Origin of the sequence: Aeromonas sp. SG16, from assembly GCF_024436135.1 — a bacterium.
Classification (GTDB): domain Bacteria; phylum Pseudomonadota; class Gammaproteobacteria; order Enterobacterales; family Aeromonadaceae; genus Aeromonas; species Aeromonas jandaei.
On the sequence record NZ_JANFNW010000003.1, the window covers coordinates 227,232 to 333,743 of the forward strand.

The window sequence follows — 106,512 nt, forward strand, 5'->3', positions numbered from 1 at the left end:
CCGCCATGGAGGTGGTGACAGCGAACCGTATCCATACGGTTCAGACGGGCGTTATCTGTTCACTCAAATCCAGGACATGCCATGAATACCATGACCATTGGCAAGAAACTCGCTGCCGGCTTCGCCATGCTCGGCCTGATGATGGCCTTCATCGGTGGCTTCTCGCTGCTGCAGTTTGGCAATATGAACCGGGCCGCCATCGGTTTTACCGACAGCATACTGCCCGCCGTGGTGCGCACCAGCACGCTGGGCGAGACCATCAACACCCTGCGCCGCTATGAACTGGATGTGTTTCTGGTAGCGGCTGATCCGCAGCAGAAGGCCCACTATCGCGATCTTGGCGAACAGAGCCTGCAAGAGGTCGCCAGGCAGGTAAAAGCCCACGATGCCACCATCTGGGCTGAGGATGTGGAAGAGCGCCGCACCTTCGACATCGTCAAGCAGGAGTGGGACAAGTACGTGGCCCTGCACCAGCGCATCAGAGTGATACTGGATGGCGGCCAGTTGGCCGAGGCCCAGCAGCTGTTCATGAGCGAGGGGGTCACCCTCTACACCAATCTGGCCAAGTCGGTGGCGGATCTGATCCGTATCAACCATGGCTACTCTGTGGGCTCCCGTGCTCAGGTGGTGGCGGCATTTGACAGCGCCAAGCTGAGCATCATCATTGCCCTGTTGCTGGGACTGGGGTTGGCGGCCGTGCTCTCTACCGTGCTGACCCGCCAGATCCGCGATCCCTTGGTGATGTTGGCCCGTCAGGCCCAGCGCATCGCAAGCGGCGCGCTTGGCAAGGGGGAGCTGCAGGAGTGGATCCGTGGCAATCGCTTCAAGCGTGACGAGCTGGGTCAGCTCGGCACGGCCATTGACCGCATGCAGGGTGCCCTTGCTGATCTGGTGAGCGAGATCGCCGGCTCGGTGAGTCAGCTCAGCAGCGCGGTGGAGGAGGTGAGCGCCATCTCCGATCAATCTGCCAGCGGCATGGCGCGTCAGCAGAGCGAAGTCTCTCAGGTGGCGACCGCCATGAACGAGATGCAATCCACGGTGAACGAGGTGGCCCGCAATACCACGGATGCCATGAGTGCCGCCAAGGATGCCTCCCGCACCTCGACCCAGGGCAATCAGGTGGTGCGCAGCGCCATCGGCAGCATCGAGGCGGTGTCGGTCAAGATAGAGGAGGCGGGCTCCGTGGTGCAGCAGCTGGAGCAGGACAGCACCAATATCAGCATGGTGCTCGACGTCATTCGCGGTATTGCCGAGCAGACCAACCTGCTGGCCCTCAATGCGGCCATCGAGGCGGCCCGTGCCGGCGAGCAGGGTCGCGGCTTTGCCGTGGTGGCGGATGAGGTGCGTTCGCTGGCACAGCGAACCCAGAACTCCACTGCCGAGATCAGCAAGATGATCGAGGTGCTGCAGGCGCGCACCGCCGAAGCGGGCAGCGCCATGCAGCTGAGCCGTCAGCAGATGCAGGAGAGTGTGGGTCTGGCACGGGAAGCGGGACACAGCATCGATACCATCAACGGTGCCGTGGTGCACATCACCGACATGAACACCCTGATCGCTACCGCTACCGAGGAGCAGAATGCGGTGACCGAAGAGCTCAACCGCAGCATCGTCAACATCCATAACGCGGCTGATGAGAATGCCCAGGGGGCGCAGCAGATCGCTCAGGCCTGCATCGAGCTGAGCAAATTGGCCACCTCGCTGCACCATATGACCCAGCGCTTTACCCTCTAAGAGCGTTTGGCAGATAGCAAAAGGCCCCGTCCAGTGACGGGGCCTTGTTGTTTCAGGCAGTTTTTTGATCGCAGGGGCGATTAGCGCAGCCTAATCGGCCGGTGCCAGACCCTTTATCCGACCATTCAGCTCAGGCCGACGATGTCGCCGTTATCATCGATGTCGATGTGACGATAGGCCGGCAGGCTGCCAAGGCCCGGCATGGTCATGATGGGGCCCGCCAGCGCATAGATGAATCCGGCACCGGCGCAGAGCTTCACTTCGTCGATGGGCACTTCGAAGTCGGTCGGTACCCCCTTGAGGGCGGGATCATGGCTGATGGAAAGCGGCGTCTTGGCCACGCAGACCGGCAAGTGATCCCACCCCTCGGCAGAGAGTTGTGCCAGCTGCTGGCGTGCTTTGTCCGACAGCTGCACCCCGCGGCCACCGTAGCCACACTCCACCAGAGTAGCCAGCTTGGCGTCGAGGCTCGCCTCGTCGGGATAGAGCAGTTTCACGTTGCTAGGTTGCTCACAGGCGGCAACCACGGCGCGAGCCAGATCGCTGGCACCGGCCCCGCCCTGGGCAAAGGCGTTGGAGATGGCGCTGCCACAGGCGCCAGCCTGCATCGCCTCACGGGCCAGCAACGCCAGTTCGGCCTCGCTGTCGGTTGGGAAGCGGTTGATGGCGACCACTACGGGAACGCCGTAACGACGGGCATTGGCGATATGCCAGGCGAGGTTGGCGCAGCCCCGCTCAAGAGTCGGCAGATCCTCACGCAGCAGGCTTTCCGGTAGCGGCTGGCCCGGGCGGATATCGAGCAGACCGCTGTTGGCCTTGAGGCCGCGCACTGTGGCCACCAGCACCACGCAGGCGGGGGTCAGGCCGGATTGGCGGCTCTTGATGTTGAAGAACTTCTCCAGCCCCATGTCGGAGCCAAAACCCGCTTCGGTCACCACGTAATCGGTGAGGCCGAGGGCCATGCGATCGGCGATCACCGAGGAGTTGCCGTGGGCGATATTGGCAAAGGGGCCGGCATGCACCAGCACCGGGGTCTGCTCTGTGGTCTGCATCAGGGTCGGCTGCAGGGCGTCTTTCAGCAGCACCGTCATGGCGCCCGCCACTTCCAGTTGCTCGGCAGTGATGGGCTTGCCGTGGATATTACGGGCCAGCTGGATGCGGCCGATGCGCTGGCGCAGGTCTTTCAAATCGCTCGCCAGCGCCAGAATGGCCATCAGCTCGGAGGCGGCGGTGATGACAAAGCGATCCTGGCGCTCCACCCCGTCGGCGGCGCCACCCTGACCGATGGTGAGGTGGCGCAGGGCGCGATCGTTCATGTCGAGGGTGCGTGGCCAGAGAATGTTGTCTGCATCGATATCGAGCCGCGGCAGGCCGGTTTTGGCGCTGAACTGGTCGCCGAGTTTGCGCTCATGGAACAGGCGGGCATCGAGGGCGGCTGCCGCCAGATTATGGGCCGCCGTCAGGGCGTGAAAATCGCCGGTGAGGTGGAGGTTCATCTCCTCCATCGGCACCACCTGGGCATGACCGCCACCGGCAGCGCCCCCCTTGACCCCGAACACCGGGCCGAGGCTCGGCTGGCGGATGGTGGCGATGCTGGGTTGACCGATATGATTGAGCCCCATGGAGAGGCCCAGCGTGGTCACCGTCTTGCCCTCGCCGAGCGGGGTGGGGGTGATGGCACTCACCAGAACCAGCTTGCCGCTCTGTTCTGGCTGCGACTTGAGCAGGTCGAGGCTGAGTTTGCCTTTGTAGTGGCCATGGGGACTGAGCAGGTTGGTCGGGATGGTGAGGCGCTTGGCCAGTTCATGAATGGGGAGGCGGGGGGAGTGGCGGGAGATCTCGATATCGCTTAGCATCAGCACCTCGTTGGCATGGCGGGCTTAATATGCGGCGCAGTCTAGTGGAATATAATGGGTAATCCAATGACAAAAACGATTTTATTTGGTGGCGGTGAGCAGATGCAGGAGCCTCTTCTACTGGATCTCAACTCGCTCTATCATCCACCCAAACGGCCGCTGACTGCCCTTGGCATTGTCAGTGCGCTGGTGCCCCTGTTTGGTTTTGGCTGGCAGGCGATGACCGAGGATCCGCAAACCCAGCTGCGCCAGGAAATTGCCAAGCGGGTCAACAATCGCCGCAGTGATGAGGCCAACCTCATCCTGATCCTGCAGCTGGCCGCCATGTTCGATTGCCCCGAGGTGACGGTAGCCCTTCCCTATGCGCTGAGCGAACAACAGCTTGCCACCATCCGCACTCGGCTGCCGCGCTGGCAGCTGATCCCGGATGAGCTGCAACTGCGGGCACTCCTGTCCCCGGCAACGCCCGCCAAGGCTTAAGCTTCCCACTGCTGCGGGGCGAGATAGCGCTCCTGCACGAATTCGATAAAGCAGCGCACCTTGGCCGAGACGAAGCGGCGGTGCGGATAGACCGCATAGAGCCCCACCTCGCCCTTCTCCCACTCCGGCAGCAGGCTGACCAGCCTGCCATCCTGCAAGGCTTCTCCGACGATGAAGGTGGGCTGCAATATGATGCCCTGATCATCACAAGCGGCGCGGGTCAGCGCCACCCCGTTGTTGGCGCGCAGCGGTCCCTGTGGCCGGATGCTCTGTTGCTCGCTTTCCCGTTTGAAGTGCCACTCCGGCTGGGTCAGGGTGTAGACCAGACAGTCGTGTTGCTTGAGATCTTCGGGCTTCTCCGGCCACCCCTTGCGTGCCAGATAGCCGGGGCTGGCGCAAAGCTCGACCCGGATGGTGGCAAGTTGGCGCGCCACCAGCGAGGAGTCGCTGAGGTGACCGATCCGCAGCGCCAGATCAAACCCCTCTTCCACCAGCGCAACCCGTCGGTCGCTGTACTCGATATCGAGCTTGAGATCGGGGAAGCGCTCGCGAAACAGCGGCAGGGCGGGGGAGAGGTGGAGGTAGCCAAAGTCCATCGGCACCGAGAGCTTGAGGGTGCCGTTGGGCTGCTGGTTGTGGTGGGTCAGCTGGCTGTGGGTCTCTTCCAGTTCCGCCAGCAGGGCGAGGGAGCGCTGGTAGTAGAACTGGCCTGCTTCGGTGGGGTTGACCTGACGGGTGGTGCGCGACAGCAGCCGGGTGGCGAGCGACTCCTCCAGCTGCTGCATCAGTTTGGAGGCCATGGCCACCGAGATGCCAAGCTGGTTGGCGGCTTTGGTAAAGCTCTGGCACTCCACCACCTTGATGAAGGTGCGCATGGCGGCGATCTGATCCATTTTCCATCCTCAGTAAATAATGAATTTAATGAATCACTGATTATTCATTCTGACGACGAGGTTAGCATGTCAGCCAATGATGTGAACCCCAAGATGAAGGAACGAACGGATGAAAATGAGCAAAGCCCTGCTGGCCTCCTGCCTCTTTATGGCTGCCCCCCTGATGGCGGCGGAGTACGATGTCGACCCGGCGCACACCACAGTGCAGTTCAAGGTGGGCCACCTTGGCTTCTCCGAGCTGGTGGGTCGTTTCAACACCTTCAGCGGCACTTTCAGCATGGATGATGCCAATCCGGCTGCCGCCAAGGCGAGCTTCGAGGTGGATGCTGCCAGCGTGGACTCCAACCATGAGCCCCGTGACAAGCACTTGCGCAGCCCCGATTTTCTCGACGTGAAGCAGTATCCGAAGATGACCTTCGTCAGCTCTGCTTATGAGGGAACCAAGGATAAAGGGGTACTGAAAGGCACCCTGACCCTGCACGGCGTCTCCAAAGAGGTGGCCTTCAATCTGGTGAAGGTTGGTGAAGGCAAGGATCCCTGGGGTGGCTACCGCAGCGGCTTCAACGCCACCACCACCATCAAGCGCAGCGATTTTGGCGTGAACTACATGGTGCCGAACATCCCGGACGAGATGAGCATCAATCTGTTTGTTGAAGGCGTGCGTAAGTAATGGGCGCTTCACTTCTGCTGCAAACCCTGGCGGCTCCTCTGGGAGCCGCTTTGCTGTCGTGGCGCTGGCCACGGCTGGGGTATCTGTGGGGCGCACTGGCGATCTGGCTGGTGGGATCCTTGCTGGGTGGGGCCTATGGTCTGCCGGTCAAGGCGTGGCAGTGGCTGCCGCTCGCGCTGCTGGTACCGGCCATCGCGGTGCAGGTGACCGATCTGCGCGGTTCGCTGCTGCTCTTTGCCGTGGTCGGCGCCCTGATCTGGTGGCAGGGGCTGGCCTCGGTGCTGACAAGCGAGCCAATGATCTGGCTGGCGCTGTTGCCCGCCATCCTCTGGTTTGGCTGGAGCGTCTTGCGCGGTGACAGCCGCGAGGGGCTTGGTTTTGCCCTTGGTTTCATCTGGTTGGCGCTGGTGATCGGTATCGATGGCAGCCTGCTGATTGCCCAGCTGGCCGGCGCCTTGGCCGCCTTCGCCGGTTTTCGGGCACTGCTTGCCACGTTTGCCGGGGTCAACGTGGCCCCTGCCGGTCTGGCGCTGGCCCTCGCTTTCGTCCAGATGCTCGCCTGGCAATATGTGGAGGTTCCGCTGGTGGTTCTGCTGCCGGTCTGGTTGCTGCCGCTGCTGGAGTGGTTATTGCGCGGCAAGGGCGCACCTCTGCGCTGGGGGGCTCTGATCCTGCTGGCTGGGGCGGGTAGCGGACTCAGTCTGTGGCGTGTCTGGCCTGCCGCTTCTTTGTACTGATTTTCGCATGAAAAACAGCCAATTACGGTCATTTTTGCATACCTGCTCATACTCTTGAGATATAAAGATTGAGCCCTCCTATGTGTTTAAGATAAAAAGGATTTTTACTTATCTGGACACACACAGAACCCGGCTGCGCCGGGTTCTGTTTGCTTGCTTTGCAGCACACATTTTGGGGCAAATTAAGGAGGCCACAGTTGCGCAGTCAAGGATCTGAGCATCTGTTTTTTCGCCATTTCACCGGGCAGGGCCGTATCGAAGGTCTCTGCATTCTGCTGGTTACCCACCTGCTTCCTGATCGTCCCCGTTTCATCGAGGCTCTCAGCCAGATTGGCCGTATCGGCGCCATCCTGCCCAAACCCAAATCGGTACACGGCCCGACCTTGGAGTGGGTCTCCCGCCACTATCCGGTCGTACCACTCAATCGCCAGTGGACCAACTGTCCGCAGGGCGTCATCGAGCAGATCGCGCCGCTGGTGGCCCCCCACGAACGCCTGTTGATCCTCGATATCGGTGGCTACTTTGCCACGACTCAGGTGACCCTGAGCGAATACTTTGGCCCCCGTCTGCTCGGGGTGGTGGAGATGACCGAAAACGGCCATCAGCGCTACGAGCAGGAGGTGTTGGCGACCCCGGTGGTCTCGGTGGCGCGCAGTCCTCTGAAACAGGCCGAGGATATCCAGATCGGTCTGAGCGTGGTCTACTCCGCCGAGTCGCTGGCCCGCAATCTCAACCGCACCTTCAACGTCTGCGAGGCGGCGCTGTTTGGCTATGGCAAGGTGGGGCGCAGCATCGCCCGCGACCTGCGCTGTCGCAACCTCCATCTCGGGCTGGTGGAGACCGACGTATTGCGTCAGGTGGAGGCGCTCTCCCACGGTTTTCGTCTCATCAGCAAGTCTGAGGCCCTGAGCCGCGCCGAGCTGGTGATCTGCTCCACCGGCAACGGTTCGCTCGATCTGGCGGATCTGCAACTGCTGCGCCCCGGCACCATGGTCGCCTCGGTCACCTCCGCCGACGACGAGTTTGCCTTCTCGCTGGCCCAGCTCCCCTGGCCGACGGAGGAGGTGTGCCCCCATGTGCTGGCCCTCAACCGGCCCGATGGCACCCAGATCTATCTGCTCAATCGGGGCGAGGCGGTCAATTTCGTCCACGGCGCCGTCATCGGCGAATACGTCTATCTGGTGCTGGCTGAGATCATGGAGGGGATCCGCATGCTGGCCGCCGGTCCGCTGGCGCCCGGCCTGTTCGAGCTGCCGGAGTCCACCATGCGCACCATCGCCCGTTACTGGCTGGCCGACTTCCACGGGGTCGAGCAGTGAGCTACCCTGCTCCCTTTCGATGCCCTTGATGGAGAACCGCATGAGCGACATGACCCTTTCCCCAGTTAAACCGCGGATCGAGATCCGTTACTGCATCCTCTGCCGCTGGATGCTGCGCGCCGCATGGCTGGCGCAGGAGTTGCTCTCCACCTTCGACAGCGATCTGGGCGAGGTAGCGCTGGTGCCCGCCAGCAAGGGGGAGTTCCGCATTCTGGTGGACGGTGTGCTGGTGTGGGATCGGGTGGTCGATGACGGCTTCCCCGAGGCCAAGGAGATCAAGCAGCGGGTGCGCGATGTCATTGCACCCGAGCGGGATCTGGGTCACTCGGATCGCAAACCCGCTGCCGAGTAAAAGCGGCTTGTCGGACAAGATGAGAGAGGGAGGCGCTGGCCTCCCTCTCTTTTTCATTTGTTGCCCGTCAGCTTCGGCTATTCGTCGGTTATCGTGCTGGCGAGGGGGCCGATATAGCGTGCCTGTTTGTGGGGCTTGATGCGACTCACATCGACCCACACCAGGCCATCGATGCAGTGGTTGAAGTCGGGGTCGATGCCAAAGTCCATGAACTGGACTCCGCCCGGTTCGCACAGCTCGGAGTACTGCTTGTAGAGGGTTGGGATGGCGCAACCCAGATTGCCGAGACGCTCCTTGAGTTCCTTGAGGTCGGCGCCGTAGTCAAGACCGGTAAACAGCGCTGGCGTGGCGGGATAGGGGCGGCGAGAGGGGGCGAGCGCCAGCTCGGGGGCAAAGTGCTGGCGGTAAAAGCTCACCAGCAGATCCTTGGCCTGCGGTGGCAGGCTGCCGGAGAGCGACACCGGGCCAAACAGGTAGCGGTAGCGAGGATAGCGGGCCAGATAGGCGCCTATACCGAACCAGAGATAATCGAGCCCCCGTTTGCCCCAGTAGGCGGGCTGGATAAAGCTGCGGCCAAGCTCGATGGCAAGCTCCAGCCGCGGCAGTAGTTTCTCTTCAAAGCCGAACAGGGTGTGGCTGTAGAGACCACCCAGCCCCTTGCTGGCCAGCAGCTCGGCCACCGGCGCGAAGCGGTAGGCGCCGATGATGTCGAGCCGGGCAGGATCCCAGAGTATGAGGTGGTGGTAGTCATCGTCGAAGGGGTCGAGATCCCGTCTTTTGCCCGAACCTTCCCCCACCGCGCGAAAGGCGATCTCCCGCAGCCGACCCAGTTCGCGCAGGATCACCGAGTGGCTCGCCTCGTGGCGGCGGTAGAGGTAGATCCCCTGTCCATCCGGGGTGGTGCCGAGCTGCTCGCAGCGTTCGATGGCCTGTTTGAGCTGGCGACGATCCTCCGGCAGGGCGATGGGGGCTTCGGTCTGCAGTCGTCCCGGCTTGCCGCGGCCAATCCGGTAGAGGTGGCTGCGCACCAGTTTTGCCGCGCTCTTGGGCGGCAGATCCTGAAAGCCGGTGACCGGGATGCGCGCCCCTATGGTGAGTGGCAGGGTCTGCCCCTGCTGGCGAAACAGTTGGCGCACCAGCAGCAGGGCGGAGGTGGGTTTGTTGAGCCAGGAGGCGAGATAGAAGGCGGCGCTGTTGCGCCCTCCCACGTGGATGGGCACCAGCGGGGTGGCGGTGCGTTTGGCCAGCTTGATAAAACCGCACTGCCAGGGGCCATCCTTGATTCCGCCGGGGCCGAGGCGCGACACTTCGCCGGCGGGGAAGATCACCAGCGCCCCCTCTCTGGCAAGATGCTCCCCCATGGCCAGAATGGCCTGCCGGTCGGTCTTGCCCTCCATGTTGTCCACCGGCAGCAGCAGGGGGCGCAGCGGCGTCAGTTGCGCCAGCAGCTGATTGGCCACTATCTTGACGTCCGGCCGGATGCGACCGAGCAGGCGCAGCAATGCCAGCCCGTCGATGGAGCCGATGGGGTGATTGGCAACGATAATGACCCGGCCACTGGCGGGAATGTGCTCAAGCTGCGCCTCGTTCACCCGGCAATCTACCGCCAGCTCCGCCAGTACCTGCTCGACAAAGTCGAGGCCGCGCAGGTGGGGATGGCGCTTGGCAAAGTCGTTAAAGGCAGGTTCGTTGAGCAGCCAGCCAAGGGCTCGTTTGCCGAGGCTGGCCAGCCGGGGATGGCCATTGAGGCGCGGGAAGTGCTGGGCAAACAGGGTATCGATAGTGAACATCTGGGGGCTCCGGCGATCCTTTGCCCCCAGCATGGCGGGTTACTGTTCCCGGCAGATGTCGATGGGATGACAGTTTGATGGCAAAGAGGGGAGCCGGTTAAGCGGCTCCCCTCTTGGTTGTCACTGTGGTGACGATGGCCGGTTTAGCCGCGCCAGGCCGAGGTGAGGCGAACCAGCTCGACCAGGGTGGCGACCGCTTTTTCCATGGATTGCAACGGGATGAACTCGTGCTTGCCGTGGAAGTTGTGACCACCGGTAAAGATGTTGGGGCAGGGCAGACCCATAAAGGAGAGGCGGGCGCCATCGGTACCACCGCGAATGGGTTTGATCTTGGGCACCACGTCGGCGGCCTCCATGGCGGTGCGAGCAAGCTCGACGATATGCATGTGCGGCTCAATTTGGCTGCGCATGTTGCGATAGCTGTCGGTCAGGGTCAGCTCGATGCGTGCCTTGGGATGCTCGGCCTGCATGGCGGCCACCCGGCTCTCCATCAAGGCCTTGCGCTCGGCGAAACGCTGGTCGTCAAAGTCGCGGATGATGTAGTGCAGGCTGCTCTCCTCCACGGTGCCGCTCATCTGGGCCAGATGGAAGAAGCCCTCATACCCTTCGGTGCACTCCGGGGTCTCTTCGGCTGGCATGGCGGCGTGGAAGCGGGCGGCCAGGGTCTGGCTGTTGATCATGCTCCCCTTGGCGGTGCCGGGGTGGACGTTGTTGCCGACGAAGCGGATGTTGGCGCTGGCCGCGTTGAAGTTCTCGAACTCCAGCTCGCCCAGCTCACCACCATCGACGGTGTAGGCCCACTTGGCGGGGAATCGGTCCAGCGGGAAGAGGTTGGCGCCACGGCCAATCTCTTCATCCGGGGTAAAGCCGACCCAGACATCGCCCCGCGGGATCTCGGGGTGCGCCTGCAGATGGTCGATGGCGCTGAGGATCTCGGCGATACCCGCCTTGTCGTCGGCGCCCAGCAGGGTGGTGCCGTCGGTGGTGATGAGGTCCTGCCCCAGATAGTTTTTCAGGAAGCGGTAGTCACGGATGGCGAGCACCTCGTCACCCTTGCCAAGACAGATATCGCCGCCCTGATAGTTCTCGATGATCTGCGGCACCACGTGCTCGGCTTCATAATCGGCGGTGTCCATGTGGGCAATCAGGCCGATGGCGGGAGCATCCGGCTGGTTGCCCGGCAGGCAGCCGGTGAGGTAGCCGTGCTCATCCAGAGTGACCTGGGTCAGCCCCAGCGCTTCCATCTCTTCTTGCAGGGCGCGGGCGAAGATCAGTTGTCCCTCGCTGCTCGGGCAGGCGGGATTGGTCTCGTCAGAGCGGGTATGAAAAGTCACGTAACGCAAAAAACGCTCAAGCAGGGTATCCATTAATCAGCCTCCGGTTGTGAGCGCTCATTTTGCGCCAATCCAGCCCTACCACTCATTGCGTCAGCGCAGGTTTTTCCCATTTTTTGTTTTGGTCCTACCAGCGGGCACAAGCACAGCTGCTGCCGGTTTATTGCGCATAAAAGTCGCCACTTCGGGGATTTTTAATCATGGTTTGCAAGGGGGTGTTTGGCCTGCAAGTCCCGCATCACAAGGGCTGCCTCTTTGGAGGGGGAAACGCGACTCTTTTCAGCGCGCATAACAGGGTGGGGCGATCATGCGCTATCCCAGCCCCCGCCTGCCCGCCAGCAAGATTTGAGTGGCTTATTAAAAGCGGATTTTGAGCACTATTTTTTATTGTCACCGCCCGCGGTAAGTGTGTACACTCCGCGCCGATCCGAAGGTAACCCTGAAGCAGGCAGAGCCGCCAGAAACCGGAAGGATCATACGCCTATAGGGCGAGGCACGCAGAAACGACAGACACTGCTGGGGAATGGTTTCTTTAATACCGGTTAGGCTCCGGTATCAGGGAGAACAACAGACACTCATCTTTCTTTTGACCGAGTGGGCCAACGGCTCATCATCTTCCCTTGTCATGGGCGGTCACTGGATATGAGCTGGGCTGTGGTTGTTGTCGTCTATCAACACGCATGCGTGCTGGCGCCTTCGCTTCTCTTCCTTGGAACCCTCTCCTGCTGTCGTGATGGCTGCCGAATGATGAACGGACGACGTGGCTGATGTCGTTTGTCATCAAAGTACCGCGGCGCAACGTAAAGTAGCACCGCATACCGTTGAGCTTGATGTAAAGCCACCAGCCCCACATCAAGACTCGTTACTTCCCAAGATCCACCAGGCAGCCTCTGGCTTGCCGCGATGTGCAAAGCGCAACACTGTTTTGCACAAGATGGTCTGGATGTGATTGAGGGTAACGAAGGCGACTTCCCGTCGCTCATTTGCGAGGCATAGCCCATGACTAACTGGTCCAGCAAGGACTCCTTGAAGGTCTACAACGTTCCCTACTGGGGTGCGGGTTTTTTCAATATCAATGACGCCGGTCATGTGACCGTTGCTCCCGACAAGTCACGCCCTGACGCACAGATCGTGCTTTCTGACGCCATCGAACAGTTGCGTCAGTCCGGGCTGACCACCCCCGTGCTGCTGCGCTTCCCCGACATCCTCAAGAGTCGGGTCGATGCGCTGTTCAATGCCTTCGGTCAGGCCATCGAAAAGTCAGGCTATGAAGGGGACTACCTCTGCGTTTACCCGATCAAGGTAAACCAGCAGCGTCGTGTCATCGAGACCATCAGCCAGTCCTACAGCGACAAGCCCAGGCTTGGCCTGGAAGCTGGTTCCAAACCGGAACTGCTGGCCGTGCTTTCCCATCACCATGAGCAAGGCTCGGTGATCGTCTGCAACGGTTACAAAGACCGCGAATATATCCGCCACGCTCTGCTCGGCAACCTGATGGGCCACAAGGTCTACATCGTGGTAGAGAAGCCCTCCGAGCTGGAGATGGTGCTGGACGAGTCAGCTCGTCTCAACATCAAGCCCAATATCGGCGTGCGTGCCAAGCTCGCGTCCACCGGCTCAGGCATGTGGGAATCGAGCGGTGGCTCCATGTCCAAATTCGGTCTGTCAGCCTCCCAGATCCTGGCGCTGATCGAGCGTCTGCGCAGTGTCGGCAAGCTGGATTGCCTGCAACTGCTGCACTTCCATCTGGGTTCCCAGATTGCCAATATCCGCGACATTCAGGGCGGTATCCGCGAGTGCGGCCGTTTCTATGCCGAACTGCGTCGCCTTGGCGCCAACATCGAAGTCGTTGACGTCGGTGGCGGCCTGGGGGTGGACTACGAGGGAACCCGTTCCCAGAGCCACTGCTCCGCCAACTACAGCCTCTCCGAGTACGCCAACAACGTGGTATGGGGTATCGGCGATGTCTGCCGCGAGTTCGACCTGCCGCACCCGACCATCATCAGCGAGTCCGGCCGTGCCCTGACCGCTCACCACGCCGTACTGGTCACCAACATCATTGGTGCCGAAGGGGTGGAGATGAACGATATCAGCGCACCGGGCGACGATGCGCCGACCATTCTGCAGAACATGTGGAAAGGGTGGCAGGATCTGAGCGGTGAAGATCCCTCCCTGCTGGAGATCTTCCACGACTCGGTAGCCGATCTGGCTGACGTCAACACCCAGTACACCATGGGTCTGCTCAACCTCGAACAGCGTGCCTGGGCCGAGATGCTGCATCAGAACACCTGTCTGGCGCTCAAAGAGCTGCTCAATCCGGTCAACCGCAACCACCGTGCGCTGGCTGACGAACTGAGTGAAAAGCTGGCTGACAAGTGCTTTGCCAACTTCTCCCTGTTCCAGTCCCTGCCGGATGCCTGGGGTATCGGTCAGGTATTCCCGGTGATGCCGCTCTCCGGTCTCGAGCGTCCGCTCAGCCGTCGCGGCATCCTGATGGATATCACCTGTGACTCCGACGGTCAGGTCGAGCACTACGTCGACGGTCTGGGGGTCGAGAGCACCCTGCCGATGCCGGTTTACGGCGAGAACGAAGAGTGCCACGTCGGCTTCTTCCTGGTGGGTGCCTATCAGGAGATCCTGGGCGACCTGCACAACCTGTTCGGTGATACCCACTGCGCGGAAGTGTGGCTGGACGAAGAGGGCAAGATGGACATTCGCAACGTGGTGCGCGGCGATACCGTCGACCAGCTGCTGCGTTACGTCAACATCGACCCGTCCGTTATCCGTGAGAACTACCAGCGGATCGCTTCCCACCCGGCGCTGGACGACGCAACCCGTAAAGCCCTGCTCGACGAGCTGGAGCTGGGTCTGCAAGGCTACGCCTATCTGGAAGACGAATAAGCCTTTTGGCTTGCCCCTCGCTTTGGCGGGGAGATGAAAAAACGGCGCCTGCGGGCGCCGTTTTTGTTGTGGAACGCCTGCAGTGCTGTCGCGGGGCTTTCCCCATCTTCATTCGGATAGCAATGGGCCACTCCGGGCCGTGCAGGCCACAGATCCGGCAGATATCTGCGGTTGTCAGCCGCTTCTCTTGATCTGCATCAAGTGTGATCCGCGGCGGTTACTTTACGGTCAGAAGTGATGTTGTGGAGATGTAACAAAAGGATGTGAATATGGAACTGGAAAGGGATCCGAGATGCTATACCGACGTCTGCATCAATGGTAAGTGGTATCACTACGACCACTGCAGCACCAATGTCTACATGTTGATGGGGGGCGCGGCCCCTTGTCTGCGGCTTGCATATGAGCCGAGCAGCGAAGAGGAGCTTATCGAGATGCTCCGCCAGCTGGCCTGTTGTTAAACCAGTGGCCATCGCGTCTGTGGGCGCGATGGCCAATTCTTCTTTAACGATTAATGGCCCGAGTTGCGGCCAAACACTCTCTTGCCCATCTCCAGCAGTGCGACGGCAAAGGCGTAGCTGCTGTCTGATTTGCCTATTTCATCGGCCACGTAGAGGAAGTTGGAGCGATACTTCTCCACCGCCTCTTGCGGGCTCGGGGCATCGATAAAATCCTCCTCGACTTCAAATCCCTGCGCCAGTAGCGCCTCTTTTTCGGGCAGAAAGGTGGGGGATTCCATGTCGATAAAGGTGTAGTGCTGCCGGTTGGAGTCCGGCATGGTGAAAAACTGGTACTTCGCCATCTGCGATACCTCGCCTGAACGGGTTTGTCGTGATGTGACCTTCCGCGGGTTGAACTGCTTTTCCACTTTCTTGCCGGTATCTTGTACTTGTGCAGGAAATGGGTATCGTTCGACTCTTTTTATTGCATCCGAGCTTACTCTGGCTGCACTCTCGCAAGCAACATAGGCGGCGGTTTTTTCGTCACATTATTCGGGTTTAACTGGGGAGATGCAGAGCATTAAAAAACCAGCCCGACGGGGCTGGTTTTAACTGATGGCTGACTCGAAAGGGCTGGTTTAGAGGATGAAGCTCTGTACCATGCTGCGCAGCTGCTCGGTAAGCTGGTGGATCTGGCGAGCGGCATCGCGCGCCTCGTTGGCGACCTGCAGCGCCTCGTCACTGCCATCGGAGATGCGCACCACATTGCGCTCGATCTCGTTGACCACTGCGCCCTGCTGCTCTATGGCGCTGGCGATGATGGCATTGGTATCGACCATCCGATCCACCTTCTCGGTGATGGCGCCGAAAGCGTGTTGGGCTTCCTGGGCGAGACCGACCCCCTCCTGCGCTTCGCGGCTGGCGGCAGACATGGCATTGACCGAGGCGCGGGCGCCGGATTGCAGCTGTTCAATCATCTGCTGGATCTCGACAGTGGCCCCCTGGGTGCGACTGGCCAGCGAGCGCACTTCATCGGCCACCACGGCGAAGCCGCGTCCCTGTTCACCCGCTCGGGCCGCCTCGATGGCGGCGTTGAGTGCCAGCAGGTTGGTCTGCTCGGCGATACCTCGGATCACGCTGATGACGCCGCCAATCTGGCTGCACTGCTGCTCCAGCTGGCCAATGCTCTCGGCGGTGCGCAGTACTTCGCGGTTGATATGGTCGATCGCCTTGATAGTGCGATCGACCACGGCCTCGCCCTGACCCACCACCTGCTGGGCTTCCTGAGTCATGCGGGCAGCTTGCAAGGCGTTGCCCGCCATGTCTTGTGACGTGGCAGCCAGCTCCTTGATGGCGGTGGCCACCTGATGGGTCTCCCCTTGCTGGGCGGCGATCACCTCCTGAGAGCGGCAGGTGCGATCTTCAATCTCGGTGGCGCTCTCCACCACGGTGACGCCGTTTTCCCGTACCCGCCGCATCAGAGTGCGCAGGGTCTCCAGGGTGACGTTGTAATCCCGACTGATGGCGGCCAGCTCATCCTGGCCGACAATCTCGATGTGCTGGCTGAGATCTTGGGCGTTGACCCGGGCGGCGATCTCCCGTACCCGGCCAACGGTGTCGCGCAGGGAGAGATAGGCGCCGATCATCAGGTAGATATAGAGCAACAGGATGGCGGTCAGCGGTGCCGTGACCCACCAGAAGTGGCGCTGGTTGGCTGCCATGCGCTGATGCAGGTCGGCTTCCAGCCGCTGGCGCACCTGGCCTGCCAGCTTGGTGATGGTGTTGTCGAGCCCATCTCCCAGCGCCAGCACCTCCTTGGTTGAGAGCTGTACCAGCTGATCCTTCATCATCTTGTTTTCCATGGTATCGACCCCCTGACGCACCTGTTGCAGCAGGGCATCGGTCTGCTGACCCAGCTCGGCGCGATAGGCGGGTTCAATCTGGTAGAGCAGGGTCAGATCGGCTTCCAGCTCCTGCAGGGTGGCGTTGATGAGGTCGAGGCGAAAGCGAAGGCCGCTGTAGCCTTCCGCCTGAAACAGGCCGAAGTCGGCAATAGTGGCGGCGCGATCCCGCACCTGAGCCAGCAGGTCGCGCAGTTGCGGCAGCCGTTCGCTGGTGAGGATCACCATGTAATAGGTGCCGAGCGCCGGATCCTGGATCAGGCTGCTGGCGGCGGTGATGTTCTTGTAGAGGTGGCGCACTTCGGTCAGTAGTTTGTCGTGGCGCAGATTGCTCTGATCAACTTCCAGCTTGCCCCCTTCGCTCTGCAGGGCAGCCCACCCCTGTTTGAGGGCGTCGAAAGCGGGATTTTCCTGACGGGTATCGGCAAAGGCGCGCAGGCTATCCTCCACCGCTTGAGCGGCGGCTTTGACCTTATCCTCTCCCACCGGTTTTTGCTCGTAGGCGTGCTGGGTGACCAGATTGCGGTGGGTCAGTAGCGCCTGCTCGATGGCGGGCACCGGGGCCAGATTGATGACGCCGGCCAGCTCCTTGCGGGCCTGTTCGTTGTCATCCTGCAGCCGTCCCAGCAGATTGGCCATGCTGTAGGCCAGCGGCAGCAGCATCAGACAGGACCAGAGCAGAAATTTGTATTTGAAAGAGAGCTGGTTGCCCAGCCTGATAGCCGGGTTGAAAATCCATTTCATATGAGGCCTCGATACCCGAAAAGACGGGTGCATGCGGTTATGGCTGAATATTACTCCTCGCCGCTGTACTTCGGTCAGGGAGAGGGGGAAGTTGTGATCCCCTTGGCTTTTTGTTCTGTTGCCAGCGCAATAGCAATGAAAACGGGCCACCCGAAGGTGACCCGTCTGTTGGCTATCTGGTTATCTGGCTACTCAGTTGAACGCCAGGAAGGGCGAGACGCAGAGCAGCAGGCCGGTGACGATGATGATGTAGAGGGAAGTGCCCTTGTACTTGTGCAGCGCCGGCACCTGATAGACCAGATAGGCCGGGATGAGGCAACCCACCATACCGAAGATGGGGCTGCAGATGGAGGTGAAGCTCAGCACCGGGGCGTTGAGCACGATGGCACCCCAGGAGAGCATGACGGTGAACACCATGATCCCTTTGCCCACCAATCCCTTGTTGATGCGGTTTTCCGGCAGCACCCGGCGCAGCAGGTTCATTGCCAGCCCCTGACAGGCTTCACGGAAACCGAGGTACACGCCGAAGTAGGCGGTCATTACCGCAAAGATGTTGAGGGTCAGGCTCAGGAGTTTGAGGGTCTGGCCGGGCATCCCCTGCGCCACCATCGCCAGTGCAGAGATGTTCTCCTCGGAGGCTTTGACCGCCTGATCGTGACCCATGGCCAGGGTGAAGGAGACCGCGTAGAAGAACACCACCACAAACAGGATGCCGAAGGCGATATTCATGGCGCGCATCGCCTTGAAGCGGGCCACTTCCAGCGACTTCTCCCGCGAGCGGTAGGAGATCACCATTGGGCTCAGGCTCTGGATAAAGAGGATGGAGGTGAGGGTGAAGGGGAGCATGATGATGGCATCCTTCATCCAGTCACCGGCGGCGGGCATGGCGGTGATGTTGGCCGCATCCCATTTGTCCACCATCATCAGGCCGAGCACGGCCACCACGCTGATCTTGGTCAGCACCATAAAGGTGGAGATCTTGAACAGCAGGTTTTCGCCGCGCGAGGCCAGCGCCACCAGACCGCAAATCAGTACCAGACCGTAGAGGGGATTTTCCGAGAGCAGGCCGTCGGTGACGCCGAAGCTCTGCAGGAAGGAGGCGCTGTCGTTGGTGATGGCGGTGGAGTAGACAAAGACCCAGATCACCAGCATCACGAAGTAGAGGGCGCCGAGCAGCACACCCCAGTTCTTGCCAAGGTAGCCGGTGATGACGCTGGGGTAATCCTTGCATTCGGGTGAGGTGGCCAGGGTATTGATAAAGAGGCGCTGGAACATATACATGGCCGGATAGCCTATTACTGCCGAGAGCAGAAAGACCCACAAGCCCATCAGCCCCACCTGTACCGGCAGGAAGACGATCCCCGCGCCGATGGCCATGCCGATGCTCATGATGATCCAGCCCCAGTCGGTGCTGTCGAAGCGAACCGCCTCTTTCCATTCCAGGGTGCCCATCATGGGGCCGTTGAGTGTGGTGCTATGCGCGTCCATTAGAACCTTCTTGTTGTTGTAAGGGTAAGAGCGGGCGCAAATATAGTTGAATAAATGCGTTGCAAACAATGCGTCCGCGCTCTCTTTTATTCAAATCAGGAGGGTGATCACGGTTTACTATGAGACCTAAAGATGCCTTTTTACGCCATTTTTCTATCTTTTTGTTGAATGGATAAACTAAAAAGCAAATAATGTTGAGCGAAAGCAGAGCTATAAATGCAAAAATAATTGCAATTACGGAGTGGGTAATATGAAAAAAATCATCACTGCGGCCTCGGCTCCCGACGCCATCGGACCTTACAGCCATGGCACTGCCTATGGCGACCTCATCTTTACCTCCGGCCAGCTGCCGGTGTGCAAACAGCAGGGCGGCGTGGTTGCCGGCGGTATTGAGGCACAGAGTCGTCAGGCACTCGAAAACCTGAAAGCGGTGCTGGAGGCGGGCGGCGGCTCGCTGGCGACAGTCCTCAAGACTACCTGCTATCTCGCCGAGATCAGCGATTTTGCCGCGTTTAACGAGGTTTACAAAGCCTATTTCCAGAAAGATTGTCCGGCGCGCAGCTGCTTCGCGGTGAAGGATCTGCCGATGGGCGTCAAGGTTGAAGTGGAAGCGATCGCCCATATCGCTCGGTAACGGATAGAGAAAGGTTCAATCAATGAAACAAGCGTGGCAGCAGTATCTGCAGATTATTCAACAGGTTGTCAAACCGGCGCTGGGCTGTACCGAGCCTATCGCCGCCGCTTATGCCGCCGCAGTTGCCGCCCGGCAACTGGGCTGCGCACCGCGTCGTATCGAGGTGGCGGTGTCGGATAATCTCTACAAGAACTCGATGGGTGTCTATGTGCCGGGTACCGGCAAGATTGGTCTGGCGATCGCAGCCGCCGCCGGCGCCCTCGGTGGCAATGCCGATGGCGGACTGGAGGTGCTGGCCGCCATCACCGCAGATCAGGTGGCCCGTGCCCAGGCCCTGATCGATGCCGGTGGCGTGCTGGTCAGCCGCACCGCTGCCCCCGAGTTTATCTTCTGCCGCGTGACTGTTTATGGCTCTGATGAAAACGGTGAAGAGCACAGCGCCGAAGTGACCCTGTGCGGTGGCCATACCCGCATCGTCGAGCAGCGTCGCGATGGCGAGGTGACCTTCACCGCCGATCAGAACCAGAGCGGTGCCACCGGCGCCATCTGCGATGGCGTGGATATCAGCATCGCCGCCATCTATGAGTTCGCCACCCAGGTGGAGTTCGAGCAGATCCGGTTCATCCTCAAGGCCTCCGAACTCAACGGCAAGCTCTCCGCCGAGGGGATGAACAACCCCTATGGTCTCGAGATCGGTCGTACCATGCAGCAGAACATCGATGCCGGCCTTATCGGCGAGGATGTGATGAACCGCATCGTGATGATGACGGCGGCAGCCTCCGATGCCCGCATGGGAGGGGCGACCCTGCCGGCGATGAGCAACTTTGGCAGCGGCAACCAGGGCATCGCGGCCACCATCCCGGTGATGGTGATTGCCGAGCGCTATGATGCCAGTGAAGAGCAGCTGGCTCGCGCCCTCATCATGAGCCATCTGGGCGCCATCTATATCAAGTCCCACTATCCGCCGCTGTCAGCCTTCTGCGGCAATACCGTGACCAGCGCGGCAGCTGCCATGGCCATGGTCTATCTCGCTGGCGGCAGCTTCGAGCAATCCTGCTTCGCCATCCAGAACGTGCTGAGCGACAGTGCCGGCATGGTGTGTGACGGAGCCAAAGCCTCTTGCGCCATGAAGGTGAGTACCTCCTCCGGTGCGGCAGTACGTGGTTTCCTGATGGCGCTTAACAGCCACTCGGTGTCGGGGCAGGGGATTGTTTCCGACAACGTGGATCAGACCATTCGCAACGTGGGTCAGATGGTGAAGGACGGCATGTCTGCCACAGACAGCACCATTATTGATATCATGTCCGCCTGAGTGTCCCTGTCGGCTGCTGCCCGGCGTCCATCGCCCGGCAGCAGCCCTTGCAAGAAGGTCCGAATGTGAAGCTGCAAGAGTTGAGTCAGAACGATTTCCAGATCCTCAAATCGATGGAGATCATCGTGGATGGCATCGCCGCCATGTATGGTCAGCACACCGAGGTGCTGCTCCACAGTCTGGATGTGCGCAACCCCTCGATCATCAAGATTGCCAACGGTCATATCACCGGCCGCAGCGTCGGCGCCCCCATCACCAACCTGGCGATGATCAAGCTCAAGAGCGGGCAGGATATCTCCAACCCCTACATGACCAAGTGTGCCACCGGCAAGACCCTGCGTTCGCTCACCACCGTCATTCGCAACGGGGAGCACAAGGCAATCGGACTGCTCTGCATCAACACCGATATGGATGCCCCGCTGCAATCCGTGTTGCGTGCCATGATGCCCGAGTGCATGCATGCCAGCGAGAACCACGCTACCCCCGAGGTGTTTGCCCGCAACATCGACGAAGCGCTCAACAGCACCATAGATACTGTCAGCGCCGAGGTGCGCGGTAACGAAGCCGTACCCCCTTCCCAGAAGACCCGGGTTATCGTTAACCAGTTGCACGACATGGGGATCTTCGAGCTTAAAGACAGTGCCCAGATCGCAGCGCGCCAGCTCGGCATCTCGGTTCACTCCATCTACCGCTACCTGCGGGAGATCAAGAAGGGATAGGTGCATGACACCTGCCTCCCCAAATTCTGCACAAGCGACAACTGCCAGAGTCACAGGCCGTAACGCTGGCTGTGCGTTACCCTGCATGGGCAATGAAAGCTGTTACCGCACCACTCTGGTTGTCGCCTTGTTCCCATCTCGTTGAATCAGCTGGAAATCACATGTCACGAATCATCTATCTGCTGCGCCATGGCCAGACCCTTTTCAATGCCGAACAGCGCCTGCAGGGACGCTGTAACTCCGATCTGACCGAGAAGGGTGAAGCGCAAGCTATTGCCATGGGATTGCGGCTTGCCGACGAGTTGGCGGATCCCGCCCGCTGGACCGTCTACGCCAGCCCGCTCGGGCGCGCCCGTCAGACCGCCCTGCTGGTGTGCGAGCAGTTGGGTTTGCCCGCCGATCGCATCATCTGGGATGAGCGGCTGATGGAGCTCGGCATGGGGGAGTGGGAAGGGTGCCAGATCCCCGAGCTCTGCCAGTCTCACCCTGAACTCGATACCGGCAGGGGCGATTGGTATCTGCAGGCGCCGGGGGCCGAGAGCGTCCTCAGTATTCAGCGCCGCGCCCAGCAGTGGCTGCTGGACCCGAAGGTCGCCGAGCGTGCCATCGTCATTTCCCACGGTCTGCTCGGCGCCATGCTGCGTGGCGTCTATGCCGACCTCAATGAGGCGGCGATCTGGGCTCAGGAGTTGCCGCAGGATGCCTTCTACAAGCTGCAAGCGGGCAAGATCACCCGGATAGCCTGCTGACTGCCTCAAGCGGAGGCACCATTGATAGCTCGAGGTGAAAGGTGGGGAGGGTGAAAGAAGGAGAGAAGACCTGTGCTGACATTGCTGAAGTTGGCCGCGAGAGAAGGTTGAATAGGGATGTGGTCAGGGAATAACAATCCACTCCCGTCTGACTCCTTCATATACCGAGCTCAAACCATACCCTTGCCAGATATCGGCCATGGCATCGCCAAAGACTCCAAGGGAGAGCGATGCGCGCAGGCGTTTCACTGTGTCGGGCGGGAGTTGCGGATGGCAGGCTAGCCACCTTTCCACCCGGGCAAGGATCATCACTCGCTGGAGCCTGTTTTTATGTCTGGGGGCGGTGATCAGCTCGGGAAGCTCGTCGCTAATCAACAGGTCGAAGCGCCCGGCTTGCAGCATGGCGATCCCAAGACTGGCCTTGGGCAGCAGCTCGTAGCGGATCGCTGCGTTATCAAGCAGCTCCCTCAGCTCTGCCACATCGATGGCACCAATCCGGTAGTTGCGCAGCGCCTCTATGTTGCTCAGGGGCGGAATAGTTTCTTGCCGGGCGTAGACTGCGAGGGTGATGGGGGCGATGCGCGCAACGTAGCGCAGGGTTTCGGCATTTTCCGCCGAAAAGTGCACGCCAAGCCCGCAGCTGTTTGGCTCGGTGGCCACTATCTTGAGCAGGCGCCGCATGGGCTTGGCTTGCAAATTAATTTCTATCCCTTGCTGCTTGGCCAAGCGGGCAAAGACATCGACATAAGGGCCGCTCAGCTGTTCTCCGGTAACCTGAATGAAAGGGGGGTAGGCATCGGCATAGATGTTTAGCACTGGCCCGGCCGATGCAAGTTGGCACCACAATAGCAGCAATACCCACCACCCCTTCATCTAGCCTCCTAAGGATGTGTGACCAGCTCCACAGGGGTTTGCACTATGCCGGGCAGATCGGCTTGTGTTATTTTCTGCGCCAGCGCTTTCAGGGCGAGGTCGAGCGCATATTGTGCCTGCTTGCCCGGATACTGGTCTGCGGTTGCCACCACAGATCCATCGCTGAGATAGGGGTGGATCCCCGGAATATTGTCATAGCCACCGATCAGCACCTTGCCTTTGAGCCCCAGCTCAGCCAAGGCTTGGGCGGCACCGATAGCCATATTGTCGTTACCGCAGAGCAGCGCCTTGACGTCCGGGGTTGCCTTGAGGAGATCGATAGTGGCGCTCTTGCCCTGAGCTGTGTCCCAATAGCCGCTGCGCACGCCGGCGACAACCATGTCTGCTGCGCGCAGGGCGGCCCGGAATCCGTCACTGCGAGCCCGGCTGTTGATGGCACCGGGGGGGCCCTCGATCAGCCCGACTTTACTGCCCGCAGGGAGCTTTTTGGCGACATATTCGCCGACACTGCGCGCACCGGCAAAGTTGCTGGGGCCGACGAAGGGGACATTGACCCCTTCCAGCACCAGCGCCCTGTCATCGAGCTTGTTGTCCATGTTGATAACCAGAATGCCGGCGCGGATCGCTTCCATCAGAACGGGCAGCATGGCGACCGAATCGGTCGGTACCACCACCAGGGCATCCACTTTCTGGCCGATCATTTTGCGGATGATCGCCTCCTGACCTGTGACATCCACCTCCTGCTGGATGCCTTCTAGCTGTAGTGTCAGGGCGTCCGGGTGGGCCGCAGCATAGGTCTCTGCCCCTTTCGCCATCTCGATGAAAAACTCGTTGCGGACCGATTTCAGTACCATGCCGACAGTCGGTTTGGCTGATACCTCACTGGCTGCAAACAGTGCCACAGCCGCCCACAACAAGCATCTTTGCCAACATCTGGTCATGTTACCTCCGCCCTGTTGGGCCAATCATCCAGCGCCACGATGTTGTCCAAGTATATGCCAGCCATGGGCGGGCAAGCGGCTTCCGGCAAGTGCCCGAATGTGCCGTGGGGCAACCAAAGCTCTGGGAGGCTATTTCTCTTTCATTTCTGTCGTGGGCTTGTGGATTTTTGTCGCCGTTCAACACATCAGAGCACCTTATCGCGGCAAGATGAGGTATCTTATGCCCCGATTTCATCCATTAAACGGATCCGAGACCCCATATGATTATCAAACCCAAGGTTCGCGGCTTTATCTGCACCACCACTCACCCGGTTGGCTGTGAAGCCAATGTTCGTCGCCAGATTGCTTACACCAAAGCCAAGGGCTCCATCGAGAATGGTCCCAAGAAGGTGCTGGTGATCGGCGCTTCCACCGGTTATGGTCTGGCCTCCCGCATTGCTGCCGCCTTTGGCTCCGGCGCCGCCACCCTCGGCGTCTTCTTTGAAAAAGCGGGCACCGAGTCCAAGACCGGTACCGCCGGCTGGTATAACTCCGCTGCCTTCGACAAGGCTGCCAAAGAGGCAGGCCTCTACGCCAAGAGCGTCAATGGCGATGCCTTCTCCAACGAGTGCCGCGCCAAGGTGATCGAGCTCATCAAGCAGGATCTGGGTCAGATTGATCTGGTGGTCTACTCTCTGGCCTCTCCGGTGCGCAAGATGCCGGAAACCGGCGAAGTGGTGCGCTCTGCCCTCAAACCGATCGGCGAGGTCTACACCACTACCGCCATCGATACCAACAAGGATCAGATCATCACCGCCACCGTTGAGCCGGCGAATGAGGAAGAGATCCAGAACACCATCACCGTCATGGGTGGTCAGGATTGGGAGCTGTGGATGGCCGCCCTGCGCGATGCTGGCGTGCTGGCTGACGGCGCCAAGTCCGTGGCCTACTCCTACATCGGTACCGATCTGACCTGGCCAATCTATTGGCATGGCACCCTGGGTCGCGCCAAGGAAGATCTGGACCGCGCCGCTGCCGCCATCCGAGGCGATCTGGCTGCCAAGGGCGGCACCGCTCACGTGGCCGTGCTGAAATCCGTGGTGACCCAGGCCTCTTCCGCCATTCCGGTGATGCCGCTCTACATCTCCATGGCCTTCAAGATCATGAAGGAAAAGGGTATTCACGAGGGGTGCATGGAGCAGGTGGATCGCATGATGCGCACCCGTCTCTACGCTTCCGACATGGCGCTGGACGATCAGGCCCGCATCCGTATGGATGACTGGGAACTGCGCGAAGACGTGCAGCAGACCTGCCGCGATCTGTGGCCATCCATCACCAGCGAGAACCTCTCCGACCTGACCGATTACACCGGCTACAAGCAGGAGTTCCTGCGCTTGTTCGGTTTCGGTCTGGACGAGGTCGATTACGATGCGGATGTGAATCCGGACGTGAAATTCGACGTGGTCGAGCTCTGAGTCTGACTCAAGTGAAAACGGGGCCCCGCGGGGCCCTGTTTTTTTGGCAAAAATACCGCTAAGTTACGGAATTTTATTATCAGCGATCACCTTTTTCCCATATCAAACCCGCTAGTCTGGCGGTGATCGGATCACATGACGGCATTGCCGAGGTACGGAAGCTATGACCACTCCAAATGAAGCGCCCAAAAAGCGCCAACTCCCCACTGTCTATACCCTGCTTTTCATCATCATCGCCCTGATGGCGGCCCTCACCTGGGTGCTGCCGGCGGGCAAATACAACTATGTGACGGCCAAGACCCAGCAGCCGGTGGCGGCCGCGGCCGTGGCTGACTACAGCGGTGATGAGCGACTGTTGCCGGTGCCCGGCAGCTACACCGAGTTGCCCTCTCATCCGCAGGGGGTATTCGATGTGCTCAAGGCCCCCATTCAGGGCTTCCACAAAGCCGCTGATGTGGCGCTGTTCGTGCTCATCATCGGTGGTTTTCTCGCGGTGACCATGCAGAGCGGGGCACTGGATGCCGGGGTGGGAGCCATCGTGCGCGGCTTTGCCGGGCGCGAGCGGCTGCTGATCCCGGTGCTGATCGCTCTCTTTGCCCTCGGCGGATCCACCTTTGGCATGGCGGAGGAGACGGTTGCCTTCTGGGCACTGATCGTGCCGGTGATGATGGCGGCGGGCTTTGATCGCATGGTGGCGGCGGGGATTATCCTGCTTGGCTCCGGGGTCGGTGTGCTCGCCTCCACCGTCAACCCGTTTGCTACCGGCATCGCCTCCGGTTTTGCCGGCATTCCCATCGGTGAGGGGATTGGCCTGCGGGTCATCCAGTGGCTGCTGCTGGTGATCTTCGCCTCCTGGTTCGTGATGCGTTACGCCAAGCAGGTGCAGCAGGACAAGTCCCGCTCTGTGCTGGCCGATATCGTCTATGACGACGAGTTCTCCCAGATGAAGAGCGGCAACCTCGCCTTCACCGGCAAGCAGAAGCTCACCATGCTGGTGTTCTTCGGCACCTTCCTGCTGATGATCTATGCGGTGGTGCCCTGGTCGGATTTGGGGATCGATGTGCTGCCCACCTTTGGCTGGTGGTTTGACGAGCTCTCCACCCTGTTCTTCAGCGCTTCCATTCTGATTGCGCTGATCAACCGGATGCCGGAGTCCAACTATGTGGCGACCTTCCTCAACGGGGCGCGAGACCTCATCGGAGTGGCGCTGGTTGTGGCGGTGGCGCGTGGCATCTATGTGGTGATGGAGCATGGCGTCATCATCGACACCATCTTGCACTGGGCCGAGGGGCTGGTGAGCGGACTCTCCTCGTCGGTGTTCATCCTGATGGCCTATCTGGTGCACATCATCCTGAGCTTCTTCATCCCGTCCACCTCGGGGCTGGCGACCGTCTCCATGCCGCTGATGGGGCCGCTGGCTGACTTCTCCGGCATCTCGCGGGATCTGGTGATCACGGCCTATCAGTCCGCCTCCGGCTGGATCAACCTGTTTGCCCCCACCGCCGCCCATCTGGTGGCGGGGCTGGCGCTCGCCAAGATCCCCTACGATCGCTTCGTGCGTTGGGTACTGCCCTTCATCATCGGGGTGGCTCTCATCACCATGGCGGTGCTGGTGGCCGGTGCCCTGCTGCACGGCTGAAGGTGCGGATAGAAAACGACAGATAACAAAAAGGCTCCCGCGGGAGCCTTTTTCATGAGCCTTGCTTACTGCTTGTAGCCCTTGAGGAAGCGGGCAAGGCGGCCGATGGCATCCTCCAGCTCCTCTTCGCGGGGCAGGAACACCAGCCGGAAGTGATCCGGCGCCGGCCAGTTGAAGCCGGTGCCTTGCACCAGCAGCAATTTTTCTTGCTGCAGCAGGTCGAACACCATCTTCTGGTCGTCGCGAATGTCATACACCTTGGGGTCGAGGCGCGGGAACATGTAGAGCGCCCCCTTGGGTTTGACGCAGGAGACCCCCGGGATCTCGTTCAAGAGCTCCCATGCCTTGTCCCGCTGCTTGCGCAGGCGGCCGCCTGGCAGGATCAGCTCGTTGATGCTCTGGTAGCCGCCAAGGGCTGTCTGGATAGCGTGCTGCATCGGCACGTTGGCACACAGCCGCATGGAGGCCAGCATCTCCAGCCCTTCAATGTAACCGCGAGCACGGCCTTTGGGGCCGGTGATGACCATCCAGCCTTGACGGAAGCCGCAGGCGCGGTAGGCCTTGGAGAGGCCGTTGAAGGTCACCACCATCACATCGTCACACAGGGTGCAGACGCTGGTGTGGGAGATATCGTCGTAGAGGATCTTGTCGTAGATCTCGTCGGCGAAGATGATGAGGTTGTGCTGGCGGGCGATCTCGATCACCTCCAGCAGGAACTCGCTGCCGTAAACGGCGCCGGTTGGGTTGTTGGGGTTGATCAGCACCAGGCCGCGGGTGCGCGGGGTAATGCGGGCGCGGATGTCGTCGAGATCCGGGTACCAGTCAGCCACTTCGTCGCAGCGATAGTGCACCGCATGGCCACCGGAGAGAGTGACGGCGGCGGTCCAGAGCGGATAGTCGGGGGAGGGCACCAGCATCTCGTCGCCGTTGTTGAGCAGCGCCTGCATCGCCATCACGATCAGCTCGCTGGCGCCGTTGCCGATGTAGATGTCGTCGATGTCGACCTTGCGCATCCCTTTTTGCTGGTAGTACTGCATCACCGCCTTGCGGGCGGAGAAGAGCCCCTTGGAGTCGCAGTAGCCCTGGCTCTGGGGCATGTTGAGGATCACATCCTTGATGATCTCTTCCGGCGCATCAAAGCCGAACGGGGCCGGGTTGCCGATGTTGAGCTTGAGAATGCGGTGGCCTTCGTCTTCGAGACGGCGAGCTTCTTTATGCACCGGGCCGCGGATGTCATAGCAGACATCGTCGAGCTTGTGCGACTTGTCGATTGTGAACATGGTGACAGTGATTCCTTCCCCACAGGGACGCGTTGGCGAAAAAGGCGGTTTTTAGTATCAAATATCTTTTCCCCTATTCTTCACAGAATTGAATGCTAGAACAATCTTCTTTTTAGTAGAAATTCCTGATTTTTAGCCCCAAAACAGAGTTATTAAAAGGTTAAATTCAGCACGATCGTTTGTGCTTGGCAAGGTTCACCAGTGAAAGATGGGGGAGTGATTAACAAAGCTACTCTACTGTGTTGAAATCTTCACGCTCTCTGGCACGATTGGCTTGTGTAAAAAAGCCTCTTCATCGTCATTTCCGACGAGAAAAAGCTGATACAACTGGCACTGGCCAGCGATATTTCTCCTTTCCCGTCCTGTTCCATCTGCAGAGGTATCCCATGCATGCACCCACACCCGGTCGCTATCGTCACTTCAAGGGGGGCTACTATCAGGTGCTGACCCTGGCCAGCCATACCGAGACAGGCGAGCAGCTGGTGATCTATCAGTCGGAGCAGGATGGCACCGTCTATGCCCGCCCCATCGCCATGTTCATGGAGTGGATTGAACATCAGGGTCAGGTGGTCAGCCGATTTTCGCCGATCAAGTGATCCGCTGGTGTGGCCCTGAATTGTTGATCAACAAATAGACAGAACAGGTCTTTGGAGTCACAAGTTGTCGCATGAGGCTCCTTGTTGGCAACAGCCTCTGTGTGGCTTGCTACTGATAAATATCTCTATTAATCAACTGATTGTGACATGAATCACGTTTTGTGACGGCTGGTAACCGGGTTCGCATCGGCCATTGCTCCTCCCATAATGCTGCGCGTGTTAACGCATGGCCCCTTTGTGGGCCTTTTTATCTCATCTTATCGGGAGACATAGTGTGAAACCTGTAGCAGCAGAGTTTTTGGGAACCTTTTGGCTGGTATTGGGAGGTTGTGGCAGTGCCGTGCTGGCTGCAGCCTTCCCTCATGTGGGGATCGGCCTCTTGGGCGTATCGCTGGCATTCGGCCTGACCGTGCTGACCATGGCGTATGCCATCGGCCATATCTCCGGTTGCCATCTCAACCCGGCAGTCACCATCGGTCTGTGGGCTGGCGGTCGTTTTCCGGCTTCCGGCGTGCTCTCTTACATCGTGGCGCAGGTGCTGGGGGCAATTGCCGCCGCTGCCGTACTCTATGTGATTGCCAGTGGTCAGGCCGGTTTTGATCTCTCCGCCGGCTTTGCCTCCAATGGCTACGGTGAGCACTCTCCGGGCGGCTACAGCATGATAGCAGCACTGGTGTGCGAAGCTGTGATGACCGGCTTCTTCCTGTTCGTCATCATGGGCGCTACCGACAGCCGTGCGCCAGCTGCGCTTGCTCCGGTTGCCATCGGCCTGTGCCTGACCCTGATCCATCTGGTGAGCATTCCGGTGACCAATACCTCGGTCAACCCTGCCCGCAGTACCGGTGTTGCGTTGTTTGTCGGTGACTGGGCTATCGGCCAGCTGTGGCTGTTCTGGGTTGCCCCGATTGTCGGTGCCATTCTGGGTGCGCTGGCTTATCGCCTGGTGGCGGCTGAGCAGAAGTAATCGTTCGCGAAACAAAGTGTGGTATCGACACGCCCAAGGGCGTGTTTTTTGTTTTCTGGCGGTGGGAAAAACCTGAGGGCCTATAGCCCCTTGGCCTGCAACATCTCTTTATATCGCTGATGCAGCAGCTGGACACGCTCCACATAGGCGCGAGTTTCGGCGTAGGGGGGGATGCCGCCATGTTTTTGCACGGCACCAGCACCCGCGTTATAGGCTGCGGTAGCCAGCGCTATGTTGCCGTCATACTGCTTGAGCAATCCCGCCAGGTATTTTACCCCGCCGAAGATGTTCTGCTCTGCCAGCAGGGCATTGCCAACCCCCAGCTCCCGCGCCGTTTCCGGCATCAGCTGGGTAAGACCCATAGCTCCTTTGCGAGAGATCGCCATCGGATTGAAGGCCGATTCGGCGTGGATGAGTGCCCGAATGAGGGCCGGTTCTACGTGATAGGTGTCTGCCGCCGCCTTGATAGTGCTGGCGTAGTCATAGAGAAAAAGCCCGGTAGTGTGCCAGTTGACATCCGATTTCGGGTCGCAGGCGAAGCAGTCGTTAAAGAGCAGCAACTCGTAGTTGCCTTGCTCCGGCACCATGTCCGAGTAGCGGATCACGCCGTTCTTCTGCATCGACTTGTAAACATGGATCTGTTTGTTCCCCTGTTGTGCCTGTGCCTGTGCCTGTGCCTGTGCCTGTGCCTGTGCCTGTGCCTGTGGTTCGGGGGCTGCAAGCGGCAGGCGCAGAGGCGGAACGGGGGCTGCCGACAGAAAAACCACCTCGGCAGGAGGCGGCGCTTCGCACCATCCAGCCAGGGGGATCAACAACAGATGGCCTGCCAGCTTCCATGCTTTCAAACCGCAAACTCCTTCCTCTATGCGTGTGTTGAGTAAAGCATCATGAGGGGGGCAGAACAAGCGGGAAAACAGGGTGAGCGTTGCCGGTAGGTGAGCGGGATCACGATGTGCAACAGAGCTGCTTCTGCTCTCGCTGGCCTCTGGTGGATATCGACTTTTTTGTTAATGAAAGGCGTGCTATCTTGCTCTCGTCATCTGGTCGGATTAGCAGCAACCACATGGCACTACTCATTGATTGCAAAAGGATTTGTCTGTGGCAAGCTCGCTGGCGATGGAACTCACCTTTGAAGAGTACTGTGACGCCGACCTCTCTCTGATCAGGGACTATTACGAAACGACTTTCTCCCACTACGTGCCGGATCTGGCCGAGCGGATCTTTGTCGTGCGCGATGCTCACTGGCTGGTCGGAGCGGTCAGGGTGCGGGACGAAGAGGATTTCTACCATCTGTGTGGCTTTCGTCTGCTGCCCCACTATCAGTCACTCGGGCTGGGATCACGCCTGCTGCAGCATGCCTGCGACGGACTCGACGACAAGCCGGTGGTGTGTCAGGCCCTGCCATTCGAGAAACCCTTCTACATCAAAGCTGGTTTTGCCGATCTGCCACTGCACAGATTGCGAGGCTCTCTCTTCTCTCTTTTTGAGCGGCAACAGCAACAGGGATATCAGGTGGAGCTGCTGGTGCGGGAGACCACCCAGCCCCTCCCGAATTGAACGTGGGGGTCAGCGTTCTTTGGTAAGCAGATGGATCTTGCCCGGTGACAGCTCCAGCCCCAGCAGATTATCTTTGAGCCATGCCTGCTGCGGATCCTTGTCATTGAGCTTGTAGACGGGCTGGCTCTCCAGCCTTTTTTCCATGCTTTGCAGCAGCATGCCGAGCATCAGACCAAACTTCTTCTCCGCCGCCTCCGGCTCCAGCTTGTACTCCACCAGTTTCATGTTGTCGAGAAACAGGGCACTCTGGCTCTTGTCGTAACGGGGTCTCGCTTCATAGGTCATCTGCAGGCGAGCATCATATTCGGTGTTGTCGGGCAGGGCTATCTTGAGCTTGCCCTTGCCATAGAACCGGGCGGTATCCGGACGCTGGCGGCCGAGTTGTACATCGCTCTGCTCAAGCTTCACATGGGCCTTGATGATACCGGGCAGCTCCAGCTGTTTATCGACTTGAACCTGGGATTGCAGGTACTGGTTTATCTGTTGCTCATTGATGTCATATGAGCCTTGGCCTAGCATGGCCAAGCTGAGCAGCATAGATTGCAGAATCATGCGTGCGACCTGATAGAATGGATTTGCCCTACAGCATACCATTCCTGCCGTGTGGGATCTGCCCACCGCCCCTTGTCGATTAGAAGGAGTTCCCGTTGCTCGACGGTCTCGAATACGATCTCCACCTGCTGTTTTCCCGTTTTCTCGGCTGGTTACTGCTGCTGTTTCACACCGTCATCGTCACCGGTGTTTCAATTCGGGTGGTGATGAAGCGGCGCCCCATCGGCGTATCGCTGGCATGGCTGGCCCTCATCTATGCCATTCCCTTTGCTGGGGTCGGTTTCTATGTCCTGTTTGGCGAGATCAAGCTGGGGCGGCGCCGTGGTGAGCGGGCGCAAGCCATGTATCGCCCTTATGCCATCTGGATCCGCCAGCTGGCTCGTCTCTTCCCCCAGCACTGCTGCGAAGTGGGGGAGAAGGCCCAGCCGCTGCATGACCTCATCCAGGGGCGGCTCGCCATGCCGATGCTCTCCGGCAACCGGATGACCCTGCTCAGCAGACCCGATCAAATATTGCGCGAGATTGCCCAGGACATCCGCAAATCGACCCTCTCCTGCTATATGGAGTTCTATATCTGGCACCCCGGCGGCGATGCTGACGATGTGTGCGAAGCGCTGATGGAGGTGGCCCAGCGCGGCGTGGATTGTCGCTTGCTGCTGGATTCGGTGGGGAGCAAGCACTTCTTCCGCTCGGGCTGGCCGAAAAAGCTGCGCAAGGCGGGGGTCAAGCTGGTGGAGGTACTACCGGTCGGTGCCTGGCGCATCCCCTTCCAGCGCCAGGATCTGCGAATGCACCGCAAACTGGTGGTGATCGATGACCGGGTCGGTTACACCGGCTCGATGAACATGGTGGATCCCCGTTTCTTCAAGCAGGATGCCGGGGTCGGCCAGTGGGTCGATATCATGATCCGGGTGCAGGGGCCTATAGTGCCGCTGATGTGGTCCATCTTTGTCTGGGACTGGGAAGTGGAGACCGGCGAGCGGTTGCTCGACAGCCTGCAGCACGAGCCGGAAGTGTGGCCACAGACCAACTATCGCGCCCAGCTTATTCCGTCCGGCCCGTTCGTCGGTGGTGACTGCATCCAGCAAAGCCTGCTGCTTGCCATCTATCAGGCACGCAGTCATCTGGTGCTGACCACGCCCTATTTCGTGCCGGATGATCCGCTGGCAGCCGCTCTCAGCTCGGCGGCCGCGCGCGGAGTACAGGTGCAGCTGGTGCTGCCGGCTCGCAATGACTCCATCATGGCCAACTATGCCTGCAACGCCTTTATGGAGGAGCTGCTGGCGGCCGGGGTGGAGATCTATCGCTACGATGCCGGTCTGCTCCACACCAAGAGCGTGCTGGTGGACGACGATTTTGCCCTGGTGGGGACAGTCAATCTGGACAGGCGCAGCCTCTGGCTCAACTTCGAGGTAACCCTGCTGGTGGACAACCCACACTTTGTTGCCCAGATGACCCAGCTGGTGCAGGGTTACATGGCGGAAGCCACGCCAATGACGCTTGCCAGCTGGCAGGCTCGCCCTTGGTACAAGAGGGTGATGGAGAATATCTTCTACCTTTTCAGTCCCTTGTTGTAATGGCCGGTTACAGAAGATTACAGACGGAGCCTCTGATCGGACTTGCCTAGTGCCGAGCTTGCCCCGTAGAGTGCAGCGACAACTCCTGGAGAGACATGGATATATGAAAAAAATAGTGGCCCTGGCCGTGGGTGCGGCACTGGTAGGTGGTGGTCTGGCTGCATGCTGGTACACGGGCAACAGCTTCGACCGCATCATGGCGGAGCAGATCGCCAAGGTCAAAAACGAGAGCGGTCTGGATCTGCAGTGGCAACCCGACAGCAGCAACCTCTTTACCCGTGATGGGGTCCTGAAGCTGGTGGTCAATCCCCAGGAGCTGGCGGCGCTCGACAGCGAGCTGGAAGGGGGGCAACCCCTTGAGCTGGAGTTTGCCGTGAAGAGCCGCATCATGCCGCTCTATATCAAGAGCCACTTCCTGCTCGACACCAAACAGGGCTCGCTGGCGCCGGTCTTCACTGCGCTCGGCATGGAGCAGTGGCAGTTTGGCCTGGAGTCGGTCAGCAGCCTCTGGACCCGGGGCAACAGCAGCCGTTTCTGGGCTGACGAGTTCAAGGTGAAACAGGGGCTGGACGAGTTCCACTTCCTGCCGCTCACCGGTGATTTCCACGGTGATCTGGAGGGGAGCGGCCATGTCGCCATGACCTGGCAGGGCATGACGGTGCACGAAGAGCAGAGCAAGATGGATCTGGTGCTGGCCGAGATGAAGGGTAGCGCCGATCTGGCCGAGATCAGCGGGGTCTGGCTCTCTCCGCAAAGCGAGATGAGCCTTTCTGCTCTGACCATGCAACTACCTGACGGCGTCAAGGTGTCCCTGCAGGGCATGACTACCGAGACCCAGCTCAAGGGTGACAACGCCCAGACCCTCTCCAGCAGCTACCGGATGAAGCTGGCCAAGCTCAATCTGGAGAACGAGACAGACTCGCTGGCGGTGACCGACAGTAATCTGGAGCTGCACCTCAACGGACTGGATCTGGAAGGGTATCAGGGGTTGCAGGCTGCCGGTGGCAAAGGGGTGGAGGATACTGCGATCCAGCAAGCGCTGGACAAGATGCTGGCGCGCGGTGCGACTCTGGAGCTGGCGGATCTGAGCGCCAGGTTCAATGGCGAAGTGGCAGCCATGAAGGGAGAGGTAAAACTTGCCTCTACCTCGCTGGACAAGCTCTTCAACGGCGAAGAGGGAATGCAGGCGCTGAGCGGCCAGCTCCACGCCTCACTCAGCGACAAGCTGGGCAAGGTGGTGCCGCAGCTTGCCCCCATGCTGGAGCAGTTGGCTGCCATGGGTTATCTGAAGGCCGATCAGCAAAAGCTCAATGCCGAGCTGAAGCTGGACAAAGGAGTGATGACGGTCAACGATCTGCCACTCTGACTGGTTTTCACACTAACAACAAAGGCTCCCGCGGGAGCCTTTGTTGTTTCCGGATTATCGGGTGTTGTTACTTGAACACCACCGTCTTGTTGCCATAGACGAACACCCGTTCGTTCAGTACCAGCTCCAGCGCCCGGCTCAGTACCGACTTCTCTACATCGCGACCCGCCTTGGCCATGTCATCAGCGCTGAAGGTGTGATCAACGTGGATCACGTCCTGCTCGACGATGGGGCCCTCATCCAGATCGTCGGTGACGAAGTGGGCGGTGGCGCCGATCAGTTTGACCCCGCGATCGAATGCCTGGCGATAGGGGCGGGCGCCGATGAAGGCGGGCAGGAAGGAGTGGTGGATGTTGATGATCTTGCGCGGATAAGCCTCGACGAAGCTGGGGGTCAGCACCCGCATGTACTTGGCCAGGATCACGTAGTCCGGCGCATAACCGTCGATGATGGCGCGTACCTGCTCTTCGTGTTCGGTGCGGCTCAGCTCATCGTGGCTGACGGTGTGGAACGGAATATCGAACTTGCCAGTCAGCTCGGCGAGAGTGTCGTAGTTGCCGATCACCGCGACTATGTCCATATCCAGCGCGCCGGCGTAGTTCTTCATCAGGATGTCGCCTAGGCAGTGGGTCTCCTTGGTCACCAGAATGACGATGCGCTTTTTGCCTGCCTTTACCAGACGGCGCTGGGCGCCAGCGGGCAGGGCATCATCGAGATCGGCCAGTAGGGTCTCGTCATTGAAACGTCCCTCCAGCTCGGTACGCATGAAGAAGCGGCCATTCTCGTGATCCACGAACTCATCGTTCTTGATGATGTTGAGCTGATGCTTGTAGCAGATGTTGGTGATCTTGGCGATGAGGCCCTTGGCGTCCGGGCAATCCGTTAGCAGTATTTTCTTTTCCATCTCTGTCATTTTCCGTTTGTGGTGTTGGCGCCTGTCTCTGCGCAGGCTGCGCGTTTTTGGGCACTATGCCACAAACAAATTGTGGCCAGAAAGAAATTCGGTGAGTGCTACAGCCACAAGAGGAGTGCGATGGGAGAAGGGGAGAACATCGAATCCGACTGGCAAAGGTTTTTCAGCTTGAGCCGGTTTTTGGCTGGTATCTGCCGGCGCTTTTCTTTAGGCTGTCAGCGCTTATTCTCAGGGCGGGGTGAAATTCCCCACCGGCGGTATCCCGATCTGACTCGGGGAGCCCGCGAGCGCCCGACCCCGGTCTGCCGGGGCGGGGTCAGCAGATCCGGTGAGATGCCGGAGCCGACGGTCATAGTCCGGATGAAAGAGGATAAGACAGACATTGCACTCTCCGCCTCCTTGGGGGCTGGCTGCTGCATGGCCATTCCTGTCTGCCTTTCCATGCCCTGATTCTGGTCCTTTTCTTGTTTGGGAGCTTTACCATGAATCAGTCTCTACTCAGTGAATTCGGTGATCCAATTGCCCGTGTCGAAGCGGCTCTGACTGCCTTGCGGTCAGGCCAGGGGGTGCTGGTGGCCGATGATGAAGATCGGGAGAACGAGGGCGACCTCATTTTTGCCGCCGAATCCATAACCAATGAACAGATGGCGCTGATGATCCGCGAGTGCTCCGGCATCGTCTGTCTCTGCCTGACCGATGAGCGGGTGCGTCAGCTCGAACTGCCGATGATGGTGGAGGCCAACTCAAGCCACTATCAGACCGCGTTTACCGTCACAATCGAAGCGGCGCAGGGGGTCACTACCGGTGTCTCGGCGGCTGATCGCATCACTACCATTCGTGCTGCCATTGCCGATGGGGCCAAACCGGGTGATCTCAACCGGCCTGGCCATGTATTCCCGTTGCGTGCCCGTACCGGGGGCGTGCTGGTGCGCCGTGGTCACACCGAAGCGACGGTCGACCTGATGCAGCTTGCCGGACTGAAACCGTTCGGGGTGTTGTGCGAATTGACCAGGGAAGATGGCTCGATGGCCCGCTTGCCAGACCTGGTTTCTTTCGGTCGTCAGCACCGGATGCCCGTGATCACCATCGAAGATTTGGTGCAATATCGCCAATTGCTGTCAGAACGAACAGCCTGAGGCTCATACGAAATTGTAATAAGCGAAAATTTTGGTTAGTCTTTGTCCGTGTCCTCATCACGCGGCACTCATTTTTTAGCCGAATCTGAACAAAAACTGTTCATTCAAAAAAAAATGAGGGTTTTAATGCATTTATCTGTGCTGGGGACTATGCAAAGTATGATTTTTTTGTGCCATAATCACGCCGCTTGCTAAACGTCTGGCGAGTTCAAGGGAGCTTTAAAAATGAAAAAATTGTTGTTGGTAGGTGTTGTTGGTCTGTCCGCTCTGCTGGGTGGTTGCGCAAACACTAGCGAACTGGAAACTTCCGTTCAGAATCTGTCTAACAAAGTTGACCAGCTGGCTCAAGATGTTAGCGCTGTTCGTGCTGATCAGTCCAAGATCGCTGCTGATGTTGCTGAAGCCAAGCAAGAAGCTATGCGTGCTAACCAGCGCATCGACAACATGGCTACTAAGTACAAGAAGTAAGCCATGCGAAAAAAATGGCGCAGTTATGCGCCATTTTTTTTTGCTTGAAATTCCCCATCCCCGCTTTCCCTTTTGACCTCAGAGGTCATGCCGGTCTCCCGGCACGCCCCTTCTTCATCCCTTCAAGACTCGATCAATAGAGCAGGCTATAGAGCTTGCGACGGTAATTTTGTGCCACCGGTGTGCTGCCCATGGTTGCCAGAATGTCGAGATATGTCTTTCTGGCATCGCCAAAAGCAAGATCCCGCTTGAGGATGGCAAGCAGCAGTCCCAGCGCCTCTTCCTGACGCCCTGCCTGGTTGTATTGCACCGCCAGCTCCTGCGCCAGCGCAAAGTCATCCGGATTTTCGGCATGGCGAGCCTCCAGCGCACGCAGCTCAGGGCTGTCCGCCGCTTGCAGAGCCAATGCCAGCCGTGAGGTCAGGGCATGGAAATGGCTATCCTGTGCCATCATCGGAATATTGCCGAGCCGCTCCTGTGCTTCATCAAGCAGGTTGAGGTCGAGCGCGGCCTGAATGAGCCAGAGGCTGATGTCGTGGCGCTCCGGAGCGATCTGATGAGCTTTGCCCAAATGGGCATAAGCTTCGCCGGGCTGGCCATCGGCCAGTGCCTGTTGCCCCTTGGCAAACAGCTCCTCTTCCTCTTTTGGTGCGAAGGCTGCGAAGAACTGGCGCAGGGTCGCTTCATCCTGCGGCCCCTCAATGATCCCCTGTTCATCCGGGCGTCCCTGATGGAACAGCACCAGTGCTGGCAAGGCGCGCAGGCCGAGCTGGCTGGCCAGCGGTTGCAGCTGCGGATTGTTCATGTCCACTTTGGCCAGCGTGACCTGTTCGTTGGCAGGCCCAACCAGCGATTCGATCAACGGCGTCATTCCCTGGCACTCCGGCATCTGCGGCGCATGGAAATAGATGACGACCGGCTTCTTCATGGAGGCATCGATCAGTTCTGCGTGAAAATTCTGGGGAGTAATGTCGACGATCATCAGTTGGACTCTTCCGAAAGGGTTTGGAACAACATGGGGGTGAGTGGATGGCAATTCAAGCGCTCATCCAGCCGGTAGCAATTGACCGTAGTCGTGGCGGCGGCAAGGCTGAGCCAGCCACTGGCAAAGGGCCAATCCTGAACCTGATAGTGCAGTTCATCGAGCTGGTTATCGAGGCGCCACGCCTCGTCAGGTATGAAGCGTACTTTCTCAAGCCCGGCTGCGATGCCGCCACCGTGGGCCTTGAGTACGGCCTCCTTGCGTGACCAGAGCCGGTAGAAGGCGCTCTCCTGCTCATTCTCCGGCAGGGCGCAGAGCCACTCATATTCACTCTGTGCATAAAACCGTCTGGCAAGGGGCAGGGGAGAGTGCCGTCTTTTACCCAGCTCGATATCTACCCCGAGCGGCCCTTGCTGACAAAGTGCCAGCACCAGCCAGGATCCACTGTGGCTGAGATTGAAATGCCAGCGTCCATCTTGCAGCTGCGGCTTGCCGTGCTCCCCGTTGCTAAATTGCAACGCGGATGGCGAAGTGGCCAGTCTCTGTGCCAGAAGCTGGCGCAGCAAAGCCCGGCTGACCAGATACTCCTGACGGCGCAAGTTGTGGCTCATTTGATGCCAAATATGGTGTTCATCGGCCGATAACAGCTCGGGCAGGGTAGTGAGCAACTCCTGAGCAATCAGGGCCGGATTTAACAAAAAAAGATCGGTGGCGATCATAATTTTTCACTTAAAAAGGGTGATGAAGCAGGGATAAATGCCACTTATCTCTGAGCCGGATGGCCGCTTTTGCGATTGTATATTGTTTGGCCATGATCACATTAATTATGAAAAATCGTGCATTTCCTTGCAAAAATGTGAGCCCGATAGGGATTTTCACTTGCCTCGATAGAATTCTTGGATATAGTCGGGTGCTGTTGCCTTATTAATTGCCTTTCGGGGCCGTATTTTAACAAGATTTCTATTTTTGCGGGGATAAAGGATTGCGCCACCTGATGCTACTGCTGGTCGCGCTCGGAATGGTGGGTTGTGCCTCGGCACCCCAAACCGAGGTCGCGAGCAAGATCGAAGTTTCCATGATGGAACCCGTTATTGAACCGGAAGCTTCGCAAACACCTGATGTGAATGAAATCCTGACAGTTTATAAAGAGTGGCGTGGCGTTCCGTACCGGATGGGTGGCAGTAGCCAGCGTGGTATCGATTGTTCCGCCTTTGCCCGTGAAGTGTTCCGCAATGCCGTTGGTGTCGAGTTACCCCGAGACACCCGCTCTCAAGTCCATGAAGGGACTCGTGTTTCCAAGAAGGATCTGGTCGAGGGTGATCTGGTCTTCTTCAAAATCAATCGTCGTCTCAATCATGTCGGCATCTATGTCGGGAATGGCGAGTTTATCCACGCCTCGACCCGAGCCGGTGTGACCCGCTCCAAGCTGGACAGCCAATACTGGCGCAGCAAGTTCTGGCAAGCGCGCCGGATCGATATCTGAGTCAGGCTGGACAAACGGCTCGCAGTACGGACTGTTTTTCCAACCTCACTTGAACCGGGCTTCTGAAGCCCGGTTTTTTTATGGCTGCGATTTAGACTTTCGCAGGCCAAATCACTATAGTGTGGGCCCGTTTTTCTTCGGCAGGCCCAGCATGACATCCCGCAATGACCGCAAATCCGGACTCCATCCCCGCAATCGCCATCTCGATGGTTACGATTTTGAGGCGCTCTGCCGGCAGACTCCGGAGCTGGCCACCCATCTCTTTACCAACGACTACGGCAATCTCACCATCGATTTTGCCGATCCCGCTGCGGTCAAGGCCCTGAACCGGGCGTTGCTGGCCCACCACTACGGCATTGTTCACTGGGATCTGCCCGCCGGTTACCTCTGTCCACCCATTCCGGGGCGGGTCGATTATCTGCACCGGGTTGCCGATCTGCTGGCCGAGAGTGCCGGCAAGGTACCTGCCGGCAAGGGGGTGAGGGTGCTGGACATTGGGGTCGGAGCTAACTGCATCTATCCGCTGCTCGGTAGCCGTGAATATGGCTGGCGTTTTGTCGGCTCCGATATCGATCCGGTATCGGTGAAAGCGGCGGCTCTGCTGGCCAAAAGCAACGGACTTGGCAACCAGATCGAGTGTCGCCTGCAGGGCAATGCCGAACATGTCTTTCGCGGCATCATAGGGCCGAAGGAGCGCTTTGCGCTGACCCTTTGCAATCCTCCCTTCCACGCCTCGCTGGCTGAGGCGAGCAAGGGGAGCGAGCGCAAGCTGCGCAATCTGGGCAAAGAGGTGAAGGGGGCGCCGGTACTCAATTTTGGCGGCCAGAAAGCCGAGCTTTGGTGTGACGGGGGCGAGGCGGCGTTTCTGACCAGGATGATCAATCAGAGCAAGGAGTTTGCCAGCCAGTGCCTCTGGTTCAGCTCGCTGGTCTCCAAGAAGGAGAATCTGCCGGTTGCCAAAAAGGCATTGACCCGGGTTGGGGCACGTCAGGTTCGGGTGCTTGAGATGGCGCAGGGCAACAAGGTGAGCCGGGTGTTGGCCTGGACCTTCTTCGATGATGCTGGCATGCGTGAATGGTGGTCAGCCCCGCGCTAAGCGGATTGAACAAGGCCCGTTGCGGGCCTTTTTTGATCGCCACAGGGATAGAAGGGAGGGCGAGATCTCTGTTGGAAATCGATTTTCTCATTGGTAGATAATGCTTTTTGATGTGATATGAGTAGTGACTTCTGCCTTGGTACAGGTGTACGCCGAGATTTTTTTGCACTTTCAGCTGTAACTTTAATAAAATAGGACTGGTTAGACCTCTTTACCGGCATTGAATCACATAGGGATCGGAACATGAAAGTTGTCGATTTTCTGAAGCGCAAGCGCGAAATTCTGGCGCAGCACCCCTTTGAGCTCAAGGATTGGCTCTCTCCGGCTATCCGCGACTACTGGCGTGAGTTTCAGCAAAAGGCACATCTTCACCCTCTGCTGGGACGGGTGCTGGACCTGCAAAGCGAAGCCCAGAACGCACAGCAGCAGAATGCCGACACCGTGGCTCAGGTGGCTAACGGTCAGCCTGCTGTGGCGCAGGATCCTGCCATCGAGCTGGAAGGCGAAGCCGCTGCGCTCTACGCCGAGCTGCAGGGCAAGATCGGCGAAGAGACCCATGTCGGCGAGTGGCTCCATATCAGCCAGCAGATGATCGATCAGTTTGCCGCGGTGACCGGCGATCATCAGTGGATCCACACCAATCCGGAGCGCGCGGCTGCCGAGTCGCCCTTCAAGACCACCATTGCGCACGGTTTCCTGACGCTGGCTCTGCTGCCGCAGCTGACCGGCTCGGTGGATGAGTCCACCCCCGAGTTTCCGACTGCTCGCATGGTAGTGAACTTCGGGCTGGATCAGGTGCGCTTCCCGTACCCCATCAAGGTGGAGAGCAACATCCGCGCTCGCACCAAACTGGCACGGGTTACCCCTATCAAGGGCGGACTTGAGCTGCTCAAGGAGATCAAGGTGGAGATCGAAGGGATCCGCCGCCCGGGTTGCGTGATTGAGTCGGTGACTCGCATCTACTTCTGATCCCTCTTCGTTGACGATGAGCAAACGGGTTCGCGATGGCGAGCCCGTTTTCATTTTGGCCGTCAGGCGCTGCATGAACGTTCAGAGACGCTGCTTGCGCTTGATATGACTCACAAAATCGCGTTGTATGCGGTTAGCCAGCTCTCATTTTGGCAAGTCCGTTTCCTGAAACGGCAGCATCTTATGCCACTATCGACTTCTCAATCCCTATTCTGGAGACGATAGTGCCCATCAATCACAAGATTATTCTGCCACTGTTGTTCAGTCTCTTTATCCTGCTGATCCCGACACACTGGATCCCGCTCGAGGGAATTACTGTGGTCGAGCAGCGGGTGGTCGCTATTTTCGTGCTGGCCGCGCTCTGCTGGATCCTGGAGCCCATCCCCATCTTTGCCACCTCAGTGCTGATCATCGTGCTGGAGCTGCTGTTACTCTCCGATAAGGGGCTCTGGTTCATGACGGCAGGCAAGAGCGAGCCCGGGTTTGGTTCGCTGCTCAAGTCGACCGAGGTGATGGCGACCTTTGCCTCGCCGGTCATTATGCTCTTTCTTGGCGGCTTTTTTCTGGCCATCGCCGCGACCAAGTACCATCTGGATGTGAATCTGGCGCGGGTGCTGCTGCGCCCCTTCGGTCGCAACCCCAGAGTCGTGATGCTGGGGCTGATGCTCATTACCGCCACCTTCTCCATGTTCATGAGCAATACCGCTACCACGGCCATGATGCTGGCCATTCTGGCTCCGGTGTTGGCGGTATTCCCTGAGCGGGATCCGGCCAAGGTGGGGTTTGTGCTGGCCATTCCGCTGGCGGCCAATCTGGGCGGAATTGGTACCCCCATAGGTACGCCGCCCAACGCAGTGGCCCTCAAGTACCTCACCGGCGAGCATGCCATCTCGTTTGGTCAGTGGATGGGATTTGCGGTGCCCTTCGTCGCGCTCTTGCTGCTGCTTGGCTGGTTTCTGCTGGGGCGTTTCTTCCCGAGTCCGCTCAAGCAGATCGAGCTGAAAATCGAGGGGCGTTTCATGCAGACGCCCCGGGCCTGGGTGGTCTATCTCACCTTCATTACCACCATAGTGCTCTGGTTGCTCGGTGATCTGCACGGCATGAACTCTTACGTCGTCGCCATGATCCCGGTCGCCGTCTTCCTGACGACAGGGATCATCACCAAGGATGATCTGCACAAGATCTCCCTCGATGTGCTCTGGCTGGTGTCGGGCGGGATTGCGCTGGGTCTGGCACTGGAGGACTCTGGGTTGGCGGAGCGTCTCATCACTCACATACCGTTCCATGAGTACTCCACACTCGCCGTGCTGGTCGGTGCGTGTTTGCTGGCGGTAGTGATGGCCAACTTCATGTCCAATACGGCGACAGCCAACCTGCTGCTGCCGCTGGTGGCGGCACTGGCGGTCAGCATGCCGGAGCTGGCCGAGTGGGGCGGCAGCCATACTCTGATCCTGGCGGTGACCATCTCGGTATCGCTGGGCATGTCGCTCCCCATCAGTACGCCGCCCAATGCGCTGGCCCACGCCACCGGTCTGGTGGAGAGCCGTCAGATGGTGCGGATCGGCGTCATTATGGGGATGGTGGGCACCATGCTGGCGATGCTGTGGATCTACCAAATCGCGGCTTGGGGGCTGATCTAGTTGCCACTCTGTGTGTCTCATAAAAGGAGGAGCCAATTTGGCTCCTCCTTTTTATTTTTGGTGCCTAGAAACTGGCACCCAGACTGAGGAGGTGCTTGTAATCGGTCTTGTTGAGAGATTGGCTGAACGGGCCCAGGTTTAACTCCCCTTCCTCTCGCTCGACTTCAGTGCTCCATGAGAGGCGCAGATGGTCGTTGAGGTAGTAACGCATGCCAATGCTGCCAGAGATATCCTGGTTGAGAGTGATATAGGGTGAGGGCTGAGCCAGATACTTGGTATAGCTTCCTTTGCTGAACAGCTCGAATGGCTGCTGCCAGAAGGATAGCGGTTGGCGGTAGTCCCAGATTAGCTCTCCAATGGGATAGCTGATGGTATGTGAGCTTGAATAAAATATGGCCACCCACTCATTGTTGCGATAGTAAGCTCGCTGCATGCCACCCTGGGTAATAAGCTCGAGCCGCCGTTTTTTGTCATTCCAGAAGCGATAACCGAGGCCCGAACCAAAATCGAGTTTCAGATAGTTGTCGTCAAGCATGTCATATTCGGCATTGACCGAGCTGCGAATAAACCAGTGTTGATCGAAGAAATAGTCGAGGGTGGGCGTCACCTTGTAGTCATGGCTATCGGTGACGTTGTTGGAGGTCTCGTAGTTATATTCTCCCGACAGGGTGTAACGCCAGTCGAGATTGGCCACTTCGGTCGTGCCTTTGACGTTGACATTGTTGGTCTTCTTGTCGTTGTCCCTGATCTTGACGTTGAGATCGCCGCTACCGCTCCAGAGCCAGGCATTGCGCTCATCACTCCCATCCTCGAACAGTTTTATGCCTCCCTTGGCTGTCGCCTTGGGCTTCTCCTGTTTTTCGAGTCGCCAGCGTTTTATGGCATCACGTTTGACGGTCACTGACCCGCTATAGGGCAGGGCAATCCGTACCGACTGGTCGGTGATCTCTTCAATGGTGCCGGTTAGGCGATCACCATTTTGCATCCATAGGATGTCTTTGGCCCAAAGCGGCGGGCAGGAGAACAGCAAAAAGAGCAGCAGGTATCTCATGGTTTGGGGCGACTCCGCGCAGTGTCAGCCGCTGATGGGCTTGGGCAAGCCATTCTTCAGTGCCAGAGTCTCAGCGACTGCACTCTGTTCTACTTCGGGGGCTGCAATAAATTGTTCCACCTCCGGGGTGAGAACAAGAGGCGCGCCCTGCTCCATCTCCTCTTCCGTGCGTGACAGAGGAGAGTGCACTTCCAGCCAGCGACCACCGCTAGGCTCGATGGCAACCTTGACCGGTTGATTGATGACCCGCACCGGCGTACCGATCGGCACCATCTTGAAGAGGGACTCGATATCATCAGGGCGCAGCCGGATGCAGCCTGCACTTACCCGCAGGCCTACACCAAAATCCTTGTTGGTACCGTGAATGAGATAGTCCCGTTTGCCATAATCCAAGCGCATGGCGAATTTGCCGAGAGGATTGTCCGGTCCGGGCGGTACAACCGCTGGCAGCGTGATCCCCTGCTGCTCCAGCCAGGATTTGCGCACCATGGGGCCGGGTACCCAACTCGGGTCCGGGGTCTTCTCGATGATGGTGGTGGTCATCTCGGGTGTCTCGCGACCGATGTCGCCGATCCCGATGGGCAGCACGATCACTTCCTGCTTCCCTTTTGGGAAGTAGTAGAGGCGCAGTTCGGGCAGATTGATGACGATCCCCTCGCGCGGGACATCGGGTAGCAGCATCTGGGTCGGCAGGGTCAAGCGGGTGCCCGGCTTGGGTAAATAGGGATCAACACCGGGATTTGCTTCAAGCAGCGCCAAAAAACCAATTTGGGTATGTTTGCCAACCAGCTCCAGATACTCATCCTGCTGGATGAAGTAATCCTCCAGCTCACCAATCAGGCGGCTGCCAGTCGATGGAAGAGGATAGCTTCTGGCCTGTACGGGGAGTGCAGACATCAGGGCCAGCAGCAGAAAGAGGAGGGGTTTTATCGGCATCGGTATTCCATCGGTTGGCGTGGGGCAAGGTGATTGCGACTAATGCCCCGACAGTTATCTCTGTTCTTTTTTGGCCTTGTTGCGCAAGGCTATTTGCGACAAAAGCGCGTTGAGGCGACAGTAAACCAGCCAAAAGCGGCGTCTGTCACCCATTTTGTCGCAAGGGGCTGATAAACCGCGAAAAACTGACTCGAATGGCGAACAGGACAAGATGGATGAATCTTTTTATCTGGCCAGACAATCCTGTCTGGCTTGTTTGGTGTCGACAGGGGTTGCATGGAGAGTAAGGTGAGATGGCTGGCTAAAAAGCATTCACTCGATTGATAAGTAAGAAATTTTCATTGCATTATTCCCCTCGCTTGGGTAAAAAATCATCCCACGGAGAGATGCCGGAGTGGCCGAACGGGATTGACTCGAAATCAATTGTGGCAGCAATGCCACCCAGGGTTCGAATCCCTGTCTCTCCGCCATATGCTAATGCCAATAAATTGATTTAATTGGTTTTTTTATTTTTGTGTGATTATCGATATGCCATTTATTATGCCATCTGATGTTGGCTGGTACGGAACTATCTCGTACCTCATTGGACAATCTGATTGATGTTCACAGTCGCCAAACAAGATCAATTATCATGCATGTCGCGTAGAAAGACGCCCATGGCTGTGTAGCTTGATGAGCATTATCTCATTTAGTTGGATGTATCAGCGCCAACAGTCTTCAGGCTATTCATGCACTACTGAATATTCTGCTTGCACCAGTTATCAATCGCAATTGATAAGTGCTTCTCTTTGACGGGCTTCTGCTATTGTTCCCAAAAATTGACCGTGCCACAATTCGGCCTGTTTTTGGGTTCGTTGATCCTGATCCGACTCGGTAACAAATTTGCATGACCAATGACCAGCGTTGCACCTGTATCTAGGATCGGCAAGATGTCGCTGAATCCACCTAGACTATCAGGAAGAAGTCGCTTGATAACGCCCTGAACCTCTGCGTTTATCAGTCTCATGGATACGAAGTTACTACATTGGCTGAGCATAGTCTTATTGACTTCGGAAGGACGTTGGCTGATTACTACCAATCTGACACCATATTTGCTGCCTTCCTTCGCGATTCGCCAAAATATATCGAGGGAGGTATCATCCACAGAGTCGGCGCATATTGCGCTGAAGCATGTAGAGGTGCGCTTCGTCACACTGCAATGCAATCGGATGACGCAGCTCAGAAGGTGCTAATTGTTGAACAGAAAATGTCACTCGTGCAACAAGAGATACGATGGGCGGTAAGACGTCTGAAGGTACTCCCGAGTATGGAAGTCGTGAATTTTTCAAGCCAGGTAAAATCCAGTACATCCCCACCACCGTTGAATATGAAGCCTAGCCGCCTGTCGGAGATATTGTTCTCAAGACGGGAAATCATACGTGCGAGCTTGCCGAAGAAATCGCCCTGTTTTTCATTTCCAGCAGCCCCCGGCACCATTTCTACGTTGCTCTTATTCAGTACAGCCATAATCTTGTTAAAGTTTAATGGAACTGGGTTATTGATGTTCAAATGTTTTAGAACATCATGTTGACCATTATCATTCAGGTATTTTTGCTTTGCCTGATTGATTTCACGGGACATATTCATCGCTTTGTTGGGCGCATTCTGATCGCTGCGATCCATGAACATCGGCACCAGCGCTTCATAGGAAAGCTGCCAGTAAGGTGGGTAGAGCACTCCATAGCTGATGGTGCGTTTAGCCTCAATGTCTGCTGGTCCTGCAACCTAGAAATGTTGAATGCCCACTCCTACTAATAGTGAGTATTTACCATGGGGGTCAAATACGATGGCATTTGCAGTCGAAAGCTCGGACATCTGCTCGATAATTTTTGCAATAGTCCAGGATTTACCCGAGCCGGTATTACCACCTATAAAGGCATGACGCTGGAAGAATTTGTTGCCGTCGAGATAGGCAACTACATGCTGAGCCAGTGTGTATTTACCTAGAGTCAGGGCATTAGCCACACCTGAGATATTGGAAGGGTTTGAATGAACCCAGTTGGATTTTCTCCTTCAAGCGAGAAACAGTTCGCATCGATCTAAGGAACGCTTTCGAGATTGCGACGGAACACGTTTTCTTTTTCTCCATCACGCTCTAAATAACGGATCCCAATAGTGCTACACTTTCGCTGTAGCCATTTCCCTGGGAAAGGAGACACTGTATTCATGAAGTGTTTCACTCGGGCCAGCAGGTTGGCCATTCCTCTGCATTGGTGATTGCGTGTGATGGTTTCATGTAACTTGTGCCACAGCCGTTCTATGTGATTAACCCAATGGCTGTAAACTGGCTGAAACACCAGGCAGAACTTGGGGTTCTTCTTCAACCATTGTTCGGTCTGTTTGCTTTTGTGAATGATGTAGTTATCGAGGATCAGCGTGATGGTTTTGGCTCGCCGGTAATGGCGACGCAGCTTTTCCAGCATGGCGATAAACAGGGATGAGTTTTTCTTTATCCCACTGACGTAAAGCACGCTTCCGTTGCCTGCATGGAGAACGCCTGCCAGGTAATGTTTCGCGTTCTGTCCCGGTGTGACAACCCGCTTTTGCTGCGCTCTGAACATCCAGTCAGCCCCTAATTTGGGATTGAGGTCTATATCAACTTCATCCTCATAAAACACCGGATTATCGGCATCACAGCGGGCCAGCGCAGCGTCGATATCCTCCATTTTCTCCTGATAGGCTGGGTCTTGTATCCGCAAGGTTGGCACGGGTCTTCGCCAGACAATACCCATACGAGGTCACCATCGGCGGGGCGTGGAGGCTGCCATATTGAGGCCTGTTAACCGATTGATTTTGATAGCCAATAGTTCGGTACACCAGCGGCTGCGCTGATAACCAAAATCTTGCGGAGAAAACTGCATGAGCAGCACCAGTAAGGTGACAATCTTGGCGACAGGTAAGACTGGGGCACGGCCAGCCGGTAAGGCTTCTAGAGCCCCCACACCGTCATCCCGATACCACCGAAGCCAACGGCCGATGGTCGAACGAGCAGCTCCGGTAAGGTGATGAACATCAGTGATCGTGCGTCCTTCATGTAACAGCAAGATGGCCATCAAGCGACGAGCATGCCCTTTATTACGCGTGGCATGGATGATTTTGTGAATACGGCGCCGTTGTGGTCGTGGCAGGGAGGGTAGGATAGGCATCAACTCAGTCCTTTGGGTGTGGCTTGTTTTGTTTGGCGACTAATGAGATCGCACAAACTGGACTGAGTTCCCTACCTCCGGTGATCTACGATTTCGGAACCGCTATTTAGCATGGTGTCAATCGGAGTCATATAGGGCAGATTTAACTCTGACGCCTGGTCGTTGATACCGTCATTGATAATGTTCTCGGCACTATACTTACGGGTTGCCTGTGTAATTAAGCCGATAAGGTGCTGGCCTGCAGCTTTGAAGCACAGCGAAATGATACACTTGTAATCAACTGGTCGACAATCTCGACATTGACGATCACATTTGCCGTATTGACAGAGGAATGAGGCGAGCGCCAAACCGCTGTGTGGCGGTATGGGGCAAGCACCACTGCGTAAAAATCCACCTGGGCTGGTCTGGGGCTGCGGGTTGTTGGTCATTGGTGCTGATAGCTGTCTTGGTCATGATTAGCGATACCTCAGTTGGGTGTGGATGATAGTGCCAGGCACGTTGTGGCGCTGTCGCAATCTGGTCAGGTGCTCTGGAAGTTCGGCTAGGCTTGCTAGCCGCCCCCGGTAAAGTCGAGAGAGATTGACGTATTCGGGATGGCTCACGGTGATGGTCACCTGATGCCCGGGCTGCCAGCGACCAAACAGGCGGGCTTTGGCCTCTTTGATGGTGGTGATGCCGGGGGCTGGTAACGTCTGGCGGTTGCGCAGATGCAGTTTGTTCAGCTCGGGGGCATAGCGATGCACCTCGAGCCCCGTAATAAGACGGATCATGTTCGGTGACTCCAATGATGCCAAGGGCCAGCCTGGAAGGGCTGGCCCTTTATGCTGTTTGTGGATGAGTGGGGCTGGGTAGTTGTGACTGTTGACCGCTACCAGGTCACGGTGGTTAGTCGTTGTAAAACAGGATGTAGTTCACGCCAGCCTGCTGGGCGGCAGTGAGCAAGGGTTGCAGTACTGGCGGGATGGTATCGAGCTCCATGGCCACCAGGTTCAGGGTGAACTCATATGCGGAGTCATCCTTCACGCCGACATGTTCATGGGAGGCCATACGCTTGACCCATTGCCATTCCGGTACCAGGTCTGCGTCATCGTAATCGCCGATGATGGAACTCATGGCGACATCCAGCATCTGCATCACCGAATGGCCTGCCAGTGGGTTCGTTGTTGCAGGTAGGGTTTTGGTCATTGCATCGTTCCTTGTTGTCTGGGCTGTCGCGCCCTATGAGCATTGATGAGCGTAAGCACTTGAGCTGTGCGTTGTTACAGCTGATTGATAACCTGCTTGCCATTGAGCCGGTCCAGCAGATGCAGCGAGCCGTATTGGGCCACCAGTCGGTCTATGGTCATCTGGGCGCATGTCGTTCTGCTGGGCTTATTCTCTGGTATTGCGTAACGAGCGGTGAGCCAGCCGCCGAGCAGCGCGATGCTATAGCCACTCGGGATATGGGTGAGTGAGGTGCCGATGCCCCTCCCGTGAATGAGGAACGGCACGGTCTGCCCGCCGATGTCGATATCCATGCGCAGGCCCTTGAGCTCGAAGGTGGTGAGCTCGCCGGTTTGCGGATGTTTGCCGGGCACCTTGATGGTGATGTTCTTAGCTATTTCACACCTCCGGTTTGCGTTCAAAGTGGTGGGTCACAACGCCCGCCTCTGGGTCGATGCTGATAAACGCCGGGGCTTGCGGGTGGTACTGGTATAGCCGTGCCAGTTCGGCACGAAAGGCCTCGATGTTTGGGGCTATCACATGGTTGGTATCGCCCTCGGCATAGGTAAAGGTCTCGAGCGTCCGTGTGTTAATCCAGATGCCGAAGTACCAAGCATCCTCCTCGGTGTCGTACTGCTGCCAGCCCTGGGCCAGCAGCGTCCGGTCGTAGTAGTAACGGTCTGCCTGATGGCTGCCACGGTCGATGCGGCAACCCGTCACGGTGAGCTCAAGCGGGATACGCCCTACCTTCAGAGCCTTCTTGACCCGGCGCAATGTGTGCCGTGCCTTGGCCTTCTCTTTGCGCGGGTCGTAGGGGTTCAGCTTGCTGCCCACGTAGTTGAGGATCCCCTCGGCATTGGCGGCTGCGTTGTGCGTCAGCGTGTGCAGCAGGGCGGTGACTTCACGGCGGGCCAGTGTGCCCACGTGATAGAACTTGTTCATGATACTTCTCCTTGAAACAAACACCCCGCTAGTTAGCGGGGTGGTAGATGTCGAGGTAGAGGTAGCCATAGCTGGCCCTTGGGTTGGCTTCACACACCCAGCCCTTGTGTTCGAGGCGAAACACCTCGTCCATGTCGGTGCATATCTGGTATGCCTTGGCCATCTTGGTTAACTCACGTAGGAAGTGCAGCAGCACCGTGTCGCACTCGGCCCGCCACGCCTCGTCTGGCTCGCCGTACATACCGGCACGGTCGCCCAGGAAATCAACATAACCACGTTGCAGAATGGCTCGAGCCCCGAGCTTGGGCAGGTTCGGGGTGCCCAGTCCCCATGTCATGTGCTCGAAGATGCTCATGTGTGGCTGCTCCAGTTTGGGTTGTCGTTGGTGCCGTGGTTGAAATAGGCACCCACAATGGTGCGTCGCCACTCCCCAACGGGATAGCCGAGGTCGTTGCACTCACGCTCCCACCACGCAAAGTTAATCTCGCGGGGCTGGTTGGCCACCATGTCCAGTGGACTCACGAACAGCGTGGTCTTGTGCATCGTTGGCACGGCCTTGATCTTGTCGGGGCCAGTGCGCTTGCCGGTCTCGTCATAGTCGTGTGCCCACTTCGGGAAGGTGAGCTGATAGGTAATGAGCCGATGCAAATCGCTATGTGCGCTCATTGCCTGAGCTACTGAGACCTGAGTGAAGCTATCGTTGAATTCGATCATGGGTGTTTCTCTCTTTCTGAAGGTGAACGGTAAGCCGTTGCCAGCAGCGCAAACTGTTCGACCAGGTAACTGATGCTGATGCCCAATTCATCACTGACCCCATCACCCAGACGATAATGCAGGTGTGCCATGTCATCGGCGATACGTTGAGCTATCTGGGTGGTTGAGCTCGGTGGTGAGCTTGTCACTGTCAGAGTGATGGAAAGGTTCATCACATCTCTCCCCAAGGGGCTTGCTCCCACAGTGACAGCCGGGTCAGCACGTCTTGTGCCAGCGCTTGCTGCAACTGCTGTATCACCTTCACTAGCCGGGGAGCCTGCTCAGGGCTCCCCGTCCATTCACTCGATTGGTACAGGGCGCAGCAGGTGAATTTGTAGAGGACCACCAGTTCGGCATCGGTGAGTGGTGCCTGGTGGTAACGGTGTGCTGGTTTAAGTGAACTCAACTTGGTAGAGCGGTGCTGGCGTGGTTCCTGACGCCCCAGCTGATAGCGATGCCAAACCGCCCGCCGATTGGCGAGCATCATCAGCCGTACCAGCCGGTCTACCCGCCACGTCCAGGTGCTGGTCGTGTCTGCTGGCGCGAGCCACCAGAGGGTGCGCAGTAACTCAAGGGTGTAGTGCGGTGGCATCGGGGCATTGCAAAAGCGGTGTAACTGTACGGCAAAGGCAAGGTAGTCCTTGCGGTCAATCATGAAAGCAGACATGGGAATGACTCCTTGAAATGCAAAAGGCCACCTGTAGTGAGGTGGCCTTGTGAGTGATATCGGGATATCCGGATCATGGTGTTGGTGCTGATGATCCGGGTTTGGGGGGCTGGCGTTATTCGTGTGCCAGCTCTGTGCTGGGGAGAGCCGCATCGAACAGGATGGCGTAGAACGCACAATCAATGCCATTGACGGCATCGTGGTGCGGGTAATAGGGCGGTGTGTCTCTGGAGCGCTCGAAGTAGTGGCCAAAGCAACTGAGGCACTTGCGGATCTCGACGGTGGATCCTTGCAGCAAGGTCTCTTTAAGCTGGCTGGCATAAACCTTGTCGTCACAGGCCTTGGTGACGGCCTTTTCCAGCAACGTTAGTGCTTCTTCGTTACTGGCGACTGCCAGGCCATGGCGTAGCTTCTCGAGCGTTTCCTCAAGGGAATAGGGATTGGGTAATCGCATCGTGCTTGTCTCTTCTGGGCACTGATTAGTGCCGCAACTGATGCAGCAGCGTATCAATGGCCTCTATGCAGTCGGCCTGGGTAAGTTGGTAACCGTTGGGCAGGTGAGCCACGATAGCAGGCTCGGCCTGCATCTCGACGTTGTCTGCCAGCCAACAGCGCAACTCGATGAGGATATCGAGGGTGGTGAGGTGGTTTTTACCTGGGGTCTGGTTCATAGCTGACCTCTTTCGGCCATCGAGACTACGCCCTCGGCACCGACCACCAGATGGTCGAGCAACCGGACATCGACTAGCGCCAAGGCCTCTTTGAGGGCTTGGGTAAAGACCCGGTCAGAGTGGCTGGGTTCAGGATCTCCGCTGGGGTGATTGTGCACCGCAATGATGGCCCCACTGTTGAGTAGCAAGGCCCGCTTGACCACTTCCCGTGGGTAGATGCTGGCGCTATCCAGGGTGCCACGAAACAGCTCCTCAAAAGCCAACAGGCGATGCTGGGAGTCGAGAAACAGTGCTCCAAACACCTCATGCTCCCGATCCTGCAGCAAGGTTTGCAGCCGTTCGGCGACGTCTGTGGTACTGGTGATGGCAGTGCCTTTGGCCAGGCGCTTGCGGGCAATCTGGTTGGCAATACGCAGCAGGTCCTGCTCTGTCACTGGCTCGGTGACGACATAAGTGCCGGGGCATTCCCCGGCTTTCAGTTTGTGGTAACGCATGGTGGTCTCCTGAAAAAGAAAGACCCCGGCAGCGCGAGGCATACCGGGGCTAAATGTAGAGGTGTTGTTGGTTCAATTCGAGGGCAGTTCAGTTGGCCGAGGTAGTGATGCCTACCCCGGCTGTTGGTTCCCGCTTCACCTGCAAAAGCGATTCGGGTACCAGCACTGTGAACGGGATATCCAGTGCCAGGCTCAGGCGCTCGGCTAGTTCGTAAGCTGGGCCGATGGTGTCGTAGTCAGCTACCCAAGTTGCCAAGGCCAGCTCGCTTGCTTCCATCGCTCGCAGGTAGACGCTGTAGCCGTGCACGGGTAGGCCACTGTCACGCACTACCTGCGTCTCGCTCTCTCGATTGATGGCCTCCAGCTCAACAGCTATCGGTTGTTTTGGCATCTTGTTCCTCCTCTTGGGGTAAGGGGTCACTCTCCACACGATAACCGTGATTAGTGCAGGTACGCTGCAGGTCAGCCAGGAAACTTGCCAACACACGGGGTTGTTCGGTGAGAGAAACCGGTCCTGCTTGGCAGCGCCAGAAACAGCGACGCGTGGGGTCCACGCAGATTTCATCCACGGGTTGGCTCATGGTGCGTCAGTCCTCGGCATTGGTGAGGGAGAGCAGTTGCCACTGCAGGCCAGACCAACGTAAGTGCAGCGTGACGGTGCGGGCATGTGGGCTACCAGGAGTCAGGTGCAGCAACCAGCGCTCACCCTGGCAAGTTGGCTGTAGTTTGGCCTTGGCCGCGACCAGTCCCAGCCACTGGCGTGAATAGTGAGAGAGCGGCAGTTCGTTAGTCATCACAGACCTCCTACTCCCCGCTGACCGTGACGGTGAAATACCCCAGCTGGGCGTAGCTAATGAAATTGCTTTGCCACAAGGCAAACAGTTCCCGCGCTTCCACGCCGGGCAGTGGTCCCCAGCACTGCAGATAGTGTTCGTCGCAGGAGAGGTTGAAGTCGAGCTCTTTGCAGAGCTCGGCATCCTGGCCCAGCCCCTGGTAGCTGAAGTCAGTGATGTAATCGAAGACCCAGCCGTTCAATCCCCGAATAAGCCGCAGCTCTACCGGATGGACGCCACCCGTCTCGGCACTGTAGCTGGGGCTGCGAAAGTTAAAGGTCATGGTCGAGAGGTGGGTTAGGTCGAGCTGTTGTTCTCGCACGACTTTGCGCAGCAAGTCAGGTAGCTCGGGGGAAATCGGCAGGGCCATCCCTGCCAGGTGAAATGGCATGGTCATCATGGTGTGTCCTTTTTGTATCGAGTGTGAGAACCGTTAATCCCTGAACCAGCGCCAGGCGCGGTAGAGGCCGTAGGTGGCAGCCAAGGGGGCCGCCAGCGAGGTGGCCGAGCTCCCAAGCAGCGCACAGACTGCAGCGGTCACAGCGGTAGTTGCTGATGGGTTCAGTGCCGTGCTGGTGGCCATGCCAGGCAGGGCCGCAAGGGTAGGCTGCCGAGCCACTGTGCGAAGCGCCAGATGTGCGATACACCCCGTGGCAATCAGCTGGTTAATCTGCTTGCTGTAGTGAAAGCCCTCGATACACCAGAGCACGAAGTGCTCGCAGTTGTTAAAGAGCGTGCTGTAGTGCGCCTCTCCAAGACGGGAGTAAGCACGGTCGATACTCCCCTCCCGGTTGAAAGCTCGTGCACTATGGTGCTGGATGCGATAGCCCCGCCCTTGGCTAAACTCGGCAAGCGTAGTGATAGTTATCTGACCGGAATCTATACCGGCACTGACCCCCTGGTAGTGGATGACCTGATGGTCCCCCAGATAGAGACCGTGGTGCTGGTAACCGGTGCGGGGGGAAACGAGGTGGTCCCCCGGTTGTGGTAATGGCATGAACAGTTCCTTAAATAAAATGCGGCACAAAACAGAGGGCACCCGAAGGTGCCCTGATGGTGGTGAATGTGTGGTAGCTGGTGGTCAGGACTGCTTGCGCAGCGTCAAGCTGTTGGCATCCCATACCCAGCGCTGACGAGGATTGCCGGGCAGGTCGAGGGTGAAACCGTTGGGGTCGGGGGTCAGCTTGCCTTCGTCGCTACAGGTACCAAAAGGCGGTGATAGCATGGTCAGCACACCCATCTGTGCGACAGCCAACTGATAGAGCACTGGGCATGCCACACCGCCACTGTGCAGCTCAAACAAGACCGCCTGCCCGTTGGCCAGTGGCAATCGGTGCGTGAGCTTGATGGCATCATATTCATTGGTGCGTAGCAGCACCTCATCCCCATACCGAATGACGATACTGTCATCATCATTTTTCACGATGGTAAATGATGCGGTACTTGATGCAGCTGACGCTGGTGTAAAGGAGGGCTCGAAGTAACGGCTGCCATCTGAATAGGTCAGCATAAAACCGTTCAGTGAAACCGGCTGGCTGACACTGGGAATGAGCGTTGGCTCATCTTCATCCAGCGGCATCAGCATGATGCGACCTCCTTTCGAAGTCTCTATCCAAAACTGCATGCTGGCGAAATTGAGGACCCCCTCAACGTTGGCCGGTACCCGTTTAGTGACCGTTGGCACAGTGAATTGAGGCGCCGCCCAGGTCGGTAAGGCAAACAGCGATAACCATGTGCACCACAGGGCCAGTTTGATGTTTTCTGTCATGTCACTCTCCAGACGACTTATTCAATGGTGTAAGAGGCATTGCCCAGATTGGTGAAGAGGGTGACCTCCCTCAATCGGCACGGCTCGGTCATGACCAGCCGCCAGCGTTCGGTGTAATTGAGCTTGAGTGGGAAATAGGTTCCTCCCACCGACCCCATCAAGTCACTGCGCAGCATCACCCGGCATTTACTCTTGCCGCCATTGATCAGCACTTTCTGAATGGTGACTTGATCGTTGAGCGAGGTGACGACGATCTGAGGTCGCCCGATAGCGGTGTATTCCACTTCCAGAGTGAATTCTGGGCCATTAGCGGATGCTGTATCGCAAGCGCTCAGTGATAAGCCACAGGCCAGCAGTAAGGGATAAAGCAGTGTGCGATTCATGATCTCTCCTTAATAAAAATGGCAAAAGGATGCCTGACCGACGAGGCGAGCCTGTCGGACTAACGGGTGTAAACGTAATGGGTTAATGGTGGTGCAGGCTGATAGCCAAATGCCACCAAGGGGATGGAGTGAGGTTAGGTCGTGTCGAACTCCTTTCGATGTTGGGGTGACTATTTCAGTGAATTAGATCTAATGGGGTGATCCTCATCGCAAAGGGTCCTTAATGTCAATGAAAGTCCATAGTCAACTATCAGGGTTGACTGGAGGACTTATGACAAACATCAACTCTGAAGAGCTGGCCAAGAGCGTGGGCAAAGCGATTGGACGCCAACGCCAGCAGGCGGGGCTGACTCAGGATCAAGTGGCAGAGCACTTAAAGATAGGTATGGAAGCCGTCTCCCGGATGGAGCGAGGCCTCGTGGTGCCGACCGTCGTACGGCTCGCAGAGTTAGCTCAGTTGTTTGACTGTGAGCTGGCTGATTTCCTGCGTGAAACCAGCAACCGTCCCACTGAGCAAGGTATAGTGCTAGGCCAGCAGTTGGCTAAACTCGATACAGCTGACAGAGCGCTGGTGCTGGAGGTGGTAGATAAGCTGGTGGCACGACTGGCCAAATCCTAAGTTAGGATCTAGTCGAGTGTTTGTGTAGTCAATTTAGCCTGACCGTATACGACTTTTGCTTTCATCACCACTCCTACTTGACGGTATTAACGTCCTAGCCCAGCCATTAGGGCGGGTAGGAGTTTATGACGGCTAAATGACATAAATTGAGAGTGGTGTTTACTGAAGCAGGCTCAGGGCTTGATTGGGCATAGGTATCTACACAAATTGCTTATAAATCGACCAATTCTTATTGATTGGTTCGTAACTCGACCGTTTTTCCTGACAAACCCAACAGGCACAACCCACAAGCGAACTCAAATGAGCACTGCAGCATATAAGTTATCGTTAAGTGAACACAATTAGAGCCAACCTTGTCTAATTGGCGCTCAATTATTGATTGTTATTTCGCCAGTCAGTGTAGATGCCTATGCTTGATTGGGGGCTTGAGACTTTAGCTGGGCACCCTGACCGAACCAGGCAGAATCGAGGCGGTAGTCCTGACTGCGGGCTCGACGATGATGATCGACATATTCAGTTACTGCATTGACCAACCCCCAGGCGGTATTACGGGAGCTCGTTAGATCAGCCCCTATTCCTGCACCCTGATATAATTTGTTGCGTTGTTTAACTGACCGGGTGAGGATAATTTTATTGTCGGCATCTAATGGCTGGGCCAGCAGGTCGCTAAAGAAACGTAACGCATCTTCTGGGGCGACAGGACGGGCAGCTAATGCTTTGGTCTGGGTTTTTAATTCATCCCAGTGGGAAAATACCAACCCTAATTTCTCTTTGACAATAGCCGGGCCAAATATCGTCGAGTGAAAGACTTTGACTGCGCCAATGCTATTATGCAACGCCATCTGAAGAGTGCTATTGCAGACCACTCGCAACGAGGTTAACTGGGCTGTGGTACAAAGCGTGCCGTCGCAGCTGGTTGCCAGTAGTAGATAGGACTTCACCAGGTCATTGCCTTTTAGTTTCAAGTCTTGGCCCCGGTACGGGCCAGCGCCCACAGCTTGCGGCCGCCTTTAAGTGAGCCTGCGGTTTCTAATTCAAAGCCGTCTATTTCCACTAAGTTCTGATAGAAGTGCAGCATCTCATGAGGCTGTACCACGTTATATCGTTGGGAGACCACCGAGAGCGGTTCGAGAGTATCGGAGTGGTAAAGTACCTTGCTGTCGCTGTAGGGGAGGATATGCAGGGCATCGGAGGCCACGTTAAACATCACGTCGCTCTGTTCGATGGTCCATTTCATTCCGGCAGCGTTAAGCCAGATCTCTAAGGATTATTGTGTGGGAAAGATATTTCAGAGGCCATGCCAAGGGGTTTGGTCAGTGTGGGCCATGGTCTCGATGAGGTGAGTCATATAAAAATTTCTAATGAAGATGAGACAGTATTAAGCAGTCCTAGGGGATGTTCATAAAGATAATATATATCTGAGTTTTATTTGAATGGTTGTAATGGAAATGCCAGATAACCGCAACGCACATTATATATAAAGCAAAGCGAGGTGGTTTCGAATGAGGTCGCGCGACGATTTCCAACAACATTTTTAAGACTCATTCGGGTTTGCCATTTTAGATATTCCAGATATTTTTGATATTAGTATCAAACCGTATCTGGAGATACGCGTATTGGATAGGTTGTTGGCAAGGGGAGGTGTCATCATGCATCTTAAATGATGCTGTGGGGATTGTGGCGCGGCTATGTGACCGGAGCCTCAATCCATTCTTTAGATACATCGCTCCCCTTTAAAATACATTATAATAAAAATACATGCAAATCATTCAACGAATGGAACTCTAAGCAAAGAGCAAAGGCGTTCACTTACGAGTATGACTAGGTAAGGAGGCCCTATATGCCATAAACAATGATTTTACTATATTATTTTTTTCACCCAATTTAATAAAATTTCTAACTTCATCTCCAGGAACAGTAAACAGCATTACTATACTTACATAGTCTAGGAGGCAGACAGCGAGAGAAGATCCTGTAACGCAGTGGATTAGATTATCCTTTAACTCCGCTCTGGTCACTATTTTTTTTCTAACTAAAAAATTTGCAAAGCTGACAGGATCACTATCATCAATGCTGACCTTATCTAGCCCATTCAATATCTTGCCACATATCGAGTCAAGCCGCTCCAGTATATCATGGCTGATTAATGGAGACCGATAGTTTAGATCCTTAAAATTAACATTCAAAAAGTTATTATCAAGTGTACCTGTAAGCAGGCCGCGCGAAGTCGTATGCCGCGCAATGGTAAAATTATAACAGTAGAGAGCTCGTGCTAAAAATGCATTGTATTGACTGTATTCATTTATGCCAAAAATTATAGAGTGCTTTATATAAATATCCTCTGAAAGCCATGAGCCTAAGTGGCAAGATGGATAGGCTGGGATCAAGATATTACCCTGATGATTTATCGTGTGATTGACCTGTGGTAGAAGAGAAATGTTTTTTATTGTGGACCGTCTTTGGTTGTACATTAATCCAATTGCAAGCACAGCTAATGCATACTTATTGAACCCAAATAGTGACAAATTGACTTTGTGTAGTTGATTGATTATGTTTAAAGCTTGGTCTGGTAATTCTTTTTGAATAGAGTCGAGTAGTTCTAGAAGTGGCTTATATTGATAAAAATAATTTTGGTATCGATTGTTTTTGTCATTAGCTAGTTCGGCAATTGCAGAAAAAACATTTATATCGAACACAATTGAATTTGTACTGTCAGGAGGAGTGCTTAGGTTATGTTTAAAGCTAAGCCTTCCATTGTCATCAATAATTAATCTATAAAAGTAAAATGGAGGAGGAGGCGTTACCATTTGTGACAAATAACCTAGTTGCTCTTTCAATTTAACCAAACTAGACTCTTTTTTACCAGTATATGTTAATTGCTCTCCAAATAGTGGTGTAATGCAATTAATGATGTTGTCTATTCTCTCTATCTGTTTCTCTTTCACTAGCAACAGCGGTGGACATTCGAGGGTGGCACTAAGTATCTCATCTTCTTCATTAAATGCATTGTAATCAAATCGAAGAGCACATTCCAGGGCGTTGTTTAAATGGTTCAGTAAATGATTAGTACCGTGAGCGAGTTGAATATAAGTGTTGAGGAAATGGTCAAACATACCTGTTTTATTATTTATATCTTGTAAGATGATAACGGCAGTATAAGCAGAAAATATTGAATTGATAATGAAAGAATAGTTTATCAAATCATCCGGTGAAAGCCTTTCAGTACAAGCATTAATTATTCTGTTCAAACTCCTGCTGGTTTGATTCCCTTTGTTTTTTTTGGGAAGCTCATCTAAGTAAATAAGTAATTCATGAATGAAATTATCTGCGACTCTAAGACCGGCACTTCTAGACGCCCCCATATCGGGTGAAAAGCAGTTGCCAATGTAATCGAGCATGTATTTATAGGCAGATCTTTTCCTAAATACTCTCTGCTCACCATCTTGGGTAACCACGTTATCTGTTCTTAGGATCCTGTCTAGATGATAATAAATAGATTCTTCATTAGCTTGCTCTTTAAAGATTAATATGTCAGCACATATCAGTGGAATCAATGCATTTTTAATGTAAATTATGTATGTGTCGCAAATAGATTCTTGAAGGATAATCTCTTTACTAATTAATACGCTACAGACATGCTCTAATATATCAATATGATTGGAAAGAATGTTAGGTGGCAAGCTGCTGCCAGCATGTAGGCGTTCACGTATGTTATTTATTTTTGGCAGATAATCATATTCGTTAGGTTTGGTTGGATCATCACTGGGCAAATCCTTGTTAGTGTCCTTACTGGCCTTCTCGGTTGAATGGGTTGGGTAGTTAAGCCCCAAGGTCTTTGCTACAGCGTCGATAAATTCTGTAAAGAAGTGAGTCATCATGATTTTTCCCTTGGGTCTTGGATTTTCCCCCCTAACACGTTACCCCGAGGTCCACCACAATGCGAGCTCATCCAGTCAGACGTTAGAAGGACATCACGTAATGCAAGACGTAATAGACCGCATCATTAGGATGCCGGAGCTCACAAAGATGATTAGCCTCGCTAGATCAACAATTTATGACAAGCTGAACGCCAGGTCTTCCCGGCATGATCCCAGCTTTCCCAAGGCGATAAAACTTGGCAAGTCAGCGATCGGCTGGCGTCAGAGCGAGGTCAATCAATGGATCGCAACCAGGTCACAAAGTAGTCAAACAATGGAGGTCAAAAATGAATCAACACAGAGCCATTGAAGCTGTCATTGAGCGGTTAGATCAGTCCCTTTGGGATCCACTGGATGTCGTCGCCTATAAAACAAAGGCCCCGAGATTTATGATCTTGACTCAAATGTTGTCTGTAATGGCTATCGCATCGCAGCAGTTGGTAGATATTAGCCCAAAAAGTGAGATGAAAATACCGGCATCACTTTACACTCTAATTCTAGCTGCTTCTGGCGAGAGAAAAAGCACGGTCGATAAGCTACTGATGAAACCAGTCCGTGAATTTGAAAAATGCTTGGCTGAGCAGGTAGATGCTGCACAGCAGAAATATCAGATCGAACTGGAATTGTGGAATATGAAGGAAAAAGTGTTAAGGAGGGAATTAGGTGAGATGTATAAAAAAGGTGATGAGCAGCCCATTATAATAGAGGCATGGCACACTCACCATTCAAATATGCCTATAGCTCCGTTAGTTAAGAGGATTTTAGCTGAGGATATAACAGTCGCAAAACTGAAGTCGATGTTAGCTGAGAAGAATACGTCACTAGCTCTGGTGTCCGATGAAGCTGGGACACTACTGTCCAGTGACTTGATGAAAGATAATGCATTGTTTAACTCACTATGGTCAGGTCAAACTATACGTGTTGACAGAGCCAATGCCCCTGAAGTTCATATTGAAGGTGCTCGTTTGACTTTGAGCATGCAAATCCAGCCTGATATATATAGAACATTCAGAGATAGTAATGGTGATGCGATGAGAAGCTCTGGATTAGACGCTCGAATTCTACTGTGTGAGCCTGAGTCAGAGATTGGCTATCGTCAAGAAGATAGGGATGATAGCGCATCACTAGATGATAAAATTAAATTAGGTAGATTTAGCTCAAGGATTGATGCATTACTGCAAGAAGGGCTCGAGATGAGAGCACAAGGCAAGGAACGTCATTGCCTGAATTTAACAGAGAGTGCTAAGAAAATTTGGAATGACAAGTTTAATGACATTGAATACGCAATGAGGGGCGGGGAATATTTGGAACACTATAAAGATTTTGGTTCAAAGTTTATGGAGCAGGCTTCGAGAATCGCGGCGGCACTTCATGTGTTTAAAAATAGAGACTACAGAAACGCACTTGTGACTCATGAGACTATGCAGACTGCCATTGAACTGGCTGAAATATATTTGCATCAAGCATTGATAATCTTTAGATCGCCCGAGGCTCGGGAGTTCGTGGACGAGACACATGTGAATAAGTTACTGGAGTGGATTATTCATAACTGGGATAATGTGTTGCTTTTAAAAAGTGACATTAGACGAAGTGGCCCGCATTGTGTACGTAATTCGGGTAAGCTAGAAGATGCAATAGAAGTTCTTATTGCTCGAGGAGATATCATTTGCTTTAAAAAGAAACAGTCAATCTATATTTCTTTATCTTGGAAGAAATACCCTAGGCTTGTTAGGCGCTCTTTAGTCCGCACCCGTGATAAAATTTATGTTAGCGAGCTAGTAGAATATCAAGGAAGACGCCATTCAGGAATACCATCAGTTGAACTTTTTGAGAGACCGTTGATTGACATGAGAAATAAGCTCCGACACTAATGGTTGCTCAGTATTAACTGATTGCAGTACTCCGCTTAAGTAACTTAAGAGTGTTGTTATATAGGGCGGTATCATAACTGCATCTGAATCAGGAACCCTATGTTTATATTTTAGTATATATGTCCATTTGATTGAGTAGTGTATGGGCTTATTTAAATAAGCCATGATGCGGTATATGTATTATATATAGCAATACATATAGTAATACATACACTCATATATACATCCATAGCTATGCACACTACTAACAATGCATATATGCTATGCAATCTAACGATGGGGTAGCGTGAAGACTACATGCCTCTAAGCATGTACCACTATGGATAGCATCCAGAGCATGGTGTATTTGCTTAAGCAAAAAAATATATATATTTATTTAATTCAATAACTATACCTCCGTGTTTATTAACCAAGGTAGGGACTCCTATGTTGAATCACTTAAAAAATTCAGTGTTGAAGATGAAGGCGCTTACTCGTTTATACGCATACAGTTATGGCCCTATGAATAGTACTTATTTAAAGCGTAGCTTAGATGTTGTGTCCGGTACCTTGGCTAGGTATCCTCGTGTTTATGCTCTACGTGTGGATCTGCGTTTTGCTAGTGAGTCGCCTGAAAATGATACTGATACGCTGACTTGTTTACAGCGTTCAGATTCATCAGTGATCACTCGCTTTATGGAGTCACTTAAAAGCCAATTACGTGCAGACCATTATCGTCAGAAACGGCGTGGGTCTCCGTCATTACCAACCGTTATCTGGTGTCGGGAGCAGGAGTCATCGGCATCACCGCATTACCACCTGATGCTGCTGTTTAACAAAGACGTTTATGCCTTCCTGGGAGATTATCGGGATTATGATGCTAACAACATGGGAACTCGGATCCAGAAGGCGTGGTGCAGCGCGTTGGGTCTCCCATACCCTGATAATGCAACGCTGGTTAACTTCCCTGCAAATCCACAATACAGGTTTGACCGTAATTCAGCGCGAAACTTAGATGACAACTTCAGCGCATTTTTATTTCGTATGGCTTACCTGAGTAAACAGAGTACGAAGGTTATGGATGGGCAACGCAACTTCGGATGCAGTCAAGTACGATAATATGCTTGAGCACATCAGTGCTCATTAGTATGCTATAGAACAATCCCTGCATATTTAATTAAAGGATATCTATGAGTGAATTTCTGAAAGTGCTGTTGAACATCCGCAGTCTACGTGCAGCAATGCGCGAGTTGTCTCTGGAACAAGTAAAAGAAGCACACGAGAAGATTGAATCGATTTATCTGGAGCGTTTAGAGCAGGCAGAAAAAGAGCAAGCTGCCAATGCTGAGCATCAGCAAAAGCTGGCTGAGTTCCAAGCGATGTTGGCTCAAGCTGGCATTGACCCGACTGAGTTGGTAGGCAGTGCCCCTGCAGCTGCGACTGCGGCTAAAGCTAAACGAGCACCTCGGCCCCCGAAATACCGTTATGTTGAGGATGGTGTAGAGCGTACTTGGACCGGTCAGGGCCGTACCCCCAAGTTCCTGGCTGAGCAGCTCGAGCAAGGTCGCCAGTTGGATGAATTCCTGATCTAACTAGATAGACAAGGCCATGCCGATAGGGCGTGGCCTTTCTGTATACGGACATATTTAGTATGCTCTTGATGCTGGCTTAGCTCAGTAGGTAGAGTGACTGACTTGTAATCAGTAGGTCACCAGTTCTATTCCGGTAGCCAGTACCACGATAACCACCGAGTACCTCATAGCCAACCCCGATGCCAACCATAAAAAACTTGAGCACAGAACGTACCGATCTGGATGTGCAATTGCGCGAAGCCATTGATAATTGGGACCCACGTCGCCCTAGGCGCTGGCTGGCTAAATATGGCGGTTGGCGAGTTGAGAAGCGCTCTATTCTCACACAGCGATATTGTGCGCTACGCGATGAAGCTCAAGCCTTACTGGCGAGCACTTAAATCAAGGAGAGGCTTCATCAGGTAGTTGTTCATTTGGTTGCACTACTCTTGGATTTCGCTGCTTTATGCTCCATCTCTTGAATAAAAGCTTGAAAAAATTCATACAACCCATAACGTCGATAGAGCTGCGCAAGTTCTCCCCGACGTATCAGTTTGGCCATCTCGGTATTCCAGAGTTGCTGTAGTTTTTCTCCCTTCTCGCTCTTGGGGAATACGGGATAGGTAGGTATCCAACGTAGCAAAGTGAGATGCATGTCCGCTGGGGGCGTGTTTGCTATATGTAACGAGCCTACTATCAGATAATAGCGATAACGGTTTTTACGAAGTAATTTTATAGCTGTCTCCGAACTGTCCACTTCATGTGCATTCACTGTGACAGAAAGATACTTCTCGAGTGCCCATCCAGGTGGCCATAATACGTGTTGTCCCGCCAGCGTGGGTTCGCCATGCCACCGGTGCTGCCACTGCTTGAGCATCATCACTGTAAGGTCATCTGCCGAGTCGGGATATTCCGGGAGCAGTACATGCTCGATTTCGTGCTGATAGACACCCAGCGCTATGTCTCCTTTGTTATTGATGATCATTGAGAGAGCACGCTTGTAGGGTACGATATGGGGGGCGATGACGTAGCCATGGGGTTGGTAAATTGCCCTGACAAGGTCGAGATAAAAGCCTTTACCGTCAGCTTGGCAGAAACGTGGCCAGTTATCGCAATAGATGTTGAGGGATTCTGCACGGCAGGTAAAAGAGTTACACAGGCAGCAAAGTAGCAGGACCCTTATATATTGGAGCGTCATAATGAGTCTCTCTGCCGCTGTTGAACACTTCAAGTTTATGTCATTCCACAGCGGTTGTCGGCGAATCAGGAGACACGTGAATCGCCACCGGTTTTGTAGATTCCGTGCTGTTAGATAAACCAACGTGAAGAGAGGTGTTTCAATGAGCGCAAAACGCTACCCTGACGAATTCAAAAGCGATTGGTACTCCGAATTGACGGCCACCAGGAATGGCAATGTCTAATTCTCGACGCCTTAGTATACAAATTCGCCAGTTCAGTGAGTCCCAGTGGGATTAAGGAACAACAATCCATTCTCGTCTGACCCCTTCGTAAGCCGAGCTCAAACCATACTGTTGCCAGATGTCGGCCATGGAGTGGTCGAAAACACCCAGAGTCAGTGATGCACGCAGTGGCTTTAGAATGTTAGCGGGCAGTTGCGGATGGCATGCTAGCCACCGCTCAACACGGGCAAGTACCATAACGCGCTGGACCTGTTTTCCCTGAACTGAAGTAGTAACCAGTTCTGGGCGCACATCGCTGATCAACAATTCAAAGCGACCCGCTTGCAGCATAGCGATGCCTTGGCTGGCCTTGGGTAGCAGTTTGTAGTGTATCCCAGCATTATCGAGCAGTTCTCTCAGTTCAGCCACATCAATGGCGCCAACCCTATAGTTGCGCAGCGCTTCGATGTTGCTCAGTTGTGGGACGGTTCCCAGTCTAGCGTAGACAGCGAGGGTAATGGGGGCTATTCGCGCGACATAGCGTAGAGTTTCGGCATTTTCTGCTGAAAAGTGCACACCCAGCCCGCAGCTGTTTGGCTCTGTGGCCACAATTTTGAGCAGGCGCCGCATGGGTTTCGCCTGAAAACGAACCTCTATCCCTTGCTGTTGGGCCACGCGGGCAAAAACATCAACATAAGGGCCGCTCAAGCTCTCCCCATTGAATTGAATGAAAGGGGGTAGGGATCTGCATAGATGTTCAAAACAGGTGCAGCCGATATCAGTTGGCACCATAGTGCTGACAGCGCACACCACCATCCCTTCATCGCCGTATCCTAAGGAAGTGTGACCAACTCAACGGGAGTTTGGACAGCACCGGGCAAGTCGGATTGTGGGGTTTTTTGCTCCAGCGCTTTGAGAGAGCATATTGTGCCTGCTTCCCTGGGTACTGTTCAGCCGTTGCCAGTACCAGTCTATCCTGCAGATATGAGTGGATCCCAGGAATGTTGTCATACCCGCCTATCAATACCTTGCCTGTTAGACCTAGCTCCTCCAGAGCTTGGACTGCACCGATGGCCATATTGTCATTGCCGCAAAGTAGCGCTTTGACATCTGGAACTGATTTGAGCAGATCGATGACCGCGCTCTTGCCCTCGGCAATTTCCCAAGAGCCGCTGCGCACCCCCGCAACAACCATGCCTGCCGAGCGCAGGGCTGCACGGAATCCGTCACTGCGAGCCCGACTGTTGATGGCACCAGGGAGACCTTCAATCAACCCGACCTTACTGCCCGCAGGAAGCGCTTTGGCAACATAATCGCCGACACTTCGTGCACCAGCAAAATTGCTGGGGCCAACGAAGGGAATATTCACACCTTCTAGTACCAGAGCCCGATCATCCAGTTTATTATCCATATTGATGACCAATATACCTGCGCGAATTGCCTCCATCAGCACAGGGAGCATGGCGACCGAATCAGTCGGCGTCACGATCAGCGCATCCACTTTCTGCGTAATCATACGCCTGATAATGGCTTCCTGACCTGTGACATCGACCTCCTGTTGTATACCTTCGAGCTGTAATGTCAGGGCATCCGGATGGGCTTGTACATACGATTCGGCCCCTTTCGTCATCTCGACAAAAAATTCGTTTCGTATAGATTTGAGCACCATGCCGATGGTTGGTTTAGCTGATACCTCAGAGGCCACAAAGAGTGTTACGACCGCCCACAACAAACATCTCTGCCAACAGTTGGTCATATTTCCTCCACCCAGTAGAACTAAATCATCAAGCGCCCCTGTGTTGCCAAGTATAAACCGGATATGGCTAGGTATAGGGTCCCGGAATGAGCTGGTGCGGTTGCGAAAGACATGTTGATGGGGGACAAAAGCTTCTTGAGCAAAACCGATTTATGTTTATCAGAATAGCGAGTCATTGAACCCTTCTTCCACCCCTGGTCTTCCATTTAACGTGATCTGTTTAGGCGACAACTACCCTGCCACTGGGGGTTCCGGCTCAACCTGAACACTTTGCCCCTCCTTTCCGGAAACAATGTTCAACATCCCGGAATTACTGTTCACATTCACCGGAATCATCCTTAACGCATTGATTTAACAACCTTTGATACGCTCTCCCTTTTGCCAGGGAAGAGCCTATGTCTGCCAAGCGGATTGCAATGCGTAAAATTCGTGAAGTGCTGCGACTGCGGCTGGAGGCTCAGCTCTCTTTTCGCCAGATCAGTATCTGTACCAAGATCAGTGTCGGCTCCATCCAGAAACTCCTCAAAAGTGCCCAGACGCTCGGCCTGACCTGGCCCTTACCTACCGAGCTTGATGATGGCCGACTGGCTGCCCTGTTCTATCCGCAGGCCGATACCACCATCTCGGCCCGCCATGTTGTACCGGATTGGCCCTCTGTCCATCAGGAGCTCAAGCGTAAGGGGGTCTCCAAACAACTGCTCTGGGAGGAGTACACCCAGCGCTATCCCAACAGCTGTTACAGCTACTCCCAGTTCTGCGACCGTTACAAGTCCTGGTGTCAGTTGCAAAAGCGCTCCATGCGCCAGATCCATAAGGCGGGGGAAAAGCTCTTTATCGACTACTGCGGGCCCACGGTGCCCATCGTCTCGCCGACTACGGGTGAGGTCCGTCAGGCCCAGATCTTTGTCGCCGTGCTTGGTGCGTCCAACTACACCTTTGCCGAGGCCACCTGGTCCCAGTCACTGCCGGACTGGCTGCAAAGCCATGTCCGTGCCTTTGAGTTTTTCGGTGGTACACCGGCACTACTGATCCCCGACAACCTCAAGCGCGGTGTCAGCAAGGCTTGCCGATACGATCCCGAGCTCAACCCCAGCTACCAGCAGCTGGCCGAGCATTATCAGGTGGCGGTGATGCCAGCGCGCCCTTACAAGCCCAAGGACAAAGCCAAGGCTGAGGTGGGTGTGCAGATCGTCGAGCGCTGGATCCTGGCCCGTCTACGCCATCAGACCTTCTTCTCGCTTGCCGAGCTCAACCAGTGCATCCGGGCTTTGTTAAATGAGCTCAACGAGCACCCGTTCAAGCAACTGCCCGGTAACCGACGTGAAGCGTTTGAGCAGTTGGACCGCCCGGCACTGGGACCACTGCCGGTGCATCCCTATCGCTATGTCGCCATCAGAACGGTCAAGGTCAACATCGACTATCACGTCAGCTATGAGCAGCACCACTACTCGGTGCCCCACCAGTATGTGGGCCAGCAACTGGAGCTCCATGCTGGCGACACTTTGCTTCAGGTCTATCACCAGCAACAGCTGGTCGCGAGCCATCCGCGTAAAACCATCCCGGGGATGAGCACGATCCCGGAACACATGCCGGAACGCCACAGCAAGCAGCAACGTTGGACGCCAGGCCGTCTCAAGCAGTGGGCTGCTGACATCGGACCGGGCACCTTGTGCTGGGTTAGCGAACGGCTGGAAGAGAAAGCCCATGCCGAGCAGGCATACCGACTCTGCCTGGGGCTACTGAGTCTTAGCCGGGAGTATCCGCCATCACGGGTCGAGGCCTGCTGCCAGTTGGCTAATCGGGAAGGACTGGTGCGACTCAAACAGCTCAAGTCGGTGCTGACCAGTGGCCGCGACCAACTGCCCGCAAGCCCGCTGAGCTACCCAGAGTTACCGCAAGAGCACGAGAACATCCGTGGCCCCCAGAGCTTCCACTAAAGAGGATACGCCCCATGACCCAACAAACCCTGACCCGCCTGAGAAACCTGAAACTGACCGGCATGGCGGATGCCGTGCAACAATAACTTGAACAGGCGAGTACCTACGAAGGGCTGCCCTTCATCGAGCGTCTAAGCCTGCTGGTCGAACACGAACAACTGAGCCGGGAGCAGCGTAAACAAGCTCGGCTGGTCAAGCAGGTAAGGCTCAAACTCCAGGCCACGGTGCAGGAGCTGGACTACCAGTCAGCACGCAACCTGGAGCGGTCACAGGTAGCAAATCTGGCCCAAGGAGAGTGGCTGCGCCGGGGCCAGAACCTGCTCATTACCGGCCCCTGTGGCTGTGGAAAAACCTACCTGGCTTGTGCGCTGGGCTACCAAGCCTGTCAGCAAGGGCATAGCACTCGTTACTACCGACTGCCACGTCTGCTGCTTGAACTGAGCCAGGCCAAGGTAGATGGCAGTTACGCCAGACAGCTGGGTCAACTGGCAAGGATAGAGCTGTTGGTCCTCGATGACTGGGGACTGGAAGCGGTGAATGCCGAGCAGCGCAACGCACTGCTGGAGATCATGGATGAGCGGTATGGGAAATACTCGACGGTCGTGGTCAGTCAGCTGCCAACGGAAGAGTGGTACGCGAGCTTGGGGGACAACACCCTGGCAGATGCGATCCTGGACCGGCTGATGCACTTCGAAAGAGATCCAGCGCTGTTTGAAACGCTATATCGTCAGGGAACTCTACCCTTTGATCTTGGCCGATTTAGCTGACTCAGCGCGAGTTTGTTGACATAGGAGCGTCAATGCGCTGATGGAGCGGTTGTTCAGAAGTCTTAAAACGGAGTGGGTGCCGGCTATGGGATACATGAGTCTGCGGGAAGCGAGACGGGATATCAGCCACTACCTGATGCATTACTACAACTGGCGGCGTCCACATCAACACAATGACGGGATACCGCCAGCAAGAGCCGAGGATCGGCCTAATCAAGTGTCCGGATTTAGTTGACCACTACAATCCGTTTGGATTCTCTGTATAGGAAATTGCATTTCCTCTAACATAGCCTCCAGAAAATCAAGCGTATTCGTGGCAGTGCATCGGTCATATAGCCACAATACTCGGTATCGTGTGCAGTCATCAATCGCTGTGTATTGGTATTAGTTTGACCCAATCTTACAAGTATCCATTTGTATCTGGTCGCCTGGTACAGGGCGTTCGTATCGAACAAACCCTGATTTTTGACGATATTGGACAAGTGGTTTGACCCCATGCCTGCTTAAAACCTTATGGATCGTTGCCAAAGCGAGGGAAATATCAAAATGTCGGCGTAACTCGCTCTGTATACGCAGGGCTCCTAAGTTGCGAGTCCGCCTGAGCTCTAGGATATGCAGCTCTTGTGAGCTCCAGACCTAACGGTTGGAAGAGTGTTGAGGTCGCTTACTGAGGCTCGCTAGACCGGCATCACCGTACTCTTTGTAGCGATGCCACCACTTCCTGAAAGTCGGTCTGGATATGCCGCACCGACGACATACCAGACCTGCGTTACCGGTTTCCTTGTAGAGGCGTACCCAGAGTAATCTTTGCTGAATTTCCCTGTTCATAGCATCACATCATAGTTAAATGATCTCTATGAATTACACACGCTATGGCTCAGTGAAAGTGTAGCACTATTAGGAATAGGAACAGTTATTTAGAAGCTTCGACCGACACCGGTTAGGGCCGGTGTCGGAAGATGTATATACTTGGTGATTATCTTAAGGAATTTCTTGGAAATCGCCCGGTTTCCAACTCTTATCAAACCAAGATTCCAGTGGACCATACAAACGTAATATAACATTGTAACTTTTATTAGGCATAGTTTGTATCCAATTGTTTTCATGACCTGCAGGTGCTTTGGGACCAAACCAAATGGTAAAAGAACCATCTGGATTGGGTTTGATCTGAGGGTTTAGGCTATCGAGCCCTGCAAGTTTTTGGTCTGTTTCTAGCATCGAACGATGTTGGCCAGAATAAACCATAAATGACCAAAAATTATTTGCCGGTATAGGGTTGGGAAGGGTTACTGAATAGTTTTTACCGCCATCTAAATATTGTCCCGTAGCATCTTTAGCCGTGAATGCATAGGCTGAGCCTGTTCCAACTTTGGGTGCAGCCATTGCTGGAGTTATCCCTGTAGCTACATAATGGAAAAAGATTCTATCATCAAGAACTCTTTCACCATTATTTAAAAATTCATAGCTCATACCAGCAAAAGGTGAGGTCCATTGACGATCTGGATAGAAAAATACCTCTTTTTTTCGTGGCGCAAAACTTATAGCTCTGGCAATTGTGTTCCCCATAGATACTGCATGAGTTAAGATTCGTTTCATTCTTGAATCAGGGTTAAATGGTTGACCCTTCTTGATGCCAATCGAGGCGAATAGTCCAACGGTTTCTGGATCGAAAGAATCCGCTGGCTCATATTGAACAACAGAATTTAGTTCCTCGTAAAAATGAAAGTCGTTAGAGTGAACAGTATTCATTTTTTTCCCTGAAAGATTGACGAAACGTTGCTGGGGGGGGGCGGTTAATTTTGTCAGTGGGTACATATGAAAGTTACTCTTAATATTGTTTACTGATTTTTCTATATCTCCATTTTTAACAAACGCACGGAAAAACATAAGGTTTCTGTAATTTGGGGTTTTAGCAACAAAGAAACCATCCGGTATGGCCCCCTTGTAATCTTTATGAACAAATAAATATTTTCCTCCCTGCCCCCTATCTGGTCCGGTTGTACCAACATCGATGACCCAGCGAAAATATGCATCATCTACCGGTCCTAGTTCTCCTTGTGGAATATCTACAACGATGGGACCATCTTTTACATTAATCTCTGCCATAGCATAAACTGTAGTAGAGTTTGCTGTAAGGAATAAAGACCTTGCATCAATCAAATTCTCGAAAATACCTAAATCCCCTGGTTTTACACCGGCCTTCTTAATGCCTTCAAGTATGGCATAAATGGATGCTGCTGGCATCCCCGTCAGAAAAGCCTGAGAGCCTCGTGAAAAGTCGAGAAAGTCGTAAGCAGTCTTTACGGTTTTATCACTTGGCATGCCATCAAAAAATGATAAATCACCAAGTAGATCAGTATGTATTACGTTAGGTGTGATAATCGACTCTGGCACATCTGCCTTATATTTTGGTTGCGTCTCTGCTGCTAGTGAATAGATTGGTGTTGTTAAAACCAACAATGAACAAACAACAGTTGCTTTCCGTTTTTTTGATGTGTTCATGTGTAAAGTATCTCCTTGTATTTTGCACTCAGATATTGAACATCATGGTTCAATTTTGATTGACTGAAGCTAATTTGTCAAATAAACATAGTGGGGCATAAGTTTAATGCGATGGTATACAGCATTAAACTTGTCCTATAACGTATGTTGAGAATCAAAATCTAATAAACATTTTTATTTTCCCTTTTTTGTGACTCAATATCATTAAATTGTGCTACGACCTGCTCAATTATAACGTTGACCCTATGTGGTTGATATTTGCGGTTTCTATATAGCAAGTATGCATCACACTCCACGTTAAATTCATTTGGGAAGCAGGACACCAAATACCCTTTTTCAATATCATCTCTCACTAAAAACAATGGAGCATAAACAACGCCCAAACCTTGTCGTGCTAATTCAACTGCATAATGAGCTTGATCACATAGGTATTTACCATTTACTTTTATATTTTTGACCTCACCTGTTTCACTATCTGTATATGACCAATTGTTATAGCTCTCACCGAGTGATCTTAATAGAATGCATGAGTAACTATTGCTTAAGTCATTTACCTTTTTAATGGGGTTCTCTTGCATGAAGTCAGGTGATGCGTAAAGTCCCATAGTAAACTTGGCGATCTTGCGTGCAATGAGATTTTCATCTCTTGGCATCGAAAATGAGAACATTAGATCCCATTCCGGTGGCATAACTAAATCCATTTTATCAATATCTATAGTATAAGATACCAGAGAGATAGATATGTCTTTGTGCTGGGCAGCAATCGCAGGCATGACATAGCGCGAAAGAAAAACAAGCGCCCCTAGTGGCGCTGCAATGGTTACATGGCCTATCGGTTTTTCTTTGTATGAATCAATAAAATGGGATACATCCTCATTGGCTTGTAAAACATGTTGAATACGCGGAAGTAACGCTTCGCCAAAATCACTTAGAGATAAATGTCTTGTCGAACGGTCAAAAATCTTTAGACCTATTTGTGTCTCTATGCTAGATAGTAGGCGACTCAAGTTTGCCTGAGATGTTCCTAACATTGAAGCGGCTGTACTGATTTTACCAACACTAGCTATACATGCTATTGATTTTAATTCATTGATTTTTAATGATTTCATTACGTTCTCTTCCATCGGTAACATCAATTGTTGTTGTGCTTGATATGAGTTTATCACTTTTATATTTCTTTAATAACAATGTGATTTGTCGTTTAATTATAGATAGATAAAAACAGTCTGCTGTCCAATTTTTAATTGTGACACCTATTTCTATCGGTTTACCTGTTAATATAGAGATTGAATGAAATGGTTAGCTGTGTTTTTAATAGATCTAACTTGTCTTCACTACTTGACGAAAAAATAAAAAACAGTGTTCCATTTACGTTGATGATGATAGTTGTAGATGTTTCATATGTAAAGAGTAGTTTTCTTGGTAAATATATAAATATAATAACTGATACGCTTGTTCATTTAGGCTTTGATGTTATAAGGGTTGGAGTGAATGAATTAGCAGCCATTATTCCTGGCTTTAAATGCGATATATGTGAAGATTTATTCATGGGAATTAACAGAAAGAGTGTTACTGTGGATGGGGAAGTCTTTATTAATTCCATGTCTGCCGGCACAGTGATATTCCCTGTTGATGCATTGACTAGCGATAATTTGATCCATGCGGCGAATGTCGCAGCAAAGGTATCGTATATAAATGGTTCACGGATGGTCATTGAGTATCGAAATGAATATGAGCGAATATATATGCCAGGATATAGCTTAGCTCAAATTCAGGAGATACTATCTAATTGTTACGCAGTTTATCAACCAGTTATTGACTGGGTCTGTGGGACTGTGTATTGCTATGAAGCCTTAATAAGGCATGAACATGTTCCCACGAAAGATATAATACATGCTTGTTCTTATTATAAATTGTGGCCTGAAATGTTTGATTTAATGTTAAAAAAAGTGGTCGAAGTTTCAGGCGTAATTGTTGAGCCTATTTCAATTAATATAGCACCATCCCAAGTTTGCCATTCCGGAGAGATATTTGAACAGTTAAAAAATTTAGAAGCGGATGGGTTTGATTTATCAAAAATAATCCTTGAGGTTACAGAGAATGAACCTATCAACGAGCAGGGTATATTCATGCAGAACTTGCAGCATTTAAGTGATATGGGGGTAAGGGTTAGTTTGGATGATTTTGGTTCCGGATTTGCCTTTTTTGACCGTTTAAAGTCAGGGCGATTTGATCATATAAAAATCGATAGGGATTGTATTTTTAATATTCACCTGATTAAGGAGAAACAATCCCTCATAAAATCGATAAAACTTTATTGTGATGAGTTAAATATCCAGATTGTTGCGGAAGGTGTGGAGCTGATAAATGAAGCTAAGTTTCTTGCATCCATGGGGATTACTTTAATGCAAGGCTTTTTATTTTCTCAGCCAATTAAAGTAGGCCGATTAGGAAGTGGTTTTATTAATAAAGTGCTTGGCTAAATAATATAAATACATCTTAATAATTTTGTGATAATCATGAGGGGTTTCATGAGCGATACATTTTATTCAAAAGTACATTCTTCGTGGCAGCAGAAGGGAGAGGATGAAATTGACTTGTTGGATTGGTTCTTCATCTTATGGAGAAATAAGCGAATCATAGTCGCTGTCATGTTAATTTCATCTGTCTTTGGGATCGCTTATGCTTATTCTGCAAAGCAGGTTTGGATGGCTAGTGCCAATGTGAAATCACCTGAACAGAAAGATATTTTTCCAATTGTTAGTATGGCGGGAAATTATAGTGCAGAAGGTTTTTCAGGTTTTCCTGATGGAAGTCATCTCTACCGAGACTTTCTCTTAGAATATAATAGTGAAGTAAATAAAAGGGCATTTCTTACTAAAGTAATAGAGATGTATGGTTTTGGTGAATTTAAAAGCGACATAGGAAAAAAAGATTTTATCAAGGCATGGACTCCAATGATAACCGCGCATCCCTTTGATGTAAAAAAAGGGGGGGGCGGCATGACTCTATCTTATTCTTTTAATGCTCCAGAAAATACATTTTTATTCTTCAATGAATATATTGATTTTATTGTAGAGCAGCAAACTAAAAAGTTAGTTGGTGATCTGGAGGCTAATAGGAACATTCAGATTAGTACGTTAAAACGATCATTGAGAAACTTAAGGTACGATACTGAAATAGAACTTCAGCGTGAGATCAATAATACGGAATCTAATCTGTTGATTGCAAAAGCTGCAACGGTAACTTTTCCTTTAGAAAATTTTGATGTAAATGGTGAGCGATTTCCTATTAGCCTTGGCGAGAAAGGATTAGAGGAAAAACTAAAGATACTTAAAAATATAAAATTGGAAGCCTATCAGCCCAAGATAGTTGAGTTAGAGGTGAAAATTAACAGGCTTGAGAAGCTCTCTTTCACTGGCATTAAATTTAGGCCATATTCTTATACAAGTAACCCAGAGGTTTCATCAGATCGTGAAAAACCAAAGCGAGCTTTAATTATAATGATGTCAATAATTTTAGGTCTAATGCTCGGTGTTTTATTTGTTATGGCGAAAAATATTTTGGCGAGTGTAATTAAACGCAGTTATGAGCAAAATATCAAGGTTATTACTGATTGACTCATGTTTGTTAACAGTTGTGCTAAATATCAGGATCTCGCCAAGAGCGAGAGTTATACCAAATTCTCTTTTTAAATACTACTAATTGGTTTGCAATTATAATATGAATTGTAGAATATTTCGTTTGGCAATTATATTGAATAATATACCATCTCGCCCCTATAAGATCACAGCAAAACAGCTGCATGATAAGTTGGCTCATAAGGGTATACAGATAAGTTTGCGTACAATACAGCGAGATCTGTATATTATGTCTTCAGTCGGTTTTTTTAATATTGCATCAGATAGCAGAAGTAAGCCTCATGGCTGGTTCATAGAAAGAAGCGGTTAACTTTTAATAATAACGCTGATATTACTCCCCCATTTTTATACCACTCCGTGACAATATATTTTTTGGGTTCTATAAGTTAACTATTTGCTGGATATTGAAATTTCTATGCTTGCTTGATAATTGAGTGGTTATTTTTAATTGTTATATATGATGTGGAAAATTGTTGGGATAGTGGATGTTGCTAACAATATTGATCCTCAGGCTTATTAGGTATGTTTTCAATTTTTTTAAAAAGAAATAATATGGGGGGGGGGAGTTTGCTCGTTATTATTATATTTATGTTTTTTTGTGGGAATATAAATGCAAAAGAGTTTGGATTTATTCAGTTTAAACATTACGATGCCAGTGAACAAGTGCTAACAATGAATATTGTAACGCCAACAGTAAATGGAGAGGTTTTTATTAGACCAAATGGAGGTTATATTTCTAAAGTGGATGTTGTTATGCTTGAGCGGCTATTTACTTTAAAGTTTAAAATGAAGTGTGAAGAGCTTAAAAATGGTGCGGATATATATTTTTTGGCGACTGAAAAACAATCATTAAAAGCAAAGGTTCCTGCTCAAAATTGTGCGAGAAATGATAATGAAAATGTTGATATTTTAATTGTGAATGGTGTCTGCACAATAAAGACAAATGGTAATAGCTTATGGCGCGCAGCCATTGAGCTTGGCAAACGAAACGGATTGTCTGTATATCAAAATGTTTATGGGATATTTATTGCCAATCGAGCGGCTTTCATTGGCGAGGATATACATAAGCTAAACAAGACGTCTTTAGTCTGCCCAGAGAATCGGTCTGTCGAATTAATATCTCCTATTCATGCAGAACAATTGTTTAAGGAGTCAATTTTATTTAAGTAGATAACAACTGTTGAAGTGTTACTGTTCATGCTAAACAAGGTGTTTTTTGCAATGTCAATTTAAATGACATGTTCGGATGTTATATGCATATATTTTTTATGCCTGCTTTCGACGTATTTATGAGGAGTTTATAATTGAATGGATAAGAGAATTGCAATTGCCTTATTTCCTTTGATCTCCTTCGCTGGAGATAGCGTTGCATTTGGTGAGGGGATTTTTATCAATGAGCGACAGATTAACTATGTCCGGGATAATCTCCATAGCCAACCTTGGCGTGGGGCATATGAGAGAGCTGTAAAGGATAGCTTTGCCACTAAAAATTATGTGCCAACGCCCTGGCTAACGGTTGAGTGTGGGGCATACTCTAACCCAAACTATGGGTGTGATGATGAGACTAGAGATGCATCGGCAGCTTATACTCAGGCTATCATGTGGAGAATGACCAGTGATGAAACGTATGCTCAAAATGCTGTGAAGATTCTCAATGCTTGGGCAAACACTTTAAAAGGGGGGCATACCAACCATAATGGTCCGCTACAGGCAGCATGGAGTGCAACTCTCTTTAGTCGTGCTGCAAGCATAATAAGAGATAGTTACGATCAATGGTCTATTGATGAAATAAAACGCGTTTCAATGATGTTTGATAGTCAATTCTCTCCAGATTTGGACAGAATGTTTACCGGTAGTTATGCTTGTTTCAATAAAAATTGGCATGCCAGTGCAATTGAAGCAATGCTTAATATTGCAGTGTTTAATAAAAACAAGATGCAGTTTGATCGTGCAGTTGATAAATGGCGTAGTTTGGTTCCTTCCTATATTTATCTTGAGACGGATGGGAAAAGACCCAAAGATGCATTCTGGTGTACCAGAAATGAATCACAAACGCTAGGTTACTGGAATAATCCCGTATCTTATGTTGATGGTTTGGCACAAGAGAGTTGTCGCGATTTTGAGCATACTGCCTATGGTTTGGCTGCGATTATAAATACGGCTGAAACCGCAAGGATAAATGGTGTCGATCTATATCAAGACAGTGCGAGTCAAGCCAAGTTACGACTCACGAAAACCATGGAGTTGCATAGTGCATATCAAATAGAGAGTGGAAGTAAACTATGCGTAAATTATGAGGGGTATAAGTTGAATACAATCGGTACGTTTGAGGTCGGATTTAACCATTACGCACTGCGTGAGGGTATATCATTACCTTATACTGAGCGTTTTCTAGAAAAGACAAGACCTACTAAAGGAAAGTTTCACTACTTATGGGAAACGCTAACCCATGGTTTGGTTGGAAATATTGGTGACTAGTTGTTAATGTAGTGTTGGTCTTGGTGTAGCTATAAAATAATAGTCTACGCAGTCATCTTGGATTGGCGGCGAAAAATGTTTCTCAATAAATAAAGCATTTTATCCAGTTGTCGTGACGATAGCAGGCACTTGCCAATCAATGCAGTTGCCTGCTATCTCAAATTAGAAGATGTAGCTCATCCCAAGGTAAATTTCTTGTTCTGAGAGGTCTGCCTTTAGTTGTTCATCTCGAAGAGTATTGCCATAGTTATTATCAAAGTTGTTCATGCCGCTTTCTACTTTACCAATTCCTGTATAGCGATAACCGAGATCAACAAATACAGACTTGTGCATATCAGCCCGTACACCAGCGCCGACAGAATAAGCCAAGTTGGTTTGTGTATTAGAATAAAATGACCGACTTTCAACACCTTGCCAACCACCTACGTCAACCTTTGCAAGGCCAAGGCCAGCTTGACCATAGAAAGAAAAGATATTGTTGATGGGGATCGCACGATATGTGTTGACCATCAATTTTTCGGTACTTACCTGATAGTTGTTGAGTGAGTTAGCAAAACGTGTACTGCCGGTACGGTATTCACTGTCTACTTTGCTATTGTATTCCAACTCGACTTGCCAGTTATTATCATATTTATAGCCAAGAGCAATGGCTCCACGAGCAAACTTATCTTTACTATCGATGTTAATGACATCTCCGACCCGTGGTCGCAAGCTGGTTTCCATGTTGTCGGCTTTCTGTTCACCGCCGAGAAATTTTCCACTTACATAGTATCCTTCAGCATGTGCCTGTTGCTGGTAAATGGTTAACAAAAGCAAAGGTAGTACTAATTTTTTCATATTCTTCTCCAAAAAGCATTGGCATGCCTATACAAAAAACAACGTTTTATTCAATCTTGATTGAACGAATGTAAGTATACTAGGTGTGACTTTATTGTAAATTATTTGTGATGCGCAAATTATACATATATTTATTTGTTTTTTGGCATCGAAGCGTCGTTTCATATGTTCATTGCGTGCCGATTGGTGCCTTATTTGTTTGTTTTGAAATAGATGTATGTCGAATATTTCATTTGGTTATTTTTTGTTGTCTATGATTAAATGCTCCCCGCTGTGGCACCCACGGTGGTAAAAACAAAATACACTGAAATTCCTTCAAAAACCTTGTGTGGCGTTTTCTTCAAAGTGTTTAACGCCTTCAAAATGAAGTTAAAGTTAGTGTCTCAACTTAAACGATTTAGGACTGAACTGATGAAAAATAAAACTCTTGTTAAAGCTAATCTTGTAATGGCGGTTGTACTGGGTGCGCTGGGGTTTGCAGGGGTTGCGAATGCTGCTGTCTCAACCAAGGCAATTTCACTGGGGTGGGCGGGTTCCGTTCCGACCGCTCCATCTGTAACTGGTGACTGGAAGTTCGTGGATATCCTTAGCGGTACGGATTATGTGCCAACGACAGGTAAGCTCGATATTAATAATGGTACTGCAGCTGGTACCAAGGCTCTGGATATGGAAGCTTTCAGATTTGGTATCAAGACCAATACTGGCACTTTAAAGGCATCGTCAACAGTTAAAGCATATCTTGCTTTCCCAGTCACGTTCGCTGGTCTGAATGCTACCAATCCGGCGGCTCAAGCTCCCACTGCAATCATTAGTGCCAATGGCACAGCTCTTTCCACCGGTGCCGCTGGTGCAGTTACGCTGGCGACTATCGGCGCGACCCCGACTGCTGATGCTGTGCCGGTGAGCGTTACAGGCAAAGGTACCCTTCCGGTTAACTCTTTCTCTGCTGGTGACAGCGTGAGTGTTGCTGCCACTGTGATGTTCACAGCCGAAGTGTGATCGCGTAGTTATCTAAAACGCCGGCTTGCCGGCGTTTTTTTTAGGGGGCGTTCATGAAGTTACAGTGGTTAGTGATAGCAGGTCTATTTGCCTTCGACTTGTATGCAGCGGTACCTCGCAACGCGTCTGTAACAAAGCAATTGGTTATCTCGGCAGATATTAATATTGCTGCCAAAGTGGCGCCGGGTATTGCTGTGACACTCATGGAACAGCAGGTCAGGTTGAATTGGGATAGTGTGGGAAAGAGCTTCGTTGACAGACGATTTGCTTACCATGTCTACCTTGACAGTACGGCAGCCGAGGCAACGACCCGTTACAGCATCGGGGTGCGGGATATCAACCTGAACTGTGCCACCAAGGGCGGTAATTACCACTACAGTGGCATCGACCCGAGCCGTGCAGGTGGGTTCGATAAGCCGGTGGTACGTTGGTCCAACGGAACACAGGCCACCATTGGTAGCGTTGGGCAGGCTGGAGATGTCAAAAGTCCCGCGAGCACCATGTCGATGTTATACAGCACCGAATTCGGTCGAGATGTGCCCAGTGCCCATGGCTCGATATCGTTTCGCTTTCCGCTGTTGACAAGAGAAGTCGTCGATGGCGGAGCCGATTGTACTGGCGGTGCCATCTTAATGTTTTATGGGGAGTTATAGTGCATGAGATTGTCTAGCGAAGTTGTTGTGATTACTTTGCTGCTGATCGCGCCCGGCATCGGCGTCGCACAAGAGCTGCCGCAAGAGTATGCACGTCTTATGCAAGAACGGGCACCTGACGAGTTCAAGGCACTGATGGCGCCACGGCCAATGGTTGCCGAGTTTGTGCTGGTCAATGGCAACAGTATTCAGCTCGATGCCCAACTGGGCAACTATGAGGTGCGACTCGACGATGCAGCCAGCATTGCCCGTTTTAAAGAGTTTTTGCTGGTTAACAATGTGAGTGATGGTGCGGCAGAGCAACTTGCCACAGACTTGCAGATTGGTAAAGGGAGTGCCCCTGATTGCAAGGGTGACAAGCAGCGTTGTCAGGTGCAGGTGGCAGACTCCTTCAGCGTAGTGGTCGATGCGCCCGCCAAGCGAGTGCGGGTCATGCTGGCACCTGATACATATCGGGAGGATACCGGCAAGCCTCAGTATCATGCTGCATATAACAGTCATCCCGCATTGATCAACAAGATGAGTCTGTTTCGCAGCCGGTTCAATGGTGAACTCAGCTCCACCTTCAACGACAAGATGGTGCTGGGTCTGCCCTATGGTCATCTACGTGCTGATTTGCAAGGGTTTGTCAACAATCAGGAACGTTCGTTGGATGTAGATAATCTCGAGTACAACCTGGATTTGGCCGGATTTCGCATGATGGCGGGTCGCAGTCGCTATTTCAATAACCAAAATACAACCAGTCTGCTTAATTTCAGCTCCCAGCAAAAAGAGGGGGTGTATCTGATGTCATCCCGCAACCTGATGCGGGGAAACAGCAGCAGCTATCAGCGCACCTACTTCTATATGCCGCAAGCAGGAGCGGTAGAGGCCTACCGGGATGGGCAGTTGCTATTCAGCCGCCCGGTTGACGCGGGCCAGCAGTATATCAGCTATGACCAGTTACCGCCCGGGATATACCAGCTCACCCTCAAGCTGAAATCTGGTGACAATGTCATGACAGAGCAAGTGGTGAGTATCAACAATAACCCATCGGTAACACTACCGACTGGACAAATGGATTACAGCGTGGGCGTATCTCGCCTGCGCAGTAATGAGCAAGAGTTGCCGATTGCCGAGGGGAGCGTGGCATTTCGCCCCCTCGACTATCTTCAGCTCGCCTCTGGGGTGATCCTGAGTGATCAGGAGCAGCTTTTTAGTGGTGCCATGAGTTGGAGTGTCAACGATACCCTTCGGTTTGACAGTGCCGTGGGCCTGTTCAGTGACAGTGCCCGCTATGTGCAAAGCTCTCTGACTTGGCACAATGTCACGTTTGGTTATCAAGCACTTACCGGCAGTGAAGGTGAGCCGATGCAGAGCCGCGGGCAAGCGACGCCGGTCGATACCCGTCTCTCCACCATGCTTTTTGGCCAAAGCAATGATTATCAGCAGGCATCCCTGTCGACCAGCTATCAGTGGGGCTCCTTGTCGGCGTATGCCAGTCTCTTTTTGTACGAGATGACCCCCGATGAGAGTGGCAGTGCCCAAACCGTCAGTGCCAACGCCGGTTTGTCGATGCCGTTTTATGCGAACTCCACCTTGGGGGTCAATCTGGGCATATCGGACAACGTCACGATGGCCAGTGCTGGTGATAAGAGTGGCTATAAAGATGTCACTCTCGGGGTTAACTGGTCGATGCCCCTGGGTGAACGAACCCAGATGATCGCCAACGTGCAGGGCAGCCGTAACGGTACGGGTAATGCGTACAGCACAGTGCGTCATCAATTTGCGCAGATGGGTAACTTCTCCACCTCGCTTGAGGCGGGGGCTCGTTATAACGGAATGCGCACCGAAGCGACGGCCTCCGGATCCTTCAATTATCGTGGTTCGGCGTTTCAGACTACTGGCAACGGCACCCTGAGCGAGAACAATAACAACCTCTTCCTCTCGCTGGAAGGGAGCCAGATCCTCTCTTCTGAGGGGCTTCACTTCACCGTGGATGAGAGTGAAAGCTATCTGATGGTCCGCGACAGCGGCACGCTTGACAAGCAGTCGCAGCCCGTGAGTCAGAGCGGGCTGCTGGTGATGGGCAACGAACGGGATTTTAGCACGGCCAAAGGGTTTCAAGCTGCGGGTGACACGCAAGTCACCCCGCTTGGCAACTATCAATACCACACGGTGAAAGTCCAGGGCGATAACGGTCTGATTCATAATCGGGGCGATCAGGATATCCGCGGGTTTGCCTTCCCCGGCACCTTGCTGACCATGGAGACCCGCTTCGAACGTGAATATCAACTACTTGGCGCCTTCTATTTGCCTGATGGTTCGCCGGCCAGTGACCTCACTTGCGATGGCGAAGCCTGCATGCAGGTAGAAAAGCTGGATGAGGGGCTGTTCAAGATCCGGCTCAGTGGTGACGGTGGCTACCAGCTGGTGTCGGGCCGCTATCAATGTCTTGATGACCGCAAGGTCGATACCGAGCAGAACCTGACCCGTCTGGCCCGGATTGACTGTACTGCACCATCCCGCGATCGCGATGGGCCGTCAATGCTGGCGGGGACACCTCGCTAACCTGTCCGCTGGCATGACCACGGGCCGATGAACACCTGACCCATAGCCGGTGCGGATCACACTGGCTGACCATGATTAACCGCGCCTCTTTGGGGCGCACAGACTTGATAACCGATGGAGGAACAAACAATGAAGTACACTCTGCAGGCCTTGCTGCGCGGCCTGATGGCCTCGATGCTGGCGGGATGGGCCATCACCGCCCAGGGTCTCTCGATTGACACCATGGTGCTGGTCAGCGGCCAACATCCCGATGGTGATGCCTTTACCCTGACCAACAACAGCCAGGAGCCGGTCTTTATCCGCACCGAGCTCGCCCGCATTGATATTCGCGACAACCAGAGCCACGAGACCCCGCTCACTCGCGACAACCTGGCTCAGTGGACCATGACGCTCGACCCGGCGCTCTTTATTCTCGACCCGGGTGAATCACGCAAAGTGAATTTGCGCCCGCTGACCGAGGCAGCAAGCCGGTTGCATGACGATGTCTATGCCGTCAGCTTTGTGCCCCAGGCACATAAAACCGGCATGAGCGACGCTGACACCATGAACCTGCAAGTGGGGTTTCGCGCCTTCTATGTGGTGCCGGCTGGCCGCGCCGAGATGAAATACCAGCTCGACTACGATCGCCGCAATGGCCAACTGACCCTGGATAACCGCGGCAATACCGCCCTGTTTGCGGTGTTGGATCAGTGCAGTAACGGTGTGCGCGAGCAGCCGGATCAACCCTGCAGCATGACCTTTCTGGCGCTGGCAGGCCGGGTCAAGCAGTTTGAGGTGCCCGAATGGCTGCGCGGCCCGAAAATGGTATTTGAGGTACAAAACCATGACAAGCGTTATCGCCAGCAACAGGAGCGCTAAAAATGAGCTTTATGTTCAGGGTCTGGCTTATCTGGTTATCCGTGGCGCTATTGCTGTTAGCCTTGTTGAGCCAACAGGCCTTAGCCGTGGTGACCCACAACGTTACCTTTACGGTAAAAAATAATGGCACTGTGGTAGCGAGCAGTGATATTGGCACATTTGATTCGACCGGGAAAACTCTGACTATTAGGCAGGCAGAGATACCTGCAGAAATGCGCAATATGACCCAGTTGCCTTGGCTTTTTACTAAGCAATCATATCAGCTGTGGCCAGTTGGGCGTGATATTAACAGTACTAACACTGTAAGTGGTTATTCATTGCCCATGTCGTACCGAGTAAAACGGCTCAATGCTTCTGCAGTTGTTGCTTATGGAGCTTACAATAGAAAGAACTGTATGTCAGAGGTCGGTGGATATGTTGAATTAAATATATTGACAGATGGTAAGCCATTATCTACTACATGTGAAAGTGTTCAAGCCACTTCTTATACCTCATCCGATAGGGAGGTGACCTTTAATGCATTACACATTGAATTTGTTTTTAGGGAAAATTTACCATCTCTTACGGAGTTGAAAATTCCTGCTGGTGTCTATGATTTTCCTGTGGTCCGTACAACATTCCAGCATCTACTCCAGGAGAGAGGGACTGGTGCATGGAAAGCAAATCCAGTTCATTGGGATATGAAGATCAAGGTGGTCGTCGAGCCCTCCATCGCTGTGATCGACATGCCTGCCAGCTTGCCGCTGGATGTGACCATGACGGCGGGCAATCGGCTGGTGGGCAAGGGGGCGGTGACCGCTACCATCAGCGGGGCGCTGGGCAGATACTTGAAAATCGAGCCGCGCAGCAGCACTGGCGGCAAGCTCATCAAGGGGGCGGAGCGGATACCCTATACCCTCTCGGTAACGCCCCTCACTGGCGATAACAAGCCGCGCCTGCTGATCGATGGCAACGGGACGGGTGCCCAGCCGCCAGTCACTATCGAGACCTTTGCCAGGCGCGATCAATACCGGCTCCGGTTTGATGCCGGCTTTAGTACCACCACCACCGGGCTCAGTTCTGGTCGTTTTAGTGATGATGTCACCCTGATCTTTACCACCCCGGACCTGCCCTGAATGGCGAGGCACAAGGCGCAGTGACTGACACTGCGCCTTGTTGCAGGGGGGGGGGACGGTAACTGTTCACCGGCAGGGACTGGACCAAGACAAGATGACAGGTAGCGATTGGCTGCATGAACTGGACACGGAGCCAGACTCCGGGAATGTCAGCAGCAAGACACGGCGATCTTCGGGTATGACTGTGCCCCGGCATGTTGAACACCAACTTGGGATCCTTAAGCGCGAAGGCGGCTTGGGTGGTGGTGCGCAATTAATCCAAACCGTTGCTGTTGGCTCTGGCAAGTTATCTGGTGGGGGGGGGCTTGGGGCTGTCGCACGGGATAGTGTCGCGTGAGAGCTGTTCGGGGAGCAAGCACACCGTAGGCACAGCTGCGCTAACGTGACTGCTTTTGTCAAACCGCGGGCTGGCATCATGATGCCCATTGCATGTCTATCCCACGACCCATTGCTGAACCATACCCTGTTATCTCCTATCGGTATGGCCAGCTGGGTTGAGCAGAATCCAAAGTGAGGTAGAAATTACTTGATTTGTCTCGTTTGGATCTGTATTTTGTCAGTTCAACTTGTTGATATTGTCTTTTACAGCAATATTGCAAGGTGAGTTTCCTGTCACATTCATGCGTGTATGTGTACCATGCTTGACCCGCGACCATTGGCCGCGGGTTTTTTTTCGTTTGCGCCACCAAGGGACGTGTCCCAACTCCAATATCAACCCCGGCTTTTACTTTACCGACCTCTGTCGATGATGGTTCTGCACTCTGATGACCCTTCACGGTTTCTTGGGGGGAGCAGCTGATTGAGCCCCATGCCTGATATCACTCCTGTCTTTCCTCTCCTCCTTGTTGCCCGCAATCTTCTCATTTTGCAAGTCGGTACCACCATCTATGGCTGTTGGTGCGGTGATCTTCTCCACAGCATCACGCTCCTGACAAGGGGGGAGCTCACCTCTGTCATACTTGCAAATTATCTCTTCGCCTTGGCCGTTGCGCGTGAGCCCGGTAGCAAGCATCAATGACCAGAGCCATCTGGCCTTGGCTCGCTGGCTTGCAACGCGAGTTGATGAAGTCTGCCTGGCTTGTGTGTCAATACCGATCGAACAACCCGTTTGACATCAGGGCTGTCACGTTGGCGACGACACTGATAGTGAAAGCAGTGCTATCGGCTGCCGGCAATGCCCCTGCGTCATGGTTTGCTCGTTGATCCAGAGAGTCATCGGGGCCAGTCTCTATTATTTCGGCCAGCTGTTGCTCCTGGGTTGGATGTGCGCATCAGACTCTCTCGGCAGCGGAGTAACCAGCTCAGCGAAGTGGCACATAGCTCATCGATGTGAACCACAAGACAATTCTGGGCTGTTGACAGTCTGCATCCTCAACCCGTCTGTTTGCCGATATATAAAGCCTTTGCATGTGACCTATACCGGCTTGTCTGGCGGTAGAGACGGTCCTTACGGCCAACGTGGGCTTGTCCGCTGGTGTGGCTGCTTTGTGGCTGACCTCTATCAATGGCATCTGTGAGCGCATACCGGGGAATAGGTTAAAGGCTGTCTGTTCCAAATTTTTTCTGCGGTATGTGTCGCGAATTGGATTGTTTGTATATCTGCACAAGTGTCAATTACCAGCACTTTATGCTGTTTTGTTATGTGCATGTTTGTACGTGGTGTAGCGCAGATGTTGTCTGGCCTGTAAGGCAAGAGGGCGTTCTATCCAACTAGTTTTATTTGGTTTGTACGTTGCAAAGTCATCACATGATTTGGGGCTAACTGGTTGTCGCTAGCGTTGATGCGTTTGAGATCTCGATGACGCTGTGCTCACGCAACCCATCGCGTAATCAGGATTTGGATACATCACGAACAACCTGCTGAAGGCGCCGTAAATAGCCAATCCTGCGTCATTGCTGGGAGGACAGCATCATCAGACATAAACATCCACCACCGGGAGTGCGACTCCTGGTGTCTGCGACGACCGACCCAGGGGCCCCGAGTATGCACCATAGAATACCTGGGAAGGCGAGATATCTTAGCCAAACGGGCGACTGCGGTTGGGTAATGTAGTTGGCAAATTTTGTAATACGACGATCAATCAAGATTTGTCGTTATCCCAAACGTCAAGGCGGTAGCCATTAGGTGGTAAAGAAGGACGTTGGTGATAGCGCAGAATAAAATAATATATGACAATTTGGATATGTACCTATAATAAATTTGGTGTGGTAACAATAAATTGTGGGGTTCATTTGAATTTGATAGATTGGCTCGCCTTAAAATAGATGGAAAAAAAATAGCGCCTCTCGCGATCGGAAATTCTGTGTGATTGTGTTTTTTTGGTTTTTTTATCTGTTATTTGTTTTTAACTGTGTTTTTATTAGGTTTTTATCCCGCTTGTTATAGGTAATGCAAAATAAAAGATCGTTTTCTGTCTTCACACCCTGGACAGAAGTGGATATGCTTATGTCCGAACTGGGGTGAAGGGTTAGATATACTCTTGAGATACACCTCCACCGACTTCAGATAGTTTATCTATCTATTGATATGTAAGGTTATGCACAGTGGTTTTGTTTTTTGCCACAGCACAATCTTTATAGCTGTGAAAACTTAATTTTTTGATGTCTTTATTCATCCTAGCTTGGGAATGAATTTGGCGGAGCTATCCCTTTTAATATAACTACGCTTGATATGATCTAAGTTGATCTTATTTAAATCGGTAACTATTAACTTTATTAAAGGAGCTGAAATTGGAGCGGTGGTATCTTGCCAGTCATAAACCTGGCCGGGGTAATGCATTTAAATCGCAACTTTTCTTATCGCAGCTTGGTATTTCAGTTTTTATACCGCAGATCTGCAAGATGCAACCAAGAACAGATCGTCCTGGTCATGCTAGGAAAGTAGTTGAGCCATTATTTCCGGGTTATATATTTATTTTTTTTGACTATGAACAACAGCAGATAAGCAAGGTTGAATGTTGTCCTGGTGTGAATAAACTGGTTCGTTTTGGTGGTATCCTTCGACCACTTAATGACAATATAGTTGATGAGATTTTGATGTTGACAACAACTATTGGTCATGAACCTCCAGAGTGTCACGATAAAAAAATAAATATTTCATATGGTAATAATAATGCTTGCAAAGCTTTAATTAAAAAACAATGTCAGCAAATCAGGGCGATAGCTAATGAATTGGATGGTGAAAAAAGGAGTTCGTTATTTTATGCTTTCATGGACGCATTAGATAACAATCACTAATCAATCTCTAATTGTTTAAGTAACTACAAATACTATCTTTTAAATATTTCTGTATGAGGTATGGATACTACAACAGAATATGATTAATGGGCTATGTGATATTTTCAATATTCGTCTATAGTGAAAATCATTTTTTCGAGTGTATTCAGTACTTAAAATTAGCACTCTTTTGTTTAAGGAGCTGCAATGAGAAATGCAGAAATAAATAGGCATATCGTATATGAAGGTCTGCTATCAATCACTGAATGGAGTCGGGCCGATCAAGCGAAACCGAGCAAGTGGGTAAAAACAAGAGAGGTTGCTGATGTTTGTGGTATGAGCATCTACTCAACCCGGATCTACTTACTCGATTTAGTAAAGGAAGGAAAGGTTATCTGCTCGGATAGCATTAAAAATAATTCATTGTGGTGGCACCCTAAAATAGAAATAAATTGATTTTATTTCTTGTTATTAAAGAAGTTGTGAGCATCACATATATAATTTTTATTTAAAATTCAGTCCTTTTTAATAGGGAGGTGTTTAATGTGATGTATAAAAAGTAAATTTTACCAATAACGCTATTAATCTTTCTGAGGTACTTATGACAATTACAGCAAAGCAAATTGAAACTGAATATCCTATCCCTAACTATCGATTTGTTGTCTCACTGGGTGATGATAGAATTCCATTTAAATCAGTATCAGGCCTGGATATCAAGTACGATACTATTGAATATAAAGATGGCACGGGAAAACGATATGGTATGCCAGGTCAGCGTCAAAAAGTATCACTGACGCTGAACAAAGGTGTTTTCCCAGGAAAGAATGAATTATATGAGTGGATTAGCTCAATCTCTCTTAATCGTGTGGAAAAGAAAGATATTATGATCAGTTTGACCAATGAGACAGGGACTGAACTGCTTGTTACCTGGAATGTACAAAATGCATTTCCAACTGGTTTGACTGCACCTTCTTTTGATGCTACCAGCAATGATATTGCAGTACAGGAAATTACCCTGGAAGCTGATCTGGTAACGATGCAAACACATTAACAACTAAATAATTAATAATATATTAATCGGAGCTATTATGCCAATTACTACTACTTATCCTGGTGTTTATATTGAAGAGCTGCAGAGTTCAGCTATGTCAATTTCCAATAGTGCTACAGCAGTACCTGTTTTTGCTATCGCTGATGATGATAAAGTATTTACTAAAGCCACACGAGTGACTTCATGGCTGAATTATATGGAGGAAAAAAAAGGTATCTTTGATATCACCTCTGTACGTGATGTATCAATGCGATCATATTTTGAAAATGGTGGTGGTCGTTGTTATCTTATCCCGGTGAAGGCTCTTGAGGCTGAAATTCCAAAACTTGATGATGTCACATTGCTGGTTGCTGCTGGGCAAGATATTACTTCGGTTGTTGCAAAGCTCTGCGTAGAGGGAAATAACTTGTTTGCAATTCTTGATGGTCCCAATACCATCGAATTGGACGATAAGTGGAGTGATGCATATGATGAGAATGCCAATACGGCTATCTATTATCCATGGCTTTCTGCTACATGGTCGGCTGTAAATATTCCGCCGAGTGCTGCAGTTGCTGGCTTGTATTGTCTTAATGATAGGACTCGTGGTGTCTGGAAAGCCCCTGCTAATATCTCACTACAAGGTGGTTTGATGCCATCCTGTAAAGTAACAGATGAGTTCCAAGGGCAACATATGGATGGTAAAGCACTGAATATGATTCGCCAGTTTGGTAATGACAGTCCTGTAATTTGGGGGGCTCGGACCTGTAAAGATAGTGATGCTTGGCGATACATCCCTGTTCGACGACTATTCAACAGTGTTGAAAAAGATATTAAGGATGCAATGAAAATTGCAATGTTTGAACCTAATCATCAACCGACATGGGAGCGGGTTCGTTCAGCAGTAAATAATTATCTACATGCCATCTGGAAACAAGGTGCTTTGACAGGCAGCTCACCTGAAGAAGCTTACTTTGTCCAGATTGGGAAAGACGTTACCATGACGGATGATGATGTAAAGCAAGGTAAGATGATCGTTAAAGTCGGGATTGCAGCTGTTCGGCCAGCAGAGTTTATCATTTTGCAATTTAGTCAGGATGTAGCTAAATAGCGATATATCTATAACAGGAGCTCATTTATCTGGGCTCCTGTGAGTTTAAATTAACATGTAAAGGAATATAATATGGAAAGTAGATCACCTGGTGTCAATGTGATCGAAAAAAAAAATACCGCCTCGGATAGTACCATTGAAAGTGCGGTGCCACTCTTCATCGGATTTACACAGAAAAAAGTATCGTCAGTATTTTCCCCAATAATTAAATCACTTGCAGACTATGAGGTGCATTACGGAGGTCAGCACTCCGGGCTGGGTATGTTATATAAAGCCATTAAGCATTTTTTTGATAATGGTGGGATGCATGCATATATATTTTCATTAGGATGTTATGATGAGTTGGATATCATGACTTCTGAGGAAATTACTGCCGCAATTGATACACAGCAACTCTCTCACCTTGTTCAAGCGGAACAAAGCATCACCTTGTTGGCATTTCCTGACTGCACACTGATCCCAGACGGAAATATAACTCAATGGCATAAAGTTTGGGATCGTATGTTGAATTTGAGCCAGGTTCGCCGTGCACTATTTGCAGTGCTTGATTCTCCTCGATCACCTGTTAATGCTGTAACCTGTGTACATAATTATGAAAGTGATTATTCTGAGAATGCTGCGGTCTGGTGGCCACACTTGATCACAAGTTATAGTGATGGGGCATCTCGAACAATTATTCCCCCTTCCGGTGCTGTCGTTGCTGCAATCCAGAAAAATGATCATGAGCGTGGGGTTTGGTCTGCTCCTGCGAATATACCTTTATCTAAGGTAATTAAGCCTGAATATTCATGGCTAGATGCACACAAATTATTTTCTGACCGTGGTTCATCCTTGAATGTCATTCGTAGTTTTCCAGGTAAAGGAACCAGAATTTGGGGGAGCAGAACATTAACTACCGATCTAGGTTCTCAATTTCAGTATATCCAAACCCGCCGATTTATTAATTGGGTGGAACTAAATACTTCAAAAATATGTAGGATGTTTTTATTTGAACCAAATAATGAAATAACGTGGTTTAAGATAAAAGGAATAATTACAAATTGGCTCCGTAAGGTCTGGTATCAAGGGGGATTATATGGAATTCAAGAAGATGAGGCATTCAATATACTAATAGGTATTGATGAGTCTATGAGTGAACGTGATGTACTTGAAGGTAAAATAATTGTCAAAATTCGCTTATCTGTTCTATACCCAGCAGAGTTTATTGAAGTTACACTTAATTTGAATGTTGGTAATATGTAAAAAGTAATTAGTAATGGAGCGAAAACATGCTTTCTCTACATCCATCAAAAATATTTGAACCATCACTCTCTCATCATTTTTTAACGAGTTTTATTTTCCAGGGACTGCCTAGCCCTTTGGATTTTGCATTTCAAAAAATAAATGGACTGACTAGAGAGGTATCGGTCACTCCATGCAGTGAAGGCGGCGAGAATATTCGCAATAATTACCTTGCAGAGAAAATACGACATGGTTCTTTGATTTTAGAGCGAGGAGTTATGACGCTTACGCCGTTGACCGGCGTTTTTGAGAGTATCATGCGCGGTGGTAAATTAGTCTATGCCGATGTTATCATTATTTTACTTGGAGAGAATTCTCTACCGGTCGCGAGTTGGACATTGAGTAATGCACTACCTGTTAGCTGGAGTACTGGCGATTTCGACGCGTTGACGAGTAAAGTATTGATCAATCGGCTGGAATTACGTTACCAAGACTTATTTTGGTTGGGATCTAAAGCATGACAATTGAAATCAGGGAACTAGTAATAAAAGCTGAAATTGATGATGCTAAATATACAGCGCGGAAGAAACTACCAACACATATAGACAAAATGAAAGATGATGAGTCTCGATTGATCGAAATAATTAGTAAACAAGTATTAGAGATCATCAGAATGGAGAGAGGTAGAGGGATATGAGCATGTTAGAAAGGTCGTTAGCTAAATTAACTGTGAGAGGTTATTTAGACCGTGAAATGAGAAATTCTGTTGGGTCTGTTATGGCTATGTACAACCCAGATTCATTAAGGTTGAATTATAAAGCGAATTATAGTGGGAATGATTTTATCAATAGTGATGTACAGAGTAATACGTACGTGACATCTAGCCCTGGACACTTATATTTAGAATTGATATTTGATGCTAGAATGCCAGGTAATAATTTATCTGTTGAGGATAAATTAAGTGCTTTACATGAGTTATGTTACTCAGTATCACCCCAAACAAGGGAGCCTAATTTTTTATCTATATCTTGGGGGAAGCTATTGGTTGGTGGTGCAGCAGGTCGTGATTTTAATGGCCGCTGTAATGATTACTCCGTTAATTATACATTGTTTGAACGCGATGGGACACCACTAAGAGCCACTGTTGCATTGTCAATAATGGCAGACTCTAGCATGGTATTACAGCAAGCAATGACTAACTTGAAGTCACCACATAAGGCTCTTGTCACAGTTCCAGACATGAGCAATTTACCTATGTTAGCAACCCATTCAGCTGCGCTTGTAAGGGGGGCCGGTGATTATCTGGATTTAGCTAATAGTAATAATTTGGATAACCTCTATGCAAGCGAGCCAGGACAGACACTAATAGTCTCGCCAACAGGGGGAATGAATGAATAAAAATCATGATAGAAATATCAATAAAAATGTCAAAATTACGATCACTAGTAATAATGTCGAACTGCGTGATCTGACAAGTAAATTGATTTTTATGAAAATATTGTCTGGTGTAAATTCAATTTCATCTGCGAGTTTAGATTTTGCAATTCCTTATACCTCACACGATGATCTCAAGCGGGTTTATGATTTATCAAGATGTGAGTTGGGTAACGATTTTATAATTAATGTTGATGAAGGAAAAGGTTCAAGCCTACTATTTGTTGGTGTCCTTATTTCTAAAGATTTGAATCTGGAGAACAATTATGCCTACATATCCTTAACCTTAAAGCATCAGCTTATAAAATTAGATCAGGCTGTTCGCTCTCAAGTTTTTAAAAACAAAAAAAATAGTGAAATTGCACAATCGCTATGCACATGGTCAGGTATTAGAGTTGATAATGAAGTAACAGATGATCATCCGAATGAGCAGTTAATACAGTTTCGCTGTTCTGATTGGCAAATATTTCGTTATTGTCTTGGGGTGAATGGGTCCTGGTTTATACCAGAACCGGGTCACATTAGAATAATTAAGCCAAAATTAAATCATCCTGGTCCAGTCATTGATGCTAAAGATGGTCATCTTATTGAAAAGGGGCGGTGGCAATTCAGTATCATTGACCAGCCACCAAAATTAACATTGAGTGCATGGGATATTCAAAAAAGTGAAGCTGTCTCTGTTGTAGCTAAGTCGACAAATATGGTTGATGGTCGGCTAGCAGAGCATAATAATAGTTCGTTGAGTAAGGTTGGTTGGGATATTTCACTTGGAATATGGCCATCCTATAGTTCATTGAACCGTTGTACTGATGCTCTATTGCAAAATATTAGGCAAAGTTCAATTAATTGTGAATTTAAGGCTGTTGGTTCAACCAAATATAAGTTGGGTGAGACTTTGACACTGACTGGATTTGGTCATGACTTCGATGGTTCCGGTATTATTACAGCGGTGAACCATACATTTACTCCATCAAAGTGGACAACCATAGTAACAATTGGTGAGCCGGTACATACCCTATCTAATAATTTTTCTTTGCCTGGAGTAAATGGATTACAGCCCGCTATAGTAGATTCATATGCGGAAGTTGACCCGCAAGGTCTATTTAGGATTAATGTCAACTTACCTATTCTGAATAGTCATAACAATAAAAATCAGATATGGGCTAGATTTGCAATGCCATATGCATCAAAAGAAGCCAGTTTTATTTGTTATCCAGAGCCGGGTGATGAAGTCATACTCTCTTTTTACGATGATAATCCTTGTTATCCTGTAATTGTTGGCTCGCTCCATAACCCACAAAGGACTCCTGTAATTAAACCAGGAGATGGGCATGGAATGAAAGGATGGAAGTCTGCATCATCTGAATTGGGTTTCGACCCCAACCAAGAAACTATTAATATGAGTGTTCCCAATGCATTTATTCAAATAAAGGAATCAGGTGTTGAAGCTGCATCTGAAATGGATGTTAAAATAAAAAGTAAAAAACAGATTTCTATTGATGGTGAAGACAGTGTCACAATTAATAGTAGATTGATAGATTTGAAAAAGTAGCTGAAATAATTATAAGGTTAAATACATGAGTAATGAACTTGCCGATCTTTATGGCCGAGGGTGGTCATTTCCACCAACATTTACTGAGCAAGGTGTTGTGATGGCTGAGGGTATGGATGATATATTTCAAAGTCTAAATATTTTATTTTGCACTCAATTTGGTGATCGCATATTGCATGAGGAGTTTGGCTGTGACCTGAATCAATTTGTTTTCTCGAATATAACCAACACATTGTTGTCTGATATAGAAAGGCAAATTAACGATTGTGTATTGCGTTATGAGCCTCGAGTTGAGATTGTTGACGTCAGGTTTGATACTTTAAATATGCAGAGTGGCATATTGACTATAGAGGTTAATTATCGTCTTTGTGGGAGTGATATCTTTCATCAGTTTAGTAAGCGGATCAATATGATCGATGGGGTGGTGGGATGATATCTTCTGTGGTTGTCGATGGAGATCTGATGGCATTTGAGCCTCTATTCTCAAATCGAATTGTTACAATTGTAGAACCGCCACAGATCAAAGCTAGTGGAGATGTACTTGTTTGTGGTAAAGAAGTATGTATTGAAGGAGATGAAAAAAACGTTAAGTTAAGTGCAACATATATTACCGCTACTCATACTGTGCCAGGTACTGGATTTGTAACAATTAAGTCACTAGATGCTAACCAAATATCTGCAGTATGTAAGAATCAAAAATCACTAATTGTAGTCGGTAAAGGAAGTTTTTTTATCGCAAGCTTTTCACCTTCTACTCCGGCAATGTTACCCCCTCCTATTAGCTCTCCTGATACAGTAGCGCCTAGTTATGGAAAAGGAAAGTTTATACAAAGCCAAGATACAGTACGTGCATAGATTTATATCCGAAGTTTTTTGATAAGACAAGTTACTATCACATTTTATTTATTCTGTCATACCTACAAATTATTTTAACCTACATATAAAGTAGAGACAGTTTTGTAAATTAAATTTATTATCACAAGGTTTTGGTATGATGTACTAATAACACCGTCGATTTTTAATACGAGCGGAAACATAATGCTTATGGCGAATATATTGCCTACTGTCACAAAGCATCAGATTATTATTCTATACTTGGTATCAGGAAATAAAAATGAAAATGTCAAGCAATTCAGATAGTAATTTATCAGCAGACATCACCACGCCGCGGTTTTTGTTAGATGATCGAAACGTGCTTATGTACATGAAGTACATATATGATTATTTGTCATTGGTTCCTTATAAATCACAGAAAACCGATAGTAAGTCATCTTTATCTAATTGGGCGGATTTTTTTTTTATGAATGGAGGTTCGCCTGATAAGCTTGCTGACTTTTATGAGAAAGGTGTGGGTTTAAATGGGGCTACGTTACCCCATCAGGCATTTCTATTGGCTATGTTGAAAATGCTTGAGGTTCCACGTGACATTATGAATATGTTGCCTGAAATGCATCGGGATCTATATTATAGGCAGCTTCTTAAATTAAAAGAACGAATTGTTGAACCCTCGGTAACTGCTATATCGTTCACATTAGAACACTTTTGTGACCCATTAATGCTCCCGATTGGAACGACCCTGGATGCCGGTCAAGATAAGAAAGGACATCGTATTGAATATGTATTGGATAATGACCTTCTGGTGACTCATAGTTGTTTGAAAGATATACGCTGGTGTAGCATAAACACTTCTGGTTCAGAGGTGGGGACTTCAGCTATTATCTCTGATTCAGATTCTGTTTTTCCTATGAATGGAATACGACTTTTTGATTCCGTTAGGCAAGATCAGAAGATCATGACAGGTCGAATAATTATATCTCATGAATTCATTTCACTGGCTAATAAAACAGTTGAGCTATCATTTGATGATGATTTATCAATAGATGGCCTTACCATACAAATAAGTGGTGAGAATGAATGGCATTTACTAGATATTCATCAATCTGACTTACGGAGTCTCACCATCAATATCCCTCGTGATATTAGGATTGGAAATCCACAAGGATTATCTAATTTGACATTTACTGAGCCTGTGATACGAATGTGTCGTACCGATAAAAAGTCAGTGCCAACAGTTGCAAATATTCTAATTAAGAATGACGCGCTCTTTATCACTGACTATGTCTGTCGGGCATTGACGCCTTTTGGTCATAGTGAAGAGATTAGTCACTTAAATAAAAATGAACTTTATTTGGGAATTACTGGCGTTAAACCAGGGCAGGCCGTGTCATTATTCTGGAATCTAAATTCACCTCAATCACTTGGAGTGACTTGGAAGTATTTAGCTAGTGATAATTATTGGTATAGTCTTGAAGATGTGTTATCCGATTCTACGAAAGGACTTTTAAACAGCGGCCTCTGGTCTGTGACTTTACCTGAAAATGCTAGCGATAAAGCATCGGCAATGCCATCAGGGTGCTATTGGGTTAAAGCTGAGATTGAGCCTGTTAGGGATAATGAAAATATCAGTGTGGCCCATTATCCATGGCTAAATGGTGTGATAACAAATGCGATGACAGCAACATTAAAAAATGGTTCTGATGTGGAGGACACATCGGTCATGCCATTACCTGCAGGAGCCATTCGTTATCTTTTACTTGATGTTCCGGGAGTGAAGGCGGTTTCTCAGCCTTGGAAATCTTGGGGGGGGAAACCAAAAGAATCTTCTTCAGCATTTTTAGAGCGAGTGGCTCAGCGTTTATCACATCGTAATCGGGCATTAACTTGGCCAGATATGGTGATGCTTCTTAAAACCATGTTTCCTGAAGTTTATGACGTGATGATCCCATCACAAGCAAGGCTCAGTTCTGTTCCTGCGATGACTATGCAAACGTTGGTAGTGATGCCTTTAGTTACGGAGCGAGATAATGATGACTTGTTACGTCCACTCTTCAATGCTGCAAGGTTAACGGCAATGCGAAATTCATTACAGCAACACAGTTCACTCTGGCAAAACATCACAGTACAGAATCCTGTATATAGAAATGTTGATTTATCTTATCAGGTCGTTTTTCGTGATGGGGTTAATAGCGATTGGGCAGAGAAGGCTTTGCGACAGGAGATTATTTCCTCATTTATGCCTTGGTCTGTTGGTAAGGCTGCTGCAGCATCGTTAGCAAATTATATAAACTACTACGAAGTTGTTGCTACGTTACAACGTCAGACATATGTAGATCATGTAGTGAGTTTGTCATTGGATGGCGCTGAGCATTCTATCAGAGGACGAGATGATGAAGTGTTGATTCTCTGTTGGTCATAACCCGATATATAGAAATGAGGTCACAATATGACTAGTTTAAACCAATTGTTTTCCCAGCTAAAAAACCATATTGATGCTAATACCCTTATGACTAATGCGCGGGAAATGCTAAGTCGCTATACCGGTAAAATTTGGACTGATACGGCTACTCACGATCCTGGCATTACCTTACTAGAAGCGATTTCATATGGTGTATCTGATATAGCGTACCGACATACAAGATCATTGATCGATTTACTTACTCCTTGCCCAGATAAGCAGATATCTGGTGAAGGATTGTTTCCTGTTGAATTTGGTCCGGAACAAGCATTGACCTGTGGTCCCGTGACTAGAGATGACTATCGCCGTGCCATTCTTGATTTGCATAGCACTCATAGCTCCGATGGTTATTTCTTTTTTACAAATGTTTTCATGGATAAAGAGCCTGAATCAAGTCAATATCAATACTGGTATGATGTAGAAAGGAGAGAGTTTCACTTCATCGGCTCAGATGATCCTGACGTTGTAAAGGAAAAAATTACTTTGTTGGGGAACTATCATTTATATGTCATTCCCTCCCCTGAGGCTGAAAAAAATCCTTCTGTCGCGAAAAAAGCATTAGATGATTTTTTATCACAGAATAGAAATCTTGGTGAGGCAGTTAGTGATATTATCTGGTTTCAACCTGAAGACATATATCCTCAAATTGTTGTTGATCTTGAAGATGATGTCGGGACACATAGTAACGTAGCTGCGATTCTTGCTAATATATATCGTGTTGTTCAAGATTATATATCTCCACAGGTAATTAGAAAAACTACCGCTCAATTGTTTGCTGATGGTTTGAGAAGCGAAGATATATATCAAGGTCCATTTTTACAACATGGTTGGATCCCTAATCTCCCACCTGAAATAGACATGCTAAAACCACAAAAGGTTAACTTGAGCGGCTTGGTTAGTTGTTTACTTGATATTGAGGGGATTAAAGGGGTTCGTCATCTCAGCACCGAGTCTGGTTTAAAAAACTCATGGCAGTGGGAAGCTAGTCATTGTGGATATTATCCTCGTTTATGGGGTGCTAATCCGCTGGAAAAATTGGCTGATGGAATAACAGTCCAGCTATTAGCGAAAGGCGATATTCTCTTTACCGCTGGTATTGATGAGATCAAAAAAGAGCTTAAACCATCTGCCATTATGTATAACCAACCAGATGTATTGCAATATGGCCAATGGCGTGACCCCGGTCGGGTATATCCAGTATCAAACCTGATTCCACCATGCTATGAGTTGATGGTACCTGCAGCAACTTTGCAGCAAGAGCATCTACACCAGTTTATGCTGATGTTTGAACAAATGTTGGCTGACAATTGTCAACAGTTAGCAATGTTACCTACCTTACTTTCATTTAAGCAACAGGGAGATCTCGTTTGGGGGAGAGAGTGGCCTTTTGCTAATAAGAGTATCAGTGATGAGGTACATAGTGATTATCGTGAAGACTTGAAAAATCTACTGACGAAGAGCCAATTTGATCGTTCAAAGGCTCTCGCGATCACAGAGTTCATGTTAGGTTATTTTAATGCTCAGCTTGCACCTGATGTATTTAGTCAGCCACCGGCATCATTTTTAGCATCACAACAAGGTTATTTATCTCGACAGGCTGAATTAGTTTATCACCGAGCAAATTCTACATATGGGAAAGTATCGTCACTGCAACGCCGTATTGCTGCTCGGCTCGGATTGGGTGGTTCTGCAATTTTTTATGATAACGTGTCATTAGACAATTTACCCTTTTACTTAGTGGAACATCGAGCACTATTACCTAAACAACCAAATGAAAAGTATGTATCTCCTCAGTCTATAAATCGTGTTTATATAGAAACTATTGATGGGCAAGAATGTCTAGAAATTGCTACTCTAGATGTCATTCATTTAAAAGTTGGAATGGTGCTAGATCTTATTATAGATTTCGAAGGGAGCAATTCATTTGTCATCCGATCTCAGGTCGTTACGGCGGTTGATTATAACAAAAATAGTTTTTCATTTACGATTTCCGCCAGTGCTTCTCTGAAGCGAAATCTTGATGAAATATTGTCATCAACACCAGATTCGCTCGCTTGGCTTAATAGTGATGTTTGGCTTGAAGAGATGAATTATCGACTTGTTTATGCAGCAGATCAGTCTGGTTTAGTGGAAGGACAGAAAAGACTGACATGTGGTTCATTCCCGGTCATGCTTGAGGCCGCAGATGAGTTGCTATTAGAGTACCGTATTGGAGCACACTCAGGACATGTTGCTTATCATGGTGATGTTCAACAACAACTCACTGTAGTTAGTGTTGACCGGATTGCCAATACGTTGGTTGTAAGTAGTAAGAAATCATTGCCATCCGATCAATATGCATCGTCATATGTATGGTATTTACCTTCATCTTATTCTACTAAAGATCGATTTTCATTTATGGTCAGTGCTGTGTTTAATCAGGATTTACTGGTTAACTCATCCTCTGAACCATACGCCACTGAATCATGGGTTCGGGAAGTTATTTTGGCTGAGATACCATCCCATCTAGGAATGTTATTGCATTGGAAGCCCAAGAATGAGTTTTCGCAGTTTGCGAAGACCTATAGTGAATGGCAAAGTAATAAAGCAATATTGGGTGATAGATCATACGATCTCATGAAACACCTTGCGTTGGGTCAGCTCCCTGATGCGCTTGAAGGGATAGGGTCTATGCATATTGCGACTTCTCAACAGAAAGAGTGGGTAGTGGGGGCCGATGGTAACGAGTGGAATAGCGATCTGATTACTAATGAGGAACTTTTTTATGTTCCCTCGCTTGCTGATAAGGAGGATATAAATAAGTCATAACCGCATTGCTGTCACGTATGGTAGATGTGATGCGTAACAGAGCCAAGAGTAGAAGGTTTGAATAGCTCGTTCTTTTAATAAAAATCCATGCGTTTATATTCCTATCCTGGTTATTAATTTATATTAAATTAATTCCTGCAATTTTTTCATACCAATATTTATTATCAAGAATCTCTAGTATCACTTATATGACATATATCAGCATGCCTGATTATATGAGTTAAGAGTGTCATTATTGTTAGTAGAGATGAATTCCTGTGTGCAGATAATAAGGGAAACAGAATGAATAAAAATGAATATGAAGATATCACTTTCTCCGTTACCTCCCCTACTACTGATGAGCTTAAGGAGCGATTCCAGGCGCGCAGTATTCCTCTGGCTGCGGATTTTGAAAATCTGATTGATGTTGCTGAATATGGGCGCCGGGCATTGGGAATGCACCCAGAGCAGACCCCCAACCCATCCTCTGGCCTGCAGGTGCAAGAGAGTGGGCAGTTGGCTGTCAAGTTGGACCCGGGCAAGGGGATGCAGGTTGTACCCACTGGCATGGGGGTCGTGGTCAACGAGACCAAAGGGCTGCAGGTGGATGCTGACGGGATTGGTATCCGTACCGCTGCACAACATGGTCTCAAGCTCGATGCCAATCATCTCAAGCTGTCAGTGTCGGCCAGCAATCCCGGCATCGAGTTGGGCAGCGATGGGGTGAAGGTCAAGCCTAATCAGGCCAAAGGCGTGATGGTCGAGGCGGCGGGTGTGGGTATCAATACGGCTTCGCGACATGGCCTCAAGCTGGAGGACAATTCGCTCAAGCTGGCGCTCTGCGCCAGTCATCCTGGCATCGAGTTAGGTGACGATGGGGTCAGGGTCAAGCACAACCCGTCTGCTGGGCTCACGGTCAATGAGAGTGGTATCGGGGTGGTGGTGAACCGTAGCAAGGGGATGGCGGTCGATGGGCAGGGGCTTGCCATCAACCCGGGTAATGGTCTTGCCTTTGCCAATAACCAGCTTTCACTCAAGTTGGCTAAAGGTACCGCTACTAGCAATAGCGGAGGTGGGCAGGGCATCAATGGGAGTACCAGTGGTAACCATGGTGGATTGAGCATTACTGCTGACGGGCTGGCGGTGGATGCCGGGCGGGGTATGCAAATTGACGCATATGGTGTTTCCATCAAGCCTTATCCAAATTGGGGGTTGGATGTAAATGAAAACGGCTTATGGGTAGTGCCCAATCAAGCTTCTGGTATCAAGGTTGATAGCAATGGCGTCGGGGTGGTGGCGAATGCCGCCAAAGGGATGATGGTCGATGTCAGTGGGATTGGTATCAACACAGCTCCACAACATGGCCTCAAGTTAGAGAGCAATGCGCTCAAGCTGGCGATCTCTGCCAATAACCCCGGTGTGATGGTGGAGTCTGATGGGGTCAAGATCAAACCCCATAGTGGCGCCGGGGTCAAGGTGGATGCGAACGGCATCGGTGTGGTAGCCAATGGGGCCAAGGGGGTCGCGGTCGATAGTAACGGCGTTGCGGTGGTGGCCAATACCGCCAAGGGCGTGGTGGTTGAGCCGCAAGGGGTAGGTATCAACACGGCTCCGCAACATGGCCTCAAGCTGGAGGAAAATGCGCTCAAGCTGGCGGTGGCAAGCTCAACCCCCGGGCTGGAGGTGGGGGCAGACGGGGTCAAGGTCAAACCCAACAGTGCAGCCGGAATAAAGGTGGACAGCGGTGGTGTCGGTGTCCTGGTCAACCCAGGCAAAGGGATGACGCTGGATGGGCAAGGGGTTGCTGTGAATCCGGGCAAGGGCCTGATTGCCAAGAATAACCAAATCAATATCAAACTGGCAAAAGGTGAGCATACCAATGGTGGTGATTCTCATGGCGAGAATGGCACGACCGAGGGGGCAAGCGGTGGGCTGTTTCTTTCGGATAATGGGCTATCAATCAATCCCGGTAATGGCATGTGGCTTGATAAAGAGGGTATTTCAATCAAATGTGGGGCCAATAGCGGCTTGTCTGCGAGTGAATATAGTGGTGGGTTAACGCTTAATATTGATAATACCCTGCGTGTAAATAACAGCAATCAGCTGGGGGTTGTTCCTAACTATGTGAGCAAGTCCGGTGACAGTACGATTGCTAATGGCAATCTCACGTTTAGTGATGATTTCGGGATTAATTTTTACGGTGGCTATCGCATCGCTAAAAAGCGTGGCACTGGGATGCTGTGGTTTAAGGGGCTGGGTAATATTCTACCCCAGATATGTAATAACGATGGCTCCAATCCCAGCAATATCGCCACAGAGAGCTATGTGCAGGCAAATAGAGTGCTGCCGGCCACGACGAATTCAGGGTTGGAGCAGACCAGCGACGGGCTTAAGTTCAAACCCAAGGTCAATGGCGGATTGGGGATGGATAATAGCGGTGTCGGTATTAATACGGCGGCGCAATATGGCCTCAAGCTCGATGCCAATCAACTCAAACTGTCACTGTCGGCCAGCAATCCCGGCATCGAGTTGGCCAGCGATGGGGTGAAGGTCAAGCCGAATCTGGCTAAAGGGCTGCTGGTTGAGGCGGCGGGGGTCGGCATCAATACGGCTACGCAGCATGGTCTCAGATTTGATGGTAATGCACTCAAGCTGGCGCTCTCTGCCAGCAATCCCGGCATCGAGTTGGCAAGCGATGGGGTGAGGGTCAAGCCTAATCTGGCTAAAGGGCTGCTGGTCGATGGCAATGGGGTGGGGATTAATACCGGGAACGGATTGATTGCGGCGAATAATAAGCTGAATATTGCACATGATACGACCTTGCAAATCAACGGTAGCAGTCAATTGGGAGTCAGTGGATTTCGCCGTTTATCCTATAGGAATGAACGCCTTCCTCAAGAAGGGTATATATATCTGTGCTCAATCGCTCAAAATGAAGTCGCTGCTTATGTAAAGTTTCGTGTCCGCGCATTAGTTAGATCATCTAATACCACCAATGGTTATCAATATACCCCGCAAATATTTGTCATGACATTGTTATCAGATGGGTTATCTAATCATAATGAGGGGGCGCGTCGTATTACATCATATTCAATGTCTATATCGGAAGCATATGCTGGAAGCCACTTTGCAATTTCTCGCGTGTGTTTACTTACAAATTATCTTAATGAGGTTGCCTTATATCTGAATGTAACTCACGCTAGGGAATTAGTCGAATTTTGTGTGGATTACCATCCACTTTTTGATGTCAATCGCGCATCTATGTCAAATGACATTAGTACACTAATTACAGATGTGCATGAAGCCGCCATTAAGGCGAGTTTAAACACACGAGTTAATGGTAATGCTACAGGGGTGCTAACAAAATAAATATATTGAAGGATTCACAATTCTAAATCGACGTGAGTAGTATTACATTGCGTTATGCATGAAGGGGAACTATTGGCTGTATATCATCTTGCCAAATTGACGCTATCACTTGCGGTTGGCCATGAACAAGCCGAAGAGGTGATGGAGCGCGGTAGCCGGCTTTTTTATCGCGAGCTGCAAGGGCTATTAACCTCCGTCTTGCAGCGGGTTATGCCGGAGGGGCTCACGCTGCGGCTGGATACTCCGCTGGTCGTGGCGCTGGGGACACTGCCGGCAGCCACCTTCGAGGCCCCCTTTGTCAGTCGGCTGGAGGGGGCGCTGGAGCAGGTACTGCGCCAGCACCTGACTGCCCAGGTGGGGCAAGGGCAGTGGGAGTCACGGGAAGGCAGCTGGCAGCGGTTACGCCAAGCCCGCCGTGGCGGGGCGGCGCAGCTCGAGTGCTGGTTGCGCCGCCAGCTGCTGAATGGCCCCTCCCATTGGTGGCCGGTATTGGCCAGTTATCTGCTGACGGGGGAGGGGCGCTCGCTGGGTGAACAGTTGCAAGCCGAGACGTGTCGGTATCTGTGCCAGCAACTGGCGGATCTGCCCGTGAGCGCCCCCTTGACGCGCGATAGCTTGTGGCTAAGTGCGCTGCGCTATTTTCAACGCCATCCATCGCAAACCCTGCCGGGGCTGCCTGCAGAGTGGCGCTTGACGCCGTCCCCGCGGGCCGGTTCGCACGATCAGCAGCTGTTGCCGCTGTTAGTGACACCGGCCGCGGCATTGGGGGAGGGGGGGGGGGCACCGGAGCTTGCACACTGGCTCGCTCACCTCTGCGCACTGCCCGAGCTGCGCCACTATCTCGCTAAGCAAGGAGGGAGAGGACCTGCGAGTAGCGCTTTGGCTGGCGGTCATACAGGGTCGCAGCGGCCTGCCGCCCAAGGGCGGCAGGATGAGCAGCCTTGTCCGACCGTTGTCGGGCCGATGCCGATGAGCACAAGGATTGGGCACCGGGCGGAGCAAAAGGATGACCTGCTTCAACCCGGATGGCTGGCAGTGGCAGACGATGATCGCCGCAGTGATGCCGAGCCCAGTGCATGGGAGGGCGAGTGGCTAGGTGGGGCCTTATCGCCCTCGCCGGCAGCTTCGCTGACGGGTGAACGATGGGTTGGTGAGGGCACAAGCGTCTATCCCGCTGACACGGCGCCCGCACCACGGATGGCAGCGCAGCGAGGGGGCGCCTTATCGACCTCGCCCTCGTTGGCGGGTGGGCGATGGGCAGGCGAAGGGGGGAGCGCCTATCCCGCAGACGCGGTGCCCGTGCCAAGGATGGCAGCCCTGCGAGGGGACGCCTTATCGGCCTCGCCCTCGTTGGCGGGTGAGCGATGGGCAGGCGAAGGGGGGAGCGCCTATCCCGCTGACGTGGTGTCTGCACCATGGATGGCGGCGCAGCGAAGTGGCGCCTTATCGGCCTCGCCCTCGTTGGCGGGTGAGCGATGGGCAGGCGAAGGGGGGAGCGCCTATCCCGCTGACGCGGTGTCTGCACCATGGATGGCGGCGCAGCGAGGGGGCGCCTTATCGGCCTCGCCCTCGTTGGCGGGTGAGCGATGGGCAGGCGAAGGGGGGAGCGCCTATCCCGCTGACGTGGT

98 protein-coding genes, 2 tRNA genes, 5 pseudogenes and 1 riboswitch are annotated in these 106,512 nt (G+C 51.9%); of the genes and pseudogenes, 59 read left to right on the top strand and 46 right to left on the bottom strand.

Translation table 11 applies throughout. The features are described from left to right. The first annotated feature begins 81 nt into the window (after window positions 1-81). On the top strand, window positions 82-1,731 hold the full coding sequence (locus NOM67_RS11135) for a methyl-accepting chemotaxis protein (RefSeq protein ID WP_255937031.1): 1,650 nt from the start codon (window positions 82-84) through the stop codon (window positions 1,729-1,731). A 125-nt stretch (window positions 1,732-1,856) separates the two neighbouring features. Here the strand turns inward: NOM67_RS11135 and NOM67_RS11140 are convergent, their stop codons facing one another. Next, a complete protein-coding gene (locus NOM67_RS11140) occupies window positions 1,857-3,587 on the bottom strand; it encodes a formate--tetrahydrofolate ligase (RefSeq protein ID WP_255937033.1) in 1,731 nt (576 codons plus the stop codon). 66 nt (window positions 3,588-3,653) lie between these two features. Here NOM67_RS11140 and NOM67_RS11145 point away from each other — a divergent pair, with 66 nt between their 5' ends. After that, complete coding sequence (locus NOM67_RS11145; RefSeq protein WP_203975553.1) at window positions 3,654-4,067, top strand: hypothetical protein; 414 nt, start codon at window positions 3,654-3,656, stop codon at window positions 4,065-4,067. On the opposite strand, the gene NOM67_RS11150 is transcribed toward NOM67_RS11145, so the two are convergent. Beyond that, complete coding sequence (locus tag NOM67_RS11150; RefSeq protein ID WP_104014340.1) at window positions 4,064-4,960, bottom strand: LysR family transcriptional regulator; 897 nt, start codon at window positions 4,958-4,960, stop codon at window positions 4,064-4,066. The genes NOM67_RS11145 and NOM67_RS11150 overlap by 4 nt on opposite strands. Before the next feature lie 109 nt (window positions 4,961-5,069). On the opposite strand from NOM67_RS11150, the gene NOM67_RS11155 reads away from it, so the two are divergent. The 4 genes from NOM67_RS11155 to NOM67_RS11170 all read left to right on the top strand — a co-directional run bounded on the left by NOM67_RS11155 (window position 5,070) and on the right by NOM67_RS11170 (window position 8,038). Continuing rightward, on the top strand, window positions 5,070-5,630 hold the full coding sequence (locus NOM67_RS11155) for a YceI family protein (RefSeq protein WP_041208710.1): 561 nt from the start codon (window positions 5,070-5,072) through the stop codon (window positions 5,628-5,630). After that, window positions 5,630-6,367: a hypothetical protein gene (locus NOM67_RS11160; RefSeq protein WP_255937039.1), complete on the top strand. Its 738-nt coding sequence runs from the start codon at window positions 5,630-5,632 to the stop codon at window positions 6,365-6,367. The genes NOM67_RS11155 and NOM67_RS11160 overlap by 1 nt, the downstream gene beginning before the upstream one ends. Before the next feature lie 197 nt (window positions 6,368-6,564). After that, window positions 6,565-7,686: an adenosylhomocysteinase gene (locus tag NOM67_RS11165; protein ID WP_255937041.1), complete on the top strand. Its 1,122-nt coding sequence runs from the start codon at window positions 6,565-6,567 to the stop codon at window positions 7,684-7,686. Window positions 7,687-7,726: 40 nt separating this feature from the next. Further along, window positions 7,727-8,038 carry a SelT/SelW/SelH family protein gene (locus tag NOM67_RS11170; RefSeq protein ID WP_255937043.1) on the top strand — a complete coding sequence of 104 codons (312 nt, stop codon included), beginning with the start codon at window positions 7,727-7,729 and terminating at the stop codon, window positions 8,036-8,038. A gap of 77 nt (window positions 8,039-8,115) precedes the next feature. On the opposite strand, the gene NOM67_RS11175 is transcribed toward NOM67_RS11170, so the two are convergent. Beyond that, entirely contained in the window at window positions 8,116-9,828 is a 1,713-nt protein-coding gene (locus NOM67_RS11175; RefSeq protein WP_255937044.1) for a lysophospholipid acyltransferase family protein, read from the bottom strand. A 143-nt stretch (window positions 9,829-9,971) separates the two neighbouring features. After that, window positions 9,972-11,195, bottom strand: a complete 1,224-nt coding sequence (gene pepT, locus NOM67_RS11180) for a peptidase T (RefSeq protein WP_255937045.1) — start codon at window positions 11,193-11,195, stop codon at window positions 9,972-9,974. 966 nt (window positions 11,196-12,161) lie between these two features. Between pepT and speA the strand changes: the two genes are divergently transcribed. Beyond that, on the top strand, window positions 12,162-14,063 hold the full coding sequence (speA, locus tag NOM67_RS11185; protein WP_255937046.1) for a biosynthetic arginine decarboxylase: 1,902 nt from the start codon (window positions 12,162-12,164) through the stop codon (window positions 14,061-14,063). A gap of 269 nt (window positions 14,064-14,332) precedes the next feature. Further along, window positions 14,333-14,521, top strand: a complete 189-nt coding sequence (locus tag NOM67_RS11190) for a hypothetical protein (RefSeq protein ID WP_255937047.1) — start codon at window positions 14,333-14,335, stop codon at window positions 14,519-14,521. Between the two features lie 50 nt (window positions 14,522-14,571). Here NOM67_RS11190 and NOM67_RS11195 read toward each other — a convergent pair whose 3' ends face one another. The 3 genes from NOM67_RS11195 to NOM67_RS11205 all read right to left on the bottom strand — a co-directional run bounded on the left by NOM67_RS11195 (window position 14,572) and on the right by NOM67_RS11205 (window position 18,633). After that, on the bottom strand, window positions 14,572-14,862 hold the full coding sequence (locus tag NOM67_RS11195; RefSeq protein WP_255937048.1) for a hypothetical protein: 291 nt from the start codon (window positions 14,860-14,862) through the stop codon (window positions 14,572-14,574). Between the two features lie 276 nt (window positions 14,863-15,138). Then, the gene (locus NOM67_RS11200) at window positions 15,139-17,145 is read right to left on the bottom strand and encodes a methyl-accepting chemotaxis protein (RefSeq protein WP_255937049.1); all 2,007 of its coding nucleotides are present in this window, start codon (window positions 17,143-17,145) and stop codon (window positions 15,139-15,141) included. Between the two features lie 192 nt (window positions 17,146-17,337). Next, window positions 17,338-18,633 (bottom strand): amino acid permease, encoded by a 1,296-nt coding sequence (locus NOM67_RS11205; RefSeq protein WP_042031340.1) that lies wholly within the window; start codon window positions 18,631-18,633, stop codon window positions 17,338-17,340. Between the two features lie 250 nt (window positions 18,634-18,883). Here NOM67_RS11205 and NOM67_RS11210 point away from each other — a divergent pair, with 250 nt between their 5' ends. From NOM67_RS11210 to NOM67_RS11225, 4 genes are all read left to right on the top strand, one after another. Continuing rightward, on the top strand, window positions 18,884-19,267 hold the full coding sequence (locus NOM67_RS11210; protein ID WP_203975567.1) for a Rid family detoxifying hydrolase: 384 nt from the start codon (window positions 18,884-18,886) through the stop codon (window positions 19,265-19,267). 22 nt (window positions 19,268-19,289) lie between these two features. Further along, window positions 19,290-20,579, top strand: a complete 1,290-nt coding sequence (locus tag NOM67_RS11215; protein ID WP_255937050.1) for a serine dehydratase subunit alpha family protein — start codon at window positions 19,290-19,292, stop codon at window positions 20,577-20,579. 65 nt (window positions 20,580-20,644) lie between these two features. After that, the gene (locus NOM67_RS11220; protein WP_033115023.1) at window positions 20,645-21,298 is read left to right on the top strand and encodes a transcriptional regulator; all 654 of its coding nucleotides are present in this window, start codon (window positions 20,645-20,647) and stop codon (window positions 21,296-21,298) included. Between the two features lie 161 nt (window positions 21,299-21,459). Continuing rightward, the gene (locus NOM67_RS11225) at window positions 21,460-22,047 is read left to right on the top strand and encodes a histidine phosphatase family protein (protein ID WP_255937051.1); all 588 of its coding nucleotides are present in this window, start codon (window positions 21,460-21,462) and stop codon (window positions 22,045-22,047) included. A gap of 123 nt (window positions 22,048-22,170) precedes the next feature. Here NOM67_RS11225 and NOM67_RS11230 read toward each other — a convergent pair whose 3' ends face one another. Together NOM67_RS11230 and NOM67_RS11235 are read right to left on the bottom strand one after the other, a co-directional pair. Continuing rightward, window positions 22,171-22,920 (bottom strand): ABC transporter substrate-binding protein, encoded by a 750-nt coding sequence (locus NOM67_RS11230; RefSeq protein WP_156853348.1) that lies wholly within the window; start codon window positions 22,918-22,920, stop codon window positions 22,171-22,173. Between the two features lie 8 nt (window positions 22,921-22,928). After that, on the bottom strand, window positions 22,929-23,822 hold the full coding sequence (locus tag NOM67_RS11235) for a sugar ABC transporter substrate-binding protein (RefSeq protein ID WP_225628368.1): 894 nt from the start codon (window positions 23,820-23,822) through the stop codon (window positions 22,929-22,931). Between the two features lie 299 nt (window positions 23,823-24,121). On the opposite strand from NOM67_RS11235, the gene fabV reads away from it, so the two are divergent. Continuing rightward, window positions 24,122-25,315, top strand: a complete 1,194-nt coding sequence (gene fabV / locus NOM67_RS11240) for an enoyl-ACP reductase FabV (protein WP_156853349.1) — start codon at window positions 24,122-24,124, stop codon at window positions 25,313-25,315. A gap of 163 nt (window positions 25,316-25,478) precedes the next feature. After that, window positions 25,479-26,954, top strand: a complete 1,476-nt coding sequence (locus tag NOM67_RS11245; protein WP_185226832.1) for a YfcC family protein — start codon at window positions 25,479-25,481, stop codon at window positions 26,952-26,954. A 65-nt stretch (window positions 26,955-27,019) separates the two neighbouring features. Here the strand turns inward: NOM67_RS11245 and NOM67_RS11250 are convergent, their stop codons facing one another. Then, a complete protein-coding gene (locus tag NOM67_RS11250; RefSeq protein WP_255937054.1) occupies window positions 27,020-28,234 on the bottom strand; it encodes a pyridoxal phosphate-dependent aminotransferase in 1,215 nt (404 codons plus the stop codon). Between the two features lie 386 nt (window positions 28,235-28,620). Between NOM67_RS11250 and NOM67_RS11255 the strand changes: the two genes are divergently transcribed. Further along, on the top strand, window positions 28,621-28,830 hold the full coding sequence (locus NOM67_RS11255; protein WP_255937056.1) for a DUF1653 domain-containing protein: 210 nt from the start codon (window positions 28,621-28,623) through the stop codon (window positions 28,828-28,830). Between the two features lie 274 nt (window positions 28,831-29,104). Beyond that, window positions 29,105-29,794, top strand: coding sequence for an aquaporin Z (aqpZ, locus tag NOM67_RS11260; RefSeq protein WP_255937058.1), 690 nt, complete (start codon window positions 29,105-29,107; stop codon window positions 29,792-29,794). A gap of 80 nt (window positions 29,795-29,874) precedes the next feature. Here the strand turns inward: aqpZ and NOM67_RS11265 are convergent, their stop codons facing one another. Beyond that, the gene (locus NOM67_RS11265) at window positions 29,875-30,639 is read right to left on the bottom strand and encodes a lytic transglycosylase domain-containing protein (RefSeq protein ID WP_255937060.1); all 765 of its coding nucleotides are present in this window, start codon (window positions 30,637-30,639) and stop codon (window positions 29,875-29,877) included. 271 nt (window positions 30,640-30,910) lie between these two features. Between NOM67_RS11265 and NOM67_RS11270 the strand changes: the two genes are divergently transcribed. After that, a complete protein-coding gene (locus tag NOM67_RS11270) occupies window positions 30,911-31,351 on the top strand; it encodes a GNAT family N-acetyltransferase (RefSeq protein ID WP_042058211.1) in 441 nt (146 codons plus the stop codon). Between the two features lie 9 nt (window positions 31,352-31,360). On the opposite strand, the gene NOM67_RS11275 is transcribed toward NOM67_RS11270, so the two are convergent. Further along, window positions 31,361-31,903: a DUF1439 domain-containing protein gene (locus tag NOM67_RS11275; RefSeq protein WP_198037972.1), complete on the bottom strand. Its 543-nt coding sequence runs from the start codon at window positions 31,901-31,903 to the stop codon at window positions 31,361-31,363. A 95-nt stretch (window positions 31,904-31,998) separates the two neighbouring features. On the opposite strand from NOM67_RS11275, the gene cls reads away from it, so the two are divergent. Together cls and NOM67_RS11285 are read left to right on the top strand one after the other, a co-directional pair. Further along, a complete protein-coding gene (gene cls / locus NOM67_RS11280; RefSeq protein WP_042031325.1) occupies window positions 31,999-33,480 on the top strand; it encodes a cardiolipin synthase in 1,482 nt (493 codons plus the stop codon). Window positions 33,481-33,583: 103 nt separating this feature from the next. Continuing rightward, entirely contained in the window at window positions 33,584-34,846 is a 1,263-nt protein-coding gene (locus NOM67_RS11285) for a DUF945 family protein (protein ID WP_255937064.1), read from the top strand. Window positions 34,847-34,913: 67 nt separating this feature from the next. Here the strand turns inward: NOM67_RS11285 and purU are convergent, their stop codons facing one another. Then, window positions 34,914-35,750, bottom strand: coding sequence for a formyltetrahydrofolate deformylase (purU, locus tag NOM67_RS11290; protein WP_041208675.1), 837 nt, complete (start codon window positions 35,748-35,750; stop codon window positions 34,914-34,916). Window positions 35,751-35,979: 229 nt separating this feature from the next. Then, a riboswitch (FMN riboswitch) is annotated at window positions 35,980-36,135 on the top strand. 106 nt (window positions 36,136-36,241) lie between these two features. On the opposite strand from purU, the gene ribB reads away from it, so the two are divergent. Both ribB and NOM67_RS11300 read left to right on the top strand, forming a co-directional pair. Next, on the top strand, window positions 36,242-36,895 hold the full coding sequence (ribB, locus tag NOM67_RS11295; protein ID WP_255937065.1) for a 3,4-dihydroxy-2-butanone-4-phosphate synthase: 654 nt from the start codon (window positions 36,242-36,244) through the stop codon (window positions 36,893-36,895). Between the two features lie 225 nt (window positions 36,896-37,120). Further along, window positions 37,121-37,363 (top strand): Lpp/OprI family alanine-zipper lipoprotein, encoded by a 243-nt coding sequence (locus NOM67_RS11300; protein WP_033115038.1) that lies wholly within the window; start codon window positions 37,121-37,123, stop codon window positions 37,361-37,363. Between the two features lie 133 nt (window positions 37,364-37,496). On the opposite strand, the gene NOM67_RS11305 is transcribed toward NOM67_RS11300, so the two are convergent. Next, entirely contained in the window at window positions 37,497-38,345 is an 849-nt protein-coding gene (locus NOM67_RS11305; protein WP_255937066.1) for a tetratricopeptide repeat protein, read from the bottom strand. Beyond that, a complete protein-coding gene (locus NOM67_RS11310) occupies window positions 38,345-39,064 on the bottom strand; it encodes a 4'-phosphopantetheinyl transferase superfamily protein (RefSeq protein WP_255937067.1) in 720 nt (239 codons plus the stop codon). The genes NOM67_RS11305 and NOM67_RS11310 overlap by 1 nt, the downstream gene beginning before the upstream one ends. 275 nt (window positions 39,065-39,339) lie before the next feature. On the opposite strand from NOM67_RS11310, the gene NOM67_RS11315 reads away from it, so the two are divergent. The 4 genes from NOM67_RS11315 (at window position 39,340) to NOM67_RS11330 (ending at window position 43,533) form a co-directional block, all read left to right on the top strand. Further along, complete coding sequence (locus tag NOM67_RS11315; RefSeq protein ID WP_033114246.1) at window positions 39,340-39,828, top strand: C40 family peptidase; 489 nt, start codon at window positions 39,340-39,342, stop codon at window positions 39,826-39,828. A gap of 151 nt (window positions 39,829-39,979) precedes the next feature. Continuing rightward, a complete protein-coding gene (rlmF, locus tag NOM67_RS11320; protein WP_043852161.1) occupies window positions 39,980-40,924 on the top strand; it encodes a 23S rRNA (adenine(1618)-N(6))-methyltransferase RlmF in 945 nt (314 codons plus the stop codon). Between the two features lie 243 nt (window positions 40,925-41,167). Further along, on the top strand, window positions 41,168-41,893 hold the full coding sequence (locus NOM67_RS11325) for a MaoC family dehydratase (protein ID WP_041208669.1): 726 nt from the start codon (window positions 41,168-41,170) through the stop codon (window positions 41,891-41,893). 224 nt (window positions 41,894-42,117) lie between these two features. Beyond that, entirely contained in the window at window positions 42,118-43,533 is a 1,416-nt protein-coding gene (locus tag NOM67_RS11330) for a DASS family sodium-coupled anion symporter (RefSeq protein ID WP_041208667.1), read from the top strand. A 64-nt stretch (window positions 43,534-43,597) separates the two neighbouring features. Here NOM67_RS11330 and NOM67_RS11335 read toward each other — a convergent pair whose 3' ends face one another. Then, on the bottom strand, window positions 43,598-44,584 hold the full coding sequence (locus NOM67_RS11335) for a DUF481 domain-containing protein (protein ID WP_255937068.1): 987 nt from the start codon (window positions 44,582-44,584) through the stop codon (window positions 43,598-43,600). 24 nt (window positions 44,585-44,608) lie between these two features. Beyond that, a complete protein-coding gene (locus NOM67_RS11340) occupies window positions 44,609-45,520 on the bottom strand; it encodes a L,D-transpeptidase family protein (RefSeq protein ID WP_255937069.1) in 912 nt (303 codons plus the stop codon). Between the two features lie 380 nt (window positions 45,521-45,900). Between NOM67_RS11340 and NOM67_RS11345 the strand changes: the two genes are divergently transcribed. Beyond that, window positions 45,901-45,990, top strand: a tRNA-Ser gene (locus NOM67_RS11345). Window positions 45,991-46,738: 748 nt separating this feature from the next. On the opposite strand, the gene NOM67_RS11350 is transcribed toward NOM67_RS11345, so the two are convergent. From NOM67_RS11350 to NOM67_RS11445, 20 genes and pseudogenes are all read right to left on the bottom strand, one after another. Next, a complete protein-coding gene (locus NOM67_RS11350) occupies window positions 46,739-47,182 on the bottom strand; it encodes a hypothetical protein (protein WP_255937070.1) in 444 nt (147 codons plus the stop codon). 102 nt (window positions 47,183-47,284) lie between these two features. Further along, window positions 47,285-47,524: a helicase HerA domain-containing protein gene (locus NOM67_RS11355; RefSeq protein ID WP_255937072.1), complete on the bottom strand. Its 240-nt coding sequence runs from the start codon at window positions 47,522-47,524 to the stop codon at window positions 47,285-47,287. Between the two features lie 74 nt (window positions 47,525-47,598). Next, window positions 47,599-48,705 (bottom strand): annotated as a pseudogene (locus NOM67_RS11360) (IS630 family transposase). Window positions 48,706-49,160: 455 nt separating this feature from the next. After that, window positions 49,161-49,475 carry a hypothetical protein gene (locus NOM67_RS11365; RefSeq protein ID WP_255937074.1) on the bottom strand — a complete coding sequence of 105 codons (315 nt, stop codon included), beginning with the start codon at window positions 49,473-49,475 and terminating at the stop codon, window positions 49,161-49,163. Between the two features lie 115 nt (window positions 49,476-49,590). After that, the gene (locus NOM67_RS11370) at window positions 49,591-49,890 is read right to left on the bottom strand and encodes a hypothetical protein (protein WP_255937076.1); all 300 of its coding nucleotides are present in this window, start codon (window positions 49,888-49,890) and stop codon (window positions 49,591-49,593) included. A 74-nt stretch (window positions 49,891-49,964) separates the two neighbouring features. Continuing rightward, window positions 49,965-50,306 carry a hypothetical protein gene (locus tag NOM67_RS11375; protein ID WP_370689165.1) on the bottom strand — a complete coding sequence of 114 codons (342 nt, stop codon included), beginning with the start codon at window positions 50,304-50,306 and terminating at the stop codon, window positions 49,965-49,967. Window position 50,307: 1 nt separating this feature from the next. Next, the gene (locus NOM67_RS11380; RefSeq protein WP_255937080.1) at window positions 50,308-50,850 is read right to left on the bottom strand and encodes a hypothetical protein; all 543 of its coding nucleotides are present in this window, start codon (window positions 50,848-50,850) and stop codon (window positions 50,308-50,310) included. Window positions 50,851-50,878: 28 nt separating this feature from the next. After that, window positions 50,879-51,205: a type IV toxin-antitoxin system YeeU family antitoxin gene (locus NOM67_RS11385; RefSeq protein WP_255937082.1), complete on the bottom strand. Its 327-nt coding sequence runs from the start codon at window positions 51,203-51,205 to the stop codon at window positions 50,879-50,881. Further along, window positions 51,202-51,564 carry a hypothetical protein gene (locus tag NOM67_RS11390; RefSeq protein ID WP_255937084.1) on the bottom strand — a complete coding sequence of 121 codons (363 nt, stop codon included), beginning with the start codon at window positions 51,562-51,564 and terminating at the stop codon, window positions 51,202-51,204. Before NOM67_RS11390 ends, NOM67_RS11385 begins: the two co-directional genes overlap by 4 nt. Further along, entirely contained in the window at window positions 51,561-51,776 is a 216-nt protein-coding gene (locus NOM67_RS11395) for a hypothetical protein (protein ID WP_255937086.1), read from the bottom strand. The genes NOM67_RS11390 and NOM67_RS11395 overlap by 4 nt, the downstream gene beginning before the upstream one ends. After that, window positions 51,776-52,270 (bottom strand): hypothetical protein, encoded by a 495-nt coding sequence (locus NOM67_RS11400; RefSeq protein WP_255937088.1) that lies wholly within the window; start codon window positions 52,268-52,270, stop codon window positions 51,776-51,778. Before NOM67_RS11400 ends, NOM67_RS11395 begins: the two co-directional genes overlap by 1 nt. A gap of 115 nt (window positions 52,271-52,385) precedes the next feature. Beyond that, window positions 52,386-52,724, bottom strand: a complete 339-nt coding sequence (locus tag NOM67_RS11405; protein ID WP_255937090.1) for a hypothetical protein — start codon at window positions 52,722-52,724, stop codon at window positions 52,386-52,388. Window positions 52,725-52,749: 25 nt separating this feature from the next. After that, window positions 52,750-52,941 (bottom strand): hypothetical protein, encoded by a 192-nt coding sequence (locus NOM67_RS11410; RefSeq protein ID WP_255937092.1) that lies wholly within the window; start codon window positions 52,939-52,941, stop codon window positions 52,750-52,752. Continuing rightward, complete coding sequence (gene radC / locus NOM67_RS11415; protein WP_255937094.1) at window positions 52,938-53,435, bottom strand: DNA repair protein RadC; 498 nt, start codon at window positions 53,433-53,435, stop codon at window positions 52,938-52,940. Before radC ends, NOM67_RS11410 begins: the two co-directional genes overlap by 4 nt. Before the next feature lie 88 nt (window positions 53,436-53,523). Then, window positions 53,524-53,826 carry a hypothetical protein gene (locus NOM67_RS11420; RefSeq protein WP_255937096.1) on the bottom strand — a complete coding sequence of 101 codons (303 nt, stop codon included), beginning with the start codon at window positions 53,824-53,826 and terminating at the stop codon, window positions 53,524-53,526. Window positions 53,827-54,022: 196 nt separating this feature from the next. After that, window positions 54,023-54,229 (bottom strand): hypothetical protein, encoded by a 207-nt coding sequence (locus NOM67_RS11425; RefSeq protein WP_255937098.1) that lies wholly within the window; start codon window positions 54,227-54,229, stop codon window positions 54,023-54,025. A 10-nt stretch (window positions 54,230-54,239) separates the two neighbouring features. Then, window positions 54,240-54,665 (bottom strand): DUF2787 family protein, encoded by a 426-nt coding sequence (locus NOM67_RS11430; protein ID WP_255937218.1) that lies wholly within the window; start codon window positions 54,663-54,665, stop codon window positions 54,240-54,242. A gap of 36 nt (window positions 54,666-54,701) precedes the next feature. Further along, window positions 54,702-55,265, bottom strand: coding sequence for a lecithin retinol acyltransferase family protein (locus tag NOM67_RS11435; protein ID WP_255937100.1), 564 nt, complete (start codon window positions 55,263-55,265; stop codon window positions 54,702-54,704). 84 nt (window positions 55,266-55,349) lie between these two features. After that, window positions 55,350-56,036 carry a hypothetical protein gene (locus NOM67_RS11440; protein WP_255937102.1) on the bottom strand — a complete coding sequence of 229 codons (687 nt, stop codon included), beginning with the start codon at window positions 56,034-56,036 and terminating at the stop codon, window positions 55,350-55,352. Window positions 56,037-56,053: 17 nt separating this feature from the next. Next, the gene (locus tag NOM67_RS11445; protein WP_255937104.1) at window positions 56,054-56,419 is read right to left on the bottom strand and encodes a hypothetical protein; all 366 of its coding nucleotides are present in this window, start codon (window positions 56,417-56,419) and stop codon (window positions 56,054-56,056) included. A gap of 271 nt (window positions 56,420-56,690) precedes the next feature. Between NOM67_RS11445 and NOM67_RS11450 the strand changes: the two genes are divergently transcribed. Continuing rightward, window positions 56,691-57,038 (top strand): helix-turn-helix domain-containing protein, encoded by a 348-nt coding sequence (locus tag NOM67_RS11450; RefSeq protein WP_120415782.1) that lies wholly within the window; start codon window positions 56,691-56,693, stop codon window positions 57,036-57,038. A gap of 407 nt (window positions 57,039-57,445) precedes the next feature. Here the strand turns inward: NOM67_RS11450 and NOM67_RS11455 are convergent. Continuing rightward, window positions 57,446-58,386, bottom strand: a pseudogene (locus tag NOM67_RS11455) (DUF932 domain-containing protein). Between the two features lie 457 nt (window positions 58,387-58,843). Then, window positions 58,844-60,916, bottom strand: coding sequence for a hypothetical protein (locus NOM67_RS11460; RefSeq protein ID WP_255937109.1), 2,073 nt, complete (start codon window positions 60,914-60,916; stop codon window positions 58,844-58,846). Between the two features lie 100 nt (window positions 60,917-61,016). Between NOM67_RS11460 and NOM67_RS11465 the strand changes: the two genes are divergently transcribed. The 5 genes from NOM67_RS11465 to NOM67_RS11485 all read left to right on the top strand — a co-directional run bounded on the left by NOM67_RS11465 (window position 61,017) and on the right by NOM67_RS11485 (window position 64,543). Continuing rightward, window positions 61,017-61,265, top strand: coding sequence for an AlpA family transcriptional regulator (locus NOM67_RS11465; protein WP_101618033.1), 249 nt, complete (start codon window positions 61,017-61,019; stop codon window positions 61,263-61,265). Then, window positions 61,243-62,826, top strand: coding sequence for a YfjI family protein (locus NOM67_RS11470; protein WP_255937114.1), 1,584 nt, complete (start codon window positions 61,243-61,245; stop codon window positions 62,824-62,826). Before NOM67_RS11465 ends, NOM67_RS11470 begins: the two co-directional genes overlap by 23 nt. 426 nt (window positions 62,827-63,252) lie before the next feature. Next, a complete protein-coding gene (locus NOM67_RS11475) occupies window positions 63,253-63,924 on the top strand; it encodes an inovirus Gp2 family protein (RefSeq protein WP_255937116.1) in 672 nt (223 codons plus the stop codon). Window positions 63,925-63,995: 71 nt separating this feature from the next. Then, a complete protein-coding gene (locus NOM67_RS11480; RefSeq protein WP_255937118.1) occupies window positions 63,996-64,397 on the top strand; it encodes an H-NS family nucleoid-associated regulatory protein in 402 nt (133 codons plus the stop codon). 70 nt (window positions 64,398-64,467) lie between these two features. Next, a tRNA-Thr gene (locus tag NOM67_RS11485) sits at window positions 64,468-64,543 on the top strand. A 263-nt stretch (window positions 64,544-64,806) separates the two neighbouring features. Here NOM67_RS11485 and NOM67_RS11490 read toward each other — a convergent pair. The 3 genes from NOM67_RS11490 to NOM67_RS11500 form a co-directional block, all read right to left on the bottom strand. Next, on the bottom strand, window positions 64,807-65,574 hold the full coding sequence (locus NOM67_RS11490) for an ABC transporter substrate-binding protein (RefSeq protein ID WP_255937120.1): 768 nt from the start codon (window positions 65,572-65,574) through the stop codon (window positions 64,807-64,809). A 274-nt stretch (window positions 65,575-65,848) separates the two neighbouring features. Further along, the gene (locus NOM67_RS11495; RefSeq protein ID WP_255937122.1) at window positions 65,849-66,484 is read right to left on the bottom strand and encodes a hypothetical protein; all 636 of its coding nucleotides are present in this window, start codon (window positions 66,482-66,484) and stop codon (window positions 65,849-65,851) included. Between the two features lie 112 nt (window positions 66,485-66,596). Then, complete coding sequence (locus NOM67_RS11500) at window positions 66,597-67,532, bottom strand: sugar ABC transporter substrate-binding protein (RefSeq protein ID WP_255937124.1); 936 nt, start codon at window positions 67,530-67,532, stop codon at window positions 66,597-66,599. Window positions 67,533-67,927: 395 nt separating this feature from the next. Between NOM67_RS11500 and istA the strand changes: the two genes are divergently transcribed. From istA to NOM67_RS11515, 3 genes and pseudogenes are all read left to right on the top strand, one after another. Continuing rightward, complete coding sequence (gene istA, locus NOM67_RS11505) at window positions 67,928-69,469, top strand: IS21 family transposase (protein WP_255937126.1); 1,542 nt, start codon at window positions 67,928-67,930, stop codon at window positions 69,467-69,469. A gap of 14 nt (window positions 69,470-69,483) precedes the next feature. Further along, window positions 69,484-70,236, top strand: a pseudogene (gene istB / locus NOM67_RS11510) (IS21-like element helper ATPase IstB). Window positions 70,237-70,267: 31 nt separating this feature from the next. Then, a pseudogene (locus tag NOM67_RS11515) lies at window positions 70,268-70,471 on the top strand (integrase core domain-containing protein); the annotation flags it as partial. A gap of 8 nt (window positions 70,472-70,479) precedes the next feature. Here NOM67_RS11515 and NOM67_RS11520 read toward each other — a convergent pair. The 3 genes and pseudogenes from NOM67_RS11520 to NOM67_RS11530 form a co-directional block, all read right to left on the bottom strand. Beyond that, window positions 70,480-71,064 (bottom strand): annotated as a pseudogene (locus NOM67_RS11520) (helix-turn-helix domain-containing protein); the annotation flags it as partial. Between the two features lie 153 nt (window positions 71,065-71,217). Continuing rightward, window positions 71,218-72,738 (bottom strand): DUF1254 domain-containing protein, encoded by a 1,521-nt coding sequence (locus tag NOM67_RS11525; RefSeq protein ID WP_255937128.1) that lies wholly within the window; start codon window positions 72,736-72,738, stop codon window positions 71,218-71,220. A 161-nt stretch (window positions 72,739-72,899) separates the two neighbouring features. Beyond that, complete coding sequence (locus tag NOM67_RS11530) at window positions 72,900-73,862, bottom strand: LysR family transcriptional regulator (protein ID WP_255937130.1); 963 nt, start codon at window positions 73,860-73,862, stop codon at window positions 72,900-72,902. Window positions 73,863-74,063: 201 nt separating this feature from the next. Between NOM67_RS11530 and NOM67_RS11535 the strand changes: the two genes are divergently transcribed. The 4 genes from NOM67_RS11535 (at window position 74,064) to NOM67_RS11550 (ending at window position 78,857) form a co-directional block, all read left to right on the top strand. Beyond that, on the top strand, window positions 74,064-75,221 hold the full coding sequence (locus NOM67_RS11535; RefSeq protein ID WP_255937132.1) for an EAL domain-containing protein: 1,158 nt from the start codon (window positions 74,064-74,066) through the stop codon (window positions 75,219-75,221). Between the two features lie 48 nt (window positions 75,222-75,269). After that, complete coding sequence (locus tag NOM67_RS11540) at window positions 75,270-76,358, top strand: Wzz/FepE/Etk N-terminal domain-containing protein (protein ID WP_255937135.1); 1,089 nt, start codon at window positions 75,270-75,272, stop codon at window positions 76,356-76,358. 543 nt (window positions 76,359-76,901) lie between these two features. Continuing rightward, window positions 76,902-77,549 (top strand): hypothetical protein, encoded by a 648-nt coding sequence (locus NOM67_RS11545; protein ID WP_255937137.1) that lies wholly within the window; start codon window positions 76,902-76,904, stop codon window positions 77,547-77,549. Window positions 77,550-77,687: 138 nt separating this feature from the next. Then, window positions 77,688-78,857, top strand: a complete 1,170-nt coding sequence (locus NOM67_RS11550) for an alginate lyase family protein (RefSeq protein ID WP_255937140.1) — start codon at window positions 77,688-77,690, stop codon at window positions 78,855-78,857. A 162-nt stretch (window positions 78,858-79,019) separates the two neighbouring features. Here the strand turns inward: NOM67_RS11550 and NOM67_RS11555 are convergent, their stop codons facing one another. Beyond that, window positions 79,020-79,694, bottom strand: coding sequence for an outer membrane protein (locus NOM67_RS11555; RefSeq protein WP_255937143.1), 675 nt, complete (start codon window positions 79,692-79,694; stop codon window positions 79,020-79,022). A 285-nt stretch (window positions 79,695-79,979) separates the two neighbouring features. Here NOM67_RS11555 and NOM67_RS11560 point away from each other — a divergent pair, with 285 nt between their 5' ends. The 20 genes from NOM67_RS11560 to NOM67_RS21745 form a co-directional block, all read left to right on the top strand. Beyond that, the gene (locus NOM67_RS11560; protein WP_255937146.1) at window positions 79,980-80,693 is read left to right on the top strand and encodes a hypothetical protein; all 714 of its coding nucleotides are present in this window, start codon (window positions 79,980-79,982) and stop codon (window positions 80,691-80,693) included. Between the two features lie 53 nt (window positions 80,694-80,746). Beyond that, window positions 80,747-81,346, top strand: a complete 600-nt coding sequence (locus tag NOM67_RS11565; RefSeq protein WP_255937149.1) for a hypothetical protein — start codon at window positions 80,747-80,749, stop codon at window positions 81,344-81,346. Window positions 81,347-81,382: 36 nt separating this feature from the next. Beyond that, entirely contained in the window at window positions 81,383-83,896 is a 2,514-nt protein-coding gene (locus tag NOM67_RS11570; protein ID WP_255937151.1) for a TcfC E-set like domain-containing protein, read from the top strand. A gap of 129 nt (window positions 83,897-84,025) precedes the next feature. Beyond that, window positions 84,026-84,754: a hypothetical protein gene (locus NOM67_RS11575; protein ID WP_255937154.1), complete on the top strand. Its 729-nt coding sequence runs from the start codon at window positions 84,026-84,028 to the stop codon at window positions 84,752-84,754. 2 nt (window positions 84,755-84,756) lie between these two features. Beyond that, window positions 84,757-85,869 carry a hypothetical protein gene (locus NOM67_RS11580; RefSeq protein WP_255937157.1) on the top strand — a complete coding sequence of 371 codons (1,113 nt, stop codon included), beginning with the start codon at window positions 84,757-84,759 and terminating at the stop codon, window positions 85,867-85,869. Between the two features lie 2,730 nt (window positions 85,870-88,599). After that, on the top strand, window positions 88,600-89,106 hold the full coding sequence (locus NOM67_RS11585) for a transcription termination/antitermination NusG family protein (RefSeq protein ID WP_255937159.1): 507 nt from the start codon (window positions 88,600-88,602) through the stop codon (window positions 89,104-89,106). 186 nt (window positions 89,107-89,292) lie between these two features. Next, entirely contained in the window at window positions 89,293-89,541 is a 249-nt protein-coding gene (locus NOM67_RS11590; protein WP_255937161.1) for a FaeA/PapI family transcriptional regulator, read from the top strand. A gap of 145 nt (window positions 89,542-89,686) precedes the next feature. Beyond that, the gene (locus tag NOM67_RS11595; protein ID WP_255937163.1) at window positions 89,687-90,136 is read left to right on the top strand and encodes a phage tail protein; all 450 of its coding nucleotides are present in this window, start codon (window positions 89,687-89,689) and stop codon (window positions 90,134-90,136) included. A gap of 37 nt (window positions 90,137-90,173) precedes the next feature. Next, window positions 90,174-91,226: a phage tail sheath C-terminal domain-containing protein gene (locus NOM67_RS11600; RefSeq protein ID WP_255937165.1), complete on the top strand. Its 1,053-nt coding sequence runs from the start codon at window positions 90,174-90,176 to the stop codon at window positions 91,224-91,226. A 72-nt stretch (window positions 91,227-91,298) separates the two neighbouring features. Next, complete coding sequence (locus NOM67_RS11605) at window positions 91,299-92,468, top strand: phage tail sheath C-terminal domain-containing protein (protein WP_255937167.1); 1,170 nt, start codon at window positions 91,299-91,301, stop codon at window positions 92,466-92,468. A 26-nt stretch (window positions 92,469-92,494) separates the two neighbouring features. Further along, entirely contained in the window at window positions 92,495-92,968 is a 474-nt protein-coding gene (locus tag NOM67_RS11610; protein WP_255937169.1) for a phage tail protein, read from the top strand. Continuing rightward, entirely contained in the window at window positions 92,965-93,144 is a 180-nt protein-coding gene (locus NOM67_RS11615; RefSeq protein ID WP_255937171.1) for a DUF5908 family protein, read from the top strand. Before NOM67_RS11610 ends, NOM67_RS11615 begins: the two co-directional genes overlap by 4 nt. Continuing rightward, the gene (locus NOM67_RS11620; RefSeq protein ID WP_255937173.1) at window positions 93,141-93,845 is read left to right on the top strand and encodes a hypothetical protein; all 705 of its coding nucleotides are present in this window, start codon (window positions 93,141-93,143) and stop codon (window positions 93,843-93,845) included. Before NOM67_RS11615 ends, NOM67_RS11620 begins: the two co-directional genes overlap by 4 nt. Next, a complete protein-coding gene (locus tag NOM67_RS11625) occupies window positions 93,838-95,433 on the top strand; it encodes a phage baseplate assembly protein V (protein ID WP_255937176.1) in 1,596 nt (531 codons plus the stop codon). Before NOM67_RS11620 ends, NOM67_RS11625 begins: the two co-directional genes overlap by 8 nt. 25 nt (window positions 95,434-95,458) lie before the next feature. Further along, window positions 95,459-95,866 (top strand): GPW/gp25 family protein, encoded by a 408-nt coding sequence (locus NOM67_RS11630; RefSeq protein WP_255937178.1) that lies wholly within the window; start codon window positions 95,459-95,461, stop codon window positions 95,864-95,866. Window positions 95,867-95,895: 29 nt separating this feature from the next. Next, a complete protein-coding gene (locus NOM67_RS11635; RefSeq protein WP_255937180.1) occupies window positions 95,896-96,288 on the top strand; it encodes a hypothetical protein in 393 nt (130 codons plus the stop codon). Window positions 96,289-96,547: 259 nt separating this feature from the next. Continuing rightward, window positions 96,548-98,689 carry a hypothetical protein gene (locus NOM67_RS11640; RefSeq protein ID WP_255937183.1) on the top strand — a complete coding sequence of 714 codons (2,142 nt, stop codon included), beginning with the start codon at window positions 96,548-96,550 and terminating at the stop codon, window positions 98,687-98,689. Between the two features lie 27 nt (window positions 98,690-98,716). Next, window positions 98,717-101,536: a hypothetical protein gene (locus NOM67_RS11645; RefSeq protein ID WP_255937185.1), complete on the top strand. Its 2,820-nt coding sequence runs from the start codon at window positions 98,717-98,719 to the stop codon at window positions 101,534-101,536. A 282-nt stretch (window positions 101,537-101,818) separates the two neighbouring features. Continuing rightward, the gene (locus tag NOM67_RS11650) at window positions 101,819-104,884 is read left to right on the top strand and encodes a hypothetical protein (RefSeq protein ID WP_255937186.1); all 3,066 of its coding nucleotides are present in this window, start codon (window positions 101,819-101,821) and stop codon (window positions 104,882-104,884) included. Between the two features lie 54 nt (window positions 104,885-104,938). Continuing rightward, on the top strand, window positions 104,939-106,512 hold a 1,574-nt coding region (locus tag NOM67_RS21745; protein ID WP_370689166.1), incomplete at its 3' end, for a contractile injection system tape measure protein.

Coding starts and splice junctions, on each gene's coding strand:
- NOM67_RS11250 (WP_255937054.1), bottom strand. CDS start 28,234: ATGTTCACAATCGACAAGTCGCACAAGCTCGACGATGTCTGCTATGAC.
- NOM67_RS11480 (WP_255937118.1), top strand. CDS start 63,996: ATGAGTGAATTTCTGAAAGTGCTGTTGAACATCCGCAGTCTACGTGCA.
- NOM67_RS11305 (WP_255937066.1), bottom strand. CDS start 38,345: ATGATCGTCGACATTACTCCCCAGAATTTTCACGCAGAACTGATCGAT.
- NOM67_RS11335 (WP_255937068.1), bottom strand. CDS start 44,584: ATGAGATACCTGCTGCTCTTTTTGCTGTTCTCCTGCCCGCCGCTTTGG.
- NOM67_RS11615 (WP_255937171.1), top strand. CDS start 92,965: ATGACAATTGAAATCAGGGAACTAGTAATAAAAGCTGAAATTGATGAT.
- NOM67_RS11430 (WP_255937218.1), bottom strand. CDS start 54,665: ATGACCATGCCATTTCACCTGGCAGGGATGGCCCTGCCGATTTCCCCC.
- NOM67_RS11635 (WP_255937180.1), top strand. CDS start 95,896: ATGGCATTTGAGCCTCTATTCTCAAATCGAATTGTTACAATTGTAGAA.
- NOM67_RS11275 (WP_198037972.1), bottom strand. CDS start 31,903: ATGATTCTGCAATCTATGCTGCTCAGCTTGGCCATGCTAGGCCAAGGC.
- NOM67_RS11195 (WP_255937048.1), bottom strand. CDS start 14,862: ATGGCGAAGTACCAGTTTTTCACCATGCCGGACTCCAACCGGCAGCAC.
- NOM67_RS11435 (WP_255937100.1), bottom strand. CDS start 55,265: ATGCCATTACCACAACCGGGGGACCACCTCGTTTCCCCCCGCACCGGT.
- NOM67_RS11150 (WP_104014340.1), bottom strand. CDS start 4,960: ATGGATCAGATCGCCGCCATGCGCACCTTCATCAAGGTGGTGGAGTGC.
- NOM67_RS11610 (WP_255937169.1), top strand. CDS start 92,495: ATGCTTTCTCTACATCCATCAAAAATATTTGAACCATCACTCTCTCAT.
- NOM67_RS11625 (WP_255937176.1), top strand. CDS start 93,838: ATGAATAAAAATCATGATAGAAATATCAATAAAAATGTCAAAATTACG.
- NOM67_RS11555 (WP_255937143.1), bottom strand. CDS start 79,694: ATGAAAAAATTAGTACTACCTTTGCTTTTGTTAACCATTTACCAGCAA.
- purU (WP_041208675.1), bottom strand. CDS start 35,750: ATGGAAAAGAAAATACTGCTAACGGATTGCCCGGACGCCAAGGGCCTC.
- NOM67_RS11465 (WP_101618033.1), top strand. CDS start 61,017: ATGCAAGACGTAATAGACCGCATCATTAGGATGCCGGAGCTCACAAAG.
- NOM67_RS11340 (WP_255937069.1), bottom strand. CDS start 45,520: ATGCCGATAAAACCCCTCCTCTTTCTGCTGCTGGCCCTGATGTCTGCA.
- NOM67_RS11590 (WP_255937161.1), top strand. CDS start 89,293: ATGAGAAATGCAGAAATAAATAGGCATATCGTATATGAAGGTCTGCTA.
- NOM67_RS11245 (WP_185226832.1), top strand. CDS start 25,479: ATGACCACTCCAAATGAAGCGCCCAAAAAGCGCCAACTCCCCACTGTC.
- NOM67_RS11645 (WP_255937185.1), top strand. CDS start 98,717: ATGACTAGTTTAAACCAATTGTTTTCCCAGCTAAAAAACCATATTGAT.
- pepT (WP_255937045.1), bottom strand. CDS start 11,195: ATGGATACCCTGCTTGAGCGTTTTTTGCGTTACGTGACTTTTCATACC.
- NOM67_RS11225 (WP_255937051.1), top strand. CDS start 21,460: ATGTCACGAATCATCTATCTGCTGCGCCATGGCCAGACCCTTTTCAAT.
- NOM67_RS11285 (WP_255937064.1), top strand. CDS start 33,584: ATGAAAAAAATAGTGGCCCTGGCCGTGGGTGCGGCACTGGTAGGTGGT.
- NOM67_RS11365 (WP_255937074.1), bottom strand. CDS start 49,475: ATGATCCGTCTTATTACGGGGCTCGAGGTGCATCGCTATGCCCCCGAG.
- NOM67_RS11385 (WP_255937082.1), bottom strand. CDS start 51,205: ATGAGCATCTTCGAGCACATGACATGGGGACTGGGCACCCCGAACCTG.
- NOM67_RS11475 (WP_255937116.1), top strand. CDS start 63,253: ATGTTGAATCACTTAAAAAATTCAGTGTTGAAGATGAAGGCGCTTACT.
- NOM67_RS11605 (WP_255937167.1), top strand. CDS start 91,299: ATGGAAAGTAGATCACCTGGTGTCAATGTGATCGAAAAAAAAAATACC.
- NOM67_RS11470 (WP_255937114.1), top strand. CDS start 61,243: ATGAATCAACACAGAGCCATTGAAGCTGTCATTGAGCGGTTAGATCAG.
- NOM67_RS11200 (WP_255937049.1), bottom strand. CDS start 17,145: ATGAAATGGATTTTCAACCCGGCTATCAGGCTGGGCAACCAGCTCTCT.
- NOM67_RS11315 (WP_033114246.1), top strand. CDS start 39,340: ATGCTACTGCTGGTCGCGCTCGGAATGGTGGGTTGTGCCTCGGCACCC.
- speA (WP_255937046.1), top strand. CDS start 12,162: ATGACTAACTGGTCCAGCAAGGACTCCTTGAAGGTCTACAACGTTCCC.
- NOM67_RS11600 (WP_255937165.1), top strand. CDS start 90,174: ATGCCAATTACTACTACTTATCCTGGTGTTTATATTGAAGAGCTGCAG.
- NOM67_RS11215 (WP_255937050.1), top strand. CDS start 19,290: ATGAAACAAGCGTGGCAGCAGTATCTGCAGATTATTCAACAGGTTGTC.
- NOM67_RS11135 (WP_255937031.1), top strand. CDS start 82: ATGAATACCATGACCATTGGCAAGAAACTCGCTGCCGGCTTCGCCATG.
- NOM67_RS11310 (WP_255937067.1), bottom strand. CDS start 39,064: ATGATCGCCACCGATCTTTTTTTGTTAAATCCGGCCCTGATTGCTCAG.
- NOM67_RS11460 (WP_255937109.1), bottom strand. CDS start 60,916: ATGATGACTCACTTCTTTACAGAATTTATCGACGCTGTAGCAAAGACC.
- istA (WP_255937126.1), top strand. CDS start 67,928: ATGTCTGCCAAGCGGATTGCAATGCGTAAAATTCGTGAAGTGCTGCGA.
- NOM67_RS11190 (WP_255937047.1), top strand. CDS start 14,333: ATGGAACTGGAAAGGGATCCGAGATGCTATACCGACGTCTGCATCAAT.
- NOM67_RS11525 (WP_255937128.1), bottom strand. CDS start 72,738: ATGAACACATCAAAAAAACGGAAAGCAACTGTTGTTTGTTCATTGTTG.
- NOM67_RS11580 (WP_255937157.1), top strand. CDS start 84,757: ATGAGCTTTATGTTCAGGGTCTGGCTTATCTGGTTATCCGTGGCGCTA.
- NOM67_RS11420 (WP_255937096.1), bottom strand. CDS start 53,826: ATGCCAAAACAACCGATAGCTGTTGAGCTGGAGGCCATCAATCGAGAG.
- NOM67_RS11160 (WP_255937039.1), top strand. CDS start 5,630: ATGGGCGCTTCACTTCTGCTGCAAACCCTGGCGGCTCCTCTGGGAGCC.
- NOM67_RS11445 (WP_255937104.1), bottom strand. CDS start 56,419: ATGAATCGCACACTGCTTTATCCCTTACTGCTGGCCTGTGGCTTATCA.
- NOM67_RS11620 (WP_255937173.1), top strand. CDS start 93,141: ATGAGCATGTTAGAAAGGTCGTTAGCTAAATTAACTGTGAGAGGTTAT.
- NOM67_RS11630 (WP_255937178.1), top strand. CDS start 95,459: ATGAGTAATGAACTTGCCGATCTTTATGGCCGAGGGTGGTCATTTCCA.
- NOM67_RS11405 (WP_255937090.1), bottom strand. CDS start 52,724: ATGCGATTACCCAATCCCTATTCCCTTGAGGAAACGCTCGAGAAGCTA.
- NOM67_RS11390 (WP_255937084.1), bottom strand. CDS start 51,564: ATGATCGAATTCAACGATAGCTTCACTCAGGTCTCAGTAGCTCAGGCA.
- NOM67_RS11300 (WP_033115038.1), top strand. CDS start 37,121: ATGAAAAAATTGTTGTTGGTAGGTGTTGTTGGTCTGTCCGCTCTGCTG.
- NOM67_RS11325 (WP_041208669.1), top strand. CDS start 41,168: ATGAAAGTTGTCGATTTTCTGAAGCGCAAGCGCGAAATTCTGGCGCAG.
- NOM67_RS11540 (WP_255937135.1), top strand. CDS start 75,270: ATGAGCGATACATTTTATTCAAAAGTACATTCTTCGTGGCAGCAGAAG.
- NOM67_RS11640 (WP_255937183.1), top strand. CDS start 96,548: ATGAAAATGTCAAGCAATTCAGATAGTAATTTATCAGCAGACATCACC.
- ribB (WP_255937065.1), top strand. CDS start 36,242: ATGAATCAGTCTCTACTCAGTGAATTCGGTGATCCAATTGCCCGTGTC.
- NOM67_RS11410 (WP_255937092.1), bottom strand. CDS start 52,941: ATGAACCAGACCCCAGGTAAAAACCACCTCACCACCCTCGATATCCTC.
- NOM67_RS11255 (WP_255937056.1), top strand. CDS start 28,621: ATGCATGCACCCACACCCGGTCGCTATCGTCACTTCAAGGGGGGCTAC.
- NOM67_RS11450 (WP_120415782.1), top strand. CDS start 56,691: ATGACAAACATCAACTCTGAAGAGCTGGCCAAGAGCGTGGGCAAAGCG.
- NOM67_RS11595 (WP_255937163.1), top strand. CDS start 89,687: ATGACAATTACAGCAAAGCAAATTGAAACTGAATATCCTATCCCTAAC.
- NOM67_RS11400 (WP_255937088.1), bottom strand. CDS start 52,270: ATGTCTGCTTTCATGATTGACCGCAAGGACTACCTTGCCTTTGCCGTA.
- fabV (WP_156853349.1), top strand. CDS start 24,122: ATGATTATCAAACCCAAGGTTCGCGGCTTTATCTGCACCACCACTCAC.
- NOM67_RS11155 (WP_041208710.1), top strand. CDS start 5,070: ATGAAAATGAGCAAAGCCCTGCTGGCCTCCTGCCTCTTTATGGCTGCC.
- NOM67_RS11545 (WP_255937137.1), top strand. CDS start 76,902: ATGTTTTCAATTTTTTTAAAAAGAAATAATATGGGGGGGGGGAGTTTG.
- NOM67_RS11395 (WP_255937086.1), bottom strand. CDS start 51,776: ATGAACCTTTCCATCACTCTGACAGTGACAAGCTCACCACCGAGCTCA.
- NOM67_RS11270 (WP_042058211.1), top strand. CDS start 30,911: ATGGAACTCACCTTTGAAGAGTACTGTGACGCCGACCTCTCTCTGATC.
- NOM67_RS11565 (WP_255937149.1), top strand. CDS start 80,747: ATGAAGTTACAGTGGTTAGTGATAGCAGGTCTATTTGCCTTCGACTTG.
- radC (WP_255937094.1), bottom strand. CDS start 53,435: ATGCGTTACCACAAACTGAAAGCCGGGGAATGCCCCGGCACTTATGTC.
- NOM67_RS11350 (WP_255937070.1), bottom strand. CDS start 47,182: ATGGATCGCAGCGATCAGAATGCGCCCAACAAAGCGATGAATATGTCC.
- NOM67_RS11530 (WP_255937130.1), bottom strand. CDS start 73,862: ATGGAAGAGAACGTAATGAAATCATTAAAAATCAATGAATTAAAATCA.
- NOM67_RS11175 (WP_255937044.1), bottom strand. CDS start 9,828: ATGTTCACTATCGATACCCTGTTTGCCCAGCACTTCCCGCGCCTCAAT.
- NOM67_RS11370 (WP_255937076.1), bottom strand. CDS start 49,890: ATGACCAAAACCCTACCTGCAACAACGAACCCACTGGCAGGCCATTCG.
- NOM67_RS11550 (WP_255937140.1), top strand. CDS start 77,688: ATGGATAAGAGAATTGCAATTGCCTTATTTCCTTTGATCTCCTTCGCT.
- NOM67_RS11170 (WP_255937043.1), top strand. CDS start 7,727: ATGAGCGACATGACCCTTTCCCCAGTTAAACCGCGGATCGAGATCCGT.
- NOM67_RS11145 (WP_203975553.1), top strand. CDS start 3,654: ATGACAAAAACGATTTTATTTGGTGGCGGTGAGCAGATGCAGGAGCCT.
- NOM67_RS11575 (WP_255937154.1), top strand. CDS start 84,026: ATGAAGTACACTCTGCAGGCCTTGCTGCGCGGCCTGATGGCCTCGATG.
- NOM67_RS11380 (WP_255937080.1), bottom strand. CDS start 50,850: ATGAACAAGTTCTATCACGTGGGCACACTGGCCCGCCGTGAAGTCACC.
- NOM67_RS11140 (WP_255937033.1), bottom strand. CDS start 3,587: ATGCTAAGCGATATCGAGATCTCCCGCCACTCCCCCCGCCTCCCCATT.
- NOM67_RS11230 (WP_156853348.1), bottom strand. CDS start 22,920: ATGAAGGGGTGGTGGGTATTGCTGCTATTGTGGTGCCAACTTGCATCG.
- NOM67_RS11425 (WP_255937098.1), bottom strand. CDS start 54,229: ATGACTAACGAACTGCCGCTCTCTCACTATTCACGCCAGTGGCTGGGA.
- NOM67_RS11440 (WP_255937102.1), bottom strand. CDS start 56,036: ATGACAGAAAACATCAAACTGGCCCTGTGGTGCACATGGTTATCGCTG.
- rlmF (WP_043852161.1), top strand. CDS start 39,980: ATGACATCCCGCAATGACCGCAAATCCGGACTCCATCCCCGCAATCGC.
- NOM67_RS11210 (WP_203975567.1), top strand. CDS start 18,884: ATGAAAAAAATCATCACTGCGGCCTCGGCTCCCGACGCCATCGGACCT.
- NOM67_RS11500 (WP_255937124.1), bottom strand. CDS start 67,532: ATGACCAACTGTTGGCAGAGATGTTTGTTGTGGGCGGTCGTAACACTC.
- NOM67_RS11490 (WP_255937120.1), bottom strand. CDS start 65,574: ATGACGCTCCAATATATAAGGGTCCTGCTACTTTGCTGCCTGTGTAAC.
- NOM67_RS11650 (WP_255937186.1), top strand. CDS start 101,819: ATGAATAAAAATGAATATGAAGATATCACTTTCTCCGTTACCTCCCCT.
- NOM67_RS11205 (WP_042031340.1), bottom strand. CDS start 18,633: ATGGACGCGCATAGCACCACACTCAACGGCCCCATGATGGGCACCCTG.